The sequence below is a fragment of the Hydrogenophaga sp. FG152 genome (assembly GCF_057809615.1).
In genome coordinates, this window is sequence record NZ_JBMDKH010000007.1 from 1 (window position 1) to 111,438 (window position 111,438).

104 protein-coding genes (1 of these 104 only partly in view) are annotated in these 111,438 nt (G+C 67.0%); 59 read left to right on the forward strand and 45 right to left on the reverse strand.

What is annotated here, in order from left to right; genetic code table 11:
• Positions 1–200 precede the first annotated feature (200 nt).
• The 9 genes from fusA to ACODTB_RS10055 form a co-directional block, all read right to left on the reverse strand.
• The gene (fusA, locus tag ACODTB_RS10015; RefSeq protein WP_291116159.1) at positions 201–2,303 is read right to left on the reverse strand and encodes an elongation factor G; all 2,103 of its coding nucleotides are present in this window, start codon (positions 2,301–2,303) and stop codon (positions 201–203) included.
• Positions 2,304–2,394: 91 nt separating this feature from the next.
• Complete coding sequence (gene rpsG / locus ACODTB_RS10020) at positions 2,395–2,865, reverse strand: 30S ribosomal protein S7 (protein ID WP_137918320.1); 471 nt, start codon at positions 2,863–2,865, stop codon at positions 2,395–2,397.
• Positions 2,866–3,022: 157 nt separating this feature from the next.
• Positions 3,023–3,400 carry a 30S ribosomal protein S12 gene (gene rpsL, locus ACODTB_RS10025; protein WP_068169701.1) on the reverse strand — a complete coding sequence of 126 codons (378 nt, stop codon included), beginning with the start codon at positions 3,398–3,400 and terminating at the stop codon, positions 3,023–3,025.
• A 133-nt stretch (positions 3,401–3,533) separates the two neighbouring features.
• Complete coding sequence (locus tag ACODTB_RS10030; RefSeq protein ID WP_291116171.1) at positions 3,534–4,640, reverse strand: D-alanyl-D-alanine carboxypeptidase family protein; 1,107 nt, start codon at positions 4,638–4,640, stop codon at positions 3,534–3,536.
• 115 nt (positions 4,641–4,755) lie between these two features.
• Positions 4,756–5,379, reverse strand: a complete 624-nt coding sequence (locus tag ACODTB_RS10035; protein ID WP_291116151.1) for an alpha/beta hydrolase — start codon at positions 5,377–5,379, stop codon at positions 4,756–4,758.
• A 6-nt stretch (positions 5,380–5,385) separates the two neighbouring features.
• Positions 5,386–5,724: a (2Fe-2S) ferredoxin domain-containing protein gene (locus ACODTB_RS10040; protein WP_291116148.1), complete on the reverse strand. Its 339-nt coding sequence runs from the start codon at positions 5,722–5,724 to the stop codon at positions 5,386–5,388.
• On the reverse strand, positions 5,721–6,842 hold the full coding sequence (locus tag ACODTB_RS10045) for a VanZ family protein (protein ID WP_291116145.1): 1,122 nt from the start codon (positions 6,840–6,842) through the stop codon (positions 5,721–5,723). The genes ACODTB_RS10040 and ACODTB_RS10045 overlap by 4 nt, the downstream gene beginning before the upstream one ends.
• A gap of 4 nt (positions 6,843–6,846) precedes the next feature.
• Entirely contained in the window at positions 6,847–7,275 is a 429-nt protein-coding gene (locus tag ACODTB_RS10050) for a CopD family protein (protein WP_291116169.1), read from the reverse strand.
• Between the two features lie 267 nt (positions 7,276–7,542).
• Positions 7,543–8,667 (reverse strand): hypothetical protein, encoded by a 1,125-nt coding sequence (locus ACODTB_RS10055; protein WP_488929282.1) that lies wholly within the window; start codon positions 8,665–8,667, stop codon positions 7,543–7,545.
• Positions 8,668–8,913: 246 nt separating this feature from the next.
• Between ACODTB_RS10055 and hemB the strand changes: the two genes are divergently transcribed.
• Both hemB and ACODTB_RS10065 read left to right on the forward strand, forming a co-directional pair.
• Entirely contained in the window at positions 8,914–9,915 is a 1,002-nt protein-coding gene (hemB, locus tag ACODTB_RS10060; RefSeq protein WP_291116138.1) for a porphobilinogen synthase, read from the forward strand.
• Between the two features lie 14 nt (positions 9,916–9,929).
• Entirely contained in the window at positions 9,930–11,039 is a 1,110-nt protein-coding gene (locus ACODTB_RS10065; protein WP_291116135.1) for a magnesium transporter CorA family protein, read from the forward strand.
• 3 nt (positions 11,040–11,042) lie between these two features.
• Here the strand turns inward: ACODTB_RS10065 and ACODTB_RS10070 are convergent, their stop codons facing one another.
• The 4 genes from ACODTB_RS10070 to ACODTB_RS10085 form a co-directional block, all read right to left on the reverse strand.
• Positions 11,043–11,693 carry a glutathione S-transferase family protein gene (locus ACODTB_RS10070; RefSeq protein ID WP_291116132.1) on the reverse strand — a complete coding sequence of 217 codons (651 nt, stop codon included), beginning with the start codon at positions 11,691–11,693 and terminating at the stop codon, positions 11,043–11,045.
• Between the two features lie 5 nt (positions 11,694–11,698).
• The gene (locus ACODTB_RS10075; protein WP_291116129.1) at positions 11,699–12,592 is read right to left on the reverse strand and encodes an amidohydrolase family protein; all 894 of its coding nucleotides are present in this window, start codon (positions 12,590–12,592) and stop codon (positions 11,699–11,701) included.
• Between the two features lie 86 nt (positions 12,593–12,678).
• Positions 12,679–13,362: a dienelactone hydrolase family protein gene (locus ACODTB_RS10080; protein ID WP_291116126.1), complete on the reverse strand. Its 684-nt coding sequence runs from the start codon at positions 13,360–13,362 to the stop codon at positions 12,679–12,681.
• Positions 13,363–13,392: 30 nt separating this feature from the next.
• A complete protein-coding gene (locus tag ACODTB_RS10085; protein ID WP_291116123.1) occupies positions 13,393–13,992 on the reverse strand; it encodes a 2-hydroxychromene-2-carboxylate isomerase in 600 nt (199 codons plus the stop codon).
• A 96-nt stretch (positions 13,993–14,088) separates the two neighbouring features.
• Between ACODTB_RS10085 and ACODTB_RS10090 the strand changes: the two genes are divergently transcribed.
• From ACODTB_RS10090 to ACODTB_RS10100, 3 genes are read left to right on the forward strand one after another with little or no spacing between them, the layout of a single operon-like run.
• Positions 14,089–14,838, forward strand: a complete 750-nt coding sequence (locus ACODTB_RS10090; RefSeq protein ID WP_291116167.1) for an SDR family oxidoreductase — start codon at positions 14,089–14,091, stop codon at positions 14,836–14,838.
• A gap of 1 nt (position 14,839) precedes the next feature.
• On the forward strand, positions 14,840–15,325 hold the full coding sequence (locus ACODTB_RS10095) for a MaoC family dehydratase (protein WP_291116120.1): 486 nt from the start codon (positions 14,840–14,842) through the stop codon (positions 15,323–15,325).
• Positions 15,326–15,367: 42 nt separating this feature from the next.
• Entirely contained in the window at positions 15,368–15,988 is a 621-nt protein-coding gene (locus ACODTB_RS10100; protein WP_291116117.1) for a MarC family protein, read from the forward strand.
• Here the strand turns inward: ACODTB_RS10100 and ACODTB_RS10105 are convergent.
• The 10 genes from ACODTB_RS10105 to hpaR form a co-directional block, all read right to left on the reverse strand.
• Positions 15,977–16,984, reverse strand: coding sequence for a 2-dehydropantoate 2-reductase (locus ACODTB_RS10105; protein ID WP_291116114.1), 1,008 nt, complete (start codon positions 16,982–16,984; stop codon positions 15,977–15,979). The two genes, ACODTB_RS10100 and ACODTB_RS10105, sit on opposite strands and share 12 nt — an antisense overlap.
• 4 nt (positions 16,985–16,988) lie before the next feature.
• On the reverse strand, positions 16,989–17,783 hold the full coding sequence (locus ACODTB_RS10110) for a class II aldolase/adducin family protein (protein ID WP_291116110.1): 795 nt from the start codon (positions 17,781–17,783) through the stop codon (positions 16,989–16,991).
• Between the two features lie 9 nt (positions 17,784–17,792).
• The gene (locus tag ACODTB_RS10115; RefSeq protein ID WP_291116106.1) at positions 17,793–18,611 is read right to left on the reverse strand and encodes an aldolase/citrate lyase family protein; all 819 of its coding nucleotides are present in this window, start codon (positions 18,609–18,611) and stop codon (positions 17,793–17,795) included.
• A gap of 16 nt (positions 18,612–18,627) precedes the next feature.
• On the reverse strand, positions 18,628–19,455 hold the full coding sequence (hpaH, locus tag ACODTB_RS10120) for a 2-oxo-hept-4-ene-1,7-dioate hydratase (RefSeq protein WP_291116103.1): 828 nt from the start codon (positions 19,453–19,455) through the stop codon (positions 18,628–18,630).
• Between the two features lie 4 nt (positions 19,456–19,459).
• The gene (locus ACODTB_RS10125; RefSeq protein ID WP_291116100.1) at positions 19,460–19,906 is read right to left on the reverse strand and encodes a 5-carboxymethyl-2-hydroxymuconate isomerase; all 447 of its coding nucleotides are present in this window, start codon (positions 19,904–19,906) and stop codon (positions 19,460–19,462) included.
• An 11-nt stretch (positions 19,907–19,917) separates the two neighbouring features.
• Positions 19,918–20,841: a 3,4-dihydroxyphenylacetate 2,3-dioxygenase gene (hpaD, locus tag ACODTB_RS10130; protein WP_291116097.1), complete on the reverse strand. Its 924-nt coding sequence runs from the start codon at positions 20,839–20,841 to the stop codon at positions 19,918–19,920.
• 312 nt (positions 20,842–21,153) lie between these two features.
• Positions 21,154–22,629: a 5-carboxymethyl-2-hydroxymuconate semialdehyde dehydrogenase gene (gene hpaE, locus ACODTB_RS10135; RefSeq protein WP_291116095.1), complete on the reverse strand. Its 1,476-nt coding sequence runs from the start codon at positions 22,627–22,629 to the stop codon at positions 21,154–21,156.
• 8 nt (positions 22,630–22,637) lie between these two features.
• Complete coding sequence (locus tag ACODTB_RS10140; protein ID WP_291116092.1) at positions 22,638–23,411, reverse strand: fumarylacetoacetate hydrolase family protein; 774 nt, start codon at positions 23,409–23,411, stop codon at positions 22,638–22,640.
• Positions 23,408–24,058, reverse strand: a complete 651-nt coding sequence (locus ACODTB_RS10145; protein WP_291116089.1) for a fumarylacetoacetate hydrolase family protein — start codon at positions 24,056–24,058, stop codon at positions 23,408–23,410. Before ACODTB_RS10145 ends, ACODTB_RS10140 begins: the two co-directional genes overlap by 4 nt.
• The gene (gene hpaR / locus ACODTB_RS10150; RefSeq protein ID WP_291116086.1) at positions 24,055–24,546 is read right to left on the reverse strand and encodes a homoprotocatechuate degradation operon regulator HpaR; all 492 of its coding nucleotides are present in this window, start codon (positions 24,544–24,546) and stop codon (positions 24,055–24,057) included. The genes ACODTB_RS10145 and hpaR overlap by 4 nt, the downstream gene beginning before the upstream one ends.
• 78 nt (positions 24,547–24,624) lie before the next feature.
• Between hpaR and ACODTB_RS10155 the strand changes: the two genes are divergently transcribed.
• Positions 24,625–25,686: an NAD(P)H-dependent flavin oxidoreductase gene (locus ACODTB_RS10155; RefSeq protein ID WP_488929283.1), complete on the forward strand. Its 1,062-nt coding sequence runs from the start codon at positions 24,625–24,627 to the stop codon at positions 25,684–25,686.
• Here the strand turns inward: ACODTB_RS10155 and ACODTB_RS10160 are convergent.
• Entirely contained in the window at positions 25,661–26,740 is a 1,080-nt protein-coding gene (locus ACODTB_RS10160; RefSeq protein WP_291116081.1) for a coiled-coil domain-containing protein, read from the reverse strand. The genes ACODTB_RS10155 and ACODTB_RS10160 overlap by 26 nt on opposite strands.
• A gap of 29 nt (positions 26,741–26,769) precedes the next feature.
• On the opposite strand from ACODTB_RS10160, the gene radA reads away from it, so the two are divergent.
• From radA to ACODTB_RS10310, 30 genes are all read left to right on the forward strand, one after another.
• Positions 26,770–28,146 carry a DNA repair protein RadA gene (gene radA, locus ACODTB_RS10165; protein WP_291116079.1) on the forward strand — a complete coding sequence of 459 codons (1,377 nt, stop codon included), beginning with the start codon at positions 26,770–26,772 and terminating at the stop codon, positions 28,144–28,146.
• 60 nt (positions 28,147–28,206) lie between these two features.
• Positions 28,207–28,665 (forward strand): glycerate kinase, encoded by a 459-nt coding sequence (locus tag ACODTB_RS10170; RefSeq protein WP_291116076.1) that lies wholly within the window; start codon positions 28,207–28,209, stop codon positions 28,663–28,665.
• Between the two features lie 51 nt (positions 28,666–28,716).
• On the forward strand, positions 28,717–29,667 hold the full coding sequence (locus ACODTB_RS10175) for a branched-chain amino acid transaminase (protein ID WP_291116073.1): 951 nt from the start codon (positions 28,717–28,719) through the stop codon (positions 29,665–29,667).
• Between the two features lie 10 nt (positions 29,668–29,677).
• Positions 29,678–29,884, forward strand: coding sequence for a zinc-finger domain-containing protein (locus ACODTB_RS10180; RefSeq protein WP_291116070.1), 207 nt, complete (start codon positions 29,678–29,680; stop codon positions 29,882–29,884).
• A 102-nt stretch (positions 29,885–29,986) separates the two neighbouring features.
• Positions 29,987–31,048: a dTDP-glucose 4,6-dehydratase gene (rfbB, locus tag ACODTB_RS10185; RefSeq protein WP_291116067.1), complete on the forward strand. Its 1,062-nt coding sequence runs from the start codon at positions 29,987–29,989 to the stop codon at positions 31,046–31,048.
• 34 nt (positions 31,049–31,082) lie between these two features.
• Positions 31,083–31,994 (forward strand): Wzz/FepE/Etk N-terminal domain-containing protein, encoded by a 912-nt coding sequence (locus tag ACODTB_RS10190; RefSeq protein WP_291116064.1) that lies wholly within the window; start codon positions 31,083–31,085, stop codon positions 31,992–31,994.
• Between the two features lie 22 nt (positions 31,995–32,016).
• Positions 32,017–32,940: a dTDP-4-dehydrorhamnose reductase gene (rfbD, locus tag ACODTB_RS10195; RefSeq protein ID WP_291116165.1), complete on the forward strand. Its 924-nt coding sequence runs from the start codon at positions 32,017–32,019 to the stop codon at positions 32,938–32,940.
• Positions 32,937–33,824 (forward strand): glucose-1-phosphate thymidylyltransferase RfbA, encoded by an 888-nt coding sequence (gene rfbA / locus ACODTB_RS10200; RefSeq protein ID WP_291116060.1) that lies wholly within the window; start codon positions 32,937–32,939, stop codon positions 33,822–33,824. The genes rfbD and rfbA overlap by 4 nt, the downstream gene beginning before the upstream one ends.
• Positions 33,821–34,360, forward strand: a complete 540-nt coding sequence (gene rfbC, locus ACODTB_RS10205) for a dTDP-4-dehydrorhamnose 3,5-epimerase (protein ID WP_291116058.1) — start codon at positions 33,821–33,823, stop codon at positions 34,358–34,360. The genes rfbA and rfbC overlap by 4 nt, the downstream gene beginning before the upstream one ends.
• Before the next feature lie 24 nt (positions 34,361–34,384).
• Complete coding sequence (locus tag ACODTB_RS10210; protein WP_291116056.1) at positions 34,385–35,683, forward strand: nucleotide sugar dehydrogenase; 1,299 nt, start codon at positions 34,385–34,387, stop codon at positions 35,681–35,683.
• Positions 35,684–35,695: 12 nt separating this feature from the next.
• Positions 35,696–36,634 carry a Gfo/Idh/MocA family protein gene (locus ACODTB_RS10215; RefSeq protein ID WP_291116052.1) on the forward strand — a complete coding sequence of 313 codons (939 nt, stop codon included), beginning with the start codon at positions 35,696–35,698 and terminating at the stop codon, positions 36,632–36,634.
• 28 nt (positions 36,635–36,662) lie between these two features.
• On the forward strand, positions 36,663–38,528 hold the full coding sequence (locus tag ACODTB_RS10220) for an acyltransferase family protein (RefSeq protein WP_488929284.1): 1,866 nt from the start codon (positions 36,663–36,665) through the stop codon (positions 38,526–38,528).
• Between the two features lie 8 nt (positions 38,529–38,536).
• Positions 38,537–39,637, forward strand: coding sequence for an ankyrin repeat domain-containing protein (locus ACODTB_RS10225; RefSeq protein ID WP_291116045.1), 1,101 nt, complete (start codon positions 38,537–38,539; stop codon positions 39,635–39,637).
• A 32-nt stretch (positions 39,638–39,669) separates the two neighbouring features.
• Positions 39,670–40,785 carry a DegT/DnrJ/EryC1/StrS family aminotransferase gene (locus ACODTB_RS10230; RefSeq protein ID WP_291116042.1) on the forward strand — a complete coding sequence of 372 codons (1,116 nt, stop codon included), beginning with the start codon at positions 39,670–39,672 and terminating at the stop codon, positions 40,783–40,785.
• A 146-nt stretch (positions 40,786–40,931) separates the two neighbouring features.
• Positions 40,932–41,663, forward strand: coding sequence for an FkbM family methyltransferase (locus ACODTB_RS10235; RefSeq protein ID WP_291116040.1), 732 nt, complete (start codon positions 40,932–40,934; stop codon positions 41,661–41,663).
• Between the two features lie 114 nt (positions 41,664–41,777).
• The gene (wecB, locus tag ACODTB_RS10240) at positions 41,778–42,860 is read left to right on the forward strand and encodes a non-hydrolyzing UDP-N-acetylglucosamine 2-epimerase (RefSeq protein WP_291116037.1); all 1,083 of its coding nucleotides are present in this window, start codon (positions 41,778–41,780) and stop codon (positions 42,858–42,860) included.
• Positions 42,861–42,916: 56 nt separating this feature from the next.
• Positions 42,917–44,161, forward strand: coding sequence for a lipopolysaccharide biosynthesis protein (locus ACODTB_RS10245; protein ID WP_291116035.1), 1,245 nt, complete (start codon positions 42,917–42,919; stop codon positions 44,159–44,161).
• On the forward strand, positions 44,158–45,552 hold the full coding sequence (locus ACODTB_RS10250) for a hypothetical protein (RefSeq protein ID WP_291116032.1): 1,395 nt from the start codon (positions 44,158–44,160) through the stop codon (positions 45,550–45,552). The genes ACODTB_RS10245 and ACODTB_RS10250 overlap by 4 nt, the downstream gene beginning before the upstream one ends.
• On the forward strand, positions 45,549–46,781 hold the full coding sequence (locus ACODTB_RS10255; protein ID WP_291116029.1) for a glycosyltransferase family 4 protein: 1,233 nt from the start codon (positions 45,549–45,551) through the stop codon (positions 46,779–46,781). The genes ACODTB_RS10250 and ACODTB_RS10255 overlap by 4 nt, the downstream gene beginning before the upstream one ends.
• Before the next feature lie 19 nt (positions 46,782–46,800).
• Positions 46,801–47,931 carry a glycosyltransferase family 4 protein gene (locus ACODTB_RS10260; RefSeq protein WP_291116026.1) on the forward strand — a complete coding sequence of 377 codons (1,131 nt, stop codon included), beginning with the start codon at positions 46,801–46,803 and terminating at the stop codon, positions 47,929–47,931.
• An 8-nt stretch (positions 47,932–47,939) separates the two neighbouring features.
• Positions 47,940–49,082 carry an N-acetyl sugar amidotransferase gene (locus tag ACODTB_RS10265; protein ID WP_291116023.1) on the forward strand — a complete coding sequence of 381 codons (1,143 nt, stop codon included), beginning with the start codon at positions 47,940–47,942 and terminating at the stop codon, positions 49,080–49,082.
• Positions 49,079–49,693 (forward strand): imidazole glycerol phosphate synthase subunit HisH, encoded by a 615-nt coding sequence (gene hisH / locus ACODTB_RS10270; RefSeq protein ID WP_291116020.1) that lies wholly within the window; start codon positions 49,079–49,081, stop codon positions 49,691–49,693. The genes ACODTB_RS10265 and hisH overlap by 4 nt, the downstream gene beginning before the upstream one ends.
• A gap of 4 nt (positions 49,694–49,697) precedes the next feature.
• On the forward strand, positions 49,698–50,483 hold the full coding sequence (locus ACODTB_RS10275) for an AglZ/HisF2 family acetamidino modification protein (protein ID WP_291116017.1): 786 nt from the start codon (positions 49,698–49,700) through the stop codon (positions 50,481–50,483).
• A 33-nt stretch (positions 50,484–50,516) separates the two neighbouring features.
• Entirely contained in the window at positions 50,517–51,560 is a 1,044-nt protein-coding gene (locus tag ACODTB_RS10280) for a polysaccharide biosynthesis protein (RefSeq protein ID WP_291116163.1), read from the forward strand.
• Positions 51,561–51,567: 7 nt separating this feature from the next.
• The gene (wbjC, locus tag ACODTB_RS10285) at positions 51,568–52,698 is read left to right on the forward strand and encodes a UDP-2-acetamido-2,6-beta-L-arabino-hexul-4-ose reductase (RefSeq protein ID WP_291116014.1); all 1,131 of its coding nucleotides are present in this window, start codon (positions 51,568–51,570) and stop codon (positions 52,696–52,698) included.
• Between the two features lie 10 nt (positions 52,699–52,708).
• Positions 52,709–53,839: a non-hydrolyzing UDP-N-acetylglucosamine 2-epimerase gene (wecB, locus tag ACODTB_RS10290; protein ID WP_291116011.1), complete on the forward strand. Its 1,131-nt coding sequence runs from the start codon at positions 52,709–52,711 to the stop codon at positions 53,837–53,839.
• A gap of 12 nt (positions 53,840–53,851) precedes the next feature.
• On the forward strand, positions 53,852–55,090 hold the full coding sequence (locus ACODTB_RS10295; RefSeq protein WP_291116008.1) for a glycosyltransferase family 4 protein: 1,239 nt from the start codon (positions 53,852–53,854) through the stop codon (positions 55,088–55,090).
• Complete coding sequence (locus ACODTB_RS10300; protein ID WP_291116005.1) at positions 55,087–56,037, forward strand: UDP-glucose 4-epimerase family protein; 951 nt, start codon at positions 55,087–55,089, stop codon at positions 56,035–56,037. Before ACODTB_RS10295 ends, ACODTB_RS10300 begins: the two co-directional genes overlap by 4 nt.
• Positions 56,034–56,594 (forward strand): sugar transferase, encoded by a 561-nt coding sequence (locus ACODTB_RS10305; protein ID WP_291116002.1) that lies wholly within the window; start codon positions 56,034–56,036, stop codon positions 56,592–56,594. The genes ACODTB_RS10300 and ACODTB_RS10305 overlap by 4 nt, the downstream gene beginning before the upstream one ends.
• A gap of 52 nt (positions 56,595–56,646) precedes the next feature.
• A complete protein-coding gene (locus ACODTB_RS10310) occupies positions 56,647–58,560 on the forward strand; it encodes a polysaccharide biosynthesis protein (RefSeq protein WP_366833363.1) in 1,914 nt (637 codons plus the stop codon).
• A gap of 317 nt (positions 58,561–58,877) precedes the next feature.
• Here the strand turns inward: ACODTB_RS10310 and ACODTB_RS10315 are convergent, their stop codons facing one another.
• Together ACODTB_RS10315 and ACODTB_RS10320 are read right to left on the reverse strand one after the other, a co-directional pair.
• Positions 58,878–60,131, reverse strand: a complete 1,254-nt coding sequence (locus ACODTB_RS10315; RefSeq protein ID WP_291115996.1) for a HAMP domain-containing sensor histidine kinase — start codon at positions 60,129–60,131, stop codon at positions 58,878–58,880.
• Complete coding sequence (locus tag ACODTB_RS10320) at positions 60,128–60,847, reverse strand: response regulator transcription factor (protein ID WP_291115993.1); 720 nt, start codon at positions 60,845–60,847, stop codon at positions 60,128–60,130. Before ACODTB_RS10320 ends, ACODTB_RS10315 begins: the two co-directional genes overlap by 4 nt.
• Before the next feature lie 87 nt (positions 60,848–60,934).
• Here ACODTB_RS10320 and ACODTB_RS10325 point away from each other — a divergent pair, with 87 nt between their 5' ends.
• Positions 60,935–62,464 (forward strand): class I adenylate-forming enzyme family protein, encoded by a 1,530-nt coding sequence (locus tag ACODTB_RS10325; protein ID WP_291115990.1) that lies wholly within the window; start codon positions 60,935–60,937, stop codon positions 62,462–62,464.
• Between the two features lie 3 nt (positions 62,465–62,467).
• Here ACODTB_RS10325 and ACODTB_RS10330 read toward each other — a convergent pair whose 3' ends face one another.
• The gene (locus ACODTB_RS10330; RefSeq protein WP_291115988.1) at positions 62,468–63,853 is read right to left on the reverse strand and encodes an AmpG family muropeptide MFS transporter; all 1,386 of its coding nucleotides are present in this window, start codon (positions 63,851–63,853) and stop codon (positions 62,468–62,470) included.
• A gap of 63 nt (positions 63,854–63,916) precedes the next feature.
• Between ACODTB_RS10330 and ACODTB_RS10335 the strand changes: the two genes are divergently transcribed.
• Entirely contained in the window at positions 63,917–64,783 is an 867-nt protein-coding gene (locus tag ACODTB_RS10335; protein WP_291115987.1) for a M48 family metallopeptidase, read from the forward strand.
• A 2-nt stretch (positions 64,784–64,785) separates the two neighbouring features.
• Here ACODTB_RS10335 and ACODTB_RS10340 read toward each other — a convergent pair whose 3' ends face one another.
• Positions 64,786–65,424: an MBL fold metallo-hydrolase gene (locus ACODTB_RS10340; RefSeq protein WP_291115984.1), complete on the reverse strand. Its 639-nt coding sequence runs from the start codon at positions 65,422–65,424 to the stop codon at positions 64,786–64,788.
• A 51-nt stretch (positions 65,425–65,475) separates the two neighbouring features.
• Here ACODTB_RS10340 and ACODTB_RS10345 point away from each other — a divergent pair, with 51 nt between their 5' ends.
• A complete protein-coding gene (locus ACODTB_RS10345; RefSeq protein ID WP_291115981.1) occupies positions 65,476–65,946 on the forward strand; it encodes a DM13 domain-containing protein in 471 nt (156 codons plus the stop codon).
• Positions 65,947–65,955: 9 nt separating this feature from the next.
• On the opposite strand, the gene ACODTB_RS10350 is transcribed toward ACODTB_RS10345, so the two are convergent.
• Positions 65,956–66,867: a LysR family transcriptional regulator gene (locus tag ACODTB_RS10350; protein ID WP_291115977.1), complete on the reverse strand. Its 912-nt coding sequence runs from the start codon at positions 66,865–66,867 to the stop codon at positions 65,956–65,958.
• A gap of 232 nt (positions 66,868–67,099) precedes the next feature.
• On the opposite strand from ACODTB_RS10350, the gene ACODTB_RS10355 reads away from it, so the two are divergent.
• From ACODTB_RS10355 to ACODTB_RS10380, 6 genes are read left to right on the forward strand one after another with little or no spacing between them, the layout of a single operon-like run.
• The gene (locus ACODTB_RS10355) at positions 67,100–67,663 is read left to right on the forward strand and encodes a cupin domain-containing protein (RefSeq protein ID WP_291115973.1); all 564 of its coding nucleotides are present in this window, start codon (positions 67,100–67,102) and stop codon (positions 67,661–67,663) included.
• A gap of 7 nt (positions 67,664–67,670) precedes the next feature.
• The gene (locus ACODTB_RS10360; RefSeq protein WP_291115970.1) at positions 67,671–68,450 is read left to right on the forward strand and encodes an alpha/beta fold hydrolase; all 780 of its coding nucleotides are present in this window, start codon (positions 67,671–67,673) and stop codon (positions 68,448–68,450) included.
• Between the two features lie 22 nt (positions 68,451–68,472).
• A complete protein-coding gene (gene dctP, locus ACODTB_RS10365) occupies positions 68,473–69,525 on the forward strand; it encodes a TRAP transporter substrate-binding protein DctP (protein ID WP_291115967.1) in 1,053 nt (350 codons plus the stop codon).
• A gap of 19 nt (positions 69,526–69,544) precedes the next feature.
• Positions 69,545–70,750 (forward strand): MFS transporter, encoded by a 1,206-nt coding sequence (locus ACODTB_RS10370; protein WP_291115964.1) that lies wholly within the window; start codon positions 69,545–69,547, stop codon positions 70,748–70,750.
• 22 nt (positions 70,751–70,772) lie between these two features.
• Positions 70,773–71,282: a TRAP transporter small permease gene (locus ACODTB_RS10375; RefSeq protein WP_291115961.1), complete on the forward strand. Its 510-nt coding sequence runs from the start codon at positions 70,773–70,775 to the stop codon at positions 71,280–71,282.
• A 10-nt stretch (positions 71,283–71,292) separates the two neighbouring features.
• Positions 71,293–72,594 carry a TRAP transporter large permease gene (locus tag ACODTB_RS10380; RefSeq protein ID WP_291115958.1) on the forward strand — a complete coding sequence of 434 codons (1,302 nt, stop codon included), beginning with the start codon at positions 71,293–71,295 and terminating at the stop codon, positions 72,592–72,594.
• Positions 72,595–72,625: 31 nt separating this feature from the next.
• Here the strand turns inward: ACODTB_RS10380 and ACODTB_RS10385 are convergent, their stop codons facing one another.
• Together ACODTB_RS10385 and ACODTB_RS10390 are read right to left on the reverse strand one after the other, a co-directional pair.
• Positions 72,626–73,261 (reverse strand): LysE family translocator, encoded by a 636-nt coding sequence (locus tag ACODTB_RS10385; protein ID WP_291115955.1) that lies wholly within the window; start codon positions 73,259–73,261, stop codon positions 72,626–72,628.
• Positions 73,262–73,276: 15 nt separating this feature from the next.
• Positions 73,277–74,068 (reverse strand): exodeoxyribonuclease III, encoded by a 792-nt coding sequence (locus tag ACODTB_RS10390; RefSeq protein ID WP_291115952.1) that lies wholly within the window; start codon positions 74,066–74,068, stop codon positions 73,277–73,279.
• Between the two features lie 10 nt (positions 74,069–74,078).
• Here ACODTB_RS10390 and pyrE point away from each other — a divergent pair, with 10 nt between their 5' ends.
• Entirely contained in the window at positions 74,079–74,795 is a 717-nt protein-coding gene (pyrE, locus tag ACODTB_RS10395) for an orotate phosphoribosyltransferase (RefSeq protein ID WP_291115949.1), read from the forward strand.
• Positions 74,796–74,808: 13 nt separating this feature from the next.
• A complete protein-coding gene (locus ACODTB_RS10400) occupies positions 74,809–75,510 on the forward strand; it encodes a DUF4124 domain-containing protein (protein ID WP_291115946.1) in 702 nt (233 codons plus the stop codon).
• Between the two features lie 3 nt (positions 75,511–75,513).
• Here ACODTB_RS10400 and gatB read toward each other — a convergent pair whose 3' ends face one another.
• From gatB to gatC, 3 genes are read right to left on the reverse strand one after another with little or no spacing between them, the layout of a single operon-like run.
• On the reverse strand, positions 75,514–76,968 hold the full coding sequence (gene gatB / locus ACODTB_RS10405; protein WP_291115943.1) for an Asp-tRNA(Asn)/Glu-tRNA(Gln) amidotransferase subunit GatB: 1,455 nt from the start codon (positions 76,966–76,968) through the stop codon (positions 75,514–75,516).
• A gap of 1 nt (position 76,969) precedes the next feature.
• A complete protein-coding gene (gene gatA / locus ACODTB_RS10410; RefSeq protein WP_488929285.1) occupies positions 76,970–78,460 on the reverse strand; it encodes an Asp-tRNA(Asn)/Glu-tRNA(Gln) amidotransferase subunit GatA in 1,491 nt (496 codons plus the stop codon).
• A complete protein-coding gene (gene gatC / locus ACODTB_RS10415; protein WP_291118064.1) occupies positions 78,457–78,756 on the reverse strand; it encodes an Asp-tRNA(Asn)/Glu-tRNA(Gln) amidotransferase subunit GatC in 300 nt (99 codons plus the stop codon). Before gatC ends, gatA begins: the two co-directional genes overlap by 4 nt.
• Before the next feature lie 269 nt (positions 78,757–79,025).
• On the opposite strand from gatC, the gene ACODTB_RS10420 reads away from it, so the two are divergent.
• From ACODTB_RS10420 to mrdA, 4 genes are all read left to right on the forward strand, one after another.
• Entirely contained in the window at positions 79,026–80,069 is a 1,044-nt protein-coding gene (locus ACODTB_RS10420; protein ID WP_066269288.1) for a rod shape-determining protein, read from the forward strand.
• A gap of 60 nt (positions 80,070–80,129) precedes the next feature.
• Positions 80,130–81,074 (forward strand): rod shape-determining protein MreC, encoded by a 945-nt coding sequence (mreC, locus tag ACODTB_RS10425; protein WP_291118059.1) that lies wholly within the window; start codon positions 80,130–80,132, stop codon positions 81,072–81,074.
• Positions 81,071–81,601 carry a rod shape-determining protein MreD gene (gene mreD / locus ACODTB_RS10430; RefSeq protein WP_291118056.1) on the forward strand — a complete coding sequence of 177 codons (531 nt, stop codon included), beginning with the start codon at positions 81,071–81,073 and terminating at the stop codon, positions 81,599–81,601. Before mreC ends, mreD begins: the two co-directional genes overlap by 4 nt.
• Before the next feature lie 134 nt (positions 81,602–81,735).
• The gene (mrdA, locus tag ACODTB_RS10435; RefSeq protein ID WP_291118053.1) at positions 81,736–83,700 is read left to right on the forward strand and encodes a penicillin-binding protein 2; all 1,965 of its coding nucleotides are present in this window, start codon (positions 81,736–81,738) and stop codon (positions 83,698–83,700) included.
• A 30-nt stretch (positions 83,701–83,730) separates the two neighbouring features.
• Here mrdA and ACODTB_RS10440 read toward each other — a convergent pair whose 3' ends face one another.
• Positions 83,731–84,492: a sulfite exporter TauE/SafE family protein gene (locus ACODTB_RS10440; protein ID WP_291118050.1), complete on the reverse strand. Its 762-nt coding sequence runs from the start codon at positions 84,490–84,492 to the stop codon at positions 83,731–83,733.
• Between the two features lie 276 nt (positions 84,493–84,768).
• On the opposite strand from ACODTB_RS10440, the gene ACODTB_RS10445 reads away from it, so the two are divergent.
• Both ACODTB_RS10445 and ACODTB_RS10450 read left to right on the forward strand, forming a co-directional pair.
• A complete protein-coding gene (locus ACODTB_RS10445) occupies positions 84,769–86,133 on the forward strand; it encodes an ammonium transporter (protein ID WP_488929286.1) in 1,365 nt (454 codons plus the stop codon).
• Positions 86,134–86,150: 17 nt separating this feature from the next.
• The gene (locus tag ACODTB_RS10450) at positions 86,151–86,456 is read left to right on the forward strand and encodes a hypothetical protein (RefSeq protein ID WP_291118045.1); all 306 of its coding nucleotides are present in this window, start codon (positions 86,151–86,153) and stop codon (positions 86,454–86,456) included.
• A 92-nt stretch (positions 86,457–86,548) separates the two neighbouring features.
• On the opposite strand, the gene ACODTB_RS10455 is transcribed toward ACODTB_RS10450, so the two are convergent.
• The gene (locus ACODTB_RS10455) at positions 86,549–88,207 is read right to left on the reverse strand and encodes a GMC family oxidoreductase (protein WP_291118043.1); all 1,659 of its coding nucleotides are present in this window, start codon (positions 88,205–88,207) and stop codon (positions 86,549–86,551) included.
• A gap of 125 nt (positions 88,208–88,332) precedes the next feature.
• Entirely contained in the window at positions 88,333–89,850 is a 1,518-nt protein-coding gene (locus tag ACODTB_RS10460) for a CoA-acylating methylmalonate-semialdehyde dehydrogenase (RefSeq protein WP_291118040.1), read from the reverse strand.
• A 112-nt stretch (positions 89,851–89,962) separates the two neighbouring features.
• On the opposite strand from ACODTB_RS10460, the gene ACODTB_RS10465 reads away from it, so the two are divergent.
• Positions 89,963–90,913 (forward strand): LysR family transcriptional regulator, encoded by a 951-nt coding sequence (locus ACODTB_RS10465; protein ID WP_291118037.1) that lies wholly within the window; start codon positions 89,963–89,965, stop codon positions 90,911–90,913.
• Positions 90,914–90,917: 4 nt separating this feature from the next.
• On the opposite strand, the gene ACODTB_RS10470 is transcribed toward ACODTB_RS10465, so the two are convergent.
• The 4 genes from ACODTB_RS10470 to ACODTB_RS10485 all read right to left on the reverse strand — a co-directional run bounded on the left by ACODTB_RS10470 (position 90,918) and on the right by ACODTB_RS10485 (position 104,992).
• On the reverse strand, positions 90,918–91,982 hold the full coding sequence (locus tag ACODTB_RS10470) for an OmpA family protein (RefSeq protein ID WP_291118034.1): 1,065 nt from the start codon (positions 91,980–91,982) through the stop codon (positions 90,918–90,920).
• A gap of 19 nt (positions 91,983–92,001) precedes the next feature.
• Positions 92,002–95,127 (reverse strand): hypothetical protein, encoded by a 3,126-nt coding sequence (locus ACODTB_RS10475; protein ID WP_488929287.1) that lies wholly within the window; start codon positions 95,125–95,127, stop codon positions 92,002–92,004.
• Positions 95,124–103,559, reverse strand: a complete 8,436-nt coding sequence (locus ACODTB_RS10480) for a DUF7933 domain-containing protein (protein ID WP_488929288.1) — start codon at positions 103,557–103,559, stop codon at positions 95,124–95,126. Before ACODTB_RS10480 ends, ACODTB_RS10475 begins: the two co-directional genes overlap by 4 nt.
• Positions 103,560–104,074: 515 nt before the next feature.
• A complete protein-coding gene (locus ACODTB_RS10485) occupies positions 104,075–104,992 on the reverse strand; it encodes a LysR family transcriptional regulator (protein WP_291118023.1) in 918 nt (305 codons plus the stop codon).
• 73 nt (positions 104,993–105,065) lie between these two features.
• Here ACODTB_RS10485 and ACODTB_RS10490 point away from each other — a divergent pair, with 73 nt between their 5' ends.
• Entirely contained in the window at positions 105,066–105,815 is a 750-nt protein-coding gene (locus ACODTB_RS10490; RefSeq protein WP_488929289.1) for a sulfite exporter TauE/SafE family protein, read from the forward strand.
• Between the two features lie 58 nt (positions 105,816–105,873).
• Here ACODTB_RS10490 and ACODTB_RS10495 read toward each other — a convergent pair whose 3' ends face one another.
• Genes ACODTB_RS10495 through ACODTB_RS10505 form a run of 3 tightly spaced genes read right to left on the reverse strand, consistent with a single transcriptional unit; the run spans position 105,874 to position 108,143 of the window.
• The gene (locus ACODTB_RS10495) at positions 105,874–106,551 is read right to left on the reverse strand and encodes a hypothetical protein (protein WP_291118018.1); all 678 of its coding nucleotides are present in this window, start codon (positions 106,549–106,551) and stop codon (positions 105,874–105,876) included.
• The gene (locus tag ACODTB_RS10500) at positions 106,548–107,684 is read right to left on the reverse strand and encodes an extracellular catalytic domain type 1 short-chain-length polyhydroxyalkanoate depolymerase (protein ID WP_488929290.1); all 1,137 of its coding nucleotides are present in this window, start codon (positions 107,682–107,684) and stop codon (positions 106,548–106,550) included. The genes ACODTB_RS10495 and ACODTB_RS10500 overlap by 4 nt, the downstream gene beginning before the upstream one ends.
• A 39-nt stretch (positions 107,685–107,723) precedes the next feature.
• A complete protein-coding gene (locus ACODTB_RS10505; RefSeq protein ID WP_291118012.1) occupies positions 107,724–108,143 on the reverse strand; it encodes a CopG family transcriptional regulator in 420 nt (139 codons plus the stop codon).
• Between the two features lie 172 nt (positions 108,144–108,315).
• On the opposite strand from ACODTB_RS10505, the gene ACODTB_RS10510 reads away from it, so the two are divergent.
• Positions 108,316–109,461 (forward strand): AI-2E family transporter, encoded by a 1,146-nt coding sequence (locus ACODTB_RS10510; RefSeq protein WP_488929340.1) that lies wholly within the window; start codon positions 108,316–108,318, stop codon positions 109,459–109,461.
• A gap of 11 nt (positions 109,462–109,472) precedes the next feature.
• Entirely contained in the window at positions 109,473–109,682 is a 210-nt protein-coding gene (locus ACODTB_RS10515; RefSeq protein ID WP_291118003.1) for a hypothetical protein, read from the forward strand.
• Positions 109,683–109,738: 56 nt separating this feature from the next.
• Here the strand turns inward: ACODTB_RS10515 and ACODTB_RS10520 are convergent, their stop codons facing one another.
• On the reverse strand, positions 109,739–110,626 hold the full coding sequence (locus ACODTB_RS10520; RefSeq protein ID WP_291118000.1) for a LysR family transcriptional regulator: 888 nt from the start codon (positions 110,624–110,626) through the stop codon (positions 109,739–109,741).
• A 100-nt stretch (positions 110,627–110,726) separates the two neighbouring features.
• Between ACODTB_RS10520 and ACODTB_RS10525 the strand changes: the two genes are divergently transcribed.
• Together ACODTB_RS10525 and ACODTB_RS10530 are read left to right on the forward strand one after the other, a co-directional pair.
• Complete coding sequence (locus tag ACODTB_RS10525) at positions 110,727–111,155, forward strand: tellurite resistance TerB family protein (RefSeq protein ID WP_488929291.1); 429 nt, start codon at positions 110,727–110,729, stop codon at positions 111,153–111,155.
• A protein-coding gene (locus ACODTB_RS10530) for a hypothetical protein (protein WP_488929292.1) crosses the window boundary here: on the forward strand, positions 111,152–111,438 show its 5' portion. It continues 106 nt past the right edge of the window; only the first 287 of its 393 coding nucleotides appear in the window; the start codon lies at positions 111,152–111,154; its stop codon lies off the right edge, out of view. Before ACODTB_RS10525 ends, ACODTB_RS10530 begins: the two co-directional genes overlap by 4 nt.

Sequence of the window (111,438 nt, forward strand, 5' to 3'; positions counted from 1 at the left end):
TGCCCACGTTCACGTGCGGCTTGGTCCGCTCAAATTTCTCTTTTGCCATTTTTCAATTCCTAAAGAACAAACCCGTGTCACGGTTTAAGGTCTGCACCACACTGCTGGATCGCCCCGCACGGGAACAGGGCGGCGCATGGTCGCAGACCGGCTGATCAATTGGGGACAGCGCGCCCGAAAGCGCCCCACCCCCAAGGTATTTACTTCGCGCGTGCAGCCACGATGGCTTCGGACACGTTGCGCGGCGCTTCGGAGTAGTGCTTGAACTCCATCGTGTACGTGGCGCGGCCTTGCGACATCGAGCGCAGCGTGGTCGAGTAGCCGAACATTTCGGACAGGGGCACTTCGGCCTTGATGGCCTTGCCGCCACCGACCATGTCTTCCATGCCCTGCACCATGCCACGACGGCTGGACAGATCGCCCATCACGTTGCCGGCGTAGTCTTCAGGCGTTTCCACTTCCACGGCCATCATGGGTTCCAGGATGACCGGGCTGGCCTTCTTGCAACCTTCCTTGAAGCCGAAGATGGCGGCCATCTTGAACGCCATTTCGGACGAGTCCACGTCGTGGTACGAACCGAAGTGCAGCGTGACCTTGACGTCCACCACGGGGAAGCCCGCCAGCACGCCGGCGTTGAGCGCCTCGATCACGCCCTTTTCCACCGCCGGGATGTACTCGCGCGGCACCACGCCGCCCTTGATGGCGTCCACGAACTCGAAGCCCTTGCCAGCTTCGTTGGGTTCGATCTTGAACACCACGTGTCCGTACTGACCCTTACCGCCCGACTGGCGCACGAACTTGCCTTCGGCTTCGTCCACGCTCTTGCGGATGGTTTCGCGGTAGGCCACTTGCGGCTTGCCGACGTTGGCTTCCACGCCGAATTCGCGCTTCATGCGGTCGACAATGATTTCCAGGTGCAGCTCGCCCATGCCGGAGATGATGGTCTGGCCGGACTCTTCGTCGGTCTTGACGCGGAACGAGGGATCTTCGGAGGCCAGGCGTTGCAGCGCAATGCCCATCTTTTCCTGGTCGGCCTTGGTCTTGGGTTCCACGGCCTGCGCGATGACGGGCTCGGGGAAGACCATGCGCTCGAGCATGATGATGGCGTCCGGATCGCACAGGGTCTCACCCGTGGTCACGTCCTTGAGGCCCACGCAGGCAGCGATGTCGCCGGCGCGGATTTCTTCCACTTCCAGGCGGTTGTTGGCATGCATCTGCACGATACGACCGATGCGTTCCTTCTTGCCCTTGACCGGGTTATAGACCGAGTCGCCCTTCTTGAGCACACCGGAGTACACCCGCACGAACGTGAGCTGGCCCACGTACGGGTCGGTCATCAGCTTGAACGCCAGGGCGGACAGCTTCTCGTCGTCGGAAGCCTTGCGCGAGGTAGGCTCCTCGTTGTCATCGGTGCCGCCCACGGGAGGAATGTCCACCGGCGAAGGCAGGAAGTCGATCACGGCGTCGAGCATGCGCTGCACGCCCTTGTTCTTGAACGCGGTGCCGCACAGCATCGGCTGGATTTCGGTGGCCAGCGTGCGCGCACGGATGCCCTGCTTGATTTCGGCTTCCGTCAGGTTGCCTTCCTCAAGGTACTTGTTCATCAGTTCTTCGCTGGATTCAGCAGCGGCTTCGATCATCTTCTCGCGCCACTCCTCGGCTTGCGCCTGCAGTTCGGCCGGGATGTCCTGGAACTCGAACTTCATGCCCTGGGACGCTTCGTCCCAGATGATTGCCTTCATCTTGATGAGGTCGACCACGCCCTTGAAGTTGTCTTCAGCGCCGATCGGGATCACGATCGGCACCGGGTTGGCCTTCAGGCGCAGACGCATCTGGTCATAGACCTTGAAGAAGTTGGCACCGGTCCGGTCCATCTTGTTGACGAACGCCAGACGGGGCACCTTGTACTTGTTGGCCTGGCGCCAGACGGTTTCCGACTGGGGCTGCACGCCGCCCACGGCACAGTAGACCATGCAGGCACCGTCCAGCACGCGCATGGAACGCTCCACCTCGATGGTGAAGTCCACGTGGCCGGGGGTGTCGATGATGTTGAAGCGGTGTTCGGGGTAGGACAGGTCCATGCCCTTCCAGAAGCACGTGGTGGCAGCCGAGGTGATCGTGATGCCACGCTCTTGCTCCTGCTCCATCCAGTCCATGGTGGCGGCGCCATCATGAACCTCGCCGATCTTGTGGTTCACACCGGTGTAGAACAGGATGCGTTCGGTGGTGGTGGTCTTGCCGGCATCGATGTGCGCGGAAATACCGATGTTGCGATAACGCTCAAGGGGCGTGGTGCGGGACATGGAAATACTCCGAAAAGGGGACGAGCCCGCTCCCCTGATTCAGGGAATGCGGGCTCTCGGTTCTGGATGCTCTACTGGACGGCAGCCCGGATCAGAAGCGGAAGTGGCTGAAGGCCTTGTTGGCCTCGGCCATGCGGTGCACTTCATCACGCCGCTTCATGGCGCCGCCACGGCCTTCGGTGGCTTCGATCAGTTCGTTGGCCAGACGCAGGGCCATGGACTTCTCGCTGCGCTTGCGGGCAGCCTCTTTGATCCAGCGCATGGAAAGGGCCAGACGACGCACGGGCCGGACTTCGACCGGCACCTGGTAGTTGGCACCACCCACGCGGCGGGATTTCACTTCCACCATGGGCTTGACGTTGTTGATGGCGACCGAGAAGATTTCGACCGGATCTTTGCCGCTCTTCTTCTCGATCTGCTCCAGCGCACCGTAAATGATGCGCTCGGCAACAGCCTTCTTGCCGCCTTCCATGATCACGTTCATGAACTTGGAGAGCTCGACATTGCCGAACTTGGGGTCCGGCAGGATTTCACGTTTAGGGACTTCGCGACGACGTGGCATTTTTTCACCTCATATTGCTTCAGTTGGCACCTTTTCAGGGGCCGCGAGAGTCATGCAAAAACTCTCACTTACTCGACCCGCACGGACCATTCCGTGTTGTGGGCCACTGCGCTTGAACCACCTGCCAGGCAGAACAAACACCGGAAATTTCGAACGATCAGGCCTTCTTGGGGCGCTTGGCACCGTACTTGGAGCGCGACTGCTTGCGGTCTTTCACGCCTTGCAGATCGAGCGAACCGCGCACGATGTGGTAACGCACACCGGGCAAGTCCTTGACACGACCGCCACGGACCAGCACGACGCTGTGTTCCTGGAGGTTGTGGCCTTCACCGCCGATGTAGGAGATCACCTCAAAACCGTTGGTCAGGCGCACTTTGGCAACCTTGCGCAGAGCGGAGTTGGGCTTCTTGGGGGTCGTGGTGTACACACGGGTGCACACGCCGCGACGCTGCGGAGAGTTTTCCATGGCCGGGCTCTTGGATTTGGTCTTTTCGACCTCCCGGCCGTGGCGCACGAGTTGATTGATGGTTGGCATTAAAACGTCCCTAAACGTTTGAAAAAAGCGAAAACGAAAACTCCTCGGAAGATTCCGAAAAGCCCTCTACTGTAGCACGCAGCCGATTTTCTGACAACGCAAGCCCTTCGGAAGGGCCGTGGAGCTCGAAGCGTCACTGGATCCAGAGGCGGATCGCGTCCCAGGCGCGGCCGAAGATGCCGCTTTCCTCAACCGTCTCGAGCACGGTCAATGGGATTTCGGCCACCGTGGCGCCACCGGCGGTGGTCACGCGCAACGTGCCGACGGACTGACCCTTCATCAGGGGCGCCACCAGCGGATCGGGGCGAACCACCTCGGACTTGAGCTTGGCACCCTCGCCCGCGGGCACCGACACGACCACGCCTTCGGCCCGGCCCAGGCGGACCTGATCGGCCTTGCCCTTCCAGATGCGGGGCGTCGCCACCGGCTGGCCAACGGGGATCAGGCGCACGGCATCGAATGCCGTGTAGCCCCAGTTGAGCAGCTTCTGGCTTTCGGCGGCGCGGGCGTTTTCACTCGATGCACCCAGCAGCACGCTGATCAGGCGCCGCTGCCCTTGAGCACCCTCACCCAGGCCAGGCACCTGCCGGCGCGCGGTGGCGACCAAGCAATAGCCAGCCGCGTTGGTGTGCCCGGTTTTCAGGCCGTCTACGCTCGGGTCGCGAAACAGCAGCAGGTTGCGGTTGGTGTCGTTGGCCGCGGGCGTGCCCGGGTAGCGGTAGCGCTGGATGGCGTAGTACGGCACGTACTGGGGGAAGTCGGCCATCAGGCGCGTGGCCAGCGTGGCCAGGTCGCGCGCGGTCGTGGTGTGACCAGCTTCGGTGAGGCCTTCCACGTTGCGGTAGGTGGTGGACGCCATGCCCAGCGCCTTGGCCTGTTCGTTCATGAGTTGCACGAAGCGCTCGACCGACCCGGCCACGCCCTCGGCGAGCGCCACCGTCGCATCGTTGCCAGACTGCACGATCATGCCCTTGATCAGGTCTTCCACCGGCACCTGCATCTTGGGGTCGATGAACATGCGCGAGCCGGGCATCTTCCAGGCGCGCTCGCTCACACCAAAGGTCTGCGTGAGGCTGATCTTGCCGGCCTTGAGCGCATCGAACACCAGGTAGGCGGTCATGAGCTTGGTCAGCGACGCGGGCTCGACCGCCTGGTCCGGATCCTTGGAGGCGAGCACTTGGCCGGAGGTCGCGTCCAGCAGCAGGTAGGCGCGCGCGGCCACCTCGGGCGGGGCGGGCATCTGCGCCAGCGCGGGCACCGTCACACCGAGGGACAGGCACAACAGAAAACGGGAAAAGAGACGACGCAACAAAATCCGGTCCTTCAAAGGGAAAAACAAGAGAACCCGCGAGCGGTCAGGCCCGCAGGTGACGCAGCACCAACTCCCGCAACAACGGGAGCTGGCCGTGGAAGAAATGGCCGCCACCAGGCACCACCAGCACCGGCAGCGATTGGGGGCGGGCCCAGTCCATGACGGACGACAAGGGCACCGTGTCGTCCTGCTCGCCATGAACGACCAGCGTGCGGGCATGAAGTTCCGCCGCCACCGGCGCCACCTCGAAACGGCTGGCTGCAGTCCCGATCAGCACCAGGTGCTGGATGTCCCGCGCGCCGTGCAGCCGGGCGGCGGCATGGCAGGTCACGAAGGAGCCGAACGAAAAGCCGGCCAGGCACAGTGGGCCGCTTGGCGCCTGCGCCTCGATCACCGCCATCAGGTCGTCGAGCTCGCCGCGCCCCTCGTCGTAGACACCCTCGCTCTGGCCGACTCCGCGAAAGTTGAAGCGCACTGCGGTCCAGCCGGCTTGCACGCAGGCCCGCGCCAGGGTCTGGACGACCTTGTTGGTCAGCGTGCCGCCGTGCAAGGGGTGGGGGTGGGCAATCACGGCGGTGCCTCGCACCGCTTCCGTTGGGCGGTCGATCGCCAGCTCCAGCTGGCCCGCGGGGCCAACGATCGACAGAAACTCGGTTTGTGCGTTCATCGCGCCTCAGCGCCCCACGTCCGGTGGCGTCAGCAGGCGTTGCACCACCACACCATCGCGCAGGTGCGATTGCACAATTTCATCGATGTCGTGCTCATCCACGTAGCTGTACCAGACCGCCTCGGGGTACACGACGGCGATTGGGCCGCCGGCACAGCGGTCCAGGCATCCCGCCTTGTTGACGCGCACCTTGCCCACGCCCGACAGGCCCAGCGCCTTGGCCTGCGACTTGCAGCGATCGAATGCGGCCTGCGCCCGGTGCTGGGCGCACGAGGCCTCGCCACCTTCCCGCTGATTGAGGCAGAAGAAGATGTGCCGCTCGTAGTAGGACTTGTTTTCGCTCATGGCGGAATTTTAGTGGTCCGCTCCGAGGCCAGCGGTGCACGCGCCACCATGCGCAGGCCGAAGATCAGGGCGGCGAATGGCCACAGCCACCCCAGCCACTGCGAAATTCCGTGGAAACGGATGAAGCGCCCCTGCTCCCAGACTTCCAGCGACTGCGCGAAGTAAGGGCTGTCGGGCGCGAGGTTGAGGAGCGTCAGCGACACCGCCAGGGTCAGCAGCATCACCACGTTGCACAACCGGCGCGGGAGCCACAGCATCGCCAGGCCCAGCAGCGCCGCCATGACCAGGCCCATGGTGGCCTGCGGGCTGACCCACGCCCAGGCATGGGATGGCCCATAGGTCAGGGCGGCCGACAGGCCCGCCGCGCCCGCCGCGGCCAGAAAGAACATCAGCAGGAAGAAGACCCGGCGCAGCACCGATCGCATTTCGGCAAACCCCATCAGCAAAGGCGACAGCAAGCACAGCGAAATGCAGAAGGCTTCGGCCAGCGGGCTGAGCGGGTCGGGAGCTTCCAGGCGCACGGGCACCCAGGTCAGGAAAGGGGTGTCCTCCAGCAACAGCACCAGCCCAGCCTCCAGCCGATCCCAGACCTGGCCCAGACCAAACGGCACCGACAGCGGGTAGAGCAGCGCAAACGGCCAGAGCGCCAGAAGCACCAGGCTGCCGTGGGCCGAGGGCTCGAACCAGTTGGCGCGAAACTGGCTCCAGTGGCGCAGCACCCCCAGGCGCTCCAATCCCCAGGCACAGGCAGCGCCGAGGGCCGCGCCAGCGCTGTTGAGCACGAAGTCGACATTGGACGGCACCCGCATCGGCAGGTAGTTCTGCAGAGTCTCCACCGCCAGGGACAACAACGCCGGCACCCCGAACGCCAACCACCAGGCCCACCGCCCCCAGCCCGATCGCAGCATCGCCAGGCTCAACAGAAATCCCAGGGGGGCGTAGCCCAGCAGGTTGGAGGCCACGTCGAAACCGGTCCAGTACTGCGGCAATGGCGCCCACAGGAAGGCCAACGGCGACACGCCCTGCACGCGCCATCCCGTGAACGGGTACAGGCTGGCGTACACCACCACGCAGGCAAACAACAGTGCCAGCGGCCAGGCGGAGGACCGGGTTTTCAAAGCGTCAGAAGGGCTTGACCACCACCAGCACCACCACGGCCACCAGCAGGATCACGGGCACTTCGTTGAACCAGCGGTACCAGACGTGGCTGCGCCGCTGGGCGCCTTGCACGAACCGGCGCAACAGCAGGCCGCAGGCATGGTGATAACCCAGGATGAGGACGACCGCGACAAGCTTGGCGTGCATCCAGCCGTTGCCCGCCCCCCGTCCAATGCCGTAGCCCAGCCAGAGCCACAGACCCAGGGCCAGGGCTGGCACCGCCAGAATGGTGGTGAAACGCATCAGTTTGCGCGCCATCAGAAGCAGGCGCTCACGCTCCGCGACGCTCTCGGGAGGCACCATCGCCAGGTTCACGAAGATGCGCGGAAGGTAGAACAAGCCGGCAAACCAGCTGGCCACGAAAACGATGTGGAAGGACTTGACCCAGAGCATCCGGGCAGTGTAGCCCCGGGGCTTCAGGGAGCGGGCCGAGGCGGTCAAATCGCCAGAATTGACAGGGCAAAAAAAACCCGGCCTTTCGGGCCGGGTCAGGAAGCCTTTTTGCTGTCACACACTAAGGCACCCGCTCAGGGAGGAAAAGCGGGGAGCCGACCTTTCGGCAGGCTCGACAGAAATATTACACCAAGAACAGGCGGAAACCAAGAGGACCTGTCAGTTCTGACATTGTTCTGTTCGATTTTTTGTTGTAGGCGGAACAGGTCACATCATTTTGGCGAGTTCAAACATCACCGCCGTGCCCAGGGCTTCGCGGATGTTACCCCGCCCCACCTTGGCCATGGAGAACTCACCAAAGCCCGACATGTCGAACGAGCTGTCGTCCGGCGAGATCTCGACGAAGGGGAACTCCAACACTTCGCGCAGCAGTTCGCGGCGGAACTGATCAAAGCCTTCGTCCTTGATCCCGGCATCCACGACGATGAGGTTGGGCATGCGGGAAAGGATCGCCTCGCGCGCCTGCCGGAAGTCGACCACGCTGTCCGAACCGATGCCGATCTCGCGCAAGGCGTCGCGCACATCGGCGCGGATCTGCAGCGTGGGCGAGATGGTCAGCACATACACGCCGGACAGCGATTTGAACATCGAGGAATGGTCGTCCGAGAGGTCCACGGCCGAGATGCCGTCCACCGCCTGCACCGTGCGGCTGAACAGGGCGGTGAAGTTCACGCCATCGTCGGTGACCTGGCGGTCGATTTCGATGCCGCCGGCCGCGAGCGCGATCTGGCGCACCAGCAGCCAGCTCAGGCTGTCCGTCGACGCGTGGCTCGACGGGGGTGCGCCGTCGTTGGAGACGCGCAACTGCAACCGGGCGTGCCGCGGCCAGGCATTGGTGTCCATGCGAACGTCCATGCGACTGCCGAACGGCAACCCCCAGTCGAGCACGGCGTTGACGAAGGTGTGGGCCACGGTCGGGTCCACCAGCACCTCGACCGGCTTGAGCTTGCGCCGCATCTCGATGCCCAGCACGGCAAATTCCTTCTTGCGTTCCTGCAGCACGCCCTCCACCAGGTCGGCCATGCCCACCTTTTCGTGCGATTGCCGGATGCGCCCGCCATAGAAGCGGTGGATCTGCTGCGCGCTGACGCCGGACTGCTTGATTCGCTCGGCCGGGATGCTCAGTGCCCGGTGCTCCTGCCGGCTGATGGTGCCCTTGCTCAGCAGGAGATCGATGGTGTTCTGCAGTGCACTCACCCCTTCCGTGACCTGATCGGCCAAGCCGGACAACAGGGTCGGCCAATGCTCGTCCAGCGACCACGATTCGGGCTCGCTGGCGCTGGGCTTGGTGTTGGCAAAGCTGTGCGAAGAGGGCTTTTTGGTGGTCAACATGGGCGGACTGGTGGTGCGCAGGGTCTCCCGCGGATCAGTAACAAGATGTGTTGACTGAAGAATAGCGGGTGACACGCTGGATGGCAGCCTCTCGGAGACCAGTATTTTCTTCTTACCGTGGAGTTCACCACACCTGCGGCGCATTTTCGGGCGCCCTGCCCCCTGTCAACTTTCCCAGTTCAGCCGGGAAAGCCGCGTCGCGGCGACCTTCATACGGCGAAAAGGGGCGTTTGCCACAATACGCGCATGCACGCCCCCGCCCCCTACCCTCACAGCCGCCCCCGTCGCCTGCGCCGGGATGCCTTTTCCCGCGACCTGGTGCGTGAGCACCGCCTCAGCCCGGCCGACCTGATCTACCCGGTGTTCGTGCTGGATGGCCAGAACCGCCGCGAAGCCGTGGCCTCGATGCCGGGCGTGGAGCGCCTGAGCCTGGACCTCCTGTTGCCGGTCGCCGAGGACTGCGTGGCGCTGGGCATTCCCGCCATGGCGCTGTTCCCGGTGATCGACCAGTCGCTCAAGACGCCGGACGGCCAGGAGGCCCTGAATCCCGACGGGCTGGTGCCGCGCGTGGTGCGTGAGCTGAAGAAGCGCTTCCCGCAGCTCGGTGTGATGACCGACGTGGCGCTGGACCCCTACACGAGCCACGGGCAGGACGGCGTGCTCGACGAGCACAACTACATCCTGAACGACCCCACGGTGGAGATCCTGGTGAAACAGGCCCTGACGCAGGCGCAGGCGGGCGTGGACATGGTCGCACCCAGCGACATGATGGACGGGCGCATCGGCGCCATCCGCACCGCCCTCGAAGGCAACGGCCTGGTCCACACGCGCATCATGGCCTACAGCGCCAAGTACGCCAGCGCCTTCTATGGCCCGTTCCGCGACGCGGTCGGCTCGGCCACCAACCTGGGCAAGGCCGACAAGAAGGTCTACCAGATGGATCCGGGCAACTCCAACGAAGCCCTGCGCGAGGTGGCGCTGGACCTGGCCGAAGGCGCCGACATGGTGATGGTCAAACCCGGCATGCCCTACCTGGACATCGTGCGCCGGGTCAAGGACGAGTTCGGCGTGCCGACCTTCGCCTACCAGGTCAGCGGCGAGTACGCCATGCTCAAGGCCGCCGCCCTCAACGGCTGGCTGGACCACGACGCGGTGATGATGGAAAGCCTGCTGGCCTTCAAGCGCGCGGGCGCCGACGGTGTGCTCACCTACTTCGCGCGCGACGCGGCGCGCCTGCTGCGCGGCTGACCGCGCGACCTGCCATGCGCATCTTCCACGTCCTGCCCGGCTCGGTGAGCGAATCCGCCACCCTGCCCATGGTGCTGCCAGAGAAAGGCTACATCTGGATTGCCTGCGGGCGGCGCGAGTTCGAGGTGGAGCAAGGCGCGGTGCAGTCCACCCTGCAGGTGCTCTGCGGCATGACGCTGGTGGATCTGCACATTTCCGACCTGCTCAACAACCAGCTGCCCTCGCACTACGACTACACCTCGCAGTACGACATCCTGGTGTTCCGCCGGCTGGCCGCCGGCCACAGCGAGACCGACCTCGCCCACCCCGGCGAGGTGCTCACCCGGTCCGTCAAACGAGGCGGCCCGCCTGTGCTGCGGCGCATCGACACCAGCCCCGTCGGCTTCGCGGTGTTCGACCGCGTGCTGCTCACGGTGCACCCGGTCGGCTGCCAGGCGCTGGAACAGTACGCCACACGGCTGCTCTCGGCCGCCACCGCCGCTTCGCGCGCGGCCGGCGTGCACCTGCCGCCCAGCCCGGCCGACCTGATGCTGCGCATCGTCAACCAGATGGTCGACGGCTACCTCGCGCTGCGCCGCGAGCTTACGCGCCAGCTCGATCATTGGCAGACCGAGCTGCTGATGCCCAAGGCCCGCTTCAGCAACTGGGGCTCGCTGCTGGACGCGCGCATCTCGCTGCACCAGCTCGACGAGATCTGTGAGGACCAGCGTTCGGCCATCCAGGACTGGAACGAGAACCTGGCCACCTGGGAGCCCAACGCCTCCATCGGCGGGCAACGCGGGCTGGAGCTGCTCAAGGTGCGCTCGCGCGACGTGCTCGAGCACATCGAGCGCGTGGTGCACCACGTGCGCCGGCTGGAGCAGAACGCGGAAACCGCGGTGCAGATGCACTTCTCGGCGCAGAGCAACCGCACCAACGACATCATGCGCACGCTCACCGCGCTGACCGCCATCTTCCTGCCACTGAACCTGATCGCGGGCATCTTCGGCATGAACTTCCAGTTCATCCCGCTGCTGCACCAGCAGACCGGCTTCTGGTGGGCCATCGGCTCCATGGCCTTCACGGCGGCGGTGCTGGGCGTGGTGTTCTGGCGCAAGCGCTACCTGGCGCGCACCGCGCGCTGAGCCCTACACGTAGGGTTCGACCAGGCCTTCGTTGGCCAGCACCCGCTGCACCGACGGCCTTGCCAGCATGCGCTGCAGGTACGGGCCCAGGTGCTGGCGGTCCCGCGCCGGTGCGCTGGGGAAGTTGCGCGTCCAGCGGCACAGCGTGAACACATAGGCGTCGAGCAGCGTGAACTGCTCGCCCATGAACCACGGGCCGCCACGGCGTTCGATTTCAGCATCCAGCTGGTTGAGCAGCGGCCCCACGCGGGCCTGGGCGTTGCGCTGCACTTCCGCGACGACCTCGGTGTGCCCGGCGTCGGCCCAGCGCTCGGGGTAGAAGTAGACGATGAGCGTGGCCTGCAACGTGTTGGTCAGCCACATGAGCCACTTGTAGGCATGGGCACGGTCGCGCGTGTCCATGGGTGGCATCAACGCGGCTTTCGGGTGCGTGTCGCTCAGGTACAGGCAGATCGCGGCCGTTTCGTACAGCACCAGATCACCGTCGACCAGCACCGGGATCAGGCCGTTCGGGTTCAGCGCGAGGTAGGCCGGCGTCTTGTGCCCACCGTTCTGTTTGTCGACCAGCACGCGCTCGTAGGGCTCGCCGATTTCCTCGAGCAGGATGTGCGGCACCATGGCGGCGCTGCTGGGGGCGAAGTGCAGTTGGATCATGGGATTCAAGGGTTGGGTGGAGGCACGCCAAAGAGCTTCGCGCCGTTGTCCCAGGCGATGCGCCGCGCCACGTCGGCCGGCAGGCCGCCAAGCCAGTTGCGGTAGCCCTTCATGAGCTCGTCGTAGTACTGCCAGCGCTGGTTGACCCAGGTGTCCGAGCCGATCAGGAAACGGTCCGGGTATTTGAGCAGCAGCGCACGCCATTCGGGGCAGAGCTGGCCGTCGGCGCAGGTCAGGCCGGGGCGGTACGACAGTTCGCCCACCAGGCGTGGGTAGCGCGCGAAGAGTTCGTCCACGCGCGCCACCGGCGTGCCGCCGATGCCGGTGTGGGCCCAGATCAGCAGCGACTTGCGGCCCTTGGATGGCGTGTTGGCCATCAGCAGGTCGATCGCCGCATCGTCCACGTGCGCGAGGATGGCGAGGTCCTTCTCCTCGGCCAGCGCCATGAGCTGTTTGGCCACCGGACCATTGGCGTTGGCGCTGTCGTACAGGTGGAATTCACCCAGGCCGCGGTAGGGCCCGGCGGGCGTGTCGCGCTGGAGTTCGGCGTTGACCATCTCGACGATGGTGGGGTCGCGGAACCAGTTGTTGTAGTCGGCGCGGTCGCGGTACAGGCGCACGAAGGGCACCACGGCCACGCCGGCCTTGCGGGTCTGCTCGCGCGCGCTGGCCAGCGCCCTGGTGCCGTCGTTGGGCCGCGAATTGGCGATGACGGCGCGCACGCCGTTGCGCTGCATGCGGTCCAGCACATCGGCCATGGGGTGCGGGCAGCCCGGGGCCGGTGTGTCGTGCGTGCAGGCTTCGTTGTTGTAGTGCAGGTGCGCGTCGAACAGCGGGCCGCTGTAGTCGGCCGCGACCGCAGGAGCACAAAGACCGATACCGCTCAGCAGAAGCGCCATCCAAAGGTGCCGCGGAACCGGCTTCGCCGGGCCGCTGGCACCGCCCCCTTGAAGGGGGTCGCGCGGAGCGCGCCGGGGGTGAGCCATCAGCCCAGGTGTTGCGCGAAGAAAGCCAGCGTGCGCTCGCGCGCCAGCTTGGCCGCCGCCTCGTTGTACGAGCCACGCTGGTCGCAGTTGAAGCCGTGGTTGGCGTCGTACACGTGCACCGTCACGCCCGGCTGGGCCTTCTTGAAGGCCTCCACCGTGTCGAGCGAAATCCAGTGGTCCTGCGCGCCGAAATGCACCATCACCGGCACCGTGGGTCGCCGCTCGAGCTCCGCACCGACCGTCATGCCACCTCCGTAGTACGGCGCCGCGGCGGACAGCCCTTGCAGCGCGCTGGCCGAACGCCAGGTGAGCAGGCCACCCCAGCAGTAGCCGAGGATGCCGACCTTGCCAGCCTGCGCCGCGTGCTGGATCGCCGCCTGGATGTCGGGCAGCACGCCCGGTGCCGGCAGGCCTTCCACGGCGGCCTTGAGTTCCATGCCGGCCTTCATGTCGGCCTCGGTGTAGCCGAGTTCCACACCGGGTTTCACGCGGTGGAAGGTGTGCGGCGCGACCACGAAGTACCCATCGGCCGCGTAGCCGTCGGCCACCGAGCGGATGTGCGAGTTCACGCCGAAGATTTCCTGCAGCAGCACCAGGCCGCCCTTGGCCTTGCCGCTGGGCTGGGCCACGTAGGCCGGGCATTTGAAGCCGTCGGCGGAGGTGAGTTCGATCGTCTGACCCATGGTGTTTCTCCTGTTGTCGGGTTGAAAAAGTCAGGCGCGCAGCCGGCGCGCCACGAAGTCGAGGCGGTCCTGGCCCCAGAACAGCTCGCCGTCAATGACGTAGCTGGGCGCGCCGAACACGTTGAGGTCGATGGCGGCCTGCGTGTTCTCGTCGTAGCGCGCCTGCACCTCCGGCTGCCGGGACTGCGCCAGCCGCGCGGCATCCAGGCCGGTCTCGGCCAGCAGGGCCGCCAGCGTGGCGTCGTCGGCAATGTCGCGCTGCTGCGCCCAGACGGCGGCCAGCACCGCACCCGTCAGGCGCATCGCGGCCTCGTCGCCGTCGTGCTGGGCCACCGCGGTGATCAGCCGTGCGGCGGGGTCGCCCGCCACCGGGAAAAAACGGGGCTCGGGGTGAAGGGGGATGTCGAGCGCTTCGCTGAAGCGCCGCAACTCGAGCAGGCGGTAGGCCTGGCGCTGCGGCGCGCGCTTCTGCAGGGGCAGTCCGCCGGACAACGGGAAGATCTTGCCCAGGTCCATGGGCCGCACGCGCACGGGCGTGCCGGTCTCGCGCAGCAAGGCCGCAAAACGCGCGTGGCCCAGGTAGGCCCAGGGGCTTTGCGGGACGAAGTAATAGTCGACTGTGCGACGCATGTCGGTCTCCTGTCGCTGTTGTAATGGCAAGCTCGGTGGCGAGCCCGTGTTGTACGCGATGCCACCACATTCTGCAGGAGACGGGTTATGGCTGAGATGACAGGCCGGGCGCTGCTGGTCACCGGAGGCGGGCGCGGCATCGGCGCGGCCACCGCCAGGCTGGCGGCGCGGCAGGGCTGGGCGGTGGCGGTGAACTACACCGCGAACTCGCTCGCGGCCGACGAAGTGGTGCGCGCGATCCGCGCCGAGGGCGGCACGGCCATGAGCGTGCAGGCCGACGTCGCCGACGAAGAGCAGGTGCTCGCGATGTTCGCGAAGATCGACGCCAAGCTGGGCCGCCTGCACGGCCTGGTGAACAACGCGGGCGTGGTCGACGTGACGGCCCGCGTGGACGAGATGAGCGTGGCGCGCTGGCGCCGCATGTTCGACATCAACGTGATCGGCTCGATGCTGTGCGCGCGCGAGGCGGTGCGCCGCATGAGCACGAAACACGGCGGCGAAGGTGGGTCCATCGTGAACCTCTCCAGCGCGGCCTCGCGCCTGGGCTCGGCCGGCCAGTACGTGGACTACGCGGCGGCCAAGGGCGCGATCGACGCCTTCACCATCGGCCTGGCGCGGGAGGTCGGCGGCGAGGGCGTGCGCGTCAACGCGGTGCGGCCGGGCCTGATCGAGACCGAGATCCACGCCTCGGGCGGCCTGCCCGACCGGGTGCGAGACCTCCAGCACCAGGTGCCCATGCAGCGCGGCGGGCGGGCCGAGGAGGTGGCGCAGGCCATCGTCTGGCTGCTGTCCGACGCGGCAAGCTACACCACCATGACCCTGATGGACGTCTCCGGAGGACGCTGACATGACCACGACACACACAGACACATCGCACATCAAGTACTGGTGGGAAGACCTGCAGGTCGGCGAGACCCGCGACCTGGGCACCATCACGCCGACCGAGGAAGAAACGGTGGCCTTCGCGCGCCAGTTCGACCCCCAGCCCTTCCACCTCGACGCCGAGGCCGCCAAGGCCTCGGTGTTCGGCGCGCTCAGCGCCAGCGGCTGGCACACCTGCGCCATGGCCATGCGCCTGATGGTGCTCAACTTCCTCAACGAAAGCTCCAGCCTGGGCTCGCCCGGCCTGGAGAGCGTGAAGTGGCTCAAGCCGGTGTTCCCGGGCGACACGCTGCGGCTGCAGCACACGATCCTGGAAAAGCGCCCCATGAGCAAGCGGCTGGACGTGGGCCTGGTGCGCACCACCTGGGAGATGTTCAACCAGCACGGCGACAAGGTGCTGTTCATGGAAGGCTACGGAATGTTCCGCAGGCGCGAGCCGGGCACCGCGTAAACCCCGCGCACGGCGCGGCGGGGGTGGGCCACAATCCAGCTCATGGATTTCAAGCCGCTCATCACCCTGCTGGCGATCGTCAACCCGCTGGCGATCGTGCCCTTCTTCATCCATTACACACAGGGTTTCTCGCGCCAGCAGCGGCGGCGCACGGTGATGATCTCGGCCTTCAGCGCCTTCGCGGTGATCGCCACCTGCGCCGTCATCGGCCTGCAGATCCTGGAGTTCTTCAGCATTTCGCTGGCCAGCTTCCAGGTCGGCGGCGGCATGCTGCTGCTGACCTCGGCGCTGTCCATGCTGAACGCTCGGCCGGCGGAGGCCAAGGCCACCGACCAGGAACTGAGCGACACCTCGGCACGCACCTCCATCGCGGTGGTGCCGCTGACGATCCCGCTGCTCACCGGGCCGGCCACCATGTCCACCGTGGTGATCTACGCCGACCAGGCCAAGACCTTCCTCCAGCACGCCGCGCTGGTGGGTTATGGCGTGGTGATCGCCTTGGCCACCGCCATCTGCTTCACCTTGGCCGAGCCGATCGCGCGTTTCCTGGGCCAGACCGGCATCAACGTGATGACGCGGCTGATGGGCCTGATCCTGGCCGCGCTGTCGGTCGAGGTGATGGCGACCGGGCTGGTGAAGCTGTTCCCAGCGTTACTGGGCTGAGGGGTAGAGGTTCAGCGTCTGCGCCTGCAGGCGCGAGAGGCCCAGCAGCGCGTCGGTGAACGGCGTGGGCACGCCGGTGAGCTGGCCGAGTTCGCGCACCACGGTCACCAGGGCGTCGAGCTCCACCGGCTTGTGCGCCTGCACGTCCTGCAGCATCGAGGTCTTGAACGCGCCGAGCTTGAGCGTGACCGCGTGGCGGTCTTCTGGCTGCTGGTCGATCGGGATGCCGATGCGCGCCCCGATGTCCTTGGCCTCGAGCATGACGCGGCTGATGAAGTCGCGAACCAATGGGTCGGCCAGGATGCGGTCGGTGGTGGCGCCGGTGAGCGCGCTCACGGGGTTCACCGTCATGTTGCCCCAGAGCTTGTACCAGACGTCTTTCTGGATCTGCGGCGACACCGTGGCATTGAGCCCGGCGCGCCGCAGCAGCTCGGCCAGGCCCGCCACCCGCTCGCTCGACTCGCCCGAAGGTTCGCCAAGAATGAGGCCATTGCCGAAGTGGTGGCGAATCACGCCCGGCGCGTCCACCGAGCAGCTGGCGTGCACCACGCCGCCGATGACGTGGCGCGCCGGGATGCAACGCTCGATCTCGCCCTCGGGGTCCACCGTTTTCAGGCGCGTGCCGGCGCGCTCGCCGCCAAAGCCGTTGAAGAACCACCAGGGCACGCCGTTCATGGCGGTGAGTACCACGGTGTGGCGGCCGATCAGCGGCGCGATGCCACGCGCGAGGTCGGGCAGCGAGGGCGCCTTCACGGCCACGATCACGAGGTCCTGCACACCCAGGGTCACGGCGCTGGCGGCGGCCTGCACCGGCGCGCCCTGCAGCTGGCCGTCCTGGTGCAGCTGCAGGCCATCGCGTTGAAGGGCGGCGAGCGTCTCGCCGCGCGCCAACGCGCTCACGATGCAACCGGTGTGCGAGAGCCGCACGCCGAGCCAGCCGCCGATGGCGCCCGCGCCGACGATGGCCACGCGCTGAAAGTCAGGGGAAGAAGTCAAGGGCTCACTCCAGGTAGCTGCGGTCCAGGCGGTTCACCTGCCGGACCAGCGCGTCGAACACGTCACGGCCGGCGCCGTGGTGGGGGTTGAACTGCAGCGCGTCGCGCGTGCATTTTTCGGCGATGGCCTCGGGCACCGGCAGGGCCGCCTGCGCGCCGCCCATCGAAAACGTGGCCATCTGGATCTCGCAGGCGCGCTGCAGCGTCCAGAGGATGGCGAAGGTCTGCGGCAGGGTGGCGCCCCAGGCCAGCAGGCCGTGGTTGCGCAGGATCACGGCCGGGCGGTCGCCAATGCTCTTGAGCAGGCGCGGTGTTTCGTCGGCGTGGATGGTGATGCCTTCGAAGGTGTGGTACGCCACCATGCCGTGCAGCTGCGCGGTGTAGAAGTTGGTCTGCTGCAGACCGTCCTTCAGGCAGGCGACGGCCACGCCGGCGGTGGTGTGGGTGTGCATCACGCAGTGCGCACCGGGCAGGCCATCGTGGATGGCGGCGTGCACCGTGAAGCCGGCCGGGTTGACCGGGTGCGGTGAACCGTCGAGCACCTGGCCCTGCAGGTTGATCTTCACCAGGTTGCGCGCGGTGACCTCGCTGTAGTGCAGGCCGAAGGGGTTGATGAGGAACTGTTTGTCGTCACCGCAGACGCTGGCGGGCAGGCGCAGCGTGATGTGGTTGTAGATCATCTCGGTCCAGCCCATCATGGCGAAGACCCGGTAGCAGGCGGCGAGCTCGACGCGCGCGGCCCATTCGTCCGGGTGCATGCCGGCGGGCGTGGCGGTGGTGGTTTGCAAGGCGGCGTTCATGGGGATCTCCTAGTACACACTGCCCTTGGCCTGGGCGGGCATGGCGGGCGCATCGGTCTTGAAGCGCGCGGCCAGTGCGCTGGTCTGGCGCGCGAGGATCTGGGTGTCCAGCCCCACGGCCACGAACACCGCGCCCAGGGCGAGGTAGTGGCGCGCCTGGGCCTCGTCGGTGGTCAGGATGCCGGGCGCCTTGCCCGCGCGCAGGATGCGCGCGATGGCGTCCTCGATCGCGGCCTGCACCTCGGGGTGGCCCGGGTCGCCCACGTGGCCGAGCGAGGCGGAGAGGTCGGCCGGGCCGATGAAGACGCCGTCCACGCCGGGTGTGGCCGCGATGGCGTCGAGCTGCTGCAAGGCTTCGCGCGTCTCGGCTTGCACCAGCAGGCAGACCTGGGCATTGGCCTCTTTCGCGTAGTTCGGGTAGCGGCCCCAGCGCGAGGCCCGGGCGCCGGCCATGCCGCGCACGCCGCCCTGGCCGTCGTTCTGCGGGTAGCGGCAGGCGCGCACCAGCTGGGCCGCCTGCTCGGGCGTGTCCACCATGGGCACCAGCAGGGTCTGCAGGCCGACGTCGAGGTACTGCTTGATGATCGCCGCATCGCCCACGGGCACGCGCGCGATGGCGTGCGAGCCCGGGTAGGCGGCGATGGCCTGGGCCTGTGACAGCAGGTCCTGCAGACCGTTGGGCGAGTGCTCGCCGTCGATCAGCAGCCAGTCGAAGCCCGCCCCGGCGCAGATCTCCGCGCTGTAGGGGTTGGCCAGGCCGAGCCAGAAGCCGATTTGCGCCCGGCGCTGGGCCAGCGCCTGCTTGAAGGGATTGAGAGGGGTTTGCATGGGAAGGAGGAAAACGTCAGACGAACTGGAACCGAAGGCTGCCGAGCGGGCCGTAGTCGGCCTCGAACAGGTCGCCCTGGCGGGCGGCGACCGGTCGCGTGAACGAGCCGGCCAACACGATCTGGCCGGGCTGGAGCGACTCGCCCCAGGGCGCGAGCTTGTGCGCCAGCCAGGCGATGCCGACCGCCGGGTGGCCCTGCACGCCGGCGGCCAGGCCGGTTTCTTCCACCACGCCGTTCTGCCGCAGGATGGCGCCGCACCAGGGCAGGTCCAGGCTGAAGGGGTCAGCGCGGTAGCGCAGATCGCCGTCGCCGATCACGATGCCGGCGTTGGCCGCGTTGTCGCTGATGGTGTCGAACACCTTGCGCATCACTTTGGTGTGGCGGTCGAACTGTTCGATGCGCGCGTCGATGATCTCGATGGCCGGCGTGACGTAGTCGGTGGCCGCGAGCACGTCCTCCACCGTCACGTCCTTGCCCTGCAGGGGCGACTTGAGCACGAAGGCCAGCTCCACCTCCACGCGCGGCGCGATGAAGCGGGCCGTGGGGATCTGCAGCACCTCGCCGGCCGTGGCGGTGAAGCGCATGCTGTCGAGCAGGGTACCGAAATCAGGCTCGTCGATCTGGCTGGAGATCTGCATGGCGCGGCTGGTGAGACCGATCTTGTGGCCGATGACCTGTCGGCCGGCGGCCACTTGCAGGGCCACCCAGGCACGTCCGACCCGGTAACCGTCGTCAACCGTCATGCCGGGGAAGCGTTTGGAGAAGTGCTCCAGGGGCACGCGGCTGCGTTCCGAAGCGTCGAGCTCGGCCGCGAGCCGCTGGATGAGGGTGTCGTCGAGCATGGGGTCAACTCCGGTTGAACAGCGGGTGCAGGGAACTGGTCTTGGCGTCGAACACCTCGTGGCCCTCGTCCACCTGCACGGTGATGCCGATGGCCCGTGTGGCGAGCTGCACGGCGAAGTGCGCCTTCACCACGGCCTGCAGCGCCTCGCCCACGCGCTGGTGCGTGACGGCACTGCGGCCCTGGGCCATGCGCACGTTCATGTAGACGAAGGCGTAGTCGCCTCCCAGGCCGGCGGCGGTGCCGGCTGCGCCACCGTCCGAGATGGCGCTGTGAGCTGCGGGGTAGGCCAGCACGCGCGTGCCGCCGGTGGGAAAGACCTGCTTGTCGGCCTCGTCGCGCACCGCGAGCATGGCGTCGCACAGCTCGCGGCAGAGCGCGCCCATGTCGGTACCGCCTTCGCTGGCGGGCTTGTCGAGGTTGGGGGTGTAGAGGATGACGAGGTGCGGCATGGGTGGCGTTCTCAGAGGCGGGAGACGGCCTGGTAGCCCTTGGCTGACGAGGCCTGCGCGGCGGGGATGGCGGCACCGGTCTGCGGCGTGACGGGGAAGACGGCGTTGATCTGGCCGGTGCCGGAGGCACCGAAGTACGGGGTGATGACCTCGGCCTGGCCATCGTAGTCGCTCCAGCCGAGGGCGCCGAGCATCATGGCGGTGTCGTGCATGAAGCCTTCGCCGTGGCCCTTGGCGGCGTACTCGGGCAGCATTTCGCAGAAGGCTTTCCACTCGCCCCGCTCCCACATCTCGACGACGCGGCGGTCGAGCGTTTCGAGGAAGGGGGTCCAGATCTTGAAAGCGAAGTCGGGCGCAAGGCCGTTCTGCGCGAAGCGGTGGCTGAGGGAGCCGCTGGCGAAGAAGGCGACGGTGCCGTCGTAGTGGTCTTCGACGGCCTTGCGCATGGCCCAGCCGAGTCGCGCGCTGTCGTTGAGGTAGTGGGACTGGCACAGCGCCGAGACCGAGATGGCCTTGAAGTGCTGGTCGGCGTTCATGTAGCGCATGGGCACGAGGGTGCCGTATTCGGGGCCGAGGGTGGTGGCGTCGTGGGCCAGGGTTTCGACGCCATGCTCGTTGCACACTTTGGCGAGCAGCTGGCCGAGTTCGGGGTTGCCCGGGATCTCGAACGGCATGTTGCTGATGAAGTGGGGCAGTTCGTTGCTGGTGTAGGTGCCCTGGAAGTGGGGGGCGCAGTTGAGGTGGTAGCTGGCGTTGACGAGCCAGTGGGTGTCGAAGACGACGATGGTGTCGACGCCGAGTTCGCGGCAGCGGCGGCTGATTTCCTGGTGGCCGTCGATGGCGTCCTGTCTCGTTCCCTTTCTCGGGCCGTCGAGTTCGCTCAGGTACATCGACGGGACGTGAGTGATCTTTGCGACGAGTGCTAGTTTGCCCATGATCGGTCCTCTGGTTTTTTGTAGATGCTCCGTGTGTTTGCCAGTGGGGGTGGCCGCCTCCGCTCATGTCCTCCGGTCTGGGCTGCGCCCAGCCCTCCCCCTTTACTTCGCTGCGGCGGCCACCCCCACTGGCAAACCCACTGCGGACCGCGCATTCGACAGAGCTTGTGTGCCAGCACCGCTTCGTATCGGGTGGGCAGGGCGTTCTGCGCAGCGGGGTAAAGGAGGAGACGGCACCAGCCGTCGGGGGACACCCGCGGAGCAGAGCGCCCTGCCCGCCCGATACCGCCCACCCGCAAGAGCGAAGGCATTTCAGACACCCCAGTGAGGAATGTGGTGAGACCCCAGAGACACAGCGACGTTCTTGGGCTCCAGGAACACCTCATAACTCCAGGTACCCCCCTCGCGCCCCGTGCCACTCGCCTTGGTGCCGCCAAACGGCTGGCGCAGATCCCGCACGTTCTGCGAGTTGACGAAACACATGCCCGCCTCCACAGCCGCCGCCACCCGGTGCGCACGGCCCAGGTTCTCCGTCCACACATAGCTGGAAAGACCGTACTGGATGTCGTTCGCCAGTTCGATCGCGTGCGCCTCGTCGCGGAACGGGATGAGGCAGGCCACCGGGCCGAAGATTTCCTCCTGCGCGATGCGCATGCGGTTGTCCACGTCCGCGAACACCGTCGGCCACACGTAGTTGCCCTTGGCCACGCGCGAGGACAGTTCGGGCGCGTACGACGGCCGGTCCAGCCCGCCGCACAACATCGTGGCGCCCTCCTTCGGACCCAGCTCGATGTAGCTGCGCACCTTGGCCAGGTGCGCCTGGCTGATCATCGGGCCCACGATGGTCTTCTCGTCCAGCGGATCGCCCACCGTGATGCGCTTGGCGCGCTCCACGAACTTCGCCACGAAGTCGGCATAAATGCTCTGCTGCACCAGGATGCGGCTGCCCGCCGTGCAGCGCTCGCCGTTGTTGCTGAAGATCATGAACACCGCTGCGTCCAGCGCGCGGTCCAGGTCCGCGTCGTCGAAGATCACGAACGGGCTCTTGCCGCCCAGCTCCATGCTGAATTTCTTCAAGCCCGCACTCTGCACGATGCGATTGCCCGTGGCCGTGGACCCGGTGAAGGAGATCGCGCGCACATCCGGGTGTGCGCACAGCGGCTCGCCCGCGTCCTTGCCGTAACCGTGCACGACGTTGAGCACGCCCGCCGGAATGCCGGCCTCCAGCGCCAGCTCGCCCAGGCGCGCGGCGGTCAGGGGCGACAGCTCGCTCATCTTCAGCACCGCCGTGTTGCCGAAAGCGAGACAAGGCGCGACCTTCCAGGTCGAGGTCATGAAAGGCACGTTCCACGGACTGATGAGCGCGCACACGCCCACCGGGTGGAACAGCGTGTAGTTCAGGTGCGTGGGCGTGGGGTAGGTGTGGCCGTCCACCCGCGTGCACATCTCGGCGAAGTAATGGAAGTTGTCGGCCGCGCGCGGCACCAGCTGCTTGCCGGTCTGCGCGATCACCTGACCGCTGTCGTTGGTCTCGGTCTGCGCGATCTCGGGCACGTGCGCGGCGATCAGTTCGCCCAGCTTGCGCATGAGCTTGGCGCGCTCGGTGGCCGGCAGGCCGGCCCATTTCGGAAACGCGTCCTTCGCGGCCTGCACGGCGGCGTTGATCTCCGCCGCGCCGCCCGCGCTGACCTCGGCCAGCACGTCCTGCGTGGCGGGGTTGAGGGTCTCGAAGCTCGCGGCGCTGGCCACGGCCTGGCCGTTGATGAGGTGCTGGATCGTCGTCGTCATGCTGCGGTTCAGGGGTGTTGGGTGATGGTGTTGACGAGGTCGCCGATGCCTTCGATGGACGTGACGACCACGTCGCCGGGTCGGCAGTCGACCACGCCGTCGGGCGTGCCGGTGAGGATCAGATCGCCGGGCTGCAGCGTCATGAAAGCGCTGAAGTACTCAATGAGCGTGGGCACGTTGAAGATCATGTCGCGCGTGCTGCCCTGCTGCGTCAACTCGCCGTTGACCGTGGTGCGCAGTGCGAGGTTCATCGGATCAGGCACGTCAGCCGCGTCCACCAGCCAGGGGCCGATGGGCGTGCAGGTGTCGCGGTTCTTGGCGCGCAGATTGGGCCGGTACCAGTTCTCCAGCACATCGCGGATGACGTAGTCGTTTGCCACCGTGTAGCCGCCCACGAAGTCCAGCGCATCGGCTTTCTTCACGCGCTTCGCGGTGCGCCCGATCACCACCGCGAGCTCGCACTCGTAGTGCATGAAATCCACCCCGGGTGGGCGCCGCGTGAAGCCGCGATGGCCGGTGAGCGAGGCCTCCCCCTTCACGAACACCAGCGGTTCCTCGGGCGCCTTGAAGGCGAGTTCCTTCGCGTGGTCGGCGTAGTTCAGGCCGAGCGCGAGCACGGTGCGCGGGCGTTGCGGCGGCAGGGGCTGCAACGGCGGCAGCCACACCACGTCGTCAAAGGCCACGCGGCGGCCTTTCAGGGCTGGCGTGAGCAGTTCGAGCTGGCCATCGGACTCGATGGCGTCGTGGACCGCGCCGGCCCAGGCGATGCGGGCGCGCTTCATGCGGCCACCTCCTGTGTGAAACTGTGCAAGGTGGGCGCGAAGCCCGGGGCGGTGATCTCCACCGTGTCGCCCGGGTGCACCAACGGGCGCGTGCCGTCGGCCAGGCAATCGGTGCCCAGCATCAGCACGTCGCCCGGCCGCAGGGTCATGAACTCGCTCACGTCGGCCAGCAGGGTGGCGGCGTCGCGCCGCAGCTCGGCCAGGACCGTGGTCTGGCGGTGCACGCCGTTGATGTGGAGCTCGATCTGAAGTGCGGCCAGTCCGGCCAGCCCGCCGAGCCGCGCGAGCGGCACGCATTCGGCACCCACACCGAGGAAGCCGTCCACACAGCGCGCCTTGACCGGCGGGCGGTAGTAGCTCTCGTGCGCGATCGCCACGTCGTTGAACAGCACCGCGCCGAACACGCCGCCTTCGCCCATCACCACGCCGAGCGAGGTGGCCACCTGCACCGCCGCGCCATCGGGCAGTGCGATGGCCTGGCCGTGGGGCGTGAAGGTGTTGGCGGTCTTGATGTAGAGCACCGGCGCTTTCGGCGCGGCCTTGTACGGCGCCTCGCTCATGCGCGGCGCCCACAGCGCGTGTTCGCGCTGGAAGTTGAGCAGGGTGCCGTAGACCGTGCCGGCCGGCATCCAGGAAAGGGGGTTCATGCGGCGTCGTCCTCCAGGCCATCGGCCTCTTCGGTGTTCAGGGGTTGTTCGAGCGCGATCACCTCGTCGAGCAAGGCGTACAGCTGTTCCAGGCGGGCCTTGCCCAGGCGCTGCTCCATCCAGGCGTAATGCGCCTCGATGGTGCTGGAGAGGCCTTTCACCAGCTTGAGCCCCGCCGGCGTGGCGCGCACCACCGTGCGCCGCGCGTCCTGCGGGCAGCGGCTGCGCGCGATCAGGCCGTCGCGCTCCATGCGGGTCAGCACACCGGTAAGGCTGGGGCCGAGCAGAAAGGCCTCGCGCGCCACGCGCCCGGTTTCCACCCCGCCGGGCAGCTGGGCGTGTTCGCCCAGCACGCGCAGCACGCGCCACTGCTGGTCGGACAGGCCGTACTCGCGCAGGCTGGGCCGGGTGTGCAGCATCACGGCCTCGCGCGCTTCGAGCAGCAGTCGGGGCAGGTTGCGGTGGATGAAAGGGGTGGCGTCGTCCATTTATTTAATATATTAAATGATTATTTTGGAAACAAATCAAGGGTTTACCCGAGACGGCGGCGCGGTGAGAATGCGCGCATGAACGCACTCACTACCCTGCTCGGTACGGAATACCCCTTGATCCAGGCGCCGATGGCAGGCGTTCAAGGCGCGGCCCTGGCGGTGGCGGTGAGCAACGCGGGCGCGCTGGGCTCGCTGCCCTGCGCCATGCTTTCGCCCGAGGCGATGGACCGCGAGCTGACGGCACTGGCCGCCGGCACCGAGCGGCCGTTCAACGTCAATTTCTTCTGCCACGTGCCGCCCGAGGCCGACGAAGCGCGCGAAGCGGCGTGGCGCGCCTGGCTGGGCACCTACTACCGCGAAGCGGGGCTGGACATCGATGCCGTGCCGACTGGCCCGGGCCGCGTGCCATTCAACCGTGCGGCGGCCGACATCCTCGAACGCTTCCGGCCCAAGGTGGTGAGCTTCCATTTCGGCCTGCCTGACCTGGACCTGCTGGACCGCGTGAAGGGCTGGGGCAGCGTGGTGCTGTCCTCGGCCACCACGGTGGAAGAGGCGCGCTGGCTGGAGGCCTTCGGCGTGGACGCCATCATTGCCCAGGGCGTCGAGGCCGGCGGCCACCGGGGCATGTTCCTCACGGACGACCTCACGACGCAGGCCGGCACTTTCGCGCTGCTGCCGCAGATCGTGGCGGCCGTGGGCGTGCCGGTGATCGCGGCCGGCGGCATTGCCGATGCGGCGGGCGTGGCCGCGGCGATGGCGCTGGGCGCCTCGGGCGCGCAGGTGGGCACGGCTTTTCTGTGCTGTCCCGAAGCCACCACCAGTGCGCTGCACCGGGCGGCGCTGCAGAGCGAGGCGGCACACCACACCGCCCTCACCCACCTGTTCACAGGTCGCGCGGCGCGCGGCATCGTCAACCGCGTGATGCGCGAGCTCGGCCCCATGAACCCGGTCGCGCCGGCCTTCCCGCTGGCCACGGCGGCCATGGCGCCGCTGCGCGCGCATTGGGAGGCCAAGGGCAGCGGCGACTTCTCACCGCTGTGGTCGGGTCAGAACGCGAGTGGCTGCCTGGAGGTGCCGGCGGCGGAGCTGGTGCAGGAACTGATTCAGGGGTTCACGTCAGATCGCGCTGCGCGTTGAGCCAGCGCTTGAGCCGCGCCGGATCGCCCGCCTGCTCGAGGTCGCGCGCCAGCTGAGCCAGGGCGCCTTCCAGCGCGCGAGTCTCGTCGATCCGGCTCTGCAACAAGGTGTTGGCGTTGGTTGACATGCCCTCTGGCAGATCGAACTCGACGGCCAGCGCGCTCTGCCGCCCGGCGCGCTCACGCTCCAGCGCCGCCACCTGGGCCTTGAGCAGGAGCGTGAGCGAGGCCAGGCGCTCGTCGGACAGCTGCTGACCGGCAGCGGGGTCGGCGAGTTCGGCGCGGGCCTGGATCTGCAGCAGCGCGACCAGGTCGCGTTGTTCGTAGGCGGCGTTGGCTTCGCTCATCAGGGCCGTCTTGCGCAGCCGCGCCTGCGGGTCGGTCTCGCGGTCGGGGTGCAGGGCACTGGCGAGCTGGCGGAACAGGCGGCGCAACAAGGTGTCGGCATCGTGCTGCCCGGTCTGGCGCGCCGCGGCGCCAGGCTTCTTGCGTTCGCGCCGGGCTTGCGCGGCCTCGCGGCGTTGCTGCTGTGCGTCCTCCTGCGAACGCCGCAGGCGCTCCATGCCGGCGCGCAGCAGTTGTTCGGCGCTGAGGTTCTGGCCCTCGTCGTCCAGTGGCTCGCCCAGCACCGCCTCCAGGCGCTGGCGCAGCGCATCGGCCGAGTCCTGTTTGAGTTGCGCCAGGGTGCGTGGGCTGTGGCGGTCGTGCAGTTCGCGCATCGCGGCGTCCCCTGCTTCGGCCAGGTCGCGCGCCAGGCGGCAAAGCACCGCCCGCGCGGTGTCGGCCTGCACGCGACTCAGCAGCTTGCCTTGCAGGTGACCGTCCAGCGCCAGGGCCAACGCGCGCTGGTCCTGGGCCAGCTGCCGGCGCAGTGGATCGACCGCGCGGTGGCGTTCCTGGCGGTGTTGCCGCGCGAGCGCCTCCATCTCGGCCAGCTGGCGCTTGAGTTTGTCGATGCGGGTGAGCTGCAGGTTGTAGGCGCGCGCGGCGCCCGACAGCGCTTGCGCGCCAGGCGGCAGCACTTGCAGGGCAGCGGCGGGAACAGGTGGGGACATGAGGGTGTCGACTATATTTGCCCGGCACCATGGCCAAAGACAAAACCCAATACATCTGCAACGAATGCGGCGGCACCAGCCCCAAGTGGCTGGGCAAATGCCCGCACTGCAACGCCTGGAACACCCTGGTCGAATCGGTCGCGGAATCGACCGCACCGGCCAAGAACCGCTTTGCCTCGCTGGCGAAGACGGCCGAGGTCACCACCCTGGCCGACATCGAGGCCACCGACGTGCAGCGCACGCCCACTGGCCACGACGAGCTGGACCGCGTGCTGGGCGGCGGCATCGTGGAGGGCGGCGTGGTGCTGATCGGCGGCGACCCGGGCATCGGCAAGTCCACGCTGCTGCTGCAGGCGCTGGACTCGCTGCAGCGCGCCGGCCTGAAGACGCTCTACGTGACCGGCGAGGAAAGTGGAGCCCAGGTCGCCCTGCGCTCGCGCCGGCTTGGGCTGGACGGCTCGCAGGTCAGCGTGCTGGCCGAGATCCAGCTCGAGAAGATCCTCGCCACGCTGGACGCCACGCGGCCCGCCATCGCGGTGATCGACTCGATTCAGACCGTGTACTCCGAGCAGCTCACCTCGGCCCCGGGCTCGGTGGCGCAGGTGCGCGAGTGCGCGGCCCACCTCACGCGCGCGGCCAAGGCCAGCGGCACGGCCATCGTGCTGGTCGGCCATGTGACCAAGGAAGGCGCCCTGGCCGGCCCGCGCGTGCTGGAGCACATGGTGGACACGGTGCTGTATTTCGAAGGCGACACCCACAGCAGCTTTCGCCTGATCCGCGCGATCAAGAACCGCTTCGGTGCGGTGAACGAGATCGGCGTGTTCGCGATGACGGAAAAAGGCCTCAAGGGCGTGAGCAACCCGAGCGCGATCTTTCTTTCGCAGCACTCCGAGCCGGTGCCTGGCAGCTGCGTGATGGTGACGCTGGAGGGCACGCGGCCCATGCTGGTGGAGATCCAGGCGCTGGTGGACAGCGGCGGCCCCAGCCCCCGGCGCCTTTCCGTTGGCCTGGACCGCGACCGCCTGGCCATGCTGCTGGCGGTGCTGCACCGCCACGCGGGTGTGGCCTGCATGGACCAGGACGTGTTCGTCAACGCGGTCGGCGGCGTGCGCATCAGCGAGCCGGCGGCCGACCTGGCGGTGATGCTGTCCATCACCTCCAGCCTGCGCGGCAAGCCCCTGCCCAAGGGTTTCCTGGCCTTCGGCGAGGTCGGCCTGGCGGGCGAGGTGCGCCCGGCGCCGCGCGGCCAGGACCGGCTCAAGGAAGCCGCCAAGCTGGGTTTCAGCGTCGCCGTGGTGCCCAAGGCCAACTTGCCGCGCAAGAACGACAAGGCCTATGAAGGCATGACGGTACACGGCGTGGACCGCATCGAGGAAGCCATGGAACTGGCGCGCAGCCTGGCCTGACCGGGGTCATCCGTACTTGCCGCAAGGGCCCCGCCCGGGCCAGCAACGACAATCCCTCCCATGCGATTCCAGAAACTGCTCTACCTCGCGGCCGGCCTCGGCCTGCTCTTCCTCGCCCACCGCAGCTACGGCTGGCCCGGCGTGGCCGCCGTCGGCGGCGGCCTGACGATGTGGCTCCTGCTGCACTTCACCCGCCTGATGACGGTGCTCAAGCGCGCGTCCGACCGCCCCATCGGCTATGTGGACAGCGCCGTGATGCTCAACGCCAAGCTCAAACCCGGCGTCACCCTGATGCACGTGATGGCCATGACCCGCTCGCTGGGCGAGCGGCTGTCCGAAGAAAGTGTTCAACCCGAGGTCTACCGCTGGCGCGACAACGGCGACTCGACCGTGACGGCGGAATTCCTGAACGGCAAGCTGCAGGGCTGGAAACTGCACCGCCCCGCCGCCAATGAGGCCCCGGCAGCCTCAACCGAAGCCCGCCCGGTGGCACCGGAGGGCCGCGGCCCGACACCGTAAAATCGTGGGTTTGGCAGCCGGACTGCCCCACGAACAACCCAAGGACCCCACATGAGCCCCATCGTTCCCTCGATGTCCGACCGCGACGGCAAGATCTGGATGGACGGCCAGATGGTGGACTGGCGCGACGCCAAGATCCACGTGCTGACCCACACCCTGCACTACGGCTGTGGCGCTTTCGAGGGCGTGCGCGCCTACAACACCCAGGGCGGCACCGCGATCTTCCGGCTCGAGGAGCACACCGAACGCCTGTTCAACAGCGCCAAGATCCTGCGCATGAAGATCCCGTTCACGCAGGACGAGGTGAACGAGGCCCAGAAGGCCGTGGTGCGCGAGAACAAGCTCGAGAGCTGCTACCTGCGCCCGCTGACCTGGATCGGCGACAAGAAGCTGGGCGTGTCGCCCAAGGGCAACACCATCCACCTGATGGTCGCGGCCTGGGCCTGGGGCGCCTACCTGGGTGACGAAGGCCTCAAGCGCGGCATCCGCGTGAAGACCAGCAGCTACACCCGCCACCACGTCAACATCACCATGACGCAGGCCAAGGCGGTGAGCAACTACAGCAACTCCATCCTGGCCAACATGGAGGCCACCGACGAGGGCTACGACGAGGCCCTGCTGCTGGACTCCAGCGGCTTCGTGAGCGAAGGCGCGGGCGAGAACATCTTCGTGGTGAAAAACGGCGTGATCTACACGCCCGACCTCTCGGCTGGCGCGCTCAACGGCATCACCCGCAACACGGTGTTCCACATCGCCAAGGACCTGGGCCTGGAGATCGTGCAGAAGCGCATCACCCGTGACGAGGTGTACATCGCCGACGAAGCCTTCTTCACCGGCACGGCGGCCGAAGTCACCCCCATCCGCGAACTCGACCGCATCGAGCTGGGCAAAGGCGACTACGTGGGCAGCCGCGGCCCCATCACCGAGAAGATCCAGAGCGCGTTCTTTGACATCGTGAACGGCCGCAACCCCAAGTACGCCCACTGGCTGGCCAAGGTCTGAGGGACACGCCATGAGCAAAGCAGCCGTCGAACTCAAGGCCTCCGACCTCAACGCCCATGGCGGCGTGTTCTGCCCCAGCCCGCTGGCCGACATGAAGCTCTGGAACAGCCATCCCAGGGTCTACCTGGACGTGGCGGTCACGGGCGAGGCGAAATGCCCGTATTGCGGCACGGTGTACCGCCTGAAGGCGGGTGAGACCGTTTCACACGGTCACTAATGGAACAGGGCGGTCGCCCGGAAGCCCCGGGAGACCGAAGATAATGCGGGATGCAAGGCGCCCAGGATGGCGCCTCAAGACCAACACCCTGAGGGACAACCGATGATTCTCGTCACTGGTGGCGCCGGCTTCATCGGCGCCAACTTCGTGCTCGACTGGCTCGCGCTCAACGACGAACCGGTCATCAACCTCGACAAGCTCACCTATGCCGGCAACCTGGAAACCCTGGCCAGCCTGCAGGGCGATGCACGCCATGTATTCATCCAGGGTGACATTGGCGACCAATCTCTGCTGACCCGCCTGCTGGCCGACCACCGACCGCGAGCAGTGATCCACTTCGCGGCCGAGAGCCATGTGGACCGATCCATCCAAGGCGCCGACGAATTCATTCAGACGAACGTCGTTGGCACTTTCCGCTTGCTCGAGGCGGTGCGCGCCCACTGGGCCTCGCTGCCGGAGGCCGAAAAGAACGCTTTCCGTTTTCTGCACGTGAGCACCGACGAGGTGTACGGCAGCTTGGCCCCAGACGCCCCGGCCTTCACCGAAAACCGCGCCTACGAGCCGAACAGCCCCTACTCCGCCAGCAAAGCCGCCAGCGATCACTTGGTTCGCGCCTGGCACCACACGCACGGCCTGCCGGTGCTCACCACCCACTGCAGCAACAACTACGGCCCGTACCACTTCCCTGAAAAGCTGATCCCCCTGATGATCGTCAACGCACTCGCCGGCAAGCCGCTGCCGGTGTATGGCGACGGCATGCAGGTGCGCGACTGGCTCTACGTCAAGGACCACTGCAGCGCCATCCGCCGCGTGCTCGAAACCGGCGCGCCGGGGGAGACCTACAACGTCGGCGGCTGGAACGAGAAGCCCAACATCGAGATCGTGCATGCTATCTGCGCCCTGCTCGACGAACTGCGCCCGCGCGCCGACGGCGCCTCCTACGCCACGCAGATCACACATGTGAAAGACCGGCCCGGCCACGACCGCCGCTACGCCGTCGATGCACGCAAGCTCGAAACCGAACTCGGCTGGAAGCCCGCCGAGACCTTCGAGACCGGCATCCGCAAAACGGTGATTTGGTACCTGGAGCACACCGAATGGGTGGCTCACGTGCAGAGCGGCGCCTACCGGCAGTGGGTCACCTCGCACTACGAGGTAGCCTGAGATTTATTCCAACCGCGCCAATCAACAGCCCCGCATGTCATTCCGATCCAACGAAGCTCCCGTGCCGCCCCTGCGTCACTCCACCGAAACCGCCGTTTCACACGGCGACTATGTCGAGAACGACGACAGCATCGATGTGCTTGATGTCCTTCTCACCATCGCCGAAAACCTGAGGTGGCTGATCCTGTGGCCACTGGTTGGCGGTGCCATCGCCTATGGCCTGACTTTCCTGTTGCCAGATAAATTCGAGAGCACGGCCATCATCAAGGCTGAAAACTCCGTCGCATCCAGCATGACCGCGGCCCACGTGCTGGACGCTGCGCTGAAGAATCTGGGATACCTCGACAACCTCAGCGAAGAGCAAGCCGAAAACGCGCGTGAAAGCCTGCAGAGCAACATCTCAACGTCCGTCGTGAGGGGTACTCAGCTCGTGTCACTGACTGTGGTGGACCATTCACCAGCAGCGGCGCAGCGCATGGCACAAGAGATACTGAACGTGGTGTACGCCGATTCAAAGCCTCGTGAGGTCGAACTCAAGCGCCAGAGCGCCGAAAAGGCCATGCTAGAGCAACAGATTGTGGAGCTCACGGCTGCGAGCAAGACGGCACAGCGACAACTCGAAAATCCCACCGCTGGCGCCAACACGGGTGCGCTCGCGGAATCGATTGCGAGCATCTCATCCAACCTCGTGCGGATGCAGGAGGCCATTCACAAAGTGGATAAGAAGATGCTTGGCCTGTCCGCCGAGGACCTCATCCAGGCACCCACACTCCCCAAAAAGGCCAGCGCGCCCCATAGACCGCTCGTCGCTGCTGTCTGCGCGGCAGTGATCGGACTTCTCGTTCTGGCGATCGTGCTGATGCGGCAAAGCTGGCGCACGTCACGAGCTTTCGAGTTACACAGCGACCGGGTTGAGGCGCTCAAGCGGCGTTACCACCTTGGCTGACCGCTTCGCATGCCCCCAACTCATGAGGCCTATTCTTCTTCTGGGCTCGATGGGGCAGCTTGGCTGGGAGCTGCAACGCAGCTTGGCACCGCTGGGCAATGTGGTGGCGTTGCAGCGGAATGACACCTTGACCGATCGGGGCTGCGGCAACCTCCTGGATCCAGATGGGTTGCGCGAGACGGTGCGCAGGCTTCGCCCGATCGCCGTCGTGAACGCCGCCGCCTACACAGCCGTGGACAGGGCAGAGAAAGAGATGGAGGTGGCCCACGCCATCAATGCCGTGGCGCCGGGCGCGCTTGCGGAGGCTGCCGCCGACGCGGGCGCCCTGATGGTGCACTTTTCCACCGACTACGTATTTGACGGCAGTGGCCAAACCCCCTGGACCGAGGAGGCTGCACCGGCACCGCTGAACGTGTACGGGTGCAGCAAGCTCGAAGGAGAGCAACGTGTGCGTGCGGTCGGCGATGGCCACCATCTGATCTTTCGCACCAGTTGGGTCTATGCAGCTCGCGGTGGCAATTTCGCGACGACCATGCTGAGGCTGGCTCGAGAACGGGAACGGATGACCGTGATCGACGACCAAGTGGGTGCCCCTACCGGGGCAGACCTGATTGCAGACGCGACAGCACATGCCATTCGCCACATGCTCGACCAGTCGGGCGCCGGCGGTACTTACCATCTGACAGCCCAGGGCGAAACCAGTTGGTTCGACTACGCCAGGTTCGTGATCGACACGGCACGTGAACTCCAGCCCAGCCTCGCGCTGAAGGTTAACGAGCTCACGCCCATTCCCACTGCGCAGTATCCGACCCCCGCACGCCGCCCGCTCAATTCCCGCCTGAACACCAGCCGCGTACAGAAAACCTTCGGCTTGCATTTGCCTGAGTGGCAGCATGGCGTGCGGCGCATGCTTGCCGAAACCTTCAGCACCACAGGACAGCCATGACCCAACGCAAAGGCATCATCCTGGCTGGCGGCTCCGGCACACGTCTTCATCCCGCTACGCTTGCCGTCAGCAAGCAACTGCTGCCGGTCTACGACAAACCGATGATCTATTACCCGCTCACCACGCTGATGCTCTCGGGCATTCGCGAGGTGTTGATCATCAGCACGCCACAAGACACACCGCGCTTCTCCCTGCTGCTGGGTGACGGAAGCGCCTGGGGCATGAGCTTTCAGTACGCGGTGCAACCAAGCCCGGATGGTCTTGCTCAGGCATTCCTCATTGGTGAGGCGTTCCTCAACGGCGCTCCCAGTGCCCTCGTGCTGGGCGACAACATTTACTACGGCCACGATTTCGCTGTGCTGCTGGCAGAGGCCGATCGCCAGAAATCAGGCGCCACCGTGTTCGCCTATCACGTGACGAATCCGGAGCGTTTTGGCGTGCTGAGCTTCGACCGACAAGGCAAGGCCACAAGCATCGAGGAAAAACCCGCAAAGCCTCAGAGTAACTACGCGGTGACCGGGCTGTACTTCTACGACAACCAGGTGGTGGACATCGCCAAGGCCGTAAAGCCCAGCGCTCGCGGCGAACTGGAGATCACTGCCGTCAACCAGGCCTACCTCGAAAGGGGGGAGCTGAACGTGCAAATTATGAAACGCGGCTACGCCTGGCTTGATACAGGGACGCACGACAGTCTGCTCGACGCCGGCCAGTTCATCGCCACACTGGAAAATCGGCAGGGACTCAAGATCGCCTGCCCGGAGGAAATCGCTTGGCGACAAGGATGGATCGACGATGAAGCCCTCGAGGCTATGGCTCGCTCGCTCCACAAGACAGGCTATGGGCAGTATCTACTTCGCTTGCTCAACAACGCGGTGCTGCGATGAAAGTGACACCCACCTGCATCCCTGATGTGCTAGTGATCGAACCCAAGGTGTTCGGCGACGCACGGGGTTTCTTCCTCGAGAGCTTCAATCAGGCCGCTTTTCAGACTGCCACTGGCCTCGACGTGAACTTCGTGCAGGACAACCACAGTCGCAGTGGCCGCGGAGTTCTGCGCGGTCTGCATTACCAGTTGCAGCAGCCCCAGGGCAAGCTGGTGCGCGTGGTGCGGGGCAGTGTGTTCGATGTCGCGGTCGATGTGCGCAAGGGGTCACCGACCTTCGGGCAATGGACCGGCATTGAACTTAGCGAGGACAACCATCGGCAGTTCTGGGTCCCGCCGGGGTGTGCACACGGTTTTCTCGTGCTGAGCGAATCGGCCGACTTCCTCTACAAGACCACTGACTATTACGCCCAGCAACACGAGCGCTGCATCGCCTGGGACGCTTCCGACATCGGGATCGAATGGCCACTCGCTGGCCCCCCTCTGCTTTCCGCCAAAGACCTCCAAGGCAAGCAGCTCCGCGACGCGGAGCTCTGATCATTTGCCAGACACCCACCTCATATGAATCTGGATAAAAGAACCATCGCGATTATCGGCCTGGGCTATGTCGGTCTGCCGCTTGCCGTGGAGTTTGGCAAGCATCGCGCCGTGCTCGGCTTCGACATCGATGCCCGCCGCATCAATGAGCTGCGGCTGGGCCGCGACCACACCAAGGAATGCAGCACTCAGGATCTACAGGATGCCCGGCAGCTGCGCTACAGCTGCGACCCCAAAGAACTGACTGAAGCCGGGGTTTACATCGTCACCGTGCCCACGCCCGTGGACAAGGCCAATCGCCCGGACATGACACCACTGGTGAGAGCCAGCGAGACCGTCGGCAAAGCGCTCAAGCGCGGCGACGTGGTGATCTACGAGTCCACGGTCTATCCGGGCGCGACGGAAGAGGTTTGCGTACCGGCGCTGGAACGCTGTAGCGGGCTCAAGTTCAACGAAGACTTCTATTGCGGCTACAGTCCCGAGCGAATCAATCCGGGCGACAAGGTCAACACGCTCACCACGATCCGCAAAATCGTGAGCGGCAGCACGCCCGAGGTGGCCGCAGCGGTCGACGCGCTGTACTCCGCCATCATCAAGGCCGGCACCTGGAGGGCCAGCAGCCTGAAAGTGGCCGAAGCGGCCAAGGTCATCGAGAACAGTCAGCGCGATCTCAACATCGCTTTCGTGAATGAGCTATCGGTCATCTTCGAGCGCATCGGCATCGACACGCTCGAGGTGCTCGAGGCTGCCGGCAGCAAGTGGAACTTCCTTCCTTTCCGCCCCGGGATGGTGGGCGGCCACTGCATCGGCGTGGACCCGTACTACCTCACTCACAAGGCCGAGGAGCTTGGCTATCACCCTCAGGTGATCCTCGCGGGCCGCCGGATCAATGACAACATGGCGCGTTACGCGGCACGCAGCATCGTGCGGCGCATGCTGAAGAACGGCATTGACGTTGCGCGATGCACGGTGGGCGTCATGGGCATCACATTCAAGGAAAACTGCCCCGACATCCGCAACAGCAAGGTGGCCGACCTGGTGCGCGAACTGCAGGGCTGGAATGTGAACGTCGTGGTAACGGACCCCTGGGCCGACCCTGCGGAAGTTCAGCATGAGTACGGCATCGAGTTGGGCGAGTTCGACCCGGCTCGACCGCTGGATGGCCTGATTGTTGCCGTGGGTCACCAAGAATATCGTCAGCAAACCCCTCAAGCGCTGCGCGCGCTCTGCACGCAGCAGCATCAGCCAGTGATTGGTGACCTCAAGAGCCTGTACGACCGGCACGCCCTCGCCGAGCAGGGCTTTCACGTTTTCCGTCTTTGAATCCGCTCGATCATGAAAAATTTCGCCCTCATCGGAGCCGCCGGCTACATCGCACCGCGCCATATGCGCGCCATCAAGGATCTGGGGCACAACCTTGCTGTGGCTTACGACGTCAATGACTCCGTGGGCATCATCGACAGCATTTCGCCGCACAGCGAGTTCTTCACCGAGTTCGAGCGCTTCCAGGAACACGCGCACCAACTCAAGCGACACTCCGAAACTGCTCTGGATTACGTGGCGGTCTGTTCACCCAACTATCTGCATCACGCCCATATCGCAGCAGGCTTGCGGCTGGGTTGCGACGTGATCTGCGAAAAACCGCTGGTACCTACGCCGGAGCTGCTGGACGAGCTGGCGTTGATCGAGCGCGAGACGGGGCGACGCGTATTCAACATCCTGCAGCTGCGTCACCACGACGCCATCCAGCAGCTCAAGGCCAAGGTGGCGGCCGCACCGGCGGACACCAAGTTCGACGTCGAACTCACCTACATCACCTCGCGCGGGCGCTGGTATGCAGAAAGCTGGAAGGGCGACCCCCGCAAGGCCTTCGGCGTTGCCACCAACATCGGCGTGCACTTCTTCGACATGCTGCACTTCATTTTCGGCAAGCTACAGCGCAACGTCGTGCACTACGCGGGCGAGGCCCGCACTGCCGGCTATCTGGAATACGAACGCGCCCGGGTGCGCTGGTTCCTGTCGATTGACGCGAACGATCTGCCTGAAGAGGTCAAAGGCACGAAGACCACCTTCCGCAACATCGACATCAGTGGTGAGAAGCTCGAGTTCTCCGAAGGCTTCACCGAACTGCACACCACAAGCTACCGCGAGATCCTCGCAGGACGCGGCTATGGCCTGTCGGATGCGCGGCACTGCATTGAAACGGTCAACGTGATCCGCACGGCCGTTCCCACGCGCGGCGCGGCGGGCGAAGTGCACCCCTTCATCCGCTAGTTTGCTCCGAAGGGCCATGCATCAGGACATGAGCACAGGCTCATCTATCAGGCAGGACATTCAAGGTTTGCGGGCATTGGCCGTGCTGGCCGTGATCGTCTTCCACATGCAGGCCGATTGGTTGCCAGGCGGTTTCCTTGGCGTGGACGTGTTCTTCGTGGTGTCGGGTTTCGTGGTGTCGCGCGTCATCCTGCAACGGGGCGCCAGCTTCTCCTGGCTTGGCTTCTATGCCAATCGGTTGCGCCGCATCGTGCCCGCCTACGTGGCCATGCTGCTGGTCGTCGCACAGTTGGCTGCGGTGTTTCTCGTTCCGGATGACTTCAAGCTGTTCGAGAAGAGCATGCGCAGCGCGCTGCTGTTCATCAGCAATCAGTACTTCGCGACGGCAGGCGACTATTTCGCTCCCGCAGTTCACGAGTGGCCGCTGCTACACACTTGGTCGCTCGCGGTCGAAATGCAGTTTTATCTCTTGCTGCCGCTGATCCTGCGGCTGACCCCACGGCGGTGGCTGCCGACCGTGCTGGGCATCTTGTGCATCGCGGGGTTTTCAATCGCACAATCAAAAATGACGCACAGCGGTGGCAACCTGCAGCCGCTGTACTACGCAATGACTGTGCGCGCGCCGGAGTTTCTGATGGGCGCTTGGTTGGCCACTGTTCAAAAGCCCGGTGACGCTATACCCGCATCCTGGCGCACGCCCATAGGCCTGGTCGGCCTTGCGCTGATGCTCGGCGCTTTTGTGATACTCGATGGAGAACGTTTCAGTCCGCTGGCGGCCATCTGGCCTTGTGCAGGGGCGCTGCTGCTGATGGTTGCCCAAGACAAACTCGTCGCCGCACGCTGCTTGTCCCACCCGTGGCTGGTTCTGATCGGCGCGCTTTCTTATTCGCTTTACCTCTGGCACTGGCCACTGCTCGCTTTGGCGCGCTATGTCTGGCAGGACTCGATGCTTCCCTGGTCACTGCTGGGCTCAGTGACGCTGTCGTTCTCGCTCCTGGCTTGGCTGTCTTGGCGATTCGTCGAACAACCGTGGCTGAGGCCGCAGACTGGCCTGCGGCTGGCCAAGCGAACAGCTGCCGTCACCGCGATGGTGGTCGCCGCCCTTGTCGCCACCCGCCCGCTCAACGCTGGCATTGCGCCGACGCCACCGCAGACAGCGTTGCGTTACGCACCGCCGGATTCAATCTGCCATGGACAGATCGCGGGCAGTTGCCAACGCGGCGCCCCCCTACGAGCCAATGAGGTGCTCGTGTTGGGTGACAGCCATGCCGCCCAGCTCAACCTGTTCATGGACGCCTTCGGCCAGGCACACGGGGTTCGCGCAACCGTACTCTCTGCGAGCAGCTGCGTGCCGTTCCCCGGATTCGAGGACGAACGTTTGGTGCAATGGGCAATCGAGCCTTGCCGCCAGATGCAGAAGGCCGTCGAAGCCCGATTGCCAGACAACCGCACGCTGATCGTGGCCGGAAAATGGTCCTACCAGATCGGCAACCCGGCCTTTCTGCCCGCGTTCAGCCGGTTCCTGGAAGAGACCGATCGGAGAATGCAACGCGTGGTCGTCCTCGCGCAGCTGCCAATGATGAGCCATGACCCGGTGCGCGCGCTGCGCATGAAATCCCTCGGCATTCAGCCAAACATTGCAGTGATCCCCCAGGTGCGCAACGCGAACGCGCAAGTCGAGGCTATGGCAAGCCGTTTTCCTCGCGTTGCTTTCGCCGATTTCAATTCTTCCCCCCTGTTTGCATCGCTCCCCTTCCTCGACAATGAGCTGATCTACATGGACAGGCATCACCTCAATGAAATCGGCTCCGTACGCTACGCGCAATACGTGGGCAAAGATCTCGCGCAACTGGTTGCAGTTGGAGCAACACCATCCCTCATCAAGACGCGTTGAAGCCCTACATGAAACCCATCGCCATCTTTGCATATGACTTTCCCCACCGAAAGACTCACGACTTCTTGGTAGATTTGGTGAGCTATGGCTTCAAGAACCTTCGGGTGTTGGGGGCACCCAGGAAAGACTTGGGCGCACTGTCCAAGCCGCAAATGGCCAGCGGCCCCATCCAAGTGTTTAGGCCACTGCCAACAGCAGAGCTTTGCAACAATCTAGGGTTGACATATATGGCCTTGGATCACCGAGACGCTTTGCAGATTGGCCGCTTAGTACTGGAAGAGGAGATTTCATTGGGCATCATCTCAGGCGCCCGAATTCTTTCCGCCGACATTATCTCGCTATTCTCCCAGGGAATCGTGAACTTTCATCCTGGAAAAATTCCGGAAACTTCGGGGTTGGACGCCTTTTCCTACATGATCATGAGAGGCGCGACAGCAGGTGTAACCACTCACTTTGTTGACCATCGCGTCGATGCTGGGCGCTTGGTGCGCTTCAACGAGTTGCCCATTCATTCCGATGACACGCCAGCGATTGTTCAAGAAAACGTCTATCAACTGCAGCGCATGGCTTTGCGCGAACTCGCCAACGACATTGAGCAAGGAAGCTTCCCCCAATGGCAAATAGACCGGCCATTCAAAAATGCTCCCATGAAGGAACCAGAGAGGCAAGCGGCGTTAGCGCTATTTCCACTATGGAAAGCAAATCGCCTAATTGCACAAAGACAGCGGTCTTTTTTTCATGCCTGCGAGATCGGAGACATTGCGGCAGTCGCATCAGAACTAAAGATGGATCCCGCCTTGGTATCTGTATCCAATGAAAAAGGCTGGACTCCCTTGATCGTTGCATGTTTCCATCAGCGAATCGAGGTGGTGAAGGCGCTGCTTGAGGCGGGCGCCGACCCCAACCGCTGCGCGGCGAAAGGCACCACACCGTTGATGTATGCAAAAACCAAGTCCTTGCATCAGACCAGTGACTACCGGTTGCTGAAACTTCTCATCGAATCTGGTGCAGACTGCAAGCGAACAGACGGCGCAGGCATGACTGTTCTGGAGTATGTGGAGCAAGCAGGCGATGCTCACCTTGCCGCCTTCCTCCGCGAACACATCTGAGAGCAACTGCTCAACAAACTGACCAACCCACCATGGAATTCATCAACCTCAAAGCACAGTACAAAAGCCTCAAAGTCGAGATCGATGCCGGTATACAACGCGTGCTCGATCACGGCCAATACATCATGGGGCCGGAGGTGATGGAACTCGAGGAACGTCTGGCCGCTTACACCGGTGCACGACACTGCATCACCGTTTCGAGCGGCACCGAAGCTCTGCTCATTGCGATGATGGCGCTCGACCTTCGCCCGGGCGATGAGGTCATCACCACGACCTTCACGTTTGCCGCCACCGCCGAAATGATCGTGCTTCTCGGGGCGCGCCCGGTGTTCGTCGACATCGAGCCCGGCACCTGCAACCTGGATGCGTCTCAAGTCGAGGCAGCCATCACACCCCGCACCCGGGCCATCATGCCGGTCAGTTTGTATGGTCAGGTGGCGAACATGGACGAACTCAATGAGATTGCCGCACGGCATGGCGGACTTGCCGTGATCGAGGATGCCGCACAAAGCTTTGGCGCCATCTACAAGGGACGTCGAAGCTGCAACCTGTCAACCTTTGGCTGTACCAGCTTCTTCCCGAGCAAGCCATTGGGTTGCTATGGTGACGGTGGAGCCATCTTCACCAACGACGATTCGCTCGCTCTAGCCTGCCGGGAGATTCGCATACACGGTCAGAGCGCTCGCTACCACCACACCCGCGTTGGCGTGGGTGGGCGCATGGACACGCTGCAGTGTGCAATCGTTCTGGCCAAGCTCGAACGGTTCGACTGGGAGCTTGAGCGGCGAAAGGCGCTGGGAGAGCGCTACAGGCGGCTCATCCAAGGCGCGGAATTGGCCGATCTGGAGTTGTTGGAAGTGAAACCGGACCGTGACTGCGTCTGGGCCCAGTACACCGTCATGGTGGAGCAGCGCGAAACTGTCCAGGCCAAACTCAAGGTGGCAGGCATACCTACCGCGATACACTATCCTAAACCCTTGCATCGGCAGCCCGCCTATGAGGCTTACGCCAATGGCACGGGCTATCCAGTGAGCGAAAAACAGGCCGCACGTGTCATGAGCCTGCCCATCAGCGCCGACCTGAGTCATGAGGATCAATCACGCGTCGTCGAAGCCCTGCAATCGTGCCTAGAGGCTCGCAGTGTTTGAAATCATCATCCGTCACTCCGGCAAAGGCGCTATCAACGGGGACCGCGTCGGCGACACGGTTCGCTGAAGCCGCGCCTTGCAATAAGCTGAGGCGAGGCAAGGCGCCCGTCTAATTTCCCCGAGATCCATCTGAAGGTGAAACCACCATGGACATCTATCGATCCACTCTTTCCTGGTACCGAAAAGGTCGGGTCTTGTGCAAACGTGCCGTCGGCATAGAGCCGGCCATCGGCACCACGCTTGACGTCGACAGCGAATACCACGGCAATGAAGGCTACGGAGGGTGGGCTGTTCCCGCCGGCATTCTTCGCAGCGATTCGGCAGTGGTCGATGTCGGCCTTGGCGAGGACATTTCGTTCTCGGAATCGCTCATCGAGAGATACGGGTGCAGCGTCCATGGATTCGACCCAACGCCCAAGTCCATCGACTATGTGCAAAAACGCAACCCCAGTAGCTTTTACCTGCACCCCATGGGCGTGGCGGGCTCGAGCAGAAAGGCCACGTTCTTCCTCCCGAACAATCCTTTGCATGTCAGTGGCTCCATCACCAAATCAGATCATGTCGGAGGCGATCGGATCGAAGTTCAACTGATTGACCTGGACGAGGTTCTCGGCATCATCGGCCAGGACAAGATTGACCTGTTGAAGATCGATATTGAGGGAGCGGAATACGAGTTGCTGAACTCGACTTCGTTCAAGAACAGCGCAGAGAAGATCCATGTCATCTGTGTCGAATTCCATCACCGCTGGAACGAGTTTGGCGCGAAGGCAACCCTTGAGGCGGTCGCCACGCTGCGCCAACTGGGCTTCGAGTGCATGTGGCAAGCCAGGGAAAGCAACGAGGAATTCACCTTCGTCAACACCCGTTGGGCGCGCTGATTTGCCCATGAAGCCGTAAAGGCAGAGCACTGCCACCCCACCAACGGCGCGTTTGCGCTCGAACCAAACCAGTCGGCCCATGGGCCCGACACATAGAAAAGAACAGGGAATACCGTGGAAATCTTGACCATCGTCGGCGCCAGGCCGCAGTTCATCAAAGCAGCGGCCTTTGCCCATGCCCTACGAAGGCATGAAGGACCGCCCATCAAGCACGTCCTCGTGCACACGGGGCAGCACTACGACGACATGATGTCGGATGTGTTCTTTCGGGAACTCAACATTGGTGCGCCAAACCACAACCTGGGTGTTGCCGGTGGTTCGCATGGTGCCATGACCGGCAGGATGCTGGAAAAGATCGAGTCACTGCTGTTGGAGCGTCGACCAGACTGGGTGTTGATCTATGGGGACACCAACTCCACCCTCGCCAGCGCATTGGCGGCCTGCAAGCTGCATATCCGGGTGGCGCACGTCGAAGCTGGTCTGCGGTCGTTCAACATGCGCATGCCAGAGGAAATCAACCGCATCGTCGCGGACAAGCTTTCGACGCTGCTGTTCTGTCCAACGGAGACCGCGGTTCACAACCTGCGGCAGGAAGGGATTGTCCAGGGAGTGCACCAGGTTGGCGATGTCATGTATGACGTCGCTCTTCAGTTCGCGGAAATTGCCGAGCGCAATAGCACGGCAATTTCTCGCATGGGACTGACGGGCCGGCCCTACGTGCTGGCCACCTGCCATAGGGCGGAAAACACCGATGATCCAGATCGACTGGCTGGCATTCTGAAGGCGTTGGATGCCATGGCAGAAACGCATGCGGTCGTACTGCCTATTCATCCAAGGACCCGGCAGAAAATCGATCAGTTGGGCTTCGAGCGGTTGCTCGGACGCATCCAGGTTGTCGATCCGCTGTCCTATCTTGACATGGTGATGCTGGAGAAGAATGCCGCAGTAATCGTGACCGACTCCGGTGGTGTCCAGAAGGAAGCCTTCTTCTACCAAGTGCCTTGCATCACCACGCGCGACGAAACGGAGTGGGTTGAAACCGTTGAAACAGGATGGAACGTTTTAAGCGGTGCAAATGCTGACAGCATTCTCACCGCCTTCCAGCAGATCGGCCTTCGCACACCAGCGGCCCTGCACCCTTACGGCGACGGCCACGCAGCCGAGTCGATTCTCAATCACATTCTGGCAACAAACTGAGCACGCGCCTATTCATGTCAGCGCCCAACCACGCGAACAGCCCTGCCACTGGCAGAATGCGGCGCAATCTGACGCATCTGGCTTCGGGCACCATCGTGGCTCAGATAGTGCTCGCATTGGCAACGCCATTGTTGACCCGACTGTTTGCACCTGAAGCGTTTGGCATCGCTGCCATTTTCTCCGCTGCCTACGCACTGCTCATACCGATCGTCACGCTCAAGTACGACCAGGCGATCATCCTGCCCAAGGCACGCAAGAGCGCCGAGGCACTCGGTTCCATGGTCATGACGATCGCTACCGTCGGCAGCGCCGTTGTCGGCCTGGGTGTCGTGGGGTGGGTGTTTTTTTTACAGGAGCGGCGCGAGGTCGCCTTTCTGCTGCTCCCGCTGGCGCTTTGGCTGGGAACCGCCTACACGCTGATGCAGCAATGGAGTTCGCGTGCATCCAACTACACCCACTATGCACGGAGCCAAGTGGTGGGCGCCGTCGTCAATGTGGCCATTTGCATCGGATTCGCATGGGCCTGGTCGGCACAACCCATTTTCATGGTCCTGGGCTTCACCGCGGGCGTTGGCGTTGCATTGGCTTACACCATCCATGGCTTCAACGGATGGCCTTACAGAAGCCGGACCGTCCAGGTACGGGGCTTTGCACGCCAGGCCAAGGCCTATGGCAAATTTCCTCTGCTGGTTCTCCCCACGGCGTTGGTCACCATCATCGGTGCCAATGGCATTCCCTTCGTGCTGGCGCCACAGTATTCGCTGGCGGAGGTGGGCATGTTCGCCGTGGCCAATCGGGTCTTGTTGGTTCCCGGAGCTATCGTGGGAGGAGCACTTGCTGAAACGGTGCGAGCAGAGTTCGCGGCGCGCCAGCGTGCCAGAGAAAAGGTCAGACCCACGTTCACGAGAGCCGTGGGATGGATACTGGGGCTGGCCGGCGCCTTTTTCAGCGCCATCTACCTGCTGGCCCCGATTGCCTTCAGCTGGGTCTTTGGCCCGCAATACGCTGGCTCCGGGACCATCGCGCAAGCACTGACACTCGCGGCCTTCTCGCACTTCGCTTGCGCACCGTTCATGTACGTGTTTGCCATTTTGCGCAGACCGGCCATGGGCTTGTTCGGACAAGTGCTGATTGCGCTGCTTCCTGTTGGCGTGCTGATTCTGTCCTCCCTCCAATCGGTTCCCCTCATTGAAGCGCTGTGGATGTACTCGCTGTGCACCTTGGGTGGGGCCACCATCATGCTGACGCTGGTCTACCGGGGATGCGTTTCCTTTGACTCCAGAAATGGACAACAGCCGTGAGTTCAGCTGCAGTGTCAAATTTCACCGGGAAAGCATTCAATACGCAAGGCGCGTTGTGGCGGCGCATACGCACGGCCTGCTATTCGCTCCTCTATATCCTCGGCGTCCACTATGCGTATGTCGGCTATATCCATCCCACGTTCGAGTACGCGCACTACATCTATCTGGACCATTCGTCGACGTCCCTTTTCACCACCTATCTCCTCGCCTGGCTGCCCATAGCTGCGCACAGGCCGTCCTCCGATCCAGCCCAAGCCGTCGCCGCGCTGATTTACACGCTGTCGTACGTACCGATCCAGTTGAGCCTCTTGTTTTCGGTCGACATCAAGTATGACCACTTGGTGTGGATTCAGATAATGCTGGCGGGCAGCATGGTGGTGCTGTTCACGGTTGCAAAAGCTCAACGCAAGCGCTCGCCCCAGCTGAGGTCCAATCAGTTCAGACAATTGGATTGCGTCATCGGCGCGCTTGCACTGATGGCGACAGCACTGCTGCTTGCCGCCAATGCTGAACATATGCGACTGGTGTCTTTCGGAGACGTCTACGACCTGCGTTTTGAATCCGCCGCCGTGCCACAAAGCACCGCCAGCGCCTACCTGATCTCCTGGCTGTCCTACTGTTTCATTTCCTATCTATACGCCAGAGGTTTGTTTTACCAAAAATGGGTGTATATCGCAGCCGGACTCGCCATGTCGCTTACCCTGTACATGTCCACCGGTGCCAAGACCGCGATACTTCTACTGCCTGTCAGCATGGGCCTGAACTGGCTCTGGGACAATGGGCGAGACTTCCTGCCACGCTTGCTAGGAGCCATGGTGCTCTCCATCCTTGTCCTCGTGCTTGTTCTGCCAGACTCGGGTGTGTGGATGTGGATGAAATCCATCTTCCTCGTCAGGGTGCTGGGAACAGCTGGCTGGACGGCAAGCAAGTACCTGGAGCACTTCGGCGCGGAAGGTCTCACCTACTACAGCCATATCGGCCCTATCAATGCGCTCACGCACTCCTACCCCTTCGGGGACCTGTCACTGGGCCAGATGATCGGGCTCGCCTACAGCGGTTCTACTGAGGCCAACTTCAACGCCAGCTTCTGGGCCAGCGATGGATTTGCCGCCCTCGGTCCCATCGGCGTGCTGGTGGTGACACCTTTCGTGGCAGGCGTTTTGTATCTGATCAATCGGATCACATCGAATCTCAACTCCAGGTTCACCGTCCTGTGGATGGGTGGCTTCTTCATGGCACTGCTGAACGTCCCCTTGTCCACCGCGCTCCTCTCGGGTGGAGGATTGGTCATATTCCTCCTGGCCTGGTGGCTGTCACGCCGGCATATTGGCGCAAGGCGTCGGTCGGCGCGACGGCTCGATACCCCGCACACCACAATGAGTTCACCATGAAAATCGTTCACGTCGAAGACTTCATCCATCCTGATGCGGGATATCAGGTCAACATGTTGGGCCGACTGCAAGTCCAGCAAGGCCATCAGGTCGAGATCGTCACGGGCGAGATGGAGAAGATTCCCGATTTCCTCACCGCCTTCTTCGGCAGGGAGCGCATTCAGGAGAGGGACGAACGGTACCGCCGGGAGGCCGGCGCCCGCATACACCGGGTGCCTTTGCATGGCTTCTACAGCGGCAGGGCCATCTTCCACACCTTCAAGCTGTTCCGCAAGGTCCGGGAGTTGAAGCCGGACGTGGTGTTCGTGCACGGGGAAGACACGCTGACAGGCATACTGTTCATCTGGCTCGCGCGCTGGCTCCCATATCCCCTCGTGCTGGACTGCCATATGCTGGAGATGGCGTCGAAGAACCGCTTTCGCGAGTACTTCCGCTCCTTTTACAGGCGCTTCGTCACCCCCGTCATCCTGAAACGGAACATCCCACTGATTCGCGTGGTCGACAGCGACTTCGTTGAAAAATGCCTTGGAATTCCACTGTCGCGCACCCACTATCTGTCACTGGGGACGGACACAGACTTCTTCCAGCCGGATGTTCCGAACAAGGCCCACCTCCGCGCAGAGCTAGGGCTCGACCCCAATGCATTCGTCGTGCTCTATGCGGGCAAGCTTGACGAACACAAAGGCGGCATCTTCTTCAGCGAGACGCTCAAAGGAAAGCTTGAAGCAGCCGACAACCGACCCATTGAATTCCTGATCATTGGCAACACTGTCGGAGAGTACGGGAAGAAGGTCGAAGAGAACCTGACGATCAGTGAAAACCGCATCGTGCGCCGGCCCACCCAACGCTACCTCGATCTGGCAAAGTTCTACCAAGCAGCAGACTTGGCGGTTTTTCCGAAGCAATGCAGCATGAGCTTCTTCGAGGCACAGGCATGCGGACTGCCCGTGCTGTTTGAGGAAAACGAAATCAACAACATGCGTGCGGTTGGGGACAACGCATTCACCTTTCAGCCTGGCTCCATCGAGAGCTTTCGAGAAAAGCTGATCTGGCTGGCCTCACAACCGCCCGCCACTTTCCAAGGCTACTCCACCCAGGCAAGAGAATATGTGCTTCGCCACTTTGACTTTGTTCCCATTGCGCAACAGTACTCTGCCGTTCTGCTCGAGGCTGCGGAAAAGTGGAACAACCAAGGAGTCGGCTCCACGCACGGCCCTCGAACTTCGTAGCAGCATGGCGACGGCAAACTTGACCAAGCTCCGCGTTCTTTTTATCGCCCCTGTCCCACCACCAATCACCGGGCAGGCAGTTGCATGCGAAGCGCTGTACATCGACCTATCGGGCCAGGGCCACGAAGTGACGCTGATCAATCTCAGCAAGCAGAGCTTCCGCCAGGGCATCAACTCGATTGGCCGCTTGTTGGAAATCGTGCAGATTCTCGGACAAACGCTTCGGCACGCGCGCAATGCCGACCTCGTCTATCTGACGCCGGCAGAGTCGGTGGCGGGAAACCTCAAGGATATGGCCATCCTGCTTTGTCTCGGCTCGAAGACCAAGCGCACGTTCCTGCATCTGCATGGAGGCGCAGGGATGCGCAAGCTTCTGAGCGATAGCCATCCATGGCTGCACAGAATGAACGCCTGGCTTCTTCGAAGGGTTGCTGGAGTCATTGTGCTGGGAGAGCGCCATGTCTCGATCTACAGCCACATCGTGCCCCGCGCTCGAATTCATGTGGTGAAGAACTTTGCTGGCGACGAATGGTTTATCGACAACCAATCCCTTGCGCAAAAATGGGCCAGGCGCAACAGATTGAACGTGCTTTTTCTCAGCAACCATCTGCCCGGGAAAGGTTATCGGGAACTGATCGAAGCAATTCAACTGATTCCACCCAACCAGCGCGCCCAATTGGATTTCCATTTTGCCGGTGGGTTCGAGGACGAAGCGTCGAAGTCCGAATTTCTCGGGCGGATTGCGACGCTAGATGACGTGACCTATCATGGCACGGTCTCCGGTGAGGTCAAAAAGCGCCTCCTTCATGCGGCACATCTGTTCTGCCTGCCTACCTACTACCCCTATGAAGGCCAGCCCATCAGCATCCTCGAAGCCTATGCCTCGGGTTGTGCGGTCATCACTACCAATCACAGTGGGATCTTCGATATCTTCACTCCGGAAGAAAACGGATGGGAAGTGCAGCCGCGTTCGGCCCAATCCATTACCGATGCGCTCCTTCGATCTCTCTCCGAGTTTGATTCAGTGGCAGGCATGGGCCATATGAATGCCCGACAAGCGTCGACGGAATATCGCCGGACCCAGCACCTTCAGGTATTGAATCGGTGTCTCGGATTGGCTCGCCCGGCGGACGCATCCCCAGTCACATGAGATAGAACATGTCAACCCGCGCTTATCAAATCTGCTCCCATTGCATCATGGACACCTCGGACCCGAACATCACGTTCGATGAGCGGGGGTATTGCGACTATTGCGCCAACTTCGAAACCACGATCGCGCCCCGTTGGGACACCGGACCGGGGGGCGCTCAGGCCTTGGCCACACTCGCCGAACGCATCAAAGCAGATGGCAAAGGCAAGGACTTCGACTGCATCATCGGTCTCTCCGGCGGCCTTGACAGTTCCTATGCGACTTACATTGCCAAGGAAAAGATGGGGCTGCGACCACTGCTGTTCCACGTCGACGCAGGCTGGAACACCGACCAAGCGGTAGGCAACATCGAGAAGCTGGTGGACGGGCTCGGTCTGGAGCTCTTCACGGAGGTGGTCAACTGGGAGGAAATGAAGGATCTGCAGGCCGCGTTCCTGCGCTCGGGCATTCCCGATCAGGACCTGCCGCAGGACGGCGCCTTCTTCTCAGGCCTGTACAAGTTTGCCCGCCAGTACAAGGTCAAGCACATCATCACGGGGTCGAACTTTTCCACCGAGTGCTGTCGCGAACCCGAAGAGTGGGGCGGCTATCTGGGCATCGACACGTGGTTGTTCAACGACATCCACCGCCAGTTCGGCCAGCGGCCGCTGGAGAGCTTCCCACTCACCGACATCCTGGTCTACAAGCTGTACTACCAGAAGATCCTGGGCATGAAGGTGCACCACCCGCTCAACCTGGTGCCCTACGTCAAGAAGGATGCCGAGGACGAGCTGAACCGGCGCTTTGGCTGGCAGCGCTTCCAGCACAAGCACCACGAGTCGCGATTCACCCGCTTCTATGAGGACTACTGGTTGCCCCGGCGGTTCGGTTTCCACAAGCGGCGCGCGCACTTCTCCAGCCTCATCATGACGGGCCAGATGACCCGCGAGGCGGCACTGGAGCGCATCGCATCGCCCGAGATGGACGAGCACTTCCTCAAGCAGGAGTTCGAGTACGTGGCCCACAAGCTGGATCTCACCGTCGACGAACTCCAACAGATCTTCGATGCGCCCAAAAAGACCTACCGCGACTACCGCAACAAGCGCTGGATGATCGGCCTGGGCACCACGGTGCTGCGCACGCTCGGCCTGGAAAAGAGGCACTTCCGATGATCCGCATCGTCGACTACGGCGTGGGCAACATCCAGGCCTTCCTGAACATGTTCAAGCGCCTGGGCCTGCCCGCCGAGCGGGCCAAAGTGCCCGCCGAACTGGCCGACGCGACACGCCTGATCCTGCCCGGTGTGGGCTCGTTCGATCACGCCATGACGCTGCTCAACCAGTCGGGCCTGCGCGAGCCGCTGGAAGCCCGCGTACAGCGCGAACAGGTGCCCGTGCTGGGGGTGTGCGTGGGCATGCAGATGCTGGCGGGCGGCTCCGACGAGGGCGAACTGCCCGGGTTGAACTGGATTCCGGGCCGCGTGCGGGCCTTCTCGCAGACGCCCGCGTCGGCCCAGCTGCCACAGCCTCACATGGGCTGGAACGACCTGCAGGTGCGCCCCGACAGCCGCCTGTTCAGCGACTTCGAACCGGCACCGCGCTTCTACTTCCTGCACTCGTACTACTTCGACTGCGAGGACCGGTCGCTCGTGGCCGCGTCGGCCACGTACGGGTTGGACTTCGACTGCGTGGTGTCGGCCGGCCACATCCACGGCGTGCAATGCCACCCCGAAAAGAGCCACCACTTCGGCGCCCAGTTGCTGAAGAACTTCGCCACGACCTGACCCCATGTTGCGCCCTCGAATCATTCCGTGCCTGCTGGTGCACAACGGCGGCCTGGTCAAGACCGTTGGTTTCAAGACGCCGAAGTACGTCGGCGACCCGATCAACGCCGTGAAGATCTTCAACGAGAAAGAGGCAGACGAACTTGTGGTGCTGGACATCGACGCCAGCGTGAAAGGCGCCGAGCCCAACTATGCGCTGATCGCGAAGCTGGCCGCCGAATGCCGCATGCCGCTGTGCTATGGCGGCGGCATTACCTCGGCGCAGCAGGCAGCCCGCATCATCGACCTGGGCGTTGAAAAGGTGTCCGTCAGCGCGGCAGCGATCGCACGCCCGGCTCTGCTGGGCGAAATGGCCGCGGCCATCGGTCGCCAGAGCGTGGTGGCGGTGATCGACGTGCGCAAGAAGTCCGGCCTGTTCGCCAGTGGCCACGAAGTCTGCACGCACAACGCCACCCGGGCCCATCCTCAGGACGCCGTTGCACTCGCCCGACAACTGGAAGCCGCTGGCGCCGGCGAGATTGTGTTCAACTCGGTGGAGCGTGACGGCACCATGAAAGGCTACGACCTGGACCTGGCGCAACGCCTGCGCGGCGCCCTGAGCGTGCCGCTCACCGTGCTGGGCGGCGCAGGCTCGCTGGACAACGTGGGTGCGCTCATCGAGCGCTGCGGCGTGGTCGGCGCGGCGGCCGGCAGCCTGTTCGTTTTCAAGGGTCAGTACCGCGCGGTGCTGATCAACTACCCCACCCCTGAGCAGAAGGACGCCCTGTTCGCGGCGGCACTGCCGAAGTAACGCAGAACCATGACGACCACCACCACGAACAGCATGTTCAAGGACAAGACCCTCCTGATCACCGGCGGCACTGGCTCGTTCGGCAATGCGGTGCTCAAGCGGTTCCTTGATTCGGACATCGGCGAGATCCGCATCTTCAGCCGCGACGAGAAGAAGCAGGACGACCAGCGCAAGCGCTACGCCCATCCCAAGCTGCGCTTCTACATTGGCGACGTGCGCGAGCGCAACGGTATCGACCAGGCCATGCGCGGCGTGGACTTCGTGTTCCACGCCGCCGCGCTCAAGCAGGTGCCGTCCTGCGAGTTCCACCCCATGCAGGCGGTACTCACCAACGTGATGGGCACGGAAAACGTGCTGGGTGCAGCGGTGGCTGCTGGCGTGCAGCGGGTGATCTGTCTCAGCACCGACAAGGCGGTATATCCCATCAACGCCATGGGCATCAGCAAGGCAATGATGGAAAAGGTCATGGTTGCAGCCAGCCGCAACCTGGAGGGGACCAGCACGGTGATCTGCGGCACGCGCTATGGTAACGTGATGGCGTCGCGCGGCTCGGTGATTCCCTTGTTTGTGGACCAGGTGCGCAACGGCGCACCGATCACCGTGACCGACCCGGCCATGACGCGTTTCATGATGACGCTGGCGGACGCGGTGGACCTGGTGATGTACGCCTTCGAGCACGGAAACAATGGCGACATCTTCGTGCAGAAGGCACCCGCCGCCACCGTCGACGTGCTCACGCGCGCGTTGCTGGAACTGCTCGGCCAGCCTGACCACCCGGTCCGCGTGATGGGCAGCCGCCACGGCGAGAAGCTCTACGAGGCCTTGCTCAGCCGCGAGGAAATGGCATCCGCGCAGGACCTGGGACGCTACTACCGCGTCGCCCCGGACGGTCGTGACCTGAACTACGCCAAGTACGTCGACGAGGGCGAGGAGAAACTCACGCAGGCCCTGCACGGTGACGAATACCACTCGCACAACACCGAACAGCTCGACGTGGCGGGCATGAAGGCACTGTTGCTCAAACTGGACTTCATGCAGCGCATCGTTCGCGGCGAAGCCGCGGTGGCCGAGGAATGAGACGGGCATGAAGAAAGTCCTCATCACCGGTGCACAAGGCTTCATCGGCAAGAACCTGGCTCTGCACCTGGCCGAGCGCCGCGACGTGGAGGTCGTGTCCTTCACGCGGGAGAACTCGCTGGAGGCGCTGCCCGACCTTCTGGAGGGCGTGCACACCGTGTTTCACCTCGCGGGGGTCAACCGCCCTCAGGATCCCCAGGAATTCACCACCGGCAACGCCGACCTGACGCGCGCGCTGTGCGCCGCCCTGGAAGCGCAGGCGCAACGGGGCGCGCGGCTGCCGCTGGTCATCCAGACCTCGTCCACGCAGGCGGCGAACGAAAACCCCTATGGCCGCAGCAAGCGCGAGGCGGAACTGGCGTTGTTCGACCTGCAGCAGCGCCATGGCGTGCCGGTGCATGTGTTCCGCCTGCCCAACGTGTTCGGCAAGTGGTGCAAGCCCAACTACAACTCGGCCATCGCCACCTTCTGCCACAACACCACGCGCGGCCTGCCGATCCAGGTGAACGATCCCGCCGCGCCACTCACGCTGGTGTATGTGGACGATGTCATCGCCCGTTTCATGCAACTGATGGACGGTGCCGAGGCTTCGTTCGATGCCCAGGGTTTCGCCACACTCACACCGCAATACAGCACCACCGTGGGCGACATCGACCGGCAGATCCAGGGCTTTCGCGCCAGCCGCGAGACGCTGGTGATCGACCGCGTGGGCACCGGCCTCACGCGCGCGCTGTACGCCACCTACGTGAGCTACTTGCCACCCGACGACTTCGCGTACGCGTTGACCCGCCATGGCGATGCGCGCGGCGTCTTCGTGGAGATGCTCAAGACGCCGGACTGCGGCCAGTTCTCGTTCTTCACGGCGCACGCGGGCATCACCCGCGGCGGGCACTACCACCATACCAAGACCGAGAAGTTCCTGGTGATCCAGGGCCAGGCCTGCTTTCGCTTCCGCCACATGCTGACCGGCGAAACGCACGAACTTCACACGCACGCCGAACGCCCGCAGGTGGTGGAGACCGTGCCCGGCTGGACGCACGACATCACCAACACCGGCACGCAGGAGATGGTGGTCATGCTGTGGGCGAACGAGGTCTTTGACCGCGAGCGACCCGACACCTATGCCTGCCCCGTCTGAAGGAGCTTTCTTGAAACAACTGAAGGTCATGACGGTCGTGGGCACGCGGCCCGAGATCATCCGGCTCTCGCGCGTGATGGCGCGGCTGGACGAGCATTGCGAACACGTGCTCGTGCACACAGGACAGAACTACGACTACGAGCTCAACCAGATCTTTTTCGACGATCTGAGCATCCGCAAGCCCGACCACTTCCTCAACGCGGCGGGCGGCAGCGCGGCCGAGACCATCGGCAAGATCATTGCCGCCATGGACGGGGTGCTGCTGCAGGAAAAGCCCGAGGCCTTGCTGGTGCTCGGTGACACGAACAGCTGCCTGTCGGTCATCCCGGCCAAGCGGCGCAAGATTCCGATCTTCCACATGGAGGCGGGCAATCGCTGCTTCGACATGCGCGTGCCCGAGGAGATCAACCGCCGCATCGTGGACCACACGGCGGACATCAACCTCACCTACAGCAGCATCGCCCGCGAGTACCTGCTGCGTGAAGGCCTGCCGCCTGACATGGTGATCAAGACAGGCAGCCCGATGGCCGAGGTGCTTGCGCACTACCGCCAACGCATCGATGCGTCCGAGGTGCTTACCACGCTGGGCCTGGAGAAAAACCGCTTCTTCGTCGTCAGCGCGCACCGCGAAGAGAACATCGACTCGGACGCGCAGTTCCTCAAGCTGGTGGACGTGTTGAACCAGGTGGCCGAACAGCACGCCCTGCCGGTGATCGTCTCCACCCACCCTCGCACCCAGAAGCGGGTGGACAGCCAGGCGGTGGCCTTCCACCCGCTGGTGCGGCTGCTCAAGCCACTGGGCTTCACCGACTACAACCAGCTGCAGATCCAGGCGCGGGCCGTGCTGTCCGACAGCGGCACGATCAACGAGGAATCCTCGATCCTGAACTTTCCCGCGCTCAACCTGCGCGAGGCGCACGAGCGACCGGAAGGCATGGAAGAGGCCGCCGTGATGATGGTCGGCCTCGACACTGAACGGGTGCTGCAAGGCTTGGCGATCCTGGCCTCGCAGCCACGCGGCGAACAACGCCTGCTGCGCCAGGTGGCCGACTACAGCATGCCCAATGTGTCGGACAAGGTGGTGCGCATCGTTCACAGCTACACGGACTACGTCAACCGCGTGGTCTGGAAAAAAACCTGATCCGTGCCTGCCTTGCGAATCTTGGTGGTCAGCCAATACTTTTGGCCTGAGAACTTCCGCGTCAACGATCTCGTCCAGGAATGGACGAAGCGCGGACACGCCGTCACGGTGCTGACCGGCAAGCCGAACTACCCCGCCGGCCAGGTCTTCCCTGCCTTTCGCGACGATCCTGCGCAGTTTGACACGTACCACGGCGCGCGCGTCGTCCGAGCCCCCATGTTGGCGCGGGCGCAAGGCTCGTTGCGGCTGGCGCTGAATTACCTCAGTTACGTGGTGGGCGCCAGTCTGGCAGGACCCTGGCGGCTGCGCGGCGAAGCCTTCGACACCGTGTTCGTGTTCGAGCCCTCCCCCATCACAGTGGGCCTGCCGGCCATTCTGATGGGCCGTCTCAAACGCGCCCCAGTGGTGTTCTGGGTGCTCGACCTCTGGCCCGAGACGCTGGCCGCCATCGGTGTGGTGCGCTCGCCGCGCCTGCTGGGTGCGGTGGGGCGCCTGGTGAGCTTCATCTACAACCGCTGCACGCTGGTGCTGGGCCAGTCCCGCGGCTTCCAGGCAAGCATTGCCCAGTACTGCGCCGATTCCGGCAAGATCCGCTACTTTCCCAGCTGGTCGGAGCCGGTGTTCGCCCAGGACCTGGTCACCCCCGCCCCCGAAGTGCCCCTCCTGCCGGAGGCGTTCAGCGTGCTGTTCGCCGGGAACATCGGCGAAGCGCAGGACCTGCCCGCCGTGGTGGAAGCCGCGACGCGGCTCAAGGACAATCCCCGCGTGCGCTGGCTCATTGTCGGCGACGGCCGCAAGTCGGACTGGCTTCAGGAAGAGGTGCGCCGCCGCGGGCTGGAAGAGCGCGTGCTGTTGCTCGGCCGGTACCCGGTCGAACGCATGCCGTCGTTCTATGCTCACGCCGACGCTCTGCTCGTTTCGCTGAAGAAGGACCCCGTGTTCAGTCTGACCATTCCCGGCAAGGTACAGAGCTACCTGCAATCCGGCATTCCGCTGCTGGGCATGCTCGACGGCGAGGGAGCCCACGTGATCCGCTCGGCACAAGCGGGCCTTGTGTGCGAAGCTGGCGATGCGGCCGGCCTGGCCGATGCCGCGCTGGCCATGGCCGCGATGACCCCTGACGAGCGTCGGGCCATGGGCAGCAACGGGCGCGTCTACGCGAAGAACGAATTCGACCGCGACGCGCTGATGGACCGGTTGGAGCAACTGCTGGAGGAAGCCGTGCAGATCCAGGTCAGGGCACCGTCATGAGCACGCTGCTGATCACCGGCGCCAGTGGGTTTGTGGGTACCGCCTTGTGCCGCCAGGCCCAGTCCACCGGCCGTGCGGTGCTCGCTGCCGTGCGCACCGCTGGCGGCGCAGCCACGAATGTGCCGTCGGTCACCGTGCCGTCCATCGACGGCCAAACCCCGTGGGCCGACGCCCTGCAAGGTTGCGACAGCGTCATCCACGCCGCAGCGCGTGTGCATGTGATGAACGAGTCGGCCACCGACCCCCTGAGTGAATTCCGCCGCGTCAACGTGGACGGCACGCTCAACCTCGCGCGACAGGCAGCAGCGGCCGGCGTGCGACGCTTCGTGTTCGTCAGTTCCATCAAGGTCAACGGCGAGGCCACGCAGGCGCAGCGGCCCTTTTTCGCCAGCGACATACCCGCACCCCAGGACCCCTACGGCGTCTCGAAGGCAGAAGCCGAACAGGGGCTGCGTCAGGTCGCCGAGCAGACCGGGCTGGAAGTGACCATCGTCCGCCCGCCCCTGGTGTATGGCCCAGGCGTGAAAGCCAACTTCGGCAGCCTTCTGCGCGCCGTTCAGCGCGGCCTGCCTCTGCCGCTGGGTGCGGTCCGGCACAACCGGCGCAGCCTGGTGGCGCTGGACAACCTGATCGACCTGCTGCTCACCTGCGTGGACCATCCGGCCGCTGCCCACCAGACCTTTCTGGTGAGCGACGGCGAAGACCTCTCCACCACCGCGTTGATACAGCGCATGGGCCAGGCCATGGGCCGTCCGGCGCGCCTGCTGCCGGTCCCGGTGTTTCTGCTGCACCTGGGTGCCACGGTGCTGGGCAAGCGGGACATGGCCCAGCGCGTGCTCGGCAACCTGCAGGTGAACATCGACCACACCCAAGCCACACTGGGTTGGTCACCGCCGATCACGGTGGAGGAAGGCCTGCGGCGGGCCGCCCCCAAGGTGCCCTCATGAAACGCCTGTTCGATCTCTCACTCGCCCTCGCAGCGGGCCTCGTTCTTCTCGTGCCCGTGGTGCTGGTGGCTCTGGCCGTGCGGCTCACATCCCCCGGGCCCGCGCTCTACTGGTCCGACCGCGTCGGCCGCCACAACCGCATCTTCCGCATGCCCAAGTTCCGCAGCATGCGCACCGACACGCCTGCGGTGGCGACCCACCTGCTGACCGATCCAGCCAAATACCTCACCCCCATCGGCCCGTTCCTGCGCAAGAGCAGCCTGGACGAACTGCCCCAACTCTGGAGCATTCTCAGAGGCGACATGAGCTTCGTGGGCCCTCGCCCCGCGCTCTTCAACCAGGACGACCTGATCGCCCTGCGCACGCAGCAGGGCGTACACGAACTGGTCCCTGGCTTGACAGGCTGGGCCCAGGTGAATGGCCGCGACGAGCTGCCGATTCCCCAGAAAGTGGCGCTGGATGCAGAATACCTGCGGCGCCAGAGCCTGGGATTCGACCTGCAGATACTCTGGATGACGTTTGTCAAAGTGCTGCGCCGGGATGGTGTGGCCCACTAAAAAAATGAAAAACAGGGACCATAGAAGCCAAGCCGCCGCCACGCTTCTGCACATGCCACGGGCCGCCAAGCGCCTGTCCGCGGTGCTGGTGGACATTGCACTGTGTGCGCTGACCGTCTGGCTCGCGCTTTGCCTGCGGCTGGAGCACTGGGTGCAGCTGACCCCCGCGCATGTGCTGGCCATCATGGGAGCGGTGCTGATCGCCCTGCCCCTGTTCATCCGCTTCGGCCTGTACCGCGCCATCTTCCGCTATGCCGGCTGGAACGCCATGGTCAGCCTGGCACAGGCCATGGTGCTGTACAGCTTGTTCTATGCCACGGTGTTCACCGTGATCGGCATTCCAGGCGTGCCCCGCACCGTGGGCGTGATCCAGCCCCTGCTGCTGCTCGTCACCATCGGATTCAGCCGCCTGGTGGTTCGCTACTGGCTGGGCGGCCTGTACCGCACCATGCTGCAGCGCGAGCATCTGCCGGGCATCCTGATCTACGGCGCCGGCGTGGCGGGGCGGCAGCTCGCGGCAGCGCTCTCGCGCGGCAGCGAACAGCGCCTGCTCGGCTTCATCGACGACGACGACCAGTTGCAAGGCAACAGCCTCGATGGCCGCACGGTGCACGATCCGGCCGAGCTGGTGCGGCTGATTCCCGAGCTGGGCGTGACGGACGTGCTGCTCGCGCTGCCTTCGATCACGCGCCAGCGCCGTCTGGACATCCTCGACACCCTGCGCCACCTGCCCGTGCACGTGCGAACCCTGCCTGGCATGTCCGACCTCGCGGCGGGCCGGGTGACGATGAGCGACGTGCGTGAGCTCGACATCGAAGACCTGCTGGGCCGCGATCCCGTCACGCCCAACACCGCGCTGCTTCACAACCTGATCCAGGACAAGGTGGTGGCGGTCACGGGTGCGGGCGGCAGCATCGGCAGCGAGCTGTGCCGGCAGATCGCTGCCTGCGGGCCGCACATCCTGCTGCTGGTGGAGAACAGCGAGTTTGCCCTCTACCAGATCCACCGCGAACTGGAAGCGCTGTTCGACAACGAGGCCTCCGCGCCAGGCGTGCAACTGGTGCCTTTGCTGGCCTCGGTGCAGGACGAAGCCCGCATCGCGCAGATCATGCAGGCCTGGCGGCCCGAGACGGTGTATCACGCCGCAGCCTACAAACACGTGCCCCTGGTGGAACACAACCCGGTGCAAGGCCTGCGCAACAACGTCTGGGGCACCTGGGTGTGCGCGCGCGCCGCGCAGGCCGCCGGCACCGCCAATTTCGTGCTGATCAGCACCGACAAGGCGGTGCGCCCCACCAACGTCATGGGCGCGAGCAAGCGCCTGGCCGAAATGGTGTTGCAGGCGATGGCCGCCGAGCCCGGTGGCGCGACTACGTTCGCCATGGTGCGCTTCGGCAATGTGCTGGGTTCCAGCGGTTCGGTGGTGCCCTTGTTCCGCGAGCAGATCAGGAACGGTGGACCGATCACGCTGACCCACCCGGACATCACGCGCTACTTCATGACCATTCCCGAAGCCGCTCAGCTGGTGATCCAGGCCGGCGCCATGGCGCATGGCGGCGACGTGTTCGTGCTGGACATGGGCGAGCCCGTGCGCATCATCGATCTGGCCCGGCGCATGGTCGAACTCTCGGGCCTGCAGGTGAAGAGCGAGCAGAACCCCACTGGCGACATCGAGATCCAGATCACCGGGCTGCGACCGGGCGAGAAGCTGTACGAGGAGCTGCTGATCGGCGACAACCCTCAACCCACGCAACACGCTCGCATCATGAAGGCACAGGAAGACATGCTGCCCTGGAGCGAGCTGCAGGCCTTGCTGAAGTCGCTGGAAGAGGCCATGGAGCTGAACGACGTGACCACCTTGCGGGCCCTGTTGCAGGCTTGCGTGCAGGGCTATCAACCCACCGGCGAGGTCGTTGACTGGCTGCACTCCTCTCCCGGGAGCAGCCTGGAATCCACCCGCGTCTGAACAAAAAAAAAGCCACCGCAGGGTGGCTTTTGAAAGTCCTTGAAGGGACGTCGTTGGGAGACCAGATTCAAACGTTTTTCATGACGTGTGGTGTTTGCCGGATCCGTTGTTCTGATGTTGTGACAGCATCGATGCGAATTGTGCGCCGCGGCACTGGTTTCGGCCATCCCCCATTTGTGGGAACCGGGCCGCTTTCTTGGTGAATAAAACCCGAAAAACCCTTCGAAATCCAAGAACTGCCTGGTTGCCGGCATCCAGGCGCGCGCGATCCCCGCCGGCCCAGCAGCCCAGCGACAGCTGGCCTGCCTCGCCATCCGTCAGACCGGCAGGTCCACCACGAAGCGCGCGCCGCCGCCGGGACGGTCCTCGCAGCGCACGCGGCCCCCGTGGCGCTCGATGATCGTCTTCACCAGCGACAGGCCCAGGCCCACCCCGCCTTCGCGTTCGCTGGCACCGGGCAGGCGGTAGAAAGGCTCGAAGATGCGCGCGCGCTGATCGGCGGGTACACCGGGACCCCGATCCTCCACCCAGAGTGTCACGCGCGGTGCGCCCTGCCCCGAGGCGGACGTGGGCGCAAAGATGCTCAGGCGCACCTGCGAATCGGCCGACGCGCCGACATGGCCATAGCGGCGTGCGTTTTCCAGCAGATTGCGCAACACCCTGCGCAGCAGACGGGCCTGGCCGTGCACCAGCACAGGCGTGGCACCGGCGGCGATCTCCAGGTCGGCACCGGTGCGCGCGCATTCTTCGGCCGCCAGGCCCACCAGGTCGACCTCTTCCGTGGGGCCGAGAGCGCTCGCGTCGCGCGCGTCGATCAGGTCCAGCCGGCTCGCCAGCAGGATCTCGTCTATCAGCTGGTCGAGCTCTTCGATGCTGCGGGCTATCTCGGCGCGCTGCGGCGCCCTTGCATTGTCCTTGTCGAGCAGCTCCAAGCCCATGCGAATGCGGGCCAATGGCGAACGCAGTTCGTGCGAGGCATTGGCCAGCAAGGCCTTGTGCGATTGCAGCAGTGTCTGCACCCGTTCGGCCGCGGCGTTGAAACGGGTGGCCAGAAACGCGACCTCGTCCTGCCCCTGCATGGGCAACCGGGTCGAGAGGTCACCGTCGCCCCAGCGCTCCACACCCTTCTGCAGCGCTTCAAGGCGCTTGGTCAGGCGCCGCACGATGGGGTAGGCGCCCAAGGCCACGGCGAAAGCCACCAGGCCCAGCAGCCAAGCAAACCCGGTCGGTGTCTGGAACCACTCGGGCGCGCGGCGCCCCGGATTGTTGCCTCCGGACGGGCGCGGCGGGCGCGGCAGCAGCACGTACAGGGTCTGCCCATCCTTCATCACCACCTCGAATTCCCAGCCCTCGCCGGGAATGCTGACCGCCCTCGCAGGCGCCTGCCCCACGATGTCGCGCGCGCCATCGCGCACGATGATCGTGCGGGTCACCCGCGCCTCGCGCTCGGCGCGGTCTTCGTCCAGCGCCTGCTGCCACAGCCAGCCCGTGACCAACGTCAGCACCGTGACGGCGGCGACCACCGCGAGCCAGATGCGGACGTACAGCCGGGAGCCGAAGAGCGAACTCATTCCTGCTGCTTCGCGAACACGTAACCCACGCCGCGCACCGTGAGGATGCGCTTGGGGTCCTTGCTGTCGGCCTCGATGGCGTTGCGGATGCGCCCGATGTGCACGTCGATCGAGCGGTCAAAGGCTTCGAGCTCGCGGCCGCGCACCGCTTCCATGATCTGGTCGCGCGTGAGCACCCGGCCCGCGCGCTCGGCCATGGCCACCAGAAGATCGAACTGGTAGGAGGTCAGCTCGCAGGGCTGGCCGGCCACCTGCACGGTGCGGGCGTCGCGGTCGATGTCGAGCGAACCGAAACGCAGCACCGGCGTAGAGCGCGACACGGCCGCGCTGCCGGTGGGCTCGCCGCGGCGGCGCAGCACGGCACGCACGCGCGCGAGCAGCTCGCGCGGTTCGAAGGGTTTGGGCAGGTAGTCGTCGGCGCCGAGCTCCAGGCCAATGATGCGGTCCATGGGGTCGCCCTTGGCGGTGAGCATGAGCACCGGCACGCGCGCGGCGTCGCCCGGCATCGAACGGATGCGCCGGCAGACCTCCAGCCCATCGATGCCGGGCATCATCAGGTCCAGGATCACCAGCTGCGGCTGAATGAGCTGCAACTGCTCCAGGCCGGCTTCGCCATCGCTGGCGTGGGTCACCTCGAAACCCGACTGGCCCAGGTACTCCACCACCATCTGCGCGAGGCGGCCGTCGTCTTCAATCATCAGCAGGGGAGCGTTCATGGTTTTCAGTGTAGCGGCGGGCGCCGAAGCCCATCATCGTGTCAGCGCTGTGTGAAGCGGGCTTTCGGGTCACGTAAAGTCATGTAAATGGCACCGCCCACCCCGCCCCCCACCCTGCCTGCCGGTTCGCTGGCCGCACTGCTGCGCCAGCAGGCCCAGGCAAGACCGTTGGCGACGGCGCTGCGCTGGCGCGAGCCGGGCCAGGCCGGCCCCGACCCGCGCTGGGGCCAGCTGTCGTTTGCCGAGCTGGCCCGGCGCGCGGACGCGCTGGCGCAGGGGCTCGCGCGCACCCACGGCGTGCGCGAGGGCGACCGCGTGGCCTGGCTGGGTTTGAACCACCCGGTGCAGATCGCCCTGCTTTTCGCGCTGGCGCGCCTGGGCGCGCTGCTGGTGCCGCTGAACCACCGCCTCTCGCCCGCCGAGTGGGCCGCGCTGATGCAGGATTGCCGCCCCACCCTGCTGGTGCACGACACGGCGCTGGCCGACGCGGCCCGATCGCTCGCCCACCCCGCCACACTCCACCTGGACGGCCTGCCGGTCGATCCCGGGGCCGGCGGCGCAGGCGCGCTGGACAGCGCCGACCACCCGACGCTGCTGGTCTACACCTCGGGCACCACGGGCGCGCCCAAAGGTGCGGTGCACACCCAGGGCAACCTGCTCGCCAACATGGCGATCGCCGCGCAGGTGCAGGGCCTGAGCGAAGACGACACGGTGCTCACCGTGCTGCCGCTGTTCCACGTCGGCGGCCTGTGCATCCAGACCTTGCCCGCGCTCTCGGTGGGCGCGCAGGTGCTGCTGCACAGCCGCTTCGACGCCGGCACCACCCTGCGCAGCCTGCGCGACGACCGTCCCACCCTCACGCTGCAGGTGCCCGCCACGCTGCAGGCGCTCACCATGCACGCCGACTGGCCGGGCTCCGACCTCACAAGCCTGCGCGCCATCTGGGCCGGCTCCAGCCTGCTGCCCGCCCCGCTCATCGAAGCCTGCCACGCGCGCGGCGTGCCGGTGTGCAATGTGTACGGCAGCACCGAGACCGGCCCGTTCTCCATCGCCCTGCCGCCCGCCCATGCCACCAGTCACCTGGGCGCCTGCGGCTGGCCCGCGCCCGGCGTACAGGTGGCGCTGCGCGACGCGGCCGGCGAGCCGGTGGGCGCTGGCCAGGTCGGCGAACTGTGGCTGCGCGCGCCCAACGTGGTGCAGCGCTACTGGCCGGACCAACCCGCCTGCGACGCCGAGGGCTTCTTCCACAGCGGTGACCTCGCGCAACAGGCGGCCGACGGCAGCTTCACCGTGGTCGGCCGCGCCAAGGACATGCTGATCTCGGGCGGTGAGAATATCTACCCCGCCGAAATCGAGAACCTGCTGGTGGAGCACCCCTGGGTGGTCGAATGTGCGGTGGTCGGCCAGGCCGACCCGCGCTGGGGCGAGGCGGTGGTGGCCGTGGTGGTGCTGCGCGACGGCGCGGCCGACGATTGGGCGGCCGCGCTGCAGGGCTTTCTGGACGGCCGGCTGGCGCGCTACAAGTGGCCGCGCCGATGGCACCGCGTGGCGGCCTTGCCCAAGACCGCGCTGGGCAAGGTGCAGAAACCGGCCGTCAGGGCCTTGCTCGAAGGCTGAGCCTCAGGCCTTGGGCTCGACGGGTGCCAGGCGCGTGGCCAGCCAGATCAGCAGCAGCACCGGCACGCCCAGACAGGCCGTGGCGATGAAGAAGGTCGGGTAGTCGTAGGCGTCGACGAAGGCACCCGAATAACCCGCGAGCCACTTGGGCGCGAGCAACATCATCGAACTGAACAACGCGTACTGCGTGGCCGAGTAGCGCACGTTGGTCAGGCCCGAGAGGTAGGCGATGAACGCGGCCGAGGCCACCCCGGCGCTGAGGTTGTCGGCGGAAATCACCAGAATCAGCGCGGTCACGTCGTGCCCGTGCCCCGCCAGCCAGGCGAACAGCAGGTTGCTCGCGGCCGAGAGCACGGCACCCAGCATGAGCACCCGCATCACGCCCAGGCGCAGCGACAGCGCACCACCGATGAAGGCGCCAACCAGCGTCATGATGACGCCGAACACCTTGGTCACGGCCGCCACCTCGTCCTTGGTGTAGCCCATGTCCACATAGAAGGGGTTGGCCATGATGCCCATCACCACGTCGCTGATGCGGTAGACACCGATCAGCGCCAGGATCAGCAGCGCCTGCTTGCCATAGCGCCGCAGAAAGTCGGCAAAGGGCTCGATCAGAGCGCCGCGCAGCCAGTCAGCGGCGTTCCTCGCGGGTGGCAAGGCCACGCGCGCGGGTTCGCGCGAGAACAGCACCGTGAGCACCCCCACGAGCATGCTCGCGGCCATCACCAGGTAGGCGGTGGTCCAGGCCGCCTGCTGGTAGAGCGCGCCGGGCGCGGTGGCCCCGGCGGTGGGCGCGATTTCCGCGCGGGCGGCGATCCACAGCACGCCTGCCCCGGCCCAGATCATGGCCAGCCGGTAACCGGTCTGATAGGTGGCCGCCAGCGCGCCCTGGTGGCGCACGTCGGCCGATTCGATGCGGAAGGCGTCCAGCGCGATGTCCTGCGTGGCCGAGGCAAACGCCACGGCCAGGGCGCACCACACGACCAGCTGGAGCTCGGTGCGCGGATCGGCCAGGGCCATGCCCACCAGCGAGGCCATGATCAACGCCTGCGACAGCAGCAACCAGCTGCGCCGCCGGCCGAGCCAGCGCGTGAGCAGCGGAATGGGCAGGCGGTCCACCAAAGGCGCCCAGCACCATTTGAAGCCGTAGGCCAGGCCGACCCAGCTCAGGTAGCCGATCGTGGTGCGGTCCAGCCCGGCCTCGCGCAGGCGAAAGCTCAGCGTGCCCAGCACCAGCAGCAGCGGCAGGCCGGCGGAGAAACCGAGCGCGAACATGCGCAGGCTGGCCGGCTCCAGGTACACCCGCAAGGTTTCGCCCCAGCTGGGCCGAGGGGGGGTGACTTCAGCGTCCGTGGGAGCAGCCTGCGGCAAGGTCGGTGGCACGGACATGGATGTGGACAAAAAGGAAGAAAGGGGCAGGCACGAACGCCCGGCTTTGTCTATTATTCACGCATGTGCCTGCTCTGCGACCTGAAGTCCCCCGCCCCTGAAGCCCCTCGGCCCGAACACGTGTGGTCGGCACGCCGCGCCTTCGTGCTGGCCGGCACCGCCGCCGCCGCGGCGTCGGCCCTGCCGGCCGTCGCGCAGGTGAACGTGGGCGAGGGCTCCACGCTGCGCAAGCTGGTGCCGGCCGATGAGCTGGAAAACGCCGCCGGCCAGCAGTACGGCCAGATGATGGCCGAGGCCAACGCCAAGAAGCTGCTGATGCCCGACGGCCACCCGCAGGTGCAGCGCCTGCGCACCATCGCGCGCCGCATCATTCCCCACTCGGCGCAATGGAACAAGCGCGCCACGCAGTGGAAGTGGGAAGTCAATCTGATCCAGAGCACGCAGATCAACGCCTTCTGCATGCCGGGCGGGAAGATCGCGTTCTACACCGGCATCCTGGAAAAGCTCGGCCTCACCGACGACGAGACCGCGATGATCATGGGCCACGAAATGGCGCATGCGCTGCGCGAGCACGCCCGCTCGCGCGTGGCCAAGAGCAACGCCACCGGCATCGGCCTGTCGATTGCGGCACAACTGCTGGGCCTGGGCCAGCTGGGAGACGTGGCCGCCAACCTCGGCACGCAGCTGCTCACCCTCAAGTTCAGCCGCGAGGACGAGACCGAGGCCGACCTGGTGGGCCTGGAACTCGCGGCCCGCTCGGGCTACCAGCCGCGCGCAAGCGTGAGCCTGTGGCAGAAGATGGCCGCCAACGGCGGGGGCTCGGGCGCGAGCTTCCTCTCCACCCACCCCAGCGGCCCTGATCGCATCCGCGAACTGGAAGCCAACGTGCCCAAGGTGCAGAGCCTCTACGAACAGGCCCGCAAGGGCTGAGCTCAGGTCCCGCGCACGTACGGGTTGCTCTGACGCTCCCGGCCGAAGGTGCTCTCCGGCCCATGGCCGGGAATGAGCACCGTGTCGTCTCCCATGGGCCAAAGGCGGCCCGTGATGCTGTCGATCAGCTGTTGGTGGTTGCCCTGCGGGAAATCGGTGCGGCCGATGCTGCCGGCGAACAGCACATCGCCCACGAATGCGCGCTTGGCCTGCGGCGAATGAAACACCACGTGGCCCGGCGTGTGCCCGGGGCAGTGCCGCACGTTCAACGTGCAATGGCCGATCTGCACCGTGTCGCCATCGGCCAGCCAGCGCGTGGGTGTGAAGGCCTCGGCCGGTGGAAAACCGAACATCGCGCCCTGCTGCGGCAGGCCCGAGATCCAGAACTGGTCGTCGGGGTGCGGGCCGATGATGGGCAGGCTCAGGCGGCGCGCGAGTTCGGCCGTGCCACCCGCGTGATCGATGTGCGCATGGGTCTGCCAGATGGCCTTGAGGTTCAGGCCCAGCCGCTGCACCTCGGCCAACAGGCGCTCCAGGTCACCGCCGGGGTCGATGACCGCCGCGTCCATGGTGTCGTCGCACCAGACGAGGGAGCAGTTCTGCGCGAACGCGGTGACAGGGACGGTGTGGTAGCGGAGCATGGCGACGGGAAAAGAAGCACGATTCTAGGTGGCATGCGGTACAACCCCTCCATGAAGAAGGCCCTCGTCCTGCTGACAACCCATGCCCTGGTCGCGCTCCTGGGCTTTGCCGCGGGCATCTATGTCCTGCCCCTGCTCATTGCGCCGCCCGCTCCCGAAGCCACCGAAGTGGGCGCGCTCGCCGCTAAAGCGCAGTTCAGCGGCCAGTTCCGACGCGACCTCGCCGGCAGCGACGCGCTGCACTGGGGCGAGGGCACGGTCTCGGTGGGGCCCACCATGGTCGCCCTCCAGGGCCGCCTGGCGCCCGGCCCGGACTACAAGCTCTACCTCGCACCCGCCTTCGTGCAGGATGAAGCCGGATTCCTTCGCATCAAGGCCGATTCGCTGCGTGTGGGCGACGTGAAGACCTTCGAGAACTTCATCGTCGCACTGCCGCCCGCGGTGGATCTGGCTCGCTACAACACAGTCGTGGTCTGGTGCGAGACCTTCAAGGAGTTCATCTCGGCGGCAGCCTACCGCTGAGCTCGCGGCTCAGCGCGCAAACAGCTTCGCCACCAGCTCGCGAACCCAGCGGTGCAAGGGGTTGTTGTGCGTGCGGTCGTGCCACATGAGCACGACGTTGAGCCTGTCGAGTTGCAAAGGAGGCTCGAAGATGCGCACCGGCGCGATGTCGGTGAAGCGCTGCACCAGGCGCTCCGGCAAGGTCGCGATGAGGTCGGTCTGCGCAATCACGAAGGGGATGCCCAGGAAGGTGGGCTTGGAGAGCACCACACGGCGCTGCATGCCGACGTTGTGCAGCGCGTCGTCCACCAGCGCGTTGTACATGGTGGCGCCCTCGCCCGGCTCGATGGCGACGTGGCCGTATTCGCAGAAGCGCTCCAGCGACAACGGGCGCTCGAACATCGGGTGGCCCGTTCGAGCGATGCCCACCAGGCGGTCGGTGAACAACGGTCGCGTGCGGATGTTCTCCGGTGGCGTGGGGAAATAGGACAGCGCCAGATCGATGTCGCCCCGGCTCATGATCTCGCCGAGCCGGCGCGGGTTGGGGTTGATGAGGCGCAGCGAGACGTCGGGCGCCTCGCGCTCGAGCGCGGCCATCAGCGTGGGCATGACCACGAAATCGATGTAGTCGACCACGATCATGGTGATGACCTGGCTGGCATGCGCGGGATCGAACGGCGCCTGTTCGTGGATCAGCACGTCCACGCTGCGCAGCACCTTCTCCACGTGCGGAATGAGCTCTCGCGCGCGCACGGTCGGAATGAGCGCGTTGCCCGATTTGATGAGCAGTGGGTCGTGGAACATCACGCGCAACTTGGCCAGGGCCAGGCTCATGGAGGACTGGCTGATGTCCAGCAGGTTGGCTGCGCGCGTCACGTGGCACTCGCGCATCAGCGCGTCGAAGGCGACGAGCAGGTTCAGGTCGGCGTCGCGCAGTCGCATGGGCAAATCCTTGTGGTGGGGCTCTTGCCGGCCCGGTGTCTCCCGGCTCCATTGTGCCTATCCAGAGGTCGATAACGGCTATCGGCTGAGGCAATTGCCCCCTGGCACAGGCTGCGCCTTTAATGCGCTTTCTCGAGCGGGCATTGGAGACAACCACACATGACCCGCGTTTTCAAACGACGCATGTGCCGCCTGGGCCGTCGCGTCCGCTTCATCATCCGAGGAGTCAACCATGGGCACCATCCCCACCATCCGTGTCACCCGCGAAGAGATGCGCAAGCGCGTCGCCCTGTTCAGCGAGCTCAAGGGCTCTGACGGCGGCCTGCCGGACAGCCGCTACCCCAGCGCCGAGCGCACGCTCTACAACATCATCGGTTTCCAGCCGCCCGAGGGCGATCCGGACAAGCACTCGCCGGTGGGCGCGAACTCTGCACAAAACGCGGCGATCAAGATCAACGAAGGTTTCAACATGGGCATGTGCGAGACCTCGCCCGGCAAGGGCCCGATGATGCACAACCACGACACCAACGAGACCTTCATGCCGCTGACCGGCCGCTGGCGCTGTTCGTGGGAAGTGGACGGCCGGGTGGAAGCCTTCGAGCTGGGCCCACGCGACGTAATTTCGTTTCCCGCCGGCGTGCAGCGCCGCTTCGAGAACATCACCTTCGAGGAACCCAACAGCACGCATTGGCTGCTGTTCGTGATCGGCGGCAACCAGCCGGAGGCTGAGTTCTCGCCGCAGGCCATGGAAGAGCTGAAAGCCAAGGGCTACGTCGATGCCAACGGCAGCTTCTGAGCCCACCATGCGCGAGCTGCTGTCGCAACTCGAGGCCCGCCACGACTGGCGCTCGCTGACGGTCGATGGCCACGAGTGGCGCTGGCTGGACACGCAGGCCGAAGGGCCTGCCACCATCCTGCTGCCGGGCTCGGTGGGCGACAGCGCGATGTTCGTGCGCACCCTGCTCTCGCTCGGTCAGCGCCTGCGCCTGATCGCGGTGACCTACCCGGCGCTGTCCGACCCGGCGCAGCTGGCCGATGGCCTGGCCGCCGTGGTTCAGCACCTGGGCCTGCCGCCTGGCCGTGTGGTGAGTTCGTCGTTCTCGGCCTACTGGCTGCAGTTCTACGGCCTGCGCCATCCGCAGAATGTCACGTCCCTGGTCTTGGGCAATGGCTTCGTGGACGGCACCGACCTGGCCGCCAACCCGATGTTCGACCGGGCGTTCGTGGAGGGCATCAGCGCGCAGGACCTGCACAGCGAGTGGCTCACGCGCGTTCGCGCCGCGCCCACCGCGCCGCTGCAGCAATTGCAGGAAATCATGCTGGCCGAGCGGCAGTCGCCACTGAACCTGCAAGCCCGCTTCCTGGGCGTGGTACGTTCAAAGGCCTGCCCTCCCCTGCCCTTGCCCGACACGGCCATCACAGTGCTCGATTGCGACGACGACCCCTTGATTCCGCCTCACGTGCGCGAACGTTTGCGGCAGCAATACCCGGGGGCGCGCCATGTGAGCCTGCCCAGTGGTGGCCACTACCCCCATGTGCTGAACCCCCAAGGCTACGAAGACCTGCTCACCCATCCCACGTAACCCCGACAACCAGGAGACAAGAATGAAAATCAAACAACTGCTCACCCTCACCGCGCTGGCCGCGGCCATCGGCGGCGCCAGCGCCGCCAGCTTCACGCTGCGCATGGGCGGCGGCCACCCCACCGGCCTGACCTACGTGGGCGTGTACGACACCTACTTCGCCACCGAAGTCGGCAAGCGCGTGAAGGAAAAGACCGGTCACGACATCCGTTTCATCAAGGCCTGGGGCGGCAGCGTCGCCAAGGTCGATGGCGTGATCGAGGCCGTGCAGAAAGGCACGCTGGACATCGGCCTGTCGCCCATCGGCTTCGAACAATCGCGCGCCGGCCTGCTGAACTACAGCGCCTACGTGCCCTTCACCTCCCCCGACCCGGTGCTGCAGCAGAAGGTGTCCAACCGCATGATCAAGGAAGTGCCGGCCCTGCAGGCCAGCATGAAGCCCTACAACAGCCACGTGCTCGGCGCCATGACCTCGGAAGCCTATGGTGTGACGACCAAGTTCGACTGGAACAGCGTGGCCGAACTCAAGGGCAAGCGCATCGCCCTGGCGGGCACCAATGCCCCGCTGTTCATTCCGCTGGGCGCGGTGCCGGTCACGCTGGGCATCGGCGAGCACTACCAGGCGATCCAGAACGGCCTGGCCGACGGCAGCCTGTTCTACATCTCCGGCCTCGAGGCTTTCAAGCTGCAGGAAGTTGCCAAGGTGTTCAACAAGACCGGCTTCGGCTCGCTGAGCACGCTGGTCGCGTTCATGAACCTGGACACGCGCGCCAAGCTGCCCAAGGAGGTGGTCGCCATCATCGACGAAGTGGCCGAGGAGTCGTCCATGCGAGTGGCCGAGATCAGCAAGCAGCGCGACATCGAGGTGGAAACGCGCGCCAAGGCCGCTGGCGTCAAGGTCAACACCCTGCCCGACGCGGAGAAGAAGCGCTGGGCCGAGCTGCTCAAGGACCTGCCCGGCAAGGCCGCCAAGGAGCTCGACGGCAAAGGCCAACCCGCCACCGAGGTGCTCAAGACCTACGTGCGCTTCCTGAACGAGGCCGGCTACAAGTTCCCGATCGACTACCCGCTCTGAGCGACGGCACCGCGCTCTGGTGACCACCCTCCCATCATCCGGCCGGACCACCCGTTCATGGCTGATCTGGCTCACCGCGATCGCGTGCCTGCCGCCACTGGGCCTCAACCTGCTCGTGCCGCTGGATGTGGCACTGCGCGATGCCCTCGGGCTCACGGCGGCGCAGGGCCAGGCAGCGATCGCACTCTACGTGCTGGGGCTGGCCATCGGCCAACCCCTGGCAGGGGTGAGCGCCGACCGCTGGGGGCGCCGTGGCACCCTGGTGGCGGGGCTGCTGCTGGCCCTGGCCGGCAGCGCGGCGGCCGCCCTGGCGCCGGACGCCGGCGTGCTGCTGCTGGGCCGTGGACTCACCGGGCTGGGTCTGAGCGTGGTGCTGGTGGTGCCTCGCGCCACGCTGCGCGACCTGTGCAGTGGCGTGGCGCTGCAGCGCGGCATGGCCATCATCTCGGTGGCCTTTGCGCTCACGCCCGCCGTGGCGCCGGTGCTGGGCTGGGCACTCCTGGTCTGGGGCGGGGGCTGGCGCGTGGCGCTGGGCGTGGTCCCGGTGTTGATCGCGCTGGGCGTGGTGCTCGCCGGCTGGCGCCACACGGAAACCCGACCCAGCGGCACCACCCCGCCGGACTGGGACACGCTGGGCGTGCTCTGGCACCACCGCGTGCCGCGCTGGGTGGCGCTGGGTTTTGCCGCGATCAGCTCGGTGTTCTTCCTGCTGATCGCCCAAGGTCCGGCAGCGCTGCGCGAGTCCGTGGGCCTGGACGGGCGCGAGATCGCCTGGGTGCTGGGCGGAACCTACCTGGGCTTTCTGGGTGGCAGCCTTTGGGCCATGCGCCAGGCGCGCCTCTGGAGTGGCCTGGCGCTGTGCACCTGGGGCGCCGGCCTGTCGGCGCTGGGCGTGATCGCGATCCTGGCATGTGCCTGGTGGCCCTCGCCCCTGGCGTGGATCATCGGCATGCTGGCCTACTCGGCGGGCCATGGCGTGATCTTTCCATCGGCGCTGAGCGTGGTGATGCAGGCCCTGCCCTCGCGAGCCGGCATGGCAGCGGCCTTTACCGGCATGCTGCAAATGGCGGTGGGCGCGGTGGTCAGCGGTGGGGCCGCCCTGCTGCCAGGCACCGCCACCCAGAGAACGGCCGTGGTGGCGCTGATCATGGTCGGCATGGGCCTGCTCGCCCTGCTCGCGGCCCATCGTCAAGGCGCCAGCGCGCGCCGTGAAAAAGATGCGTGAAGCTGAAAAACAAGGAGATTGAATGAAAACCTGGACCGATCGGGCCCTGCTGGGGCTGCATGTGGCGGGCGCCGTTGTGCTCGCCATCCTGACGCTGGTGATCTGCTACGACGTGGCAGGCCGCCTGTTGTTCAACCGCCCCTTCGCGGGCACCGCCGAGCTCGCGGGCGTGGGGCTGGTGCTGCTGACCTTCATGCAGGCGCCATACGTGATCCGCGAGCGCAAGCTGCTGCGCGTCACCTTCTTCCTGGATCGGCTGTCGCCGGCGGTGCGCAGCCAGCTCAATGCCTTCACCTACCTGCTGGGCGCGGCGTTCTTCATCGCCATGGTGATCGCGTCCTGGGAGCCCTCGCTGGCGGGCTGGAACAGCGGCGAGTTCTTTGGCAACGACGCTTTCCGCATCCCCGCGTGGCCGCTGCGCTTCGGCTCCATCGTGCTGTGGGTGGTGGCCGCGCTGGTGTGCATCGGCTTCGTCGCCGAAGGCGTGCGCGGCCGCCTGGGCGTCCAGGAAGAAGAACAACTGCCGGAATAGGAAACAGACCATGTCTCTCGAAATGTGGAGCGGCCTGATCGCGCTGCTCGTCCTCGTCGTGGTGGGCGTGCCCATCGTCTTCGCTTTCGCCGCCTCGGCCGCGCTGGGCCTGTACTTCGCGCTGGGCGGTGTCGACCCGATGATCAACCTGCTGCAGCAGTCCGCGCTCTCGGGCATCAAGGAATACAACTTCATCGTGATCCCCTGCTTCACGGTGATGGGCATGCTGATCGCGCACTGCGGCGCGGCCAGCGACCTGTTCAACGTGGTCAACCGAGGGCTGCGGGGCGTACCGGGCCGCCTGGCGGTGGCGACCGTGGGCGGCAACGCGGTGTTCGCCGCCGTGACCGGCGTGGGCGTGGCCGCCGCCGCGGCCTTCAGCCATGTCGCTTACCCGGCCATGCGCGAGGCGCGCTACAGCCGCAGCTTCGCCACGGGCTGCATCGCCGGCAGCTCCGTGCTCGGGCTGTTGATCCCGCCCTCCGTGTTCATGATCGTCTGGGCCATCCTCACCGAGCAGTCGGTCGGCAAGCTGTTCGCCGCTGGTGTGTTCCCGGGCCTGCTGCTGGCCTTCATGTATGCCGTGTATTGCATGGTCTACGCCAAGCTGCGGCCTTCGGCAGCCCCCGAAATCGCGAGCGAGGACCGCGTCGCCCTCACCCGGGCCCAGATCGGCGGCTCGCTCGGCGTAGGCCTTCTGATCGCGGTGACGCTGGGCGGCATCTGGTTCGGCTACTTCACCCCCACCGAGGGCAGCGCCATCGGCCTGGTGGGCTCGGCCGTCCTGGCCTGGGCCAAGGGCATGCGCTGGCGCGGCGTGTTCGACGCTTTCGTCGAGTCCGGCCGCACCGTCACGCCCATCATGTTGTTGCTGTTGACGGCCACGATCTACAGCAAGCTCATTGCGCTCAATGGCGTGCCACAGGAGGTGCAGGGCCTGCTGGCGTCCATGGGCCTGGGCACCGGGGGAACGCTGCTGTTCATGGTGGTGGTGTGGTTCGTCCTGGGCGCGATGATCGACAGCATCTCCATCATGCTGCTGACGGTGCCGATCTTCTGGCCGGTGGCCACGGCCCTGGGCATCGACCCGATCACGTTCGCGCTGATCGGCATCCTGGTGATCGAGGCCGGCGTGCTCACGCCCCCCTTCGGCATCGGTGTGTTTGTGGTCAAGGCCGCCATCCCGGACCGCAACATCAAGGTCAGCGAGATCTTCATGGGCTCGGTGCCGTACTGGGTGCTGATCCTGTTCCTGGCCTGGCTGATCTACGTCTGGCCAGCGCTGGCCACCTGGCTGCCGTCGCACATCTGAGTGCGAACGGCGTCCGGCAGCAGCGGCGTGCTCAGGGCACGCTGCGCTGCTTGAGCGACAGGACCGACAGACCGGCGGCGATGAAGGTGAGGCCCGCACCCACGTTCACACCGCGCACCACCTTCGGCCGCGCCTGCAGCCAGCCCGCCAGGCGGGACGCGAAGCCGCCCATGAGCGCGAAGATCACCGCCGTCATCAGCGCGAAGATCGCGCCGTAGACCAGCATCTGCACCACCACCGGGCCACGCCCCGCGCTCACGAACTGGGGCAGGAAAGCAAGCACGAACAGGCCCGGCTTGGGGTTGAGCACGTTGGACAACACGCCCGTGAGCAGCACCTTGCGCAGCGGCACGCGCGCCGAGGGCTTGAACGAAATCAGGTCACCGGCGACCAGCGCCTTGCAACCCAGCCACAGCAGGTACAGCGCGCCCACCACCTTCACGGCCCAGAACGCCTCGGGCGAGCCCTGGATGATGAGCGACAGGCCGAAGGTGGCCGCGAGCGTGTGGAACAGGATGCCCAGCCCCGCGCCGAAGGCCGAGAGTGCGGCGGCCAGTGGGCCCTGGCTCAGGCCCCGGCCGATGGCCAGGATGTTGTCGGGCCCGGGCGACACCACCACCAGGGTGCAGGCGGCCACGTAGGCCAGCAGGATCTCCGTCGGGAACATGGACCGCTCCTTCGCTCAGTGTTGGAAGTCGTATTCGATCGTCAGCGGCGCGTGGTCGGAAAACTTCTCGCCCTTGTAGATGGACTCGCTGCGCGCGAGCGCTGCCATGGCCGGCGTGGCGAGGTGGTAGTCCAGCCGCCACCCCACGTTGTTCGCGTAGGCCTGGCCCCGATTGCTCCACCATGTGTAGCAGGTGTCGGTGGTGTCGGGCTGCAGCCGGCGGTAGACGTCCACCAGCCCGGCCTCGTCGAGCAACTTCGTCATCCAGGCCCGTTCTTCGGGCAGGAAGCCGCTGTTCTTCTGGTTGCTGCGCCAGTTCTTCAGGTCTTTCTGCTGGTGGGCGATGTTCACGTCGCCGCACAGGATGAACTCGCGCCCACCCTTGAGCGCCTGCAGATGGGGGTAGAAGCCATCGAGAAAGCGGTATTTGGCTTCCTGCCGCTCGGGGCCCGAGGAGCCGCTGGGGAAATAGACGCTCAGGATGGAGAGCTTGCGCTGGGGCGTGTCGAAGCGCAGTTCGGTGAAGCGGCCCTCGGCGTCGAACTCGGGTGAACCGTAGCCGATGATCACGTCGCTCGGCTCGTGGCGGGTGTACACCGCCGTGCCCGAGTAACCTTTTTTCTGGGCGTAGTGGAAGTGCCCCTTGAGGCCGGCGATTTCTTCAAAGCGGCCGCTCACGTCGGCAGCCTGGGCCTTGACCTCCTGCACGCAAATACAATCGGGCCGGTGCGCGGCGAGCCATTTCTCCAGCCCCTTGGTGGTGGCGGAACGGATGCCGTTGAGGTTGAGGCTGGTCAGTTTGAACAAGGATCTCTCCATGGTGTTGGATACAGGCGCGGCGAAGGCCGGCGCGCCCGATGCTGCGCTCGCGCAGGAATTCGTGCAGTTTTGCGTCGATGCCGGCGTGTTGCGCTTTGGTGAATTCAAGACCAAGGCCGGGCGCATGAGCCCTTATTTCTTCAACGCCGGTCTGTTCGACGACGGCGCCAAGCTGGGCCGGCTCGCACAATTCTATGCAAAAGCCCTGGTCGCCAGCGGCATCGAGTTCGACATGATCTTCGGCCCGGCCTACAAGGGCATTCCGCTGGGCGCGGCCGTGTCCATCGAGCTCGCGCGGCTGGGCCGCAATGTGCCCTTCGCCTACAACCGCAAGGAAGCCAAGGACCATGGCGAAGGCGGCACGCTGGTGGGCGCGCCGCTCAAGGGCCGCGTGCTGATCGTCGACGACGTGATGTCCGCGGGCACCGCGGCGCGCGAATCCATCGCACTCATCCGCGCCGCTGGCGCCACGCCACACGCCATCGCGATCGCACTGGACCGCCAGGAAAAGGCCACCGAGGTCGGCAACGACGGCCAGGTGCGCGACGTGAACCACAGCGCTGTGCAATATGTCCAGCGCGAGCTGGGCATGCAGGTCTGCACGATTGCGAGGCTGGCCGATTTGCTGCACTATTTGACCGCCCGCTCTGGCGGTGAGTTCGATTCGCACCGCGAACGGGTGCTGGCCTACCGGCAACGCTACGGCGTGTCCTGACCCTTCTTCCACGATGACCCTGCACCACCCCTTGCTCTCTGTTCTCTCCCGTCGCCTGTGGCTGGCCGGCGGCGCGCTGTTGCTCGGCGGGGGCCTGTGGGACACGGCACACGCGCAGGCGGGCATGTACACCTGCAAGGATGCCAAGGGCAATACCATCGTTCGAGACCGCCCCATCGTCGAATGCCTGGACCGTGAGCAGCAGCAACTGGGCAACAGCGGCACCGTGCGCAAGACGCTGCCGCCGAGCTACACCGCCGACGAGCGTGCCAGGCTCGACGCCCAGCGCAAGCAGGAAGAGGAACAGCGCAGCCGCCTGCAGGAAGAGAAGCGCCGCGAGCGCGCCCTGATGATCCGCTATCCCAACCAGGGGGTGCACGACAAGGAGCGGGCCGACGCCCTGGCGCAGATCGACGAGGTCATCGGCGCGGTGAACAAGCGCGAACTGGCGCTGGTGGCGCAACGCAAGGACATCAACGTCGAGCTGGAGTTCTACCAGAACGACGTCAGCAAGGCGCCCAACTGGCTCAAGCGCAAGATCGAAGACAACGAGAAGCAGATGGTGGTGCAGAAGCGCTTCCTGGACGAGCAGGTCCAGGAAAAACAGCGCATCAACGCCCGCTTCGACGAAGAGCTGGCCAAGCTGCGCCAGCTCTGGACGGCCGCAGGCGGCAGCCGCACCGGCGTCGGCAGCCCGGCATCCGCCGGGCGCTGACCCTCAACCGAGTCTCTGGCGCAGCAGGTCGTTGACCTGTTGCGGGTTGGCCTTGCCCTTGCTTGCTTTCATGGCCTGGCCGACCAGGGCGTTGAACGCCTTGTCCTTGCCGGCGCGGAACTGCTCGACCATCTCGGCGTTGACGGCCATCACCTCGTCGATGATCTTCTCCAGCGCGCCGCTGTCGTTCATCTGCCTGAGGCCCTTGGCCTCGATGACGGCGTCCACCTCGCGGCCCTCGCCGGTCCACAGGGCGTCGAAGACCTGCTTGGCGGCGTTGTTCGACACCGTGCCATCGGCGATGCGCCCGATCACGGCCGCCAGTTGCGCGGCGCTCACCGGCACGCCGGCGATGTCGCGCTCCTCGGCGTTGAGCCGGCGCGAGACCTCGCCCATGATCCAGTTGCTGACGAGCTTGGCCTGGCCGCTGGCCTGGGCCGCCGCCTCGAAGTAGGCGGCCATCGCCGGGCTTTGCGTGAGCGTGGTGGCGTCGTACTCGGGCAGGCCGTAGTCGCGCACCAGGCGTTCGGCCATCGCGCGCGGCAGCTCGGGCATGGCGGCCTTCACCTGTTCCACCCAGTCGCGCGCGATCACCAGCGGCGGCAGGTCCGGGTCGGGGAAGTAGCGGTAATCGGCCGCGTCTTCCTTGGTGCGCATGGCGCGCGTCTCGCCGGTGTCGGGATCGAACAGCACGGTGGCCTGCTGGATCGCGTGGCCGTCCTCGATCTGCTCGATCTGCCAGCGCACCTCGTAATCAATGGCCTGCTGCATGAATTTGAAGCTGTTCAGGTTCTTGATCTCGCGGCGCGTGCCCAGCGGTGCGCCGGGCTTGCGCACCGAGACGTTGGCGTCGCAGCGGAACGAGCCTTCCTGCATGTTGCCGTCGCAGATGCCGATCCAGGTGACGATCTTGTGCAGCTCCTTCGCGTAGGCCACGGCCTCGGCGCTGGAGCGGATGTCGGGCTCGGTCACGATCTCCAGCAGCGGCGTGCCGGCGCGGTTGAGGTCGATGCCGCTCTGGCCGATGAAGTCCTCGTGCAGGCTCTTGCCCGCGTCTTCTTCCAGGTGCGCGCGCACCAGGCGCACGGTCTTCTTCTCGTCACCGAGGAAGAACGAGACCTCGCCGCCCTGCACCACCGGGATCTCGAACTGGCTGATCTGGTACCCCTTGGGCAGGTCGGGGTAGAAGTAGTTCTTGCGCGCGAACACGCTCTGCTCGGCGATGTGCGAACCCAGCGCCAGACCCAGGCGGATGGCAAGTTCGACGGCCGCGCGGTTCATGACCGGCAGCGTGCCGGGCAGGGCCAGGTCCACCGCGCAGGCCTGCGTGTTGGGCTCGGCACCGAAGGCGGTGGGCGCGCGGCTGAATATCTTGGATTGCGTGGCGAGCTGGGCGTGGGTCTCGAAACCGATCACCACCTCGTAGCCGCCGACCAGAAGGGATTTGCTGGAACTCATGTCAATAGCCTTGCGGAACGCGGGTGTGCCAGTCAGTCGCCTGCTGGAAGGCATGCGCGGCCTGCAGCAGCGGGCCTTCCTGGAAGTGGTTGCCCACGAGCTGCAGGCCCACCGGCAGGCCCCCCGCGCCGAAGCCGGCGGGCACGCTCATGCCGGGCAGGCCGGCGAGGCTGGTGGAGAGGGTGTAGATGTCGGCCAGGTAATTGGCCACCGGGTCGTTGCTCTTTTCGCCGAGCTTCCAGGCCACGGTGGGGGCCACCGGGCCGGCGATCAGGTCGCACCGCGCGAACGCGGCCTGGAAGTCCTGCGCGATCAGGCGGCGGATCTTCTGCGCCTGCAGGTAGTACGCGTCGTAGTAGCCATGGCTGAGCACGTAGGTGCCGATCATGATGCGGCGCTGCACCTCGGGCCCGAAGCCTTCGCTGCGCGACTTCTTGTACATGTCGGTCAGGTCTTCGTACTGCGCGGCGCGGTGGCCGAACTTCACGCCGTCGAAACGGCTGAGGTTGGAGCTGGCCTCGGCTGGCGCAATGATGTAGTAGACCGGGATGGAGAGCTCGGTGCGCGGCAGCGAGACCTCGACCAGCGTGGCGCCGAGCTTTTCATACTCCGCCAGCGCGGCGCGCACGGTGGCGAGCACGTCGGGCGCGCAGCCTTCGCCGAAGAATTCCTTGGGCAGGCCGATGCGCAGGCCCTTGAGCGGCTGGGCGGCGGTGGCGCCTTCGCGCGGCTGGCCAAGCAGCGCGGTGTAGTCCTCGGCCGGGTGGTCCAGGCTGGTGGAATCGCGGTCGATGTCGGGGCCGGCCATGGCGCTGAGCAGCACCGCGCAGTCGGCGGCGCTGCGCGCCATCGGGCCGGCCTGGTCCAGGCTGGAGGCGAAGGCCACCATGCCGTAGCGCGAGCAGCGGCCGTAGGTGGGCTTGATGCCGGTGACGCCGCAGAAGCTGGCCGGCTGGCGGATCGAGCCGCCCGTGTCGGTGCCGGTGACGGCGGGCGCCAGGCGCGCGGCCACGGCCACGGCGGAGCCGCCCGAGGAGCCGCCGGGTACGCGCGTGGTGTCCCAGGGGTTGTGCACCGCGCCGAAGGCCGAGTTCTCGTTGCTGCCGCCCATGGCGAACTCGTCGCAGTTGAGCTTGCCCAGCGTCACCGCGCCCTGCGCGGCCAGGCGCTGCACCACGGTCGCGTCGAACGGGCTCTGGTAACCCGCCAGCATCTTCGAACCGGCGGTGGTGGCGAAGTCCTTGGTGACGAAGATGTCCTTGTGCGCCAGCGGCACGCCCAGCAACGGTGTGCGTTCGCCAGCGGCGATGCGCGCGTCAGCCGCGCGGGCCTGCGCCAGCGAGGCATCTTCATTGAAGGCCAGGTAAGCGCCCAGCGACGCGTGCTGCTGCGCGCGCGCCAGCAGGTGCTGCGTGGCTTCGAGGCTGCTGGTTTTCTTGTCCGCGATGGCGGCGGCGAGGTCGGACACGCCCAGGGTATGCAGATCGTTCATTCGATCACCTTGGGCACGAGGAACAGGCCGCGTTCGACCGCCGGGGCGCTCTTCTGGTTGGCTTCGCGGTCGTTGGGCTCGCTCGCCACGTCCGGGCGCAGGCGCAGCGAGACGTGGTCGATCACCGCCGTGGGATGGGCCAGGGGCTCCACGCCGGTGGTATCCACCGCGTTCATCTGCTCGACGATGTCGAAAAAGCCATTGAGCTGGGTGCGCATGGTCTCGCTCTGCGCGCCGGAGAGCTCCAGGCGCGCGAGGTTGGCGATGCGCTCAATGTCGGACTGGGTCAGGGACATGGCAAAAGAGGGTTCCGGATGGGGAAGAGACGCACCGTCTGCAGGTTTTCCGCCCTGAAACGGCTTGTAACTGGACAAAATGCACCCTGTTTGCGCGCAGTTGTACACAGGGGATACGGTATTATCCAAGGTTTAACGGCAGCGCCCGTGCCGTTGCGGTTTTCGCCTAGGAATCAACCACTTAGCACCGATGCCCGGCCAACGACCCGGCCCCATACCCGGCGACGAGCGCGCACAGCCGCGCCCGTGCCCCACAGGACCCATGCACCATGTTTGAAGCTTTTCGTCGGCAATTTTCGACCGACCTGGCCATCGACCTCGGCACCGCCAACACCCTCATCTACGTTCGCAACAAGGGCATCGTGCTCGACGAGCCCTCCGTCGTGTCCATCCGCCACGAAGGCGGCCCTCAGGGCAAGAAGACCATCCAGGCGGTCGGCCACGAGGCCAAGGCCATGCTGGGCAAGGTGCCAGGCAACATCGAGGCCATCCGTCCCATGAAGGACGGCGTGATCGCCGACTTCACCGTCACCGAGCAGATGCTCAAGCAGTTCATCAAGATGGTGCACCCGCGCTCGATGTTCAAGCCGAGCCCGCGCATCATCATCTGCGTGCCCTGCGGCTCGACCCAGGTCGAGCGCCGCGCCATCCGCGAATCGGCCCTGGGTGCCGGTGCCAGCGAGGTCTACCTGATCGAGGAACCCATGGCCGCAGCCATCGGCGCCGGCCTGCCGGTGTCGGACGCCTCCGGTTCCATGGTGGTCGACATCGGCGGTGGCACCACCGAGGTGGGCGTCATCAGCCTGGGCGGCATGGTCTACAAGGGCAGCGTGCGCGTGGGCGGTGACCGCTTCGACGACGCCATCATTGCCTACATCCGCCGCAACTACGGCATGCTGATCGGCGAGCCCACGGCCGAAGCCATCAAGAAACAGATCGGCTCGGCCTTCCCCGGCAGCGAAGTCAAGGAAATGGAAGTCAAGGGCCGCAACCTCTCCGAGGGCGTACCGCGCAGCTTCACCATCTCCAGCAACGAGATCCTCGAAGCCCTGACCGACCCGCTCAACAACATCGTCACGGCCGTGAAGATGGCGCTGGAGCACACGCCGCCCGAGCTGGGCGCCGACATCGCCGAGCGCGGCATGATGCTCACCGGCGGCGGCGCGCTGCTGCGCGACCTCGACCGCCTGCTGGCCGAAGAAACCGGCCTGCCGGTGCTGGTGGCAGAAGAGCCGCTCACCTGCGTGGTGCGCGGTTGCGGCATGGCCCTGGAGCGCATGGAGCGCCTGGGCACGATCTTCACCAGCGAATAAACCCCGGCCGCCGCCCGGCGGCCGCGCCTCCCCACCACCGACCAGACCCCTCCGAGCGCCATGCCACTGGGCACCCTGGACCGCACCCCGCCCCCGTTCTTCAAGCAGGGTCCGTCGGCCCTGTCCAAGCTGGTGGTGTTCAGCGCCCTGGCGCTGTTCCTGATGGTGGCCGACCTGCGCTTTCGGCTCACCGAGCCGATCCGCACGGCCATGGCCGTGGTGCTCTACCCGGTGCAATGGGCGGTGCTGCAGCCGGTGCAGCTGGCCTCCATGGCGGGCGGTTACTTCACCTCGCTGCACGCCGCGCAGAAGAGCGAAGGCGAGGCGCTGCAGCGCCTGGCGGTGCAGGCCGAGCGCAGCCTGCAGCTGGAGCAGATCACCCTGGAAAACCAGCGCTTGCGCGAATTGCTGGCCATGCGCGAGCGCATCGGCACCCAGGCCATCGGTGCCCAGGTGCTGTACGACGCGGCCGACCCCTACTCGCGCAAGATCGTGATCGACCGCGGCCAGACGCACGGCATCGAGGCCGGCTCCCCGGTGGTCGATGAAAGCGGCGTGCTGGGCCAGGTCACGCGGGTCTACCCACTGGTGGCCGAGGTCACGCTGCTGATCGACCGCGATCAGGCCATCCCCGTGCTCAACACGCGCACCGGCGTGCGCAGCGTGGCCTATGGCCAACCGTCCACCAGCGGCGACGGCCTGGAGCTGCGCTACACCCTGGCCAGCGCCGACATCGCCGAAGGCGACCTCCTCTCCACCAGCGGGGTGGACGGCGTCTACCCCGCCGGCCTGCCGGTGGCGCGCGTGACCCTGGTCGAGCGCCAGGCCGAGTCCTCGTTCGCGCGCATCCTGTGCGAGCCCCTGGCCCGCGTGCAGGGCACGCTGCACGTGCTGGTGCTGGGCTCCATCGCGGCCTCGGTCCCGCCCTCCCCCCTGGCCGAAACCGCCGACACCCCCCGCCCGGCGCGCGCCAACCGCCCCGGTGTCCGGAGCTCCGCGCCATGATCATGCGACCCGGCCAGCAGCTGTTGCTGCCCGCCAACCCCGGCTTCATCTGGTTCAGCCTGCTGGCCGCGCTGGTGTTCAACATGCTGATGAACATGGGCCTGTTCGGCCGCGCTGCCTGGGTGCCCGACCTGCTGGCCGTGGTGCTGGTGTTCTGGAGCGTGCACCAGCCGCTGCGCATCGGCGTGGGGGTGGCCTTTGCCTTCGGCCTGGCCATGGACGTGCACCAGGGCGCCCTGCTCGGGCAGCACGCGCTGGCGTACACCGCGCTCGGCTTCCTCGGCATCTCCATGCACCGGCGCCTGCTCTGGTTCAGCGTGCCCAACCAGTCGGTGCAGGTGCTGCCGCTGTTCGTGGCCGCGCACGTGCTTGAACTGCTGGTGCGCATGGCCGCCGGTGGCAGCTTCCCCGGCGTGTTCTACCTGCTGGCCCCGGTGATCGAGGCCGCGCTCTGGCCGGTGGTGAGCGTGCTGCTGCTGGCGCCGCAGCGCCGCGCGCCCAACCCCGACGACAACAGACCGCTATGAGCACCCCCCGCGCCGCCTTCGGCGTCACCCCCCAAGGGGCGCCAGCTGCGGCCCGGCAAAGCCGGTTCCGCGCTGGCACTGGCCGCGGGTCGGCAAACTCACGCGGTCTTCGCCATCTCGGATAAAACACGGTCATGACGGAAATCCGCAACGTCGAAGCCGATCTGGCGCAGTTCCGCACCCGGGCGCTGCTGATCGGCCTCACGGTGGTGTTCGCGTTCGGGCTGATCGCCTCTCGCATGGTCTACCTGCAGGTGATCCGCCACGAGGACCTGGCGGCGCAGGCCGAGAGCAACCGCACGGCCGTGCTGCCGGTGGTGCCCAACCGAGGGCAGATCCTGGACCGCAAGGGCCGCATCCTGGCCACCAACTACTCGGCCTACACGCTGGAGATCACGCCCTCGCGCGTGGAGGACATGGACGCCACCATCGCCGGCCTGAGCGAGCTGGTGGAGGTCACCCCGCGCGACCAGCGCCGCTTTCGCAAGCTGCTGGAGGAATCGCACCGCTTCGACTCGCTGCCGCTGCGCACCCGCCTGACCGACGTGGAGGTCGCGCGCTTCACGGCGCAGCGCTACCGCTTCCCTGGCGTGGACGTGCGCGCACGCCTGCTGCGCCAGTACCCCAATGGCGAGGTGGCGAGCCACGTGATCGGCTACATCGGGCGCATCAACCAGCGCGAGACCGAGCTCATCGCCGACTGGCCCGAAGAAGACCAGGCCAACTACCGCGGCACCGAGTACATCGGCAAGCTCGGCGCAGAGCAGAGCTACGAGCGCGAGTTGCACGGCATCACCGGCTTCCAGCGCGTGGAGACCTCGGCCGGCGGGCGCGCCGTGCGCTCGCTGGCCAACACGCCGGCCACGCCGGGCAACGCCGTGGTGCTGTCGATCGACATCCAGCTGCAGAAGCTGGTGGAGGACATGTTCGGCGAGCGGCGCGGTGCGCTGGTGGCGATCGACCCGCGCTCGGGCGAGGTGCTGGCCTTCGTCAGCAAGCCCACCTTCGACCCCAACCTGTTCGTCGAGGGCATCGACGTGGAGAACTGGCGCGCGCTCAACGAGTCGATGGACAAGCCCTTGCTGAACCGGGCCCTGCGCGGCACCTACCCGCCCGGCTCCACCTACAAGCCCTTCATGGCGCTGGCCGCGCTCGAAACAGGCTCGCGCAGCGCGAGCCTGGTGATGAACGACCCCGGCTACTGGATGTTCGGCGGCCACCGCTTCCGCAGCCACGGCGACGGCCTGGGCGCGGTCGACATGCACCGCGCCATCGTCAAGTCCAGCAACACGTACTTCTATTCGCTGGCCAACGACATGGGCGTGGACGCCATGCACGACTTCATGAAGCCGCTGGGCTTCGGTCAGATCACCGGCATCGACCTCAAGGGCGAGGTGCGCGGCGTGCTGCCCAGCCAGGCCTGGAAGCGCAACACCTACAAGCGGCCCGAGCAGCAGCGCTGGTACGCGGGCGAGACCATCTCGCTGGGCATCGGCCAGGGGTACAACAACTTCACCATGCTGCAGATCGCACACGCCATGGCGACCCTGGCCAACGGCGGCATCAAGTACAAGCCGCACCTGACCATGGCGACCGAGAACGTGATCACGCGCGAGCGCGTGCCGCTGCCCGGCCCGCCGCCCGAAAACCTTGGCTTCAAGCCCGAGAACGTGCGCATCGTGCTCAACGCCATGCAGGCCGTGACCACCGAAGGCACCTCCACCCGCGTGTTCGCCGGCGCGGGCTACGCCAGCGGCGGCAAGACCGGCACGGCGCAGGCCGTCACCATCGGGCAGAAGGAGCGCTACGACGCGCGCCGGCTCGAAGAGCACCAGCGCGACCACTCGCTGTACCTGGCCTTCGCGCCGGTGGACCAGCCGCGCGTGGCACTGGCGGTGATCGTGGAGAACGCCGGCTTCGGCGCGGCACACGCCGCCCCGATCGCGCGCCGCGTGTTCGACTACCTGCTGATGGACCAGTACCCCAACCCGCAGGACCTGGCCGCCGTGCGCGTGGGCCAGGCCAGCGCCCCCATCGGCACGCCGCTCAAGGCCAGCGAGCAGCCCTGGCCGCCGGCCTCCATGGCACCCGCGCCTTGAGGTGAGGGCGCGCTCACGCCTTGGAGAGGCTCAGCCCCGGAGCCAGGCGTCGTAGGTGGTCTTGAGGATCAGCGCGCTCACCACGAAGATGAACACGGTGCGCACGAAGCCGCTGCCGTGCTTCAGGGCCAGCCGCGTGCCCAGCAGGCTGCCGACCACGTTGGCGATGGCCATGGCCAGCACGAAATGCCACCAGACATGGCCCTTCCAGGCGAACAGCATCAGCGCCGCCAGGTTCGTGGCCGTGTTGAGCAGCTTGGCGCTGGCGCTGGCGTGCAGGAAGTCGTAGCCCAGCCAGCGCACGAACAGAAAGACGAAGAAGCTGCCCGTGCCGGGGCCGAAGAAGCCGTCATAGAAGCCGATGACGCCGCCGAGCAGGCTGGCGGCCAGCATCTCGCGCCTGCCGCTGAAGCGCGGCGTGTGGTGCCGGCCCAGCTCCTTGCGCGCCAAGGTATAGCCCAGCACCAGCAGCAACACCAGCGGCAGGGCGCGGCGCAGGAAGTCGGGCGAGACCACGGTGACCGTCCAGGCCCCCGCCATGGAGCCCGCAAATCCCACCGCCGCCGCCGGCAGCAGCGCGTGCCAGGGCATCTCGACCCGGCGCGCGTACTGCAGCGTGGCCGCCGCCGTGCCCCAGACCGAAGCGCCCTTGTTCACGCCGAACAGCGTGGCCGGGTGGGTGGCGGGAAACATCGCGAACAGCGCCGGCACCAGGATGAGGCCGCCGCCCCCGACGATCGAATCGACAAAACCGGCGAACAGCGACGCCAGCGAGACCAGAAGCAGTTCCATCCCAGGATTGTCGCCGGGCGGCCCTGGGCAAAAAAAAGCCGACCCTTGTGGGGTCGGCTCGAGGAATCTGGCATCTCTGGAGGACGCTGAAACCGTTGTTCGAATTGGACTGGGTTGTCTCCTCGGTCCCCCGCGGTCACCAGCGCTGGGCGCTGTTGGCGAGTGCATGCACTGTAGCGGCCCGCACCAGGGCTGTGCATCCGGGCTTTCCCTTGCTTTTTGGCGGTTTGGCACAGGAAATGCAACGGTCTGTTCGTCGTTGGAAGAGAGCTATTCATGCACCAATACCGCTATTTCGTTCGGCGGGGCCTGCTCCTGCCCACCTTGCTCTGGCCACTTCTTGCCGCCTCGCAGGGCGAAAACACAGAGGTTGTGACAAAAGTCACGATCGATGCGCCAGGCCTGGTCGCGGCCAGCGCCATCCAGGGGGCGGACACGGCCTGGCTGATGGTCAGCACCGCCCTGGTGCTGCTCATGACGCTGCCGGGCATCGCCCTGTTCTATGGCGGCATGGTGCGCCGCCTGAACGTGATCAACACCATGGCGAGCGTGGTTGGCATCGCCGCGGTGGTCAGCGTGCTGTGGTTCGCGCTGGCCTATTCGCTGGCCTTCACCCCCGGCGGCGCGCTGGGCGGCTTCATCGGCGGTCTCGGCCGCATGGGCTTCTCAGGCATGGACTACCTGGTCGCCACCGGCCAGGTGGCGGTGAGCCACATTGCGCCGCACGTGCCGGAATCGGTGTTCGCGATGTTCCAGCTCACCTTCGCCATCATCACCTGCGCGCTGGTGGTGGGCGCGCTGGTCGAGCGCATGCACTTCGGCGCGCTGCTGCTGTTCGCCGGCCTGTGGCTGCTGCTGGTGTACGCACCGATCGCGCATTGGGTGTGGGAGCCGGGCGGCTGGCTCGCGCAGCTGGGTGCGCTGGATTTCGCCGGTGGCGCGGTGGTGCACATCAACGCCGGCGCCGCCGCCCTGGTCTGCGCCTACGCCCTGGGGCCACGCTCGGGCTACGGGCAGGAGCCCTTCGTGCCATTCAACCTGGGCCTGACCATGGCCGGCACCGGCCTGCTCTGGGTAGGCTGGTTCGGTTTCAACGCCGGCTCGGCCCTGGCCGCCGACGGCCGCGCGGGCCTGGCCCTGCTGGTCACGCACGTGGCGGCGGCCTCGGGCGCGCTCGCCTGGATGGCCGCCGAGTGGCTGGCGCGCAAACGCGCCTCGCTGCTGGGCCTGTGTTCGGGCGTGGTCGCCGGGCTGGTGGCGATCACGCCAGCGGCTGGTTTCGTCACGCCGCGCGGCGCCCTCCTCATCGGCCTCGTGGCCGGCGTGGCCTGCTACTGGGGCGCGACCGCGCTCAAGCGCCAGCTGCGCGCGGACGACTCGCTCGACGTGTTCGGCGTGCACGGCGTGGGCGGTCTGGTGGGCGCGCTGCTCACCGGCGTGCTGGCCGACCCGGCCATTTCAGGCGTGCAGGCCAGCCTGCTGGCGCAGCTGATCGCCTGCGTGGCGGTGCTGGCCTACAGCCTGGTGATGACGGCCGTGGTGCTGTGGATCACCTCGCGCTTCACCACCTTGCGCGTGCGCGAAGGCGTGGAGCGCGCCGGGCTGGATGTGTCCCTGCACAACGAACAGCTCGGCCACTGAGCAGCAGCACCACCCCCATGAGCACCGCGCCCGACCCCTTCGCCATCGCCGCCCACCTGCACGTGCTGCTGCGGCGCAAGACCGGGCGCGTGACCGACACCGAGTGGATGGCGACCAACGCCGACTACGCGCGCGAGATCGTGCGCCATGCGCGCGAAAAAGCCGCGAGCGACGGGCACGAGGAACTGCTGCCCTGGGCCGAAAAACTGGAGGCCGCCATCCCCACCATGGGGGTGGCTCCGCGCAAGACCCTGCTCGACGTGGCGGCCGATGCGCTGCGAAAGGCGCCTGACGGCAACCACTATGTGGGCGGGCTGAGGTGACCTGATGCCAGAGACACCGAGGGTCCGGCTCCGCCGGCCCCAGGTGTCGTCCCCCCTCCCAGGGGGGAAGCCGCGTCATTGGCGCAGGGGGGTCAATCCCCTGCCGTGATCCAGGCCGCGGCCTTCTCCGCGATCATCAGGGTCGGGCTGTTGGTGTTGCCGCTGGTGATGGTGGGCATCACGCCCGCGTCCACCACGCGCAGCCCGGCCACGCCGCGCACGCGCAGGTGGCTGTCGACGACGGCCATGGGGTCGTCGGCGCGGCCCATCTTGGTGGTGCCCACCGGGTGGAAGATGGTGGTGGCGATGTCGCCGGCCAGGCGCGCGAGCTCCTCGTCGGTCTGGTACTGCAGGCCGGGCTTGAACTCCTCGGGCTGGTACCTGGCCAGCGCCGGCTGCGCGACGATCCTGCGCGTCACGCGCAGGCTGTCGGCCGCGACCTGCCGGTCTTCGGGTGTGCTCAGGTAGTTCGGCGCGATCAGCGGCGCGTCCTGGAAGTTCGCGCTGCGGATGTTGACCGTGCCCCGGCTCGTGGGGTTGAGGTTGCACACGCTGGCGGTGAACGCCGGGAAGCTGTGCAGCGGCTCGCCGAAAGCATCGAGCGAGAGCGGTTGCACGTGGTATTCGAGGTTGGCGTACGGCTGGGCCGGGTCGCTGCGCGTGAAGGCGCCCAGCTGCGACGGCGCCATGCTCATCGGCCCGCTGCGCTTGAACAGGTATTCCAGCCCGATGCGCGCCTTGCCCATCCACGAGGAGGCCAACACGTTGAGCGTGGGCGCACCGTTGACGGTGTAGACCGAGCGGATCTGCAGGTGGTCCTGCAGGTTCGCGCCCACGCCCGGCAGGTCCACCACCACGTCGATGCCGTGCTGGCGCAGCAGCGCGGCCGGCCCGATGCCCGAGAGCTGCAGGATCTGCGGTGAGCCGATGCTGCCGGCGCAGAGCACCACCTCGCTGGTGGCCTCGGCCGTCACGTGCGCCACGCCGTCCCACACTTCCACGCCCGTGCAGCGCAGCTCGCCATCGGCACCGCGCTGCGTCACCAGGCGCGTGACCTGCGCGCTGTTCCACAGCTCGAAGTTGGGCCGGCCATAGCAGGTCGGGCGCAGGAAGGCGCGCGCGGTGTTCCAGCGCAGGCCCGCCTTCTGGTTGACCTGGAAGTAGCCCACGCCCTCGTTGTCGCCGCGGTTGAAGTCGGTGGTGTGCGGAATGCCGGCCTGCTGCGCGGCCTCGGCAAAGGCATCGAGCACGTCCCAGCGCAGGCGCTGCTTCTCCACCCGCCATTCGCCGCCGTGGCCGTGGTACGCACGGAAGTTCGGATCGCGCTGGGCCGCGTTCTGCTCGTCGCCCAGGTAGTGGTTCTCGTGCTTCTTGAAGTCGGGCAGCGCGTTTTCCCAGCGCCAGGTGTCGTCGCCGGTGAGCGCGGCCCAATGGTCGTAGTCGCGCGACTGGCCGCGCATGTAGATCATGCCGTTGATGCTGGAGCAGCCGCCCAGCGTCTTGCCGCGCGGGTAGCGCAGCGAGCGGCCGTTGAGCCCGGTTTCGGCCTCGGTCTGGTAGAGCCAGTCGGTGCGCGGGTTGCCGATGCAGTACAGGTAACCCACGGGAATGTGGATCCAGTGGTAGTCGTCCTTGCGACCGGCCTCGATGAGCAGCACGCGCTTGCGCCGGTCGGCAGACAGCCGGTTGGCCATCAGGCAACCGGCGGTGCCGCCGCCGATCACGATGTAGTCGAAGGTCGTCTCACTCATGGATGGTTGTCTCTCGATTTTTGTTGTGCAGCCGGAGCGTATACCAGGGCTGTCAAGGGTCCGGCTCCGCCGGCCCAAGACAGCGTCCCCCCACCGGGGGGAAGCGCCGAAGGCGCGCAGGGGGGCTACCTCGCCACCGGCATGATGAACTCGGCACCTTTCCCGATACTTTCAGGCCAGCGCTGCATGATCGATTTCTGCTTGGTGTAGAAGCGCACGCCTTCTTCACCGTAGGCGTGCATGTCGCCGAACAGGCTCTTCTTCCAGCCACCGAAACCGTGCCAGGCCATGGGCACCGGGATGGGCACGTTGATGCCCACCATGCCGACCTGGATGCGCCGCGCGAACTCGCGCGCCACGTGACCATCGCGCGTGAAGCAGCTCACGCCGTTGCCGAACTCGTGGTCGTTGATGATCTGCACGGCGTTGGCGAAGTCGGGCACGCGCACGCAGCTGAGCACCGGGCCGAAGATCTCCTCCTTGTAGATCTTCATGCCGGGGGTCACGTGGTCGAACAGCGTGCCGCCCATCCAGAAGCCCTGGTCGCAGCCCTCGCCGGCGTCGCCGCCCTGGAAGCCCCGGCCGTCCACCAGCAGGGTGGCGCCCTCTTTCGCGCCGGCCTCGATGTAGCCCGCGATGCGCGTGTGCGCGGCGGCCGTGACAATGGGGCCCATCTCGGCCGCGAGGTTGGTGCCGTTGAGCACCTTGAGCGCCTTGGTGCGCTCGACCAGCTTGGGCATGATGCGCTCGGCCACGTCACCCACCAGCACCGCCACGCTGATGGCCATGCAGCGCTCGCCGGCCGAGCCATAGGCCGAGCCGATCAGCGCGTCCACCGCCTGGTCCAGGTCGGCGTCGGGCATCACCACCATGTGGTTCTTCGCGCCGCCCAGCGCCTGCACGCGCTTGCCGTGGTGCGCGCCGGTCTCGTAGATGTGGTTCGCGATCGGCGTGGAGCCGACGAAGCTGATGGCCTTCACGTCCGGGTGCACCAGCAGCGCGTCCACCGCCTCCTTGTCGCCCTGCACCACGTTGAACACGCCGTCGGGCAGGCCGGCCTGCTTGAGCAGCTCGGCCATGAACAGCGAGGCCGAGGGGTCGATCGGGCTGGGCTTGAGGATGAAGGTGTTGCCCGCGGCGATCGCCACCGGGAACATCCACATGGGCACCATCACCGGGAAGTTGAACGGCGTGATGCCGGCGACCACGCCCAGCGGCTGGCGCAGGGTCCAGTTGTCCATGCCGGTGGACACCTGGTCGGTGAAGTCGCCCTTGAGCAGCTGCGGGATGCCGCAGGCGAACTCGATGATGTCGATGCCGCGCGAGACCTCGCCCTGCGCGTCGGTGAACACCTTGCCGTGCTCGGCGGTGATCAGGCGGGCCAGGTCGTCCTTGTGCAGGTTCACCAGTTCGAGGAACTTGAACATCACGCGCGCGCGGCGGATCGGTGGCGTGTCGGCCCAGGCGGGAAACGCGGCCTGCGCGGCGGCCACGGCCGCGCCCACGTCGGCCGCGTTCGCCAGCGCGACCTTGCCACTCACCGCGCCGGTGGCGGGGTTGTACACGTCCTGGCGGCGCGGCGAGCTGCCGGCGTTCACGGCGCCGTGGATGAAGTGATCGATGGAATGGGGGGTGGTGGCCATGGCGGTCTCGCGGGAGGGTGTCGAAGGAATGAGGGCCAGTTTAGGCAGCGGAAAACCCCTCGCCTAGTGGCAGGACCTGAATTGATTGTTTGCCATGGTGAACAATAGGGCCATGAATGACAAAAAAGTGGAAGACCTCTGGATGCACCTGCACTGGCTCACGGTGCTGGCGCAGCAGGGCAGCTACACCGCCTCGGCGCAGCGCCTGGGCGTGAGCAAGGCCGCCATGAGCCAGCGCATCAGCGAGCTGGAGCGCGCCGCCGGCCTGCCCCTGGTGCAGCGCACCACGCGCAGCGTGCGCCTGACCGAGGCCGGCCAGCGCCTGGTGGACGGCCTGCGCGACCCGTTCGAGCGCATCGCGCAGAGTTTTTCCAGCGTGCGCGACCTGGCCGATGAACCCGCCGGCCTGGTGCGGGTCACGGCGCCGGTGGCGTTCGCGCGCCAGCAGCTGGTGCCCCGCATCGCGGCCTTCGCGCGCGAGCACCCCAAGGTGCGGCTGGAGCTGGACCTGTCGGACCGCCTGAGTTCGCTGGCCACCGAGGGTTTCGACCTCGCGATCCGCCACACCGCCGCGCCGCCGGACACGCACGTGGCCTGGCCGCTGTGCGCCACGCGCTCGGTGCTGGTGGCCAGCCGCGACTACCTGCGGCGCCACGGGCACCCGGCCGCGCCGCCCGACCTCGCGCAACACGCCTGCCTGCACTACCCGCGCGCGCAGGACACGCCGGCCTGGCATTTTCTGCCGCCCGAAGGCCGGCGCAAGGCGCCGCGCCAGCGGATCACGGTGCCGGTGTCGGGCCCGTTCTGCGCCAACAACAGCGAGGCCCTGCGCGACGCCGCCATCGCGGGCCTGGGCATCGCACTGGTGCCGGACTTCAGCGCGCAGGCGGCGCTGCGCTCGGGCCAGCTGGTGGAGGTGCTGGAGGACTGGGCCTCGGTGGGCAGCTTCAGCCCGCAGATCTACGCGATCCGGCCCTACGCCAGCCACGTGCCGCGCGCGGTGTCGGCTTTTGTGGTCTGGCTGCGCGGGGCCTTGGCGGAGGGCTTCGACGCCCGGGCCTGAGCCCTCAGCGCGCGGGGTTCACCACCCGCCCGCGGATCTCCACCTCCACGCGCCGGTTGTCGCGCAGGCAGGCGATCAGTGCGCTGCGCGCCAGGCCGTCGCCGCAGGTCTTCACCGGCTCGGCGCTGCCCCGGCCCTCGACCGTGAACAGCGAGGCATCGAGCCCGCGCGCCACGAGGTGGTCGCGCACGGCGGTGGCTCGCTGCAGCGAGAGCGGCTGGTTGTGCGCGTCGCTGCCCAGGCGGTCGGTGTGGCCGATCAGCACGATGCGTTCGATGCCTTGCAGGCCCTTGGCGCGATCGGCCAGCACGTCCAGGCGGGCGCGGCCGGCCGCGCCGATGTCGTTCAGGCCCGAGCGGTCGAACTCGAACACCGCGTCGGTGGCCAGCACCAGGCGTTCGATGATCCGCTCGACCACCACCGGTGCGGGTGCCGGCGCGGGCGCGGCGGCCACGGCCGGGCCGGCGCAGGCGGCCTGCTCGGTCTCCAGGCGCGCGGCCATGGTTTCGGCCATGCCGATGTAGGGGTTGGCGTGGCGCCAGCCGCCTTCGGCGTACTCGTGGCCCATCCACACCAGCTGCACGTCCAGGCACGCGGCCTGGGCCGCCACGCAGGCCGCACCCGCGCCGGTGCGTCCGCGTTCGGCGCGCGCCCACAGGTCTTCGCGCAGGCGCACGGCGCCGCCGATCAGGGGGTTGGTGACCACCGGCGTGGCGCCCTTCTCCAGCGCCTCCACCAGCTTGACCGACTCGGCCAGCGCCTCACCGATCACCGAGCCCCGGTCGTTCTCGTGGTAGTTCTGGCGCGCCATGTCGAGCCAGCACTGCGCCTTGGCCCAGGGGTAGCTGGTCTGGGGCACGCGGCCGTCTTTCTGCAGCGCGGCCAGGCGGTCCTGCACCGCCTGCAGGGTGCGGTGGTCGGCGCGCTGCGCCTCGTCGGTGAAGCGCGTGGCTTCGGCGAAGGGCGGCACGGCGCCGGGCGCGCGGTCGGTGGCGCGCGGGTCGGTCACGGCGCAGCCGCTCAGGGCCGCCAGCGCCAGCAGGGAGAGAAGAAAGCGTTTGGATGTCATGGCAGGGTCTCTCAACAGGTCAGGGACGGGCGGCCGAAGCCAGCGGGCTCAGGGCGCGGTTGGTGGCGGGATCGCTGCCCCGGAACAGGGTCTCGTCGAACTTGAAGCGCAGCCGCAGGTACACGCCCTTGCGGGTGTAGGCCGCGCCGGTCAGCTCGTCGTCGCGGAAGCCGCGCAGGTTCACGCCGAAGGACAGCCAGAGGTTGGCCTTGACGAGGTAGCCGGCTTCCACACCGAAGGAGTCCTGGCGTGTGTTGCCTTGCGGGCTCCACATCAGGTGGTGCTGCAGGCCCACGTCCCAGCGCTCGGACAGGTCCCAGGTGATGCGGCCGCCGGCCAGCCAGGCGGTGTAGTTCGAGCGCATGCCGCCCAGGAAGCGCTCGGACACGCGCTTGCCGGCCAGGCGCCCGGTGAGCCACCAGGGCCGGCTGGGGTGGTAGTCGGCGTGCAGCGAGACCGCGTGCGAGGTGCGGCGGTATTCCACGCCGGGGTTCTGGTCGTTCTCGGCGCGCAACTCGTACAGGCCGAGTGCGTTGACGCGGTTGAGGTCGGTCTGGCGGTAGGCCGCGCCGATCTGGAAGCGGTCCTGCCACTGGTCGTAGGCCCCCGCGTGGCGCGCGTTCTGCAGCGAGAGCGTGTTGCGCGCGAGCAAAGACCAGTCGCGGTCGATCTTCACCGTGGTGCCCAGGGTGGAGAGCCAGGCGTCGTGGTTGCGGTCGCGGCGCCATTCCAGGCGGCCGGTGGCGCGCCAGGTCGGGTCGTAGGCCAGGTCGATGCCGCCGGTGAGCGCGGTGGCGGACGACGCATCGCCCGCCATCGCCTTCTGGTGTTCGACGCTGGCGCTGTAGCGCACGCCCTCGGCCACGCGGAAGGTCTGGCGCAGGCCGATGGCGTTGACCGCGTCCTCGCCCGAGATCGCGTCGCGCAGGCGGTACTCGTTGAAGACCTCGCCGTCGCGGAAGGTCTCGCTGGAGAGGCCCGCCACGAGCGCGGTCTCGCGCCCCTCGGTGGCCAGGCCGTTGACACCGCCCAGGCCCTTGGACACCTCGGCGCGGCCATAGGCGCGGAACTGCTCGCTCAGCCGGTAGTCGGCGCCGAGCGTGATGCGCTGGCCGCGCGCGTTCTCCACGTCTTGCTCGAGCTCGCCGAGCACGGTGAGGCGATCGCTCAGCTGGCCTTGCGCGCTCAGTGAGAGCGCGGTGAAGCTGCGCGTCTGGCCCGGCGCGGCGGAGAACAGCGGCGCGTTGATCTGGAACGGCGTGAAGCCCGAGGTCTGCGGGATGTTCACGCCCCAGGCCGAGGCCGCGTTGGGCACGCCGCCTTCGTCGCGGCCATGGCGCAGGCCCACGCCCACGGTCCACTTGGGCGTGAGGCGGTACTGCACGCCAGCGTAGGCCGTCTCGCGCACCGCTTGCACCGCCTTGTCCTCGGAGCGCATGGCATCCACGCGCAGCGACCAGTCCTCGTTGATCTGGTAGGTCGCCACCGCGCCGGCCTCGGCGCGCCCGCCGTTGTACGAGGACGAGAGGTTGGAGAACTCGCGGTCGGTCTCGCCGGCCCACAGGCGCGCGTCGAGCCGCTCGCCCTGGTGGCGCACTTCCACGCGCGCGCCGTCGCCCTTGCCCCGCTCGCCCAGGGCCTCGCGGTCGGAGCGGGCCAGCTCCACCAGCGCCCAGCTCTGTTCGCCCAGGCGCAGCGTGGCGTTCACGCCGCTGAGCCTGTAGGGGTCGGACGGGTCCTGCGATTCCACGTGGCTGGCGCCGATCTCGAGCGCGGGCGTGATGCGCCACGAGCCGTCCACGCCACCGAGCCAGTACTTGGGCCCGCCCTGCTCCACCTCGTAGGTGATGCGCACCGACATCGGGTTCATGTTCGCGTCCACCGAGGGCACGGGCGCGCGGAACACCACGCTGCCGGCGAAGGGCTCGAACTCGTAGTCCACGAAGCGCACCATGGGCTCGGCGCGCAGGATGATGGAGGGCTGGTTGCGGTCGCGCGTGAGGATCTCGACCTTCTCGGAGCCCGAGATGCCCTCGCTGCTGGAGAGCCGGTAGGGGCCGGAGACGCCGCGCGCGGGCTGTTCGTCCACCACCTGCGCGACGTTGTCGCGCACCACCCAGGCGTTGGCCTCGAAGGTCTCGCCCTCGTGGTGCAGCTGCAGGCCGGAGACCGAGCGATTGAGGCGGCTGAGCTCGCGCGCGGGCCCGCCGGTGCCGGTGTTGAAGTCGCCGAACAGCACGAAGGAGCGGCCCTGGTCGACCCGCACGTACAGGCGCTGGCGCGATTGCGCGTCGAAGCCGCGCAGCGAGGAGTCGCCGTAGATCGGGTAGTACTGGTCGGGCTGGATGTCGCGGAACAGGCGGCCGTTGTTCTCCTTCTCGGAGTCGTAGGCCAGGGTGAGCAGCACGTCGCCCTTGACCACGCCCTTGAGGAAGAAGGCGGTGCGCGCGCCCAGCGAGCCCTTGCCGTTGTCGAAGCCGTTGGCGTGGCGCTGGATTTCGAGCTCGAAACCGTCGTTCTCGCGCGCCGGGCTGACCTGCGAGGCCTTGAGGCGGCTGAGGTCGAGCGTGCCTTCGATGACGCCGACGGCGATCATGGGCCGGCGCTCGGTCACCATGCCCACGCGCCCGTGCACCACCACGTTGCCGGACTGCACCTGCAGCTCGGCATCGCCCGGCTCATGGGACGCGACGAGCTCGACCACGGCCTCGCCCCCGCGCACCGTGAGGCGCAGGTTCTGGCGCGGCGGTTCGTCCACGCCGGCATCGGGCAGGCGCACGCGCCCCCGGGTGGTGGCCACGGTCACGTCGGTGGGCGTGGTCACTTTCTGGCCGTCGCGGTCGAACAGGCGCAGGGTGAGCAGCACCACCGAGCGGCCGTCGGCGGCGACCTGGTCCTGCGCGGCTTCGAGCACCAGCTGGCCGTGGTCGGCCAGGCGGGTGGCGCGCCAGTTCGCGGCCAGCGGCAGCGCGGTGGTGGGCGCGGGCAGCGCGGTCTCACCCGGCCCACGGGCCGGGTCGCTGCCCGGGGCCAGGGGCGTGAAACGCGGGGCCAGGGGCGCGGTGGTCTGCGCGAGCGCCAGGCCCAAGGGCAACAGCAGCACGGCCGAGGTCAGAGCGGATCGCATGGGGAGACGGGCTTTCATTTCGCACCTCCCACGCGGGCCGGCGGGCCGGAGCGGAAGACGCGCGGGGTGGGTGTCGGTGGGTCGACCAGCGGGGCGACGATCTGGCCCAGGCGGCGGCGGTTCTCCACCTGCTCGAGCACGGCGGGCGAGCAGCTGCCTTCGATGAAGTCGGCGCGGTGCAGCTCACCGAACTTGAGGTCGAGGAACAGGCTGCCGGCGTCCAGCGCGTTGCGGTTGCTGCTGGTCACGAGCTGGCTGCCGTCGGGCAGCGTGGTCGGGTCCACGCGCAGCACCGAGGTGCGCGCGGGCAGGCCGCAGAGGCTGTACTTGCCTTCGCTGTCGGACACCAGGTGCGTGCCGTCCTGCAGGTACAGGCGCACGCCGGGGATGCCGACTTCCTCGGCGTCCTGGATGCGGTTGCGGTTGCAGTCCATGAACACCTTGCCCACCACGCAGGCTTCCTGGAAGAACACGCCGCCGGTGATGCGGATGCGGGCCTGCGCGCGGTTGGAGGTGACGGGCACGCCCCCCACGACACCCGCGGCCTGGGCGCGGTTGATGCCGTCGCCCTGCTGGGCGCCGACACCGACGCGCACGCGGTAGGTCACGGTGACCGGCGTGTTGGCGGCGAAGTTGCCCAGCGCGAAGTTCAGCACCGGGCCGGGCGAGCCGGCCGGGTCGGCCACGGCCACGCCGTCCTGCGCCACGGTGCCCGGGATCAGGCGCAGGCCGGCTGGCAGGCTGTCGGTGATGACCACGTTGCTCGCCGCGCCGTTGGGGCTCTGCACACGCAGCGTGTATTGCACCGAATCGCCGATCTCGACCACGTCGCGCAGCACCTGTTTCTGCAGGAACAGGCCGGCGCCGTTGAAGGGCTCCAGCGGGATGTGGTTGTGGATCAGGTCGGGCATGCCCGGCGCCAGGTTCAGGCGCAGGTAGTAGGTGGTGGGCTGGCCGATCGGCGGCGGGCCGGACTGCGCCTGCACCAGGTAAGGCGAGGCGCCCGAGGGCGTGAACACGCCAGGGGCCGGCGGGATCGAGGCGATCGGCGTGGGCGCGTAGTTGGGCGCCGAGGCGCTCAGCGTGTACTCGCCCGTGGGTGCGCCCGGGGCCAGCAGGAACTGGTAGAAGCCCAGCGGCCCGGTGGTCATCTGCGCGCAGTTGCCCACGGCCACGTAACTCGCGCCACCCACCAGCATGGTGGCCGGGTTGAAACCGGCCGGGCCGCAGAAGCGCACCAGCGAGGCGTCGACCGGCGCGCGGGTGTTGGCGTCGTAGACCACGCCCGAGGGGTCCAGCGGCAGGTCCTGCTGCTGCAGGTTGGCGCCAGGCTGAAGCGAGACGGCCAGGTGGTCGCGCTCGCGGGCCAGGCGCGAGTTCGCGTCGGCGCCGCTGTTCTGGGGCGTGCCGTAGACGACGTTGTTGGCCGGGTCGCGGAAGTACACCTTGTAGTCGCCGGGCACCAGACCGATCACGCCGTAGGCACCGTCGGCCCCGGTGCGGAACAGGCTGCGGCCGTCGGGCATGCTCACGCAGCCCTGCGCGCTGTTGGACGGCACCAGGCGGCAGGCCACGGCCTGGCCGTCGCTGCCAACCACTTCCACCGCCCAGTCGGGGATGGGCGTGTCATTGCCGTCGCGGCGGCGGTCGCCGTTGTTGTCGCGCCAGACGAAGCCCGAGAGCGCGGCCGGCAGCGAGGACAGCGGCACGCCGGTGGCGTCCAGGCCCGGGGTCTGGTACGGCGTCTGCGGCACGCTGCCCGGGGGGATCACGCCCGAGGGCGGCTGGCCCGGCCCGCCGGTGGGCGTGCCGTTGTCCACCGTGTCGGTGCGGATGCCGGTGGGGCCGGCCGTGGCCTGGTTGAAGCGCGTGGTGGTGGCGCCGGCCGTGACGATCACCGGGATGTCGACCGACACCCAGGCGCCCGCGGGCAGGTTCGCCGCGCCCAGCAGGTCACCGCCCGCGGTGCCGGTGAAGCCGGCGTTGGGCGTGAACACGCCGCCGTTGCCGCCGCCATGGGTGATGGCGGGCGCGCCGGCGCGGGTCATGAAGTCGGGCAGCGTGTCGCGCACGTCCACCGTGACCGGGTAGGCGCTGTCGTTCTGGTAGATCACCTGCCAGACCACCTCGGCACCGGGCGAGACGCCCACGGCGGCGGCCGGCGAGACGATGCGGGCGGACTTGTAGCCGCGCACGCCCTCGCCCTGCGTTTCGCCGAAGTTCACCTGCAGCGCCGCGCCGGGCGTGGCGACAAAGCGCAGCGCGAGGGTTTCCACGGCGCCACCGAGCGGACCCACCGTGCCGGCGCTGCCACCGGTCACGGGGCCGGGCGTGTTGGCCACGCTGGTGTAGCCCAGCGGCTGGGTCTGGCGCACGGTGTAGTTGCCCGGCGCCAGGCCGGTGAAGCTGTACTGCCCGCTGGCGTTGGTGGTGGTGTAGCGCGTGATGGCGTTGCCGAACGCGTCGGTACCGACCAGGCCCAGGGTGCCGCCCGGCAGGCCCACGTCGGTGCCGCCGAACTGGCCGTCGAAGTCGCGGTCTTCGTAGACGCGGCCGGCGATCTGGATGTTGGCGACCAGCGGGAAGTTGTGGTGCGCCGTGCTCTGGTTCGCGGCCACCGCGATGTGGGCGATGGACGCGGGCGCCGCGCCCGGCGCGCTGGGCGTGCCGTTGGGCGCGCCCGCCAGCGTGCCGGCGCTGGTGATGCCGTGGGTGGTGCCCGCCGGCAGCGCCGGCATGAGCACGCGGTAGTTGCCCACCGGCAGGCCGCTGAAGCTGTAGGCGCCGCTGGCGTCGGTGGTGGTGGTGGTGATCAGCGCGTTGCTCGCCTGGTCGCGCAGCTCCAGGGTGCGGCCCGGCACCGGCTGGTCGTCGGGCGTGAACACGCCGCCGCTGTTGTCGGGGTCGAAATAGACGACGCCCGAGATCTGGCTGCCCGGCAGGGTCTTGGTGAAGTGGTTGTCCACCGAGGCGGTCTTCACGCCGCTGAGGTCGATGCCGGTGATCGCGGGCACGGCCTGGGTGCCGCCGGCCGTGCCGCCGGTGCTGCCCGGCCAGGCCAGCGGTGCGGTGCTGTTGAGGAAGCCGGCCGGGGGCGCGCAGGTAGTGCAGGTGACGGTGTAGCTGGTGCCCGGCGGCACGCCGGTGAAGTTGTATTGGCCGCTGGCGTCGGTGACGGTGGTGATCGACACCGGGTTGCCGTTGAGGTCGTTGCCGGTGAGCGTCAGCGTCTGCGGCACGTTGTTCGCGCCGCCCGCGCCATTGCCCACGCCGGCATCGCTGCCGTTGAAGGCGCCGTCGCCGTTGCCGTCGGTAAAGATGCGGCCGCTGATGCTGCGGTCGTTGCCGATCTCGCCGAAGTTGTTGCCGGCCGAGCGCGCGTTGGGCGGCAGCACGATGCCGGCGATGCGGCTGGTGCCGGCCGGGATGCTGTAGGCCGGTGCGCCGTGGCTGATGGCGGGCGCGTTGTTCGAGGCCGTGCCGGCGGTGCCGGTGGCGCCGCCCGAGCCCAGGTCGTTGACCGTGCCGGCCGTGGGAATGCCGTTGACCGTGCCGGCGGGCTGCGCGCCCTGCGTGACCACGTAGCCCGGGCAGGTTGGGGCCGCCAGCGGGCTGCAGCTGGGCCGCAGGTCGGTGAAGCGGTAGCGGCCGCTGGCATCCGTGGTGGTGCTCAGCGAGACCGGGTTGCCCCGGTCGTCCACGCCCACCAGCGTGATCTGCACGCCCGGCAGGCCGGGCTCGGTGCCGTTGGGCACGCCGTTGTGGTTGTCGTCGCGGTAGACCTGGCCAGCGATCTCGGACGCGCGCAGTTCACCAAAGTGGTTGCCCACCGAGCTGGCCACGTTGCCGCCGGCCGCGTCGAGCCGGATGCCGCTGCGCAGCGAGACCGCGTTGATGCCGTCCACGCTGGGCGTGGCCACCTGGCCGGTGCCGCCCACCAGGCTGGCTTCGGCCGCGGTCGCGGCGGTCACGCGGGCCTGGTGGCTGCGGCTCGAGGCGTTGAGCGCGCTCGACGGCGCGAGCGCGCTGCCGCCCACCGAGTCGCTGCCCGAGCGCAGGTAGCGCACGGTGTAGGCCGAGCCCAGGGTGGCGGAATCCACCAGGCCGCTGAACACGTAGAAGCCGCCCGCGTCGGTGGTGGTCTTCTGCAGCACCTGGCCGTCGCTCGCACGCAGCAGGCTCACGGCCTGGCCGGCCAGCGGCGCTTCACCGGCGGTGAAGGCGCCGTCGTTGTTGGCATCGAGGTAGATGCGGCCAGAGATCGAACCCAGCGGGCTGACCACCAGCGGGGCCTCGGCCGGCGTGGGGTTGCTGCCCGCGTCGGTGCGCAGCGCGCCGGCCAGGATGCGGTTGGGGTAGGTGCCGGCCACGCTGGCCGTGACGTTCACCGAGATCGTGCAGCCGCCGGGCGGGATGCTCGCGCCGCTGGCGTAGCGCACCAGCGCCGTGCCCGCCGCGGCCGTGACCGAGCCGGTGCTGCAGGTGCCGCCGATGGCGGGCGTGGGCGCGACCAGCACGCCGGCCGGCAGCGTGTCGTCCAGCGCCTGCGCCAGCGTCTGGGCCGCGGGGTTGGCGTTGCCCAGCGTGATGGTCAGGCGGGACACGCCGTTGGGCGAGATGCTCGGTGGCACGAAGGCCTTCACCACCGTCGGTGGCTCCAGCACGCGCACCGGCGCGCTTGCCGGGTCGGGGTTGCTGACACCCTCGTTGCTGGTGATCGCACCGGCGGGGATGGTGTTGGTGTACAGGCCCGGCACGTTGGAGACGGTGTCGAAGGCGAAGCTGCACGAGCCCCCGGCCGGCACGGTGGCGCCAGCGATCTGGGCGCTGTCGGCCGAGGCGACGGCGCTCACCGTGCCCCCCGCGCAGGTGGTCGAGGCGTTGGGCACCTGGGCCACGAACAGGCCGGTGGGCAGCGCGTCGCGCAGCGCGACACCGGTCAGGGCCTGGGCGGCGTTGGGGTTGCTGATGGTGACGGTGAGGCGGTTGGCCACGCCGGGCGCGACGGTGCCCTGCGCGAACGCCTTGGCGATGGTGGGCGGCTGCAGCACGTGCAGCGTGGCGCTGGGGCCGGGCTGCGGGTTGGTCACCGCGCCGTCGTTGGCGATCACGGTGCCGCCGGGCATGGTGTTGACGTAGGCGCCCGCGACCGGCACGACCACGTTGACGCGCACCTCGCAGACGCTCGGGCCGACGGGCAGCTGCGCGCCCCGGAACGAGACCTTGTCACCGACGGCGGTGATCACCGCGCCCGCGCAGGTGGTGCTGGCATTGGCCGGGCTGGCCACGACCATGCCGGCGGGCAGGTGGTCGGTGGTGGAGATGTTGGTGAGCGCCTGCGGCAGCGAGTTGCGCACCTGGATCACCAGGCGCGCGGGCTGGCCGGCCGCCACGGCGGAGGGCTCGAAGTGTTTCTCCACGCCCATGCCCGCGAGCGCGCCGAGGTTGGCGGTGAAGGGGCTGGCGTTGGTGACGCCCTGCGTGTTGGTGACCGCGCCGGCCGGCAGGGTGTTGTTGAGCGTGCCGACGACGCTGGAGGTGACGTCCACCGAGACCGTGCAGTTGGCGTTGCCGGCGAGCGTGCCGCCGCTCAGGCGCACCACGCGCGTGCCGGTCACGGCCTCCACGCGGCCGCCCGGGCAGGTGGTGCTGGCGTTGGGCACCACGCCGACCACCATGCCGGCGGGCATGTTGTCGGCCACCGCGAGCTCGGTGAGCGCGGTGGCGGTGGTGTTGTCGATGACGATCGTCAGGCGCGAGACGCTGCCGGGCCCGGCGATGGAGGTGGGCGCGAAGCTCTTGGTCAGGTTCACGCGGCTGGTGACCTTGTTGAGCGTGGCCGTGGTGGTGCCGGTGCTGGCCACGCCGCCGTCGGCCGTGACGGCGCCGGGCGCGAGCGTGTTCACCGACGGTGTGCCGCTGGTGCTCAGCACGTCGAACAGGAAGTCGCAGCTGGTGCCGCCGGCGATGGTGGCGCCGCTGATCGAAGCGGTGCTGCCGCCATCGGGCGCGTTGATCACCACCGGGCCGGCGCAGGTCGTGCTGGCCTTGGCGGGGGTGGCGAGCGTGAGGCCGGTGCCGGCCAGCGGGTCGGTGGCGCGCACGCCGGTGAGCTGGCCGTTGCCGGTGTTGCCCAGCGTGATGCGCACGCGGCTGGTGCCACCCACCTGCACCGGGTTGGTCAGGAAGGTCTTGGCCACGGTCAGCGCGGGCAGGTACTCCAGCGTGGCGGACGTGGCGTTGAGGTTGCGCACCGTGGTGCCGGGCACGTTCGCCACGGTGCCGGTGGCGCTGACGGTGGCGGCCGCGTTGCTGCCGTTGTAGGCCGGGATGCTGTTGGTGTGCACGCCGATCGTGCCGCCGACCACGTTCACGCGCACGCTGCACTGGCCGGGCGAGAAGGGGCTGGTGCCCGCGCGCGCCGGCAGGCTGCCGCCGCTGAGCGAGAAGGACGTGTCGCCCGGGTTGGCGCTGACGCTGCCGCCGCAGGTGGTGGTGGCGTTGGCCGGGTCGGCCACGCGCAGACCGGCGGGCAGGCTGTCGCTGAAGGCAAGGCCGGCGAGCGCCGAAAAGTTGTTGTTGGTCAGCTCGATCTGCGCCACCGAGGGCGCGCCCTGGAAACGCTGGCGCGCGGTCACGCCGTCGAAGGTCTTGGTGACCACCAGCGGGTTGACCGCCGTGAGGCTCACCGCGCCCGCGCTGCCCGTGACCGTGCCGTTGCCGGCGCTGAAGCTGCCGTTGGTGAGCGTGGCGCCCGGCACGGCGTTGGCCGGCACGCGCGCGGTGAAGCTCACCACGCAGGTGGTGCCGCCGGGTGCGGCGCCGGGGAAGTTGAAGCTGAAGCCTGGTGCGGTGGCCAGCGGCGTGGGCATGGGCACGCCGGCGGCGAAGCTGCAGCCGCCGCTGATGACGGGCGTGATGCCGCCGGTGGTCGCGTCCACGTAGACCATGCCCGAGGGCAGGGTGTCGGTGAAGTTCACGCTGGTCTGCGGCGTGAGGCTGAACGAGGTGACCGCCACCGAGAACAGGGCCACGTCGCCGGGCGCCACGGTGGTCGGGGTGATCGCCTTGGCGACCGTGAGCGCGTTGTCGCGCACCTCGATCGGTGCCGAGCTCGGGGGCGAGGTGAAGCCCTGGGCGTTGCTCACCGCGCCGCCGGGCAGCGCGTTGGTGTGGGTGCCGGTGGTGGTCGAGGTGACGTTGAACTGGATGCGGCATTCACCGCCGGCCGCGATCTCGGCGCCCCCGAGCACGAAGCCCTGGTTCGCTGCACCGGCAACCAGGGTCGCGCCCGCGCCGCAGCCGCTGAGCTGGGCCGCGCCGATGGCGCCCGAGTTGGTCAGCGCGGCCGGCCAGCGCGCACCCGTGGTGGTGTCGCTCAGGCCGACGTTGGTCAGCGCGGCGGCGCTGTTGTTGCCGATGCGCACGGTCATCAGGGAGTCGGCACCGGCCGTCAGCGGCGTGACCGAGAAGCCTTTGGCCACCGTGATCGGGCTGTTGACGGTGATGTCGGTGGTGTCCGCGGGCGAGGTCAGGCCGCGCGTGTTGCCCACGGCGCCGGCGGGCAGGCTGTTGGTGCCGGCCAACGAGGCGGTGGCGGCCGGCAGCACGCCGCGCACGGTGAACTGCAACCGGCAGGTGCCGGGCGAGCCGGCGGGAATCGCACCGCCGGTGAGGGTGACGCTGCCGGCCGTGAAGCCCGCCGTGCTGCCGCAGGTGTTGGCGACCACGCCGGTGACCTGCAGGTTCGAAGGCAGGTTGTCGGTGAAGCTGGTCAGCGGGATGTTGTACGCGCTGTTGGGGTTGCTCAGCGTGATGGTCGCGGTGCGCGAGAGGCCCTGGGTGAGCGTCGCGCCGCCCAGGTCCTTGGTCACTGTGGGGTCGCGCAGCTCGGTGACCGACACGCTCTGGGTCGCCCCCGAGACCGCCGCGGGCGTCAGGTCGCCCGCGTTGATCACGTTGTCCCAGATGCTGCCGCCGTCGTAGGAGGTGAGGTCCACCGAGATCGTGCAGCTGCCGTCCACACCGCCGACGTGGGGCGGGATGGTGAAGCCGGTGACCTGGAGCCGATCGACGCCGCCGGGGCCCGCGCCGAGGTTGATGGACGCGCCCGCGCAGGTGCTCGTCGGGGCCACATGGCCCGGGTGGCCGGCGGGATAGAACCGCAACTGCGGCGGCAGCGTGTTGGTGAGCGAGGCGTTGTCTTCCTGCGCGTCGCTGTTGTTGATGGTGATCGTCAGGCGCGTGCGGTCGCCCACCGCGATCGTGCTGGCGCTCACCGCCTGGCTCACCACCAGGGTGGCCTGGGCCGCGCCCACCGAGAACACCGTCGCCGCCGCCCACAGGCCAAGCGCGCGAACGGGCCGGCCGGACGCGCGCAGGAAGGCTGCTGGCGAACGCGCAGGCGCGCCCCTACCCGTGGCCTGGCCACGTGCAAAAAATCGAAGCATGTTTCTTTCCCTCTGAGTGGCACGCGAACGAACGTCGCGTGTCCCTTGGGGCGCCCGGCCCGGTGGACCTGAAACGCCATCGCACGGCAGCGCAGGACCGGGGTCCAGGCACTTCAATGCATTTGGTTACAGGTGCGCACTGTATCGGGGCATGCAACTTGTTACAAATTCACGACTTAATTAGTGCGTTAAAAGTCATGAATTTAAAAAAGTGCTGTAGGAAAAAACATGCCTTTGCATGAATTCAATTGTTAAAAGATTGTTGTTTTTATTCTGGTTTTTTAAATATTACCAACATTTTGGACAATTTTTCAGCTCTATATTCGATAGCAACCGCGAGCACTCACTCACTTATATTGGCTAACAATTAGTTAAAAGATTGTTAAAAATCAATCCGACGAACGGTTGACTGGGGTTGGACGGCGTTTCGCCATGAAAAAAGCGCCGAGAGACCTCACGGCGCCTCGGCGCGGCCACCCTGCTGGCGTGGGCCTCGGCGCGCTGGCCGCCTCTGGCTAGGCCTCGCTGTGGCGGGCGAGGAAGGCGTGCAGGGCCGCCGCCCCCGCGCCGGGCGGCGCATCGCCCGCCGTGCAGAGCAGCAGGCGCCGCGTGGCCCAGGCATCGCCGAGCGGGCGCACCACCACGCGCTCGTTCGCCAGGCGCAGCGCCGTGGCCTGCGGCACCACCGCCACGCCCACGCCCTCGCCCACCAGTTGCACCACCGCGTCCAGCCCGCGCACCCGCACCCGGTGGTGCAGGCCCCGGCCGTGCTGCAAGGCCTGGTCGTGCAGCAGCCGGCTCAGGCCGCTCTCCACCGGCAGCCCGACGAAGGGGCGCTCCAGCAAGTCCACGAAAGGCAGCGGCCGGCGCGTGGCGCGCGCGCCCTGCCGGGGCAGCACCGCCACCAGCCGGTCTTCGCGGAAGACCCGGGTGGCCAGCCCTTCGGTGCCCACGTGGTCGGACACGATGCCGATGTCGGCCTGCTCCTGCCGCATGCAGAGCAGCGCGTCCAGGCTGCTGAGTTCGCGCAGGTCCACGTCGATGTCCGGGTGCTCGACCAGGAAACGGCCGAGCAGCCCCGGCAGGTGCTCGGTCATGGCGGCGGTGTTGCAGATCACGCGCACCGTGCTGCGCACACCGTGGGCATGGGCCGCCATGTCGGCGTGCAGCGCCTCCATGCCGCGCTGCAGGCGCGCCGCGTGCAGCAGCAGGGTGCGGCCGGCGTCGGTGGTGCACACGCCCTGCTTGGAGCGCCGCAGCAGCGTGGCGCCGAGCGCGTGCTCCAGCTGCTGCAGCCGCGCGCTCGCCGCAGCCAGCGAGAGGTGGATGTGGCGCGCCCCGGCGGTGATGGAGCCGTGCTCCACGACGGCGGCGAACAGGCGCAGGTCGAACGGATCGACGCGGTAGGTGGGCGCGGCGCGCGGGACAATCATGGGCGATCCTCCGGAATCGGCGAAGGATACCTCTGGCGATGCGCGATGGACAGGCCGGGCCCCGGACCGCACGATGCCGCCCATGGACCTCTCGCTGCTTGGGCTGATCGCCGTCGTTTTCCTGGCCGCTGGCGCGGTCAAGGGCATTTCCGGCATGGGCCTGCCGACCTTCTCCGTCGCGCTGCTCAGCCTGTTCATGCCCACCGCCACCGCAGCCACGCTGATGCTGCTGCCTTCGTTGTTGACGAACATCGCCCAATGCATCGGGCCGCACGCCCGGGCCCTGGCGCGCCGCCTGTGGCCCATGTGGCTGATGCTGGCGGCGGCCACGGCGGCCAGCCCGCTGCCCGATCTGGGCAGCGCCGGCGCGGGCGCGCGCCTCACCCTGGGCACGGTGCTGGTGGCCTACGGCCTGTGGGGCCTGGCCAGGGCGGCCCTGCCCGATCCAGGCCGCTTCGCGCGCCCGCTGGGCGGCGTGGCGGGTGCGCTCTCGGGCCTGCTCACCGCCGCCACCGGGGTGTTCGTGATGCCCATGGTGCCGTACCTGCAGTCGCTGCGGCTGGAGAAGGACGTGATGATCCAGGCCCTGGGCCTGAGCTTCCTGGTGGCCACGCTGGCCCTGGCGTTGCGGCTCGGGCCTCTGGCCGTGCTCAGCGGCGCGGCGGTGCCGCTGGCGGGCCACGCCATCGCGCTGGGGGCGGCCTTCACCGGGCTCTGGCTTGGCTCGGTGCTGCGCCGGCGCCTGCCGCTGCGGGTGTTCCAGCGCGCGCTCTACAGCGTGTTCATCGCCCTGGGTGCGCTGATGCTGGCGCGCGCCCTGTAGGGACCGCCATGCCGCCCGACCCCGATGCGCTGGCCCTGGCCGAAGCCCTGGAGCGGGCCTACCGGCTGGCGCTGGCGGTGGAGGCGCTCGCGGCCGGACCGACGGCCTCGGAAGGCCAGGCGATCTCGGTGATGGCCACGGAATTGCTCGGCGTGCTGGACCAGGCCCGGGCGTCGATGCTGCGGCCCAGCACCAGCAGCCGCACCGGCTGGTGAAAGCCCGCGCTGTTCGCGGCCAGGGTCTGCACGGCCTCGCTCAGCGCGGCACCGTCCAGCTCGGGCTCGGCCACCATCAGCGTGGCGCGGCGCGGCCGGAAGGCGCGCAGGGCCTGGGGTTCGCCGATCAGGTAACCGGCGTCCCAGGGGTCCGAGGGCTGGCGCTGGCGCCACCACATCGCGTCTTGGCCCTTCACGCGCAAGCGCAGCAGCAGGCCCGCGAGCGCGCCACCGGCGGCGGCGAGCTGGTCGCTGCCGTCGAGCCGGCGCGAGAACGCCTCGACCAGCCCGGCGCGTTCGGCCGGCGGCCCCTGCGCCAGCGTGGCCAGCGCAAAGCGCTCGCCCGTGAAGCACCAGGCCTGCAGGGCCGCCCAGGTGGCGGGGGCCAGGGCATGGCGGGCCCCAGCCCCCTCGGCAATGGGCCGGGTGGACTCGACGCGCATCACCGCGCCGTCGAAACGGGCCAGCAGCAGGCCGGCGCGCGCGGCCAGGGATGCGTAAGAAGGGCGTGGCGGCGTCATGGCGCGGGCGACTGGGCCAGGAAGAAGCGCAGCATCTCGGCCGAGGCGTCGGGGCCGCTGCCGTCGGTGTACGAACCCGACGCATGCCCGCCCGACCAGGCATGGCCGGCGCCGTGCAAGGTCCACCACTCCACCCAGGGCCGGCCCGCCGCGTCGGCGTGCACGGTGCGGGTGTAGCGCCGGCCACCGGGCACCGTGGCCGTGTCGGTGTGGACGTGCAGGCCTTGCGGGCCGTGGGCCTGGGCGGCGTGTTCGACGACGCGCTCGCCATTGCGCGCCTGCACGGTGTGGTCGCGGTCGCCATGGAAGACGATGGTGGGCACGGCCCGCCCGGTGGGCGGCGGCGCGGCCGCGCCCCGGCCCTTCATCGCGGCGAGCGCCGAGGGGATGTCGCTCGCGCTGCGGTAGGGCAGGCCCGAGTGCACGCCCACGGCGGCGAACAGATCGGGGTGCGTCTCGCCCAGGATCACCGCCATCGCCGCGCCGGCCGAAAGGCCGGCCACGAAGATGCGGCGCGGGTCCACCGCATGCTCGGCCGCCACAGCCTGCACGATGCCCGCGATGAGCGCGGGCTCGCCGCCCTCGCGCCCCTGGTCTTCGGCGCGGAACCAGTTCCAGCAACGCGAAGGGTTGGCGCCCGCAGGTTGCTCGGGATAGACCACCAGGCAACCGTGGGCGTCGGCCAGGCGGTTCATCTGCGTGCCGGCGGCGAAGTCGTCCGCCGACTGCGTGCAGCCATGCAGCATCACCACCAGCGGCAGGGGCTCGGCGCTGGCCGCGCCGACGCGCGCGGCCGGCAGGTAGAGCTTGTAGTCGCGCGACCCGGTGGGATGGGTGAAGCGGCGGCGCAGGAACTGGCCCTCGCCCCGCACCGCACCCCGTTCGGGCGCGCGGCGGGGTTCGCCCAGATCGCGTGCGACGACGTCGATGACCTCGGTACCCCCTGCTGCCGTGGGGGACGGGGATGGGCGGCGCGGCGCGAACACGTCGGCCAGACCGGCGCCCGCCAGCGCCTGGCGGATGGTGTCGGTGACCCCCTGCAGCGGGCCCGGGCGGCCGTCCAGCCCGGCGCGGGCCAGGGCCTGCTCGATGGTGTGCTGCACGCTCACCGGGATCGTGGAATGGGGGTTCATGGGCGCTTTCGAAGGAGAAGACAGAGGAAGACAACCGGTTCAGACGGTGCGGTCGGCCAGCGCGCGGCGCACCGCGGCGCTGGCGTGGAAGGCGCCGAGCACCGAAACCGATTCGATCGCGGCGCGCGCGAGCTCGGGCGTGACGTCGTCGTCGATGCGCGCCAGGCCCACGACCTGCACGCGCAGGCGCTCGCCCGCCGCCACGGCGCGCTCGAGATCGGCCCGGCGGAGGTGCTGCAGGCCCAAAGTGAGGGTGCGGCGCGCGACGGTCTGCCGCAAGGTGTCGCCGTGCTGGGTCAGCAGGTTGCGCACCGCCGTGCGGACCAGGTCCGAGCGGTTCGAATAGAAGCCTTCCTGCACCAGCAGGTCCACCTGGCCGAGATCGACCACCCCGAGGTTCACGGTCATCTTCTCGGAGTCCCCGACGCGGGGCTTGGGTTCAAGGGTTCGAGCTGTCATTTTACCATCCATATGGATTCCACATGGATGGCATTCTAAACAGCCTTCCTGGGGTGGCGCAATCGGCCCCATACTTTGAGCACCCTTTTTTCTGCCCCAGCGCCCCATGCCATCCTCCAACGAAGCGCCACCGGTCCCGACGCCCGAGCCGCCCCGCCCCAGCCCGCCGTCCATGTCGCCGGTCTCCGGTTCGCTCATGCTGCGCGTGCTGCTGGGGGCGGTGACGATCGCCTTCATCTGGATCCTGCTGCCGTTCTACGGCACCATCCTCTGGGGCGCGATCATCGCGTTGCTGTTCGCCCCGCTGAACCGCTGGCTGCTGCCGCGCCTGGGTCAGCGCCGCAACCTCGCGGCGCTCACCACCATGCTGGCCGCCCTGGTGATCGTGGTGCTGCCCACGGTGCTGGTGGCCGCCTCGCTGACGCGCGAGGCCAGCCAGCTCTACGCCCGCATCGAGTCGGGCGAGATCAAGCCCGCGCTGTGGCTGCGCGGCCTGTTCAATGCCCTGCCCGACTGGCTCACCGACCTGCTCGCGCGCTTCGGCCTGGGCAATTTCGACCTGATCCAGCGCAAGCTCACGCAGGCGCTCACGCAGGGCAGCCAGTTCATCGCCGCGCAGACCTTCAACCTCGGTCAGGACATGCTGGGCCTGGTGATCGGTTTGTTCATCGCGCTCTACCTGGCCTTCTTCCTGGTGCGCGACGGCGGCTCTCTCGTGCGCTCGATCCGCTTGGCGATCCCCCTGCCGCCCGACGACAAGCAGGAGCTGCTGGAGCAGTTCGGCACCGTGCTGCGCGCCACCGTGAAGGGCAACCTCGTGGTCGCGCTGGTGCAGGGCGCGCTGGGTGGCCTGGCGTTCTGGGTGCTGGGCGTGAACGCCGCGCTGCTGTGGGCGGTGCTGATGGCGGTGCTCTCGCTGCTGCCGGCGGTGGGCGCGGGCCTGGTCTGGGGCCCGGTGGCGATCTGGCTGTTCGCCACCGGCGAGGTGTGGCAGGCCGTGGGCCTGGCGCTGTACGGTGTGCTGGTGATCGGCCTGGTCGACAACGTGCTGCGCCCGCTGCTGGTCGGCAAGGACACCGGCATGCCGGACTACCTGGTGCTGATCAGCACGGTGGGCGGCATCGCGGTCATGGGCATCAACGGTTTCGTGATCGGCCCGGTGATCGCCGCCATGTTCGTGGCGGTCTGGGACATCCAGACCGCGACCCGGGTGCGCGCGCGCGCGGCCGCCTTCGGCATCGACACCGCAGAATCCGCCGCCCCACCCGCCGTCACGCCCCCTGCCCCGCCCATTGACACCGGCAGCGAACCGCGCTGACCATGCCGCCCATGAACCAAAAACTCGCGCTCTGCATGGCCACGCTGCTGCCGTGGCTGGCCGCCTGCTCCACCACCACGCCCACACCGCCCGCGAGCGAGCGCTCACCCATCATGTGCACGCAGGATGTGCTGCAGTGCCCCGACGGCCGCTTCGTCGGTCGCACACCACCCGGATGCGTCTTCGTCTGTGCCGCCAACACGGCCCCGGCCGCGCGCTGACATGCCCTGGCGCCACCGCGCCTGAACCCTCTGGTGGCCTGTTCCGGGGAGGCGGCTCAGGCGGTCGCCGCGCTGAGCAGGCGCTGCACCAGCGGGTGCTGCACCTTTCTCGCGGTGCCGATCGCATAGAAATGCTCCTGCACCCCGTCGCAGGGCGCGACCCAGGCCAGGCCATAGGCCTGCGCGAGCTGCTCGCGCATGCGCTCGGCGGCCGGCAGCACGCCCATGCCCGAGGCGCCGAAGGTGGCCAACAGGGCGCTGTCCTCGAACTCGCCCACCACGCGCGGCGCCACCCGCTGGCGCTCGAACCACTGGTCGATGCGCAGGCGCACCGAGGACTGCGCCGTGGGCAGCAGCACCGGCACCTGCGACAGGCCGCGCGGAAAGTCACTCTGCGCCTGGGCCAGCAGGGCCGGGGGCGCGTACCAGCCCAGGGGCGACGCGCCCAGCGCGTGGCTGTACAGCTTGAGGTTGGGGTTGGCCGGCGCGGGCCGGTCGGACAGCACCACGTCGAGCCGGTGCAGCGCGAGCGCGGCCAGCAGGTCGTCGAAGCTGTCCTCGTGACAGAGCAGGCGCAGGTTCGCCTCCGTCAGCACCGGCGCGAGCAGCTCGCGCGCCGCCAGTTTGGGAAGGCCGTCGGAAATGCCCACCACCAGGCGCACCCGCTGCTGGCTGGCGGCATCGCTCACCGCGCCGCGCAGCTGTTCGCCGAGCGAGAAGATCTGCTCGGCCAGCGCCAGCGCGGTCTGCCCGGCCTCGGTGAGCGCCAGGCCGCGCCCGGCCGGCTTGAACAGCGCGTGGCCGAGCGATTGCTCCAGCTGGCGCACCTGCGCGCTCACGGTCTGCACCGCCATGCCCAGGCGGGCCGCCGCGTGCGACATGCCGCCCTCCTTGGCCGTGACCCAGAAGTAATACAGGTGCTTGTAGTTGAGTTGCGGGTCCACGCTTCGTATTTTTAGGATATTGGTTCTCTGATTTGCTGCTTTTTGCGAAGTTCAAAACTGCGTATCGTCGAGGCTTTCCCCTCCAAGGACATCGACGCCCATGCGCACCTATCCCACCAACAGCCCGCAGGCGGCCGCGCGCCTGCTGGCCATGGCCCTGGTGGCCGACGGCAACTACTCGTTGACCGAGATCCGCGCGCTCGACCGCATCCGGGCCTCGCGCCGGCTGGGCCTGAGCGCCAGCGCCCTCAAGACCGTGCTCGACCACTTCTGCGAAGACCTGCTGGCCGCCGCCCAGGGCCGCTGGAGCGGCTCGGCCGACATGGACGGCGCCCTGCGCCAGCAGCTGCTGGACGAGGTGCGCGACCCCGCCTTGCGCGACCTGGTGGTGGACCTGTGCCAGGCCATCGTGCAGGCCGACGGCCACGAGGCCGATGGCGAAGCCGCCCTGCTGGACACCTTCACCCGGGCCTGGCGGCAGCCACTGGCGACCCGCCGGGTCGCCTGGTCGGTGGGGGCCCTGTCATGAAGCCGCTCATCTGGGGGGTGTTCGGCCTGCTGGCCCTGTGCTGGACCGGCCTGGCCGCTGCCTCGGTGCAGATCACCGAATGGCTGCTGACCCTGGTGGGCACAGGCCAGGCGACCGACCTGGCCACCGCCGCGGGCCAATGGCCGGTGCCCGAGTGGCTGGCGCTGTGGGTCGATCCGGCCTGGGTGAAGGCCATGCAGGGCGCGTGGCTGGGCCTGGTGCAGTGGCTGGGCCAGGTTCTGCCATCCGGCAGTGGCCTGATGGCCTGGGTCACGCCCCTGGT

What these genes read in the sequence shown, in the direction of transcription:
- mreD (WP_291118056.1), top strand. Translation starts at nt 81,071, where the DNA reads ATGATCATGCGACCCGGCCAGCAGCTGTTGCTGCCCGCCAACCCCGGC.
- ACODTB_RS10440 (WP_291118050.1), bottom strand. Translation starts at nt 84,492, where the DNA reads ATGGAACTGCTTCTGGTCTCGCTGGCGTCGCTGTTCGCCGGTTTTGTC.
- gatB (WP_291115943.1), bottom strand. Translation starts at nt 76,968, where the DNA reads ATGAGTTCCAGCAAATCCCTTCTGGTCGGCGGCTACGAGGTGGTGATC.
- ACODTB_RS10450 (WP_291118045.1), top strand. Translation starts at nt 86,151, where the DNA reads ATGAGCACCGCGCCCGACCCCTTCGCCATCGCCGCCCACCTGCACGTG.
- ACODTB_RS10115 (WP_291116106.1), bottom strand. Translation starts at nt 18,611, where the DNA reads ATGCAAACCCCTCTCAATCCCTTCAAGCAGGCGCTGGCCCAGCGCCGG.
- rpsG (WP_137918320.1), bottom strand. Translation starts at nt 2,865, where the DNA reads ATGCCACGTCGTCGCGAAGTCCCTAAACGTGAAATCCTGCCGGACCCC.
- mrdA (WP_291118053.1), top strand. Translation starts at nt 81,736, where the DNA reads ATGACGGAAATCCGCAACGTCGAAGCCGATCTGGCGCAGTTCCGCACC.
- ACODTB_RS10335 (WP_291115987.1), top strand. Translation starts at nt 63,917, where the DNA reads ATGTGCCTGCTCTGCGACCTGAAGTCCCCCGCCCCTGAAGCCCCTCGG.
- ACODTB_RS10175 (WP_291116073.1), top strand. Translation starts at nt 28,717, where the DNA reads ATGAGCCCCATCGTTCCCTCGATGTCCGACCGCGACGGCAAGATCTGG.
- ACODTB_RS10050 (WP_291116169.1), bottom strand. Translation starts at nt 7,275, where the DNA reads ATGCTCTGGGTCAAGTCCTTCCACATCGTTTTCGTGGCCAGCTGGTTT.
- ACODTB_RS10065 (WP_291116135.1), top strand. Translation starts at nt 9,930, where the DNA reads ATGCGCATCTTCCACGTCCTGCCCGGCTCGGTGAGCGAATCCGCCACC.
- ACODTB_RS10280 (WP_291116163.1), top strand. Translation starts at nt 50,517, where the DNA reads ATGTTCAAGGACAAGACCCTCCTGATCACCGGCGGCACTGGCTCGTTC.
- ACODTB_RS10190 (WP_291116064.1), top strand. Translation starts at nt 31,083, where the DNA reads ATGTCATTCCGATCCAACGAAGCTCCCGTGCCGCCCCTGCGTCACTCC.
- hpaH (WP_291116103.1), bottom strand. Translation starts at nt 19,455, where the DNA reads ATGCTCGACGACACCCTCATCCAGCGGCTCGCGGCCGAGCTCGACGCT.
- ACODTB_RS10505 (WP_291118012.1), bottom strand. Translation starts at nt 108,143, where the DNA reads ATGACAGCTCGAACCCTTGAACCCAAGCCCCGCGTCGGGGACTCCGAG.
- ACODTB_RS10085 (WP_291116123.1), bottom strand. Translation starts at nt 13,992, where the DNA reads ATGCGTCGCACAGTCGACTATTACTTCGTCCCGCAAAGCCCCTGGGCC.
- gatA (WP_488929285.1), bottom strand. Translation starts at nt 78,460, where the DNA reads ATGAACGATCTGCATACCCTGGGCGTGTCCGACCTCGCCGCCGCCATC.
- ACODTB_RS10310 (WP_366833363.1), top strand. Translation starts at nt 56,647, where the DNA reads ATGCCACGGGCCGCCAAGCGCCTGTCCGCGGTGCTGGTGGACATTGCA.
- ACODTB_RS10355 (WP_291115973.1), top strand. Translation starts at nt 67,100, where the DNA reads ATGGGCACCATCCCCACCATCCGTGTCACCCGCGAAGAGATGCGCAAG.
- ACODTB_RS10445 (WP_488929286.1), top strand. Translation starts at nt 84,769, where the DNA reads ATGCACCAATACCGCTATTTCGTTCGGCGGGGCCTGCTCCTGCCCACC.
- ACODTB_RS10095 (WP_291116120.1), top strand. Translation starts at nt 14,840, where the DNA reads ATGACCACGACACACACAGACACATCGCACATCAAGTACTGGTGGGAA.
- ACODTB_RS10125 (WP_291116100.1), bottom strand. Translation starts at nt 19,906, where the DNA reads ATGCCGCACCTCGTCATCCTCTACACCCCCAACCTCGACAAGCCCGCC.
- ACODTB_RS10160 (WP_291116081.1), bottom strand. Translation starts at nt 26,740, where the DNA reads ATGTCCCCACCTGTTCCCGCCGCTGCCCTGCAAGTGCTGCCGCCTGGC.
- ACODTB_RS10320 (WP_291115993.1), bottom strand. Translation starts at nt 60,847, where the DNA reads ATGAACGCTCCCCTGCTGATGATTGAAGACGACGGCCGCCTCGCGCAG.
- ACODTB_RS10275 (WP_291116017.1), top strand. Translation starts at nt 49,698, where the DNA reads ATGTTGCGCCCTCGAATCATTCCGTGCCTGCTGGTGCACAACGGCGGC.
- ACODTB_RS10170 (WP_291116076.1), top strand. Translation starts at nt 28,207, where the DNA reads ATGCGATTCCAGAAACTGCTCTACCTCGCGGCCGGCCTCGGCCTGCTC.
- hpaR (WP_291116086.1), bottom strand. Translation starts at nt 24,546, where the DNA reads ATGGACGACGCCACCCCTTTCATCCACCGCAACCTGCCCCGACTGCTG.
- ACODTB_RS10480 (WP_488929288.1), bottom strand. Translation starts at nt 103,559, where the DNA reads ATGCTTCGATTTTTTGCACGTGGCCAGGCCACGGGTAGGGGCGCGCCT.
- ACODTB_RS10055 (WP_488929282.1), bottom strand. Translation starts at nt 8,667, where the DNA reads ATGTTGACCACCAAAAAGCCCTCTTCGCACAGCTTTGCCAACACCAAG.
- ACODTB_RS10465 (WP_291118037.1), top strand. Translation starts at nt 89,963, where the DNA reads ATGAATGACAAAAAAGTGGAAGACCTCTGGATGCACCTGCACTGGCTC.
- ACODTB_RS10155 (WP_488929283.1), top strand. Translation starts at nt 24,625, where the DNA reads ATGAACGCACTCACTACCCTGCTCGGTACGGAATACCCCTTGATCCAG.
- ACODTB_RS10090 (WP_291116167.1), top strand. Translation starts at nt 14,089, where the DNA reads ATGACAGGCCGGGCGCTGCTGGTCACCGGAGGCGGGCGCGGCATCGGC.
- fusA (WP_291116159.1), bottom strand. Translation starts at nt 2,303, where the DNA reads ATGTCCCGCACCACGCCCCTTGAGCGTTATCGCAACATCGGTATTTCC.
- mreC (WP_291118059.1), top strand. Translation starts at nt 80,130, where the DNA reads ATGCCACTGGGCACCCTGGACCGCACCCCGCCCCCGTTCTTCAAGCAG.
- rfbD (WP_291116165.1), top strand. Translation starts at nt 32,017, where the DNA reads ATGAGGCCTATTCTTCTTCTGGGCTCGATGGGGCAGCTTGGCTGGGAG.
- ACODTB_RS10460 (WP_291118040.1), bottom strand. Translation starts at nt 89,850, where the DNA reads ATGGCCACCACCCCCCATTCCATCGATCACTTCATCCACGGCGCCGTG.
- hisH (WP_291116020.1), top strand. Translation starts at nt 49,079, where the DNA reads ATGATCCGCATCGTCGACTACGGCGTGGGCAACATCCAGGCCTTCCTG.
- dctP (WP_291115967.1), top strand. Translation starts at nt 68,473, where the DNA reads ATGAAAATCAAACAACTGCTCACCCTCACCGCGCTGGCCGCGGCCATC.
- hpaE (WP_291116095.1), bottom strand. Translation starts at nt 22,629, where the DNA reads ATGACGACGACGATCCAGCACCTCATCAACGGCCAGGCCGTGGCCAGC.
- radA (WP_291116079.1), top strand. Translation starts at nt 26,770, where the DNA reads ATGGCCAAAGACAAAACCCAATACATCTGCAACGAATGCGGCGGCACC.
- ACODTB_RS10525 (WP_488929291.1), top strand. Translation starts at nt 110,727, where the DNA reads ATGCGCACCTATCCCACCAACAGCCCGCAGGCGGCCGCGCGCCTGCTG.
- ACODTB_RS10080 (WP_291116126.1), bottom strand. Translation starts at nt 13,362, where the DNA reads ATGGGTCAGACGATCGAACTCACCTCCGCCGACGGCTTCAAATGCCCG.
- rpsL (WP_068169701.1), bottom strand. Translation starts at nt 3,400, where the DNA reads ATGCCAACCATCAATCAACTCGTGCGCCACGGCCGGGAGGTCGAAAAG.
- ACODTB_RS10510 (WP_488929340.1), top strand. Translation starts at nt 108,316, where the DNA reads ATGTCGCCGGTCTCCGGTTCGCTCATGCTGCGCGTGCTGCTGGGGGCG.
- ACODTB_RS10300 (WP_291116005.1), top strand. Translation starts at nt 55,087, where the DNA reads ATGAGCACGCTGCTGATCACCGGCGCCAGTGGGTTTGTGGGTACCGCC.
- ACODTB_RS10145 (WP_291116089.1), bottom strand. Translation starts at nt 24,058, where the DNA reads ATGAACCCCCTTTCCTGGATGCCGGCCGGCACGGTCTACGGCACCCTG.
- pyrE (WP_291115949.1), top strand. Translation starts at nt 74,079, where the DNA reads ATGGTGTTGGATACAGGCGCGGCGAAGGCCGGCGCGCCCGATGCTGCG.
- ACODTB_RS10340 (WP_291115984.1), bottom strand. Translation starts at nt 65,424, where the DNA reads ATGCTCCGCTACCACACCGTCCCTGTCACCGCGTTCGCGCAGAACTGC.
- ACODTB_RS10315 (WP_291115996.1), bottom strand. Translation starts at nt 60,131, where the DNA reads ATGAGTTCGCTCTTCGGCTCCCGGCTGTACGTCCGCATCTGGCTCGCG.
- ACODTB_RS10360 (WP_291115970.1), top strand. Translation starts at nt 67,671, where the DNA reads ATGCGCGAGCTGCTGTCGCAACTCGAGGCCCGCCACGACTGGCGCTCG.
- ACODTB_RS10100 (WP_291116117.1), top strand. Translation starts at nt 15,368, where the DNA reads ATGGATTTCAAGCCGCTCATCACCCTGCTGGCGATCGTCAACCCGCTG.
- hpaD (WP_291116097.1), bottom strand. Translation starts at nt 20,841, where the DNA reads ATGGGCAAACTAGCACTCGTCGCAAAGATCACTCACGTCCCGTCGATG.
- ACODTB_RS10255 (WP_291116029.1), top strand. Translation starts at nt 45,549, where the DNA reads ATGAAAATCGTTCACGTCGAAGACTTCATCCATCCTGATGCGGGATAT.
- ACODTB_RS10375 (WP_291115961.1), top strand. Translation starts at nt 70,773, where the DNA reads ATGAAAACCTGGACCGATCGGGCCCTGCTGGGGCTGCATGTGGCGGGC.
- ACODTB_RS10350 (WP_291115977.1), bottom strand. Translation starts at nt 66,867, where the DNA reads ATGCGACTGCGCGACGCCGACCTGAACCTGCTCGTCGCCTTCGACGCG.
- hemB (WP_291116138.1), top strand. Translation starts at nt 8,914, where the DNA reads ATGCACGCCCCCGCCCCCTACCCTCACAGCCGCCCCCGTCGCCTGCGC.
- ACODTB_RS10385 (WP_291115955.1), bottom strand. Translation starts at nt 73,261, where the DNA reads ATGTTCCCGACGGAGATCCTGCTGGCCTACGTGGCCGCCTGCACCCTG.
- ACODTB_RS10230 (WP_291116042.1), top strand. Translation starts at nt 39,670, where the DNA reads ATGGAATTCATCAACCTCAAAGCACAGTACAAAAGCCTCAAAGTCGAG.
- ACODTB_RS10245 (WP_291116035.1), top strand. Translation starts at nt 42,917, where the DNA reads ATGCGGCGCAATCTGACGCATCTGGCTTCGGGCACCATCGTGGCTCAG.
- ACODTB_RS10345 (WP_291115981.1), top strand. Translation starts at nt 65,476, where the DNA reads ATGAAGAAGGCCCTCGTCCTGCTGACAACCCATGCCCTGGTCGCGCTC.
- gatC (WP_291118064.1), bottom strand. Translation starts at nt 78,756, where the DNA reads ATGTCCCTGACCCAGTCCGACATTGAGCGCATCGCCAACCTCGCGCGC.
- ACODTB_RS10490 (WP_488929289.1), top strand. Translation starts at nt 105,066, where the DNA reads ATGCCGCCCATGGACCTCTCGCTGCTTGGGCTGATCGCCGTCGTTTTC.
- ACODTB_RS10265 (WP_291116023.1), top strand. Translation starts at nt 47,940, where the DNA reads ATGTCAACCCGCGCTTATCAAATCTGCTCCCATTGCATCATGGACACC.
- rfbC (WP_291116058.1), top strand. Translation starts at nt 33,821, where the DNA reads ATGAAAGTGACACCCACCTGCATCCCTGATGTGCTAGTGATCGAACCC.
- ACODTB_RS10180 (WP_291116070.1), top strand. Translation starts at nt 29,678, where the DNA reads ATGAGCAAAGCAGCCGTCGAACTCAAGGCCTCCGACCTCAACGCCCAT.
- ACODTB_RS10305 (WP_291116002.1), top strand. Translation starts at nt 56,034, where the DNA reads ATGAAACGCCTGTTCGATCTCTCACTCGCCCTCGCAGCGGGCCTCGTT.
- ACODTB_RS10470 (WP_291118034.1), bottom strand. Translation starts at nt 91,982, where the DNA reads ATGACATCCAAACGCTTTCTTCTCTCCCTGCTGGCGCTGGCGGCCCTG.
- ACODTB_RS10495 (WP_291118018.1), bottom strand. Translation starts at nt 106,551, where the DNA reads ATGACGCCGCCACGCCCTTCTTACGCATCCCTGGCCGCGCGCGCCGGC.
- wbjC (WP_291116014.1), top strand. Translation starts at nt 51,568, where the DNA reads ATGAAGAAAGTCCTCATCACCGGTGCACAAGGCTTCATCGGCAAGAAC.
- rfbB (WP_291116067.1), top strand. Translation starts at nt 29,987, where the DNA reads ATGATTCTCGTCACTGGTGGCGCCGGCTTCATCGGCGCCAACTTCGTG.
- ACODTB_RS10140 (WP_291116092.1), bottom strand. Translation starts at nt 23,411, where the DNA reads ATGAAGCGCGCCCGCATCGCCTGGGCCGGCGCGGTCCACGACGCCATC.
- ACODTB_RS10420 (WP_066269288.1), top strand. Translation starts at nt 79,026, where the DNA reads ATGTTTGAAGCTTTTCGTCGGCAATTTTCGACCGACCTGGCCATCGAC.
- rfbA (WP_291116060.1), top strand. Translation starts at nt 32,937, where the DNA reads ATGACCCAACGCAAAGGCATCATCCTGGCTGGCGGCTCCGGCACACGT.
- ACODTB_RS10325 (WP_291115990.1), top strand. Translation starts at nt 60,935, where the DNA reads ATGGCACCGCCCACCCCGCCCCCCACCCTGCCTGCCGGTTCGCTGGCC.
- ACODTB_RS10455 (WP_291118043.1), bottom strand. Translation starts at nt 88,207, where the DNA reads ATGAGTGAGACGACCTTCGACTACATCGTGATCGGCGGCGGCACCGCC.
- ACODTB_RS10030 (WP_291116171.1), bottom strand. Translation starts at nt 4,640, where the DNA reads ATGCCCGCCCCGCCCGAGGTGGCCGCGCGCGCCTACCTGCTGCTGGAC.
- ACODTB_RS10485 (WP_291118023.1), bottom strand. Translation starts at nt 104,992, where the DNA reads ATGATTGTCCCGCGCGCCGCGCCCACCTACCGCGTCGATCCGTTCGAC.
- ACODTB_RS10110 (WP_291116110.1), bottom strand. Translation starts at nt 17,783, where the DNA reads ATGAACGCCGCCTTGCAAACCACCACCGCCACGCCCGCCGGCATGCAC.
- ACODTB_RS10075 (WP_291116129.1), bottom strand. Translation starts at nt 12,592, where the DNA reads ATGGCGCTTCTGCTGAGCGGTATCGGTCTTTGTGCTCCTGCGGTCGCG.
- ACODTB_RS10070 (WP_291116132.1), bottom strand. Translation starts at nt 11,693, where the DNA reads ATGATCCAACTGCACTTCGCCCCCAGCAGCGCCGCCATGGTGCCGCAC.
- ACODTB_RS10380 (WP_291115958.1), top strand. Translation starts at nt 71,293, where the DNA reads ATGTCTCTCGAAATGTGGAGCGGCCTGATCGCGCTGCTCGTCCTCGTC.
- ACODTB_RS10400 (WP_291115946.1), top strand. Translation starts at nt 74,809, where the DNA reads ATGACCCTGCACCACCCCTTGCTCTCTGTTCTCTCCCGTCGCCTGTGG.
- ACODTB_RS10220 (WP_488929284.1), top strand. Translation starts at nt 36,663, where the DNA reads ATGAGCACAGGCTCATCTATCAGGCAGGACATTCAAGGTTTGCGGGCA.
- ACODTB_RS10515 (WP_291118003.1), top strand. Translation starts at nt 109,473, where the DNA reads ATGAACCAAAAACTCGCGCTCTGCATGGCCACGCTGCTGCCGTGGCTG.
- ACODTB_RS10210 (WP_291116056.1), top strand. Translation starts at nt 34,385, where the DNA reads ATGAATCTGGATAAAAGAACCATCGCGATTATCGGCCTGGGCTATGTC.
- ACODTB_RS10035 (WP_291116151.1), bottom strand. Translation starts at nt 5,379, where the DNA reads ATGAACGCACAAACCGAGTTTCTGTCGATCGTTGGCCCCGCGGGCCAG.
- ACODTB_RS10225 (WP_291116045.1), top strand. Translation starts at nt 38,537, where the DNA reads ATGAAACCCATCGCCATCTTTGCATATGACTTTCCCCACCGAAAGACT.
- ACODTB_RS10330 (WP_291115988.1), bottom strand. Translation starts at nt 63,853, where the DNA reads ATGTCCGTGCCACCGACCTTGCCGCAGGCTGCTCCCACGGACGCTGAA.
- ACODTB_RS10475 (WP_488929287.1), bottom strand. Translation starts at nt 95,127, where the DNA reads ATGAAAGCCCGTCTCCCCATGCGATCCGCTCTGACCTCGGCCGTGCTG.
- ACODTB_RS10215 (WP_291116052.1), top strand. Translation starts at nt 35,696, where the DNA reads ATGAAAAATTTCGCCCTCATCGGAGCCGCCGGCTACATCGCACCGCGC.
- ACODTB_RS10040 (WP_291116148.1), bottom strand. Translation starts at nt 5,724, where the DNA reads ATGAGCGAAAACAAGTCCTACTACGAGCGGCACATCTTCTTCTGCCTC.
- ACODTB_RS10235 (WP_291116040.1), top strand. Translation starts at nt 40,932, where the DNA reads ATGGACATCTATCGATCCACTCTTTCCTGGTACCGAAAAGGTCGGGTC.
- ACODTB_RS10500 (WP_488929290.1), bottom strand. Translation starts at nt 107,684, where the DNA reads ATGAACCCCCATTCCACGATCCCGGTGAGCGTGCAGCACACCATCGAG.